The sequence below is a fragment of the Glutamicibacter sp. MNS18 genome, assembly GCF_026107515.2.
GTDB lineage: Bacteria > Actinomycetota > Actinomycetes > Actinomycetales > Micrococcaceae > Glutamicibacter.
This window is the reverse complement of sequence record NZ_JAPCHW010000001.1, coordinates 342,242-452,438: the sequence shown is the minus strand read 5'-3', so window position 1 is coordinate 452,438 and position 110,197 is coordinate 342,242. Positions and strand designations below refer to the sequence as shown.

Sequence of the window (110,197 nt, the reverse complement as noted above, 5' to 3'; positions counted from 1 at the left end):
GGCCGGACCGGCCGGCGGCTGTTGCACCGGCGGGGTGGCGACCGGTGCCTGCGCGGCCACCTGGCCCGGATGCATCGGCAGTTTCGAGGCCAGCGAACGGGCGGCCTGCGCATTGGAGAAGTCGACCACCACGTCGTAGCTGGTGGCCACGAACTGGCTAGAGGAGGCGAAGTCGCGCTTGCCGCGGCGCATCGAGTAGCTGATGACCCCGGCGATCATCCATATCGCCATACCCAGGCCGATGGCCGAGAGGATCTGGTACACCCCGCTGCCGGGGCTGAACAGGGATAACAGCAGCCCCACGAAGAAACCCATCATGGCGCCCTGGGCGGCACCGGCCAAGGCCACCTTCGGGTAGGAGAGCTTGGCCGTCACCCGCTCCACGGTGCGCAGGTCGTTGCCCACGATGGTCACCGAAGCGACAGGGAAGTCATTGTCGGCCAGGTAGTCGACAAGTTTCTGGGCATCGAGGTACGAGGTGTAGCGGCCGAGCAGTTCACCACGAGGCAAACCGCTGGCGCTCATTGATTTTGCTCCAAGCGGCGAGGTCATACATATATTGTGCCCTCATTTGCTGTGTACTGCCCCATATCGGGCCCGGCTATCGCTGAGGGTGAAAGACCTGGGCGGTCATCTGAGGTGTAGCTGACAGTATTCAGGCAGCTGCGCGCGATACGCTTGGAGGCGTGAGCACTACACCTTCGAAGATCTTTGTCGCCCGCCTGCTCGGGTTGGACGTATTCGACCCGCTGGGCGACCGGCTGGGCCGGTTGCGTGATGTCGTGGTGGTCTCCCGTGGCCCGAACAAGCCCTCATCCTGTGTCGGCGTGGTCGTCGAAGTGCCCGGTAAACGCCGCGTCTTCGTGCCAATGACCCGCATCCAGAGCATGGAATCGAACCAGGTGATCTGTTCCGGGCTGGTGAACATGCGTCGTTTCCAGCAGCGCGGCGCCGAGACCCTGGTCGCCGCGGAGATCTTCGACCGCAAGATGCTCTTCCGCGACGGCTCGGGCAGCGGAGTGGTCGAGGACGTGGGACTTGCCCAGACGCGGATGGGTGACTGGGTGGTCAACGAGTACTTCGTCCAGCGTGGCGAACCGGGCAGCAGCCTGCTGGGCCTGCGCCGCACCAAACGCCACCGGGTGCTGGTCTCCTGGGACCAGATCAGCCAGGCCGGGCAGCATGAGCCGCAATCGGCCGATACGTTCGTCGCGGCCCACGATGAGATGAAGGCCGCGGACTTCGCCGATGCGCTCCATGAGATGAACGAGAAGCGCCGCCTGGAAATCGCCGCCCACCTGCAGGATGACCGGTTGGCCGATGTGCTCCAGGAGCTGCCCGACCGTGAGCAGGTGCAGATCCTCTCGGCCCTGGGACTGGAGCGCGCCGCGGACGTGCTGGAGGAGATGGACCCGGATGACGCGGCCGACCTGCTCGGCGAGCTGAACGACGATACCAAGAGCCAGCTGCTGGATCTGATGAACCAGGAGGAGGCCGATGACGTACGCCGCCTGCTAGCCTACCCGGAAGGGACCGCCGGTTCGGTGATGACCCCGGTACCGGTGATCCTGACCCCCGAATCCACGGTGGCCGAGGCACTGGCCTCGGTACGCCGCGAGGAGCTGTCCCCCGCGCTGGCCTCCGCGGTGTATGTGGTGCGTCCCCCGTTGGAAACCCCCACCGGCAAGTACCTCGGGGCCGTGCACATCCAGGCGCTGCTACGTGCCGCACCCCCGGAACCGCTCGGGGACATCCTGGACAAGGAACTGGAACCGATCTCGGATATCGCCCCGATCGCCGAAGTGGTGCGCCATCTGGCCACCTACAACCTCACCTCGCTGGGCGTGGTCAATTCCGAAGGTCGGCTGGTCGGGGCGATCACCGTAGATGACGTCCTGGACCACCTGCTGCCCGAGGACTGGCGCAGCCAGGACTAAACTTTTGTACGACACAGACCAAAGGAGCAGCACGAATGCCCGAGCAGCGTAAAACCGGCGGCCTGGACACCCCATTGTCGGCCCGTGCCCGGCTCTTCCCCCGGTTCAACCCGAATCCCGACGCCTTCGGTTCCTCCACCGAGAAGTTCGCCCGTTTCATGGGCACCCCGCAATTCCTGGTCTACATGACGATCTTCTGCATCTTCTGGCTGGCCTGGAACACCTGGGCCCCGGAAGGCTGGCGCTTCGACTCCGCCGCACTGGGATTCACCGCGCTGACCCTGATGCTCTCGCTGCAGGCTTCCTACGCGGCCCCGTTGCTGCTGCTGGCCCAGAACCGGCAGGACGACCGCGACCGCGTGTCGTTGAGCGAGGACCGCAGCCGGGCCGAACGCAACCTCTACGACACCGAGTACCTCACCCGGGAACTGGCCAGCCTGCGCCTGGCGATGCAGGATGTGGCCACCCGCGACTACGTGCGCTCCGAACTGCGCAATGTGCTCGAGGAATTGCTCGAGACAGCCGACGGCGAGGAACTGCACCTGCGGGCCAAGAACCCACGCCGGAAATCCGGCCAACCGGCCACCGGGCTGATCCCGCAGGTCGACCCCAATCCCACCCAGCACGGCACCCAAGGCGGCAAGTGAGCACCCCCGAGATCCTGAAGCAGGCGTTGTCCACGGTCATCGACCCGGAACTACGCCGCCCCATCACCGAACTGAACATGGTCGAATCGGCCACCATGGACGGCGGCACGGCCGTGGTCAAGGTGCTGCTGACCATTGCCGGGTGCCCCCTGCGCTCCACGATCGAGGCCGACGTGCACCGGGCCGTGGCCGGGCTGGACGGGGTGGACGCGGTCCAGGTGCAGCTGGGAGTGATGAGCCCGGAACAGCGCCAGGCGCTGCGCGACTCGCTGGCCAGCCGGCGCACCCCATTCTCCGACCCGCAGTCCCTGACCCGCGTGATCGCGGTGGCCAGCGGCAAGGGCGGAGTGGGAAAGAGCTCGATCACGGTGAACCTGGCCGCGGCCATGGCCACCCAGGGGCTGAAGGTGGGTCTGATCGATGCCGATGTGCACGGTTTCTCCATCCCCGCCCTGATGGGGATCACGCAGAACCCCACCCGGGTCGATGACATGATCCTGCCGCCGGTGGCCCACGGGGTGAAGGTGATCTCCATCGGCATGTTCCTGGACAGCAACCAGCCGGTGATCTGGCGCGGGCCGATGCTGCACCGGGCACTGGAGCAGTTCCTCTCCGACGTCTACTTCGGCGACCTGGATATCCTGCTGCTGGATCTTCCCCCGGGCACCGGGGATATCGCGATCTCGGTCTCGCAGCTGCTGCCCAATTCCGAGCTGCTGGTGATCACCACCCCGCAGTCCACCGCCACGCAGGTGGCCGAACGGGCTGGAACCATCGCCTTGCAAACTAAGCAGAAGGTGATCGGCGTGGTGGAGAACATGAGCTTCCTGCGCCTGCCCGATGGGTCGCGGATGGAGATCTTCGGCTCCGGCGGAGGGCAGATCCTCAGCACCTCATTGGCCGGACAGCTCGGGTACCCGACCCCGCTCATGGCGCAGATCCCGTTGGAGGAGACGCTGCGCAGCGGTTCGGATTCCGGGGTGCCGGTGGTGCTCACCGCACCGGACAGTGCGGTGGGCCAGGCGTTGACCGAGTTGGCCGCGCAACTGACCCGGCGTCCGCGCGGCTTGTCAGGCAAGTCGTTGCCGTTGAGTCTCTAGCTCGCCGGTAGCCCTCAGGTGGCCTCGGTGTCAAAAGGGGCGGCCTCGTCCGGTGCCAGTCGTTCGGTGAGAACCGGGGTGACGGATTTGCGCACCGGCGGGGCTGGAACCGCCGGGGACTTGGCGGCCTTGACGGCCTCGTCGAACTCGTCAACCAGGGCTTCCTTGATGATCCGGCGCGGATCGTATTGGCGCGGGTCAAGCTTGCTCCAGTCCATATCGGCAACCTCGTCACCGACTTCCTCGCGCAGTTGTTCGCGGGCACCGTTGGCCATCCGGCGCAGTTCCTTGACCAGATTCGCCAGCTTTTTGGCATACTCCGGCAGCTTCTCCGGGCCCAGGATGACCACTGCGAGAATGGCGAGAATGATGAACTCGCCGCCGTTGATACCTAAGATCTCCACGCTAAAAGATTACCCTGTCTGCCACCGATGTTCTAAGCGCGGCGCCCGGGCGGGCGAGCCTGCGCTGTATGGCGCTACCCTGCCGAGGGCAGGATCTTGCCGGCAATGCGGGGCAGCGATACGGTCAGCGGGGCCTTGCTGTTGGCCGGATCGCGGTGTGCCAGCGCGTCACGCAGCATGGCCCGTCCGCGGTGGATCCGGGAACGCACGGTGCCCAGCTTGATGCCCAGAACCCGGGACACCTCTTCGTAGGAATACCCTTCCAGGTCGCAGAGCACGATCGCGGCACGGAAGTCCGGGGCCAGCGCCTTGAGCGCCTCCTGCACATCGATGTCGAGGTTGTTGAATTCGAATCCGCGTTCCGGACCTGTCAGGGTGCCCACGATCCGCTCCTCGGCATCCTCGGCGAACCGGTCGAAACGGATCCTGGAGCGCCGGCGCGCGGAATCCAGGAACAGGTTCGTGGTGATCCGGTGCAGCCAGCCACCCAAGGTGCCCGGGGTGTACTGGTCAAGGGCCTTGAAGGCGCGGACAAAGGCCTCCTGCGACAGGTCCTCGGCATCCTGGCGGTTACCGGTCAGCCGGTAGGCCAGACGGTAAATCCGGTCGCCGTGTTCCCGCACCAGTTCATCCCACGTCGGGGTCAGATCCACCGGGGCGGTGCCAACTACTTGACTCTGCGTATCACTCACGTCTACTAGTCTGCCGCCTTCAGCTGAGCGGAAGCTAAGAATCCTCTGCATCGCCGCCCCCAGTTAGGCCTCCCGCACCACACCGGCAAAGGGCGATAACATGGACGATGGCCGCTACTAACGATTGAGGAACAGATCCCATGCCTACGCTGAATACCGAGCTGTTCGCCAGCTGGGCCCACGCCCAGAACTCCGTGACCGAAGACGAGGTCCTGGAGCATGCTCGCCAGCGGGCCCGGGAACTGGGGGTGCGCACGATCGATCCGGCCGGCCGCTCGCTGCTGGAACTGATCTGCATGCTCTACCGACCGCGTAGCGTGGTGCAGATCGGCGCCGGGGTGGGTGTCTCCTCGCTGGCCATCCTTCGCGGCATGGGAGGCACCGGGACCCTGACGGCCATTGAAAGCGATCTGGAGCATGTCAGTGCGCTGCGCGAGGCCCTACGCGAGGACCGGATCCTCGGGGCCCGGGCACGGATCATCACCGAACGGGCGGCCACCGTCCTGGGTCGGCTGACCGACGGGGCCTACGACATGGTGCTCTTCGATGCGGGCCATGGGAACCTGCTGGACTATGTGGCCGAGGCCAAACGCCTGATCGGCACCCGCGGCATGATCGTGATCGGCAACGCCTTCGACGAGCACCGGCTGGCCAAGCCGGCGGTGCGCAAACCCTCCACGGTGGCGATGCGCGATGCCATGCGGATGCTGCGCGAAGACCCGAAGATGCTCTGCCACCTGCTGCCCACCGAACAGGGACTGTTCATCGCCAGCAACACGCCCTAGCCGCACCAGAGACGGCACAGCGCGCCGCGGGCGGTGCCGGGTGTTCCGGGTGTTCCGGGTGTTCCGGGTGTTCCGGGTGTTCCGGGATAAATGGTAAAGGGCCGGCAGAAGCCGGCCCTTTACGTAGTCCTATTCGGTGACGTCCACGAGACAGTTGCGCAACTCGGCAGCCTCGGCCGCATTCAGCTCGACCACCAGGCGACCGCCGCCGTCAATCGGCAGGCGTAGGATCAAGCTTCGACCTTCCTTGGTGACTTCCATTGGCCCATCACCGGTGCGTGGCTTCATCGCCGCCATGTAAGTTGTTCCCTTCGTCAGTGACCGCAGCGCATTTCTCCCCATTGGGATTCGTGCACACGGTCATCCTTACGCCCGTTCAATCAGCTGGGATTACCTAGTTGATTTGGAGACTCTTAGTCACCATTATTCCTAATTTTCGCTCGTGTCGCTAATCACACGCCGTGATTCGATGTCACGAATCTTATTTTCCAGCTCTTCGATCCGCCCGGCGAGCCGGTCCAGGACGTCATCGACCTGATCACAGCGGTAACCGCGCAGGCCGATGGAGAACCTTACGGCGTCCACATCGGCGCGTGAGGGCTGGACAGGCAGGAGGACCGGCGGCAGCGAGGCCTCGGGCTCGATCAGGCCGCTGACCGGTTCGCGCGGTACCGAAAAGTGCTTGCCCACCGGTTGCGCCGGTTTCCTGAGCATGGTCAGGAAGAAGGCCGCGGCAGCGCAAATCAGGAGGGCCAGGGCTATGAGCATAAATGGCATTACTGCCCTTTCGCGTCGGTCGCTGCCCGGGAATCCATCAGGGCGCTGATCACGATATCCACCGCTTCATCCGGATCGTCCGTGACCGTGAACAGGTTCAGGTCCTTCGGCGAGATGCACCGCTCCTCGGCCACAACCCGGGTCAGCCATTCGACCATGCCACCCCAGTATTCACTGCCGAGCAGGACGATCGGGAACCCGGTGATCTTCTCGGTCTGGACCAGGGTCAACGCCTCGAAGAGCTCATCGAGGGTGCCGAACCCGCCAGGCAGGACGATGAACCCCTGGGAGTACTTGACGAACATGGTCTTACGCACGAAGAAGTAGCGGAAGTTGATGCCCTTGTTGACCCACTGGTTCAGCCCGGTCTCAAAGGGCAGCTCGATACCCAGCCCCACCGAGACCCCTCCGGCGTCACTGGCCCCCTTGTTGGCAGCGGCCATGATACCCGGGCCGCCTCCGGTGATGGTGATCAGTCCGGCCTCGGCCAGGCGCTGGCCGATGCGCACGGCCTGCTCGTAGTAGGGGCTGTCTTCGCTGGTACGCGCCGAACCGAACACGGAAACCGCCGGACTGATCCCGGCTAGCGCACCGAATCCCGACACGAACTCACTTTGTATCCGAAGGACACGCCAGACATCATTATGTGTGAAGTCTTCCTGCGGGCCGGAGAGCAGATACCGGTCCAGCTGCATGCCCGGGGTCTTGCCCGGCCACGACGCCTCGACGTGGATCTTCCCCCCGGCCTGCGCGTTCTCTTCACTCTTTCGCTTTGGAGCCATGTTTTTACTCTAACGGCTGGGTAGCCTGCCGGGGCCGAAGCACCCTGCCCGATTAGAAAACGTTTTGGCATCATTCACGGTTCCCGCCACAATATGTCCTTGCAGATCAACTCCCGGATCCCGGCTCTACGGCACCCCCATCGACCCGGATGGGGGCGCTCCGGTGCCGGGTTGACAAGTGCCGGAGGCAAAGACACGCCCGGAATTCCCGCAGGATCCCGCGGAATCCGCCCGGGCCGCGCGAAGTGTGCCGGCGACGGTCGCACAATACTTGAATCGGAAAACTTTCGCCATGTCAAGCCGGATTCTTTGATTACCATTAGGTAACAACTTCTGACTACTGGTGATCCCTATCGCGTTATCACCGTCACATCGGATAATGTCTACGGTATGAAAAGAGATCACGCCACTCAATCTTCATATAACGGCCCGATTGTCGAACTGACTAAGGTCAACAAACATTACGGCGCCCTGCATGTCCTCAACGACATCAACCTTCAGGTCCCCAAGGGCGAAGTAGTCGTGATCCTCGGCCCATCGGGCTCTGGCAAGTCCACCTTGTGCCGTGCGATCAACCGCCTGGAAACCATCGATGATGGAAGCATCAAGATCGACGGCAAGACGTTGCCGGAGGAAGGCAAGGCCCTGGCCACCCTGCGTGCCGATGTCGGGATGGTTTTCCAGTCCTTCAACCTCTTCGCGCACAAGACCATCTTGGAGAACGTGACCCTGGGCCCGATCAAGGTCAAGGGCATGAAGAAGTCCGAGGCCGACAAGCTGGCCATGCAGCTGCTTGAACGTGTTGGAGTTGCCAACCAGGCAGGTAAATTGCCTGCACAGCTCTCCGGTGGCCAGCAGCAGCGCGTGGCGATCGCACGCGCCTTGGCCATGAAACCCAAGGTGATGCTCTTTGACGAGCCGACCAGTGCGCTGGACCCGGAAATGATCAATGAGGTACTCGACACCATGGTGGGTCTGGCCAAGGAAGGCATGACCATGCTGGTGGTCACCCACGAGATGGGCTTCGCTCGCAAGGCGGCCGATCGGGTGATCTTCATGGCCGACGGGAAGATCGTGGAACAGGCACCGCCGAACGAGTTCTTCACCAATCCACAGACCGATCGTGCCAAGGATTTCCTGGGCAAGCTGATCACAAACCACTGACACAAACTCGCACCAAACAGGAGGAAATATGCGTAAGACCCGTTTTGGCACCGTAGCCGCCATGGCCGCCGTTGCCGCACTGGCCCTGACTTCATGTGGCGGATCCGGTGGTGACGCCGACGGCGACACCATCCGCATCGGCATCAAGTTCGACCAGCCGGGCCTGGGCTTCAAGGACGGCGATAACTACACCGGCTTCGACGTCGATGTGGCCAAGTACGTCGCCAACGAACTGGGGTACACCGACGAGAACATCGAATGGGTCTCGGCCCCGTCGGCCAACCGCGAAACCATGCTGCAGAACAACCAGGTCGACATGATCTTCGCGACCTACTCCATCACCGATGAACGCAACCAGGTCGTTGACTTCGCCGGTCCGTACTTCGTCGCCGGCCAGGACCTGCTGGTCGCCAACGATTCGGACATCTCCGGTCCGGAGGACCTGAACGGCAAGACCCTGTGTTCGGTCACCGGTTCAACCTCTGCGCAGAAGGTCAAGGACGCCTACGCTGAGAACACCAACCTGCAGGAACTTCCGGGCTACGCGGAATGTGTCACCCAGATGAGCGGGGGGACCATCGACGCGGTAACCACCGATGACATCATCCTGGCCGGCCTGGCTGCCCAGCCTGCCTACCAGGGCAAGTTCAAGGTCACCGGTGCACCGTTCACCGAGGAGAACTACGGTGTGGGCCTGCCCGAGGGAACCGACAAGTGCGCTGACATCAACGCCGCCATCACCAAGATGATCGACTCCGGGGCCTGGGAAGAGGCCCTGAACGCGAACACCGAGGGTACCGGTTACACCCCGAACCCCGACACCAACCCGCCGACCCTGGGCGATTCCTGCGCCTAGCCACCGGCATGTGAAAAGGGGTCAAGCGCCTAGCCCTTGGCCCCTTTTCGCACCCAAACGTTTACCAGGTGCCGTTGCCATGCCACCGGCACCAACCCATTAGCCACTTGGCCGAACCACGGCCATCGAGACAGAGGCTTACAGTGGAGAATTATTTAACAATATTCACTGAATACGACATACCCGGTGCATTCTGGGTCAACATCCAACTGACTTTCTGGGCTGCCATCGGCGCCCTGGTCCTGGGGACCATCCTGGCGATGCTGCGCATCTCCCCGGTCGCCAGCTTCCAGGCCATCGGCACCAGCTATGTGAACCTCATCCGCAACACCCCGTTGACGATCATCATCCTGTTCGGTGTGCTGGCCCTCTACGGGCAGCTGGGCTTCAACCTGGGCGGCGAGTTCCATGAGAACTTCTTCCGGCTGGCGGTCATGGGCCTGGCGCTCTACCATGCGGCCTTCGTTTGCGAAGCTATCCGCTCGGGTGTCAACACCGTCCCGTTGGGGCAGGCCGAAGCGGCCCGCGCCATCGGCTTGAGCTTCATGCCGGCGGCCCGGCTGGTCATCCTGCCCCAGGCCTTCCGTGGGGCCATTGTCCCGCTGGGCAATACGTTGATCGCTTTGATCAAGAACTCCACGGTTGCCGCCGTCGGCTCGGTGGCCACCGAAGCGTCCTCGGTCATGAAGACCATGATCGAATTCCGTGCGGATATCGTGATCCCGATCTTCCTCACCTTCGCCATCGGGTTCGTCATCATCGTGATCCCGGTCGGCCTGCTCACAACCTGGCTCTCGAAGAAACTGGCGGTGGCACGATGAGCGCCTCAATCCTCTTTGATACCCCGGGCCCCAAGGCACGGCGCCGAATCCTGGCCATCAACATCCTGGGTGCCCTGCTGGGCCTGGGCCTGCTCGCTTGGGTGATCTTCGGGCTGGCAGCCAAGGGCCAGATGCAGGCCTCGCAATGGGATGACTTCGTGCAGGCCAACACCTGGAAGAACTACCTGCTTCCCGGCCTGTACAACACCTTGCAGGCCGCCATCTACGGTGTTATCGGATCGGTGATCTTCGGGCTGATCTTCGGTGTGGGACGCCTGTCGCAGAACAAGCTGATCAACGGCATCAGCACCGTGGTCGTCGAGTTCTTCCGCGCGGTTCCGGTGCTGCTGATGATCGTGTTCTTCAACGTGTTCTTCTCACGCACACTGGCCCTGGGCGGTGACACCGCCATGTGGGCAGTGGTCGCCGCACTGGTCTTCTACAACGGTTCGGTTGTCGCCGAGCTGGTCCGCTCAGGCGTGCACAACCTGCCCAAGGGGCAGCGTGAGGCGGGCATCGCCATCGGCCTCACCCGTGGACGCTCGCTACGCTACATCGAGATCCCGCAGGCCCTGGTCGCCATGCTTCCGGCCCTGATCGGCCAGTTCATCGTGATCCTGAAGGACTCGGCACTGGGCTACATCATCAGTTTCAACGAACTGCTGTTCTACGCCCGTACCTACACCTCCCCGAACGGGAACGTGTTGCAGGGGCTGATCGTCGCCGCGGCAATCTTCATCCTGATCAACTTCGCCCTGGGCAAGCTGGCCGAGATCGTCTCGCGGCGGCTGAGCAGCCGGGTGAAGAAGGAGAAGAACGCTCCGGTACCGGTGGGTGTTCCTGCGGGCCTGCCGCCGGCAGCCGGCGACACCCCGGATAAGGGCACCGACCCCAATCCGAAGAAATAGTGCGATCCGCTAGCCGATAGCCGATTCGGCCCCCGTACGCGTGCTCAGGCTTGAAGCCACCTGCGCAGGGCATCCAGGCAATCACGGATGGCCTGCTGCTCCACGTGTTCGTCGGCGCTGTGCGCCAGCAGGGCATCACCAGGCCCGAAGTTGACCGCCGGGATACCCAGCGCCGCAAAACGTGACACATCGGTCCAGCCGTATTTGGGCATGGGCTTTTGTCCGACCGCGGCCACCAGCGACGCGGCGATGGGCTGGTCCAGACCGGGACGGGCCCCGGCGGCCCCGTCGGTGCGCACCACCTCGAAGCCGTCCATCAGTTCCCGCACGATCGCCTCGGACTGCTCCACACTCTTGTCCGGGGCGAAGCGGTAATTCACCGTTACCTCGCAGTAGTCCGGGATGACGTTGCCGGCAATGCCGCCGCTGATCCTCACCGCGTTCAGCGACTCGCGATAGTCCAGCCCGTCCACGGTGACCGTCTGCGGCTGGTAGTCGGCCAGGCGCTGCAGGATCGGGGCCGCATCGTGGATGGCGTTGTGCCCCATCCAGGCGCGGGCCGAATGTGCCGCCCTCCCCCGGGTGCGCACCAGGAAGCGGCTGGTTCCGTTGCAGCCGCCTTCCACGGTACCGTTGGTGGGCTCAAGCAGGATCGCGAAATCGCCACGCAACAGCTCGGGCACCGTACGTGCCAGGCGCCCCAGACCAGATTTCGCCGCTTCGACCTCTTCGTGGTCGTAGAAGATGTAGGTGATGTCGTGTGCCGGTTCGCGCAGGCTGGCCGCCAAGGCCAGCTGCACGGCCACCCCGCCCTTCATGTCGGTGGCCCCGCGGCCGTAGAGCACCGACCCGCGAACCTGCCCGGGAACGGTGCCCAGGGCCTGCGGATCGGTGGGCAACGGTACGGTGTCCAGGTGCCCGGCCAGGATCACCCGGCGGTCCCGGCCCAGATTGGTGCGGGCCACGATCGCGTCCCCGTCACGGTACAGTTCCAGATGCCCGTACCCCTGCAGGGCGGTATGGACAAGGTCGGCCACGACCCGCTCGTTTCCGGATACGGAATTGATGTTGATCAGTGCCTCGGTCAACAGCGCGACGTCGGCATCGAGGTTCAGTTCCATCAGGGTCTACCCACTTTTTTGATCTTTTTTTTACGCAGTTCGCGTCATCCCCACGGTACCTGCAGGCATGGCCGGTACGATATTTTCATGACTTCAGTCTCCACAGAATCAACCGAAACCCCAGTCCGTCTCGCCTCAGCCCACGGGCTGGCCACCGTGGCCGAGGACGGCACCGTGCTCGATGTCTGGTACCCCGCACCCGTGCTCGGGGTCCTGGCCGACGCACCGCAGACCACCGGGGAGTTGGCCGTGTTGGCTGCCGAGGACCCCGAGCGCAGGACACGGCAGGAAGTCGTCTCATTGACCATCAATCTGGATGTCGCCCCGGCCGACACCGCCGATGTCTGGCTACGCCTGCACCTGCTCTCGCACCGTCTGGTCGAACCCAATTCAATCAACCTCGACGGGGTTTTCGGGCTGCTGCCCAATATCGTCTGGACCAACTTCGGCCCCTGCCAGGTGGAGGACTTCGAACTGACCCGGTTGCGGTTGCGCGGTCGCGGCCCGGTCACGGTGTACGGTGTGGACAAGTTCCCGCGGATGCTGGACTATGTCATGCCTGCCGGGGTCCGTGTGGCCGACGCGGACAGGGTGCGCCTGGGCGCCCACCTCGCTCCGGGTACCACGGTCATGCACGAGGGGTTCGTGAACTTCAATGCTGGCACCCTGGGAGCCTCGATGGTCGAGGGACGCATCTCGGCGTCGGTAGTGGTCGGCAACGGTTCCGATGTCGGCGGCGGCGCCTCGATCATGGGCACGCTCTCCGGTGGCGGCAAGGAACGGATCAGCATCGGCGAACGGGTGCTGCTGGGGGCGAACGCAGGTGTGGGGATTTCCATTGGCGATGACTGCGTGGTCGAGGCCGGCTTGTATGTCACTGCCGGAACCCGCGTGAGCCTGGCAGAGCGCACGGTCAAGGCACTGGAGCTCTCCGGGGTTCCGGGGCTGCTCTTCCGGCGCAACTCGGTGACCGGGGCTGTCGAGGCCCTGGCCCGCACCGGGCAGAAGATCGAACTGAACAGCGAACTGCACGCCAACTAGACACGGCACTGACAGGGCCATGGGTGTCATCCCCGCGTTGGGGAAGGCGCCCATGGCCTGTTTTGACCTGTCTCTCCGCCTACGTCCGGGGGAAGCAATCCCCTACTGGGGTTCGCTGTTGGTTCCCCCGTGTTCGTGGTCCAGCTTGCTGTCACCGCGAATCATCCGGTAGACGCCGAAGATGATCATCAAGGCACCCCAGATCACGGCAATCCACATGGGACTGCGCGTGATGACATCACCTTGGGGCACCAGGAAAATAAAGGAAGCGAAACCCGCGGCAATAATCAAACCGCCAAGGGCCAACGCCAATCCCCGGTGATGTGCAGGTCGGTTGCCTGCTGCTTGACTGGCAATCATGAGCTTCTCCATCCTGCTCGCTGCCAAGTGGCCGGCGCCGGTGGCCGGCCGTCGTCCCAAGTGGCTCAATTATCCGGGCGCACCATAGTCCCTCCTCCCCGGCAGGTGTTCGGGCAGGTGGCCAAGGGGCAACCCGCCGCGAGCCGGTGTACCACCCCATTATCCTCCTGCTTTGGGCTTCTGCACCCCCTGTTGGCAGGATTCATGGGTAGCTGCCGATCCGGGGCTCAATGGAAGATGATGCTCACGATCGGTTCGAGGTAGCCACGGAAGGCCGTGGGATCACGCAACAGGGCGCTGCTGGCCACCACAGTGGTGTTCCCGGCCAACCAGGCTCGCGGATCGCTCAGTGGCACGTCCACCAGCTGGAGGTGGGCAGCCGGTGAGTCCTTGAGGTGGTCGATCCCGTGTTCGGCCAGGATGCTCTCGATCTCATCCATCCGGGCAGGCACGTAGTCCTGGCTCCGGCGGGTGAAGTCCTGGACATGTTCCTGGGCGAACAGGGTGGTCTGCCCGTAGTGGGCGTTGGCCAGCTTGCCCAGTTCGGGATAGCCCTGCCGGGCCAGTTCGGTCAACAAATCCTCACCCTGCTGTTCGTTCAGGGCCTTGCCGTCCCTGACCAGCGAACTCCACCAGGAATACCATTCCTGGCGGATCTGGCCCGGGGAGTCCGGGGTTTGCCGCGGCCTGGGTTTGGCCCGCTGTACCAGGGCGCTGTTCGGTCCGACGTCCAGCGGACTGATTCCGCCGAGTTCCCGAAGATACAAGGCCATCAGCAGTTGCGGATTGGCACACACCCCGAGCGACCAGTTGTTACCTTGGCGGAAATACATGCCCACCTACCTCGTCCAAACGATGTATATCCCCCATAACTATCCAGAATACGCCTGAACACCGCGTTAAAACAGGGAACCGGCGGGCAGGGCATTGGCTAATGCTCCTGCTCGCCGGTCCTCTCGGCCGTCAAGACGGGTTCTTACAGGCCAGGGTAGTTGCGCTCGGTCTGACCGGTGTACAACTGGCGTGGGCGACCGATCTTGGTGTCCGGATCCTGCATCATTTCGCGCCACTGGGCGATCCAGCCCGGTAGGCGGCCAATGGCGAACAGGACGGTGAACATCTTCTCCGGGAAGCCCATGGCCTTGTAGATCAGACCGGTGTAGAAGTCCACGTTCGGGTAGAGCTTGCGCGAGATGAAGTAGTCATCGCTCAGCGCCTTCTCTTCCAGGCTCATGGCAATATCCAGCAGCTCGTTCGAACCGTGCTTCGCCAGAATGTCATGGGCGGTCTGCTTGATGATCTTCGCGCGTGGATCATAGTTCTTGTATACGCGGTGGCCGAAGCCCATCAGGCGCACGCCGTCTTCCTTGTTCTTGACCTTCTCCATGAAGGTCTCCGGCGACATTCCCGAGGACTGGATCTCGCGCAGCATCTTCAGCACCGCTTCATTCGCACCACCGTGGGCGGGACCGAAGAGTGCATTGATACCGGCAGAGACCGAGGCGAACAGGTTCGCATCGGAGGAGCCGACCAGACGCACCGTGGAGGTCGAACAGTTCTGCTCATGATCGGCGTGCAGGATCAGCAGCAGGTCAAGGGCCTTGACCATCTCCGGGTCCAGCTCGTATGGTTCTGCGGCGGTGCCGAAGCACAGGCGCAGGAAGTTCTCGACCATGTTCATCGAGTTGTCCGGATACAGCAGCGCCTGGCCGATCGACTTCTTGTGTGCGTAGGCGGCCAGCACCGGCATCTTGGCCAGCAGGCGCATGGTCGAGCGTTCGACCTGCTCCTCGTTCTTCGGGTCCAGCGAGTCCTGGTACCAGGTGGAAAGCGCGGACACGGCCGAGGAAAGGACCGGCATCGGGTGGGCATCGCGGGGGAATCCGCCGAAGAAGCCCTTGAGTTCCTCGTGGAGCAGGGTGTGCCGACGCAGCCGGTTGTCGAAGTCGTCCAGCTGCTGCGCGGTGGGCAGCTCACCATAGATCAGCAGGTAGCTGACCTCGGTGAAGGAGGACTTTGCGGCCAACTGCTCGATCGGGTAACCGCGGTAGCGCAGGATCCCCGCATCGCCATCGATATAGGTGATCGCGGATTTCGTGGCCGCGGTGTTCATGAACCCGGGGTCGTAGGTCACCGCACCAGTGGTCTTCAGCAGCGGCGCCACATTGAGCCCAGCGTTGCCCTCGGCAGCGGGGACCACCGGGAGGTCCAGGCTGGTCTGTCCAAATTGCAGCTGTGCAGAATTGATTTCTGTCATTGCTTCTCCTAACCGGAAAGCGTGTAGTTCCGAAAGGTCAGTCGTCATCGTCGAACATACCGTCAATTGGCCTTCACGTGCTAATCAACGTTTCATTCGCGAGGCTATCCGGCCGAATTTAACCGTTGTACGGCTTGATTGATCCGTTCGTCCGTGGCAGTCAGCGCGATCCGCACATGCTGCTCACCGGCGGTCCCGTAAAACGCCCCGGGACCTCCAATGATTCCCAGCTCGGCGAGCCGTTGCATGCTCTGCCAGCTGCTGCGCCCTTCCGTGCACCACAGGTAGAGCCCGGCCAACGAATCCTCGATCGTGAAACCGAATGCCTCCAACGCCGGGCGCAGCGCCTCACGGCGTACCCGGTACCTGGACTTCTGCTCGGCCACATGTTCGTCATCGCCCAGGGCGACCGCCATCGCATGCTGGATGGGCGCCGGAACGATCATCCCGGCGTGCTTGCGGTTGTTGACCAGGGCAGGCATCAGATTCGGGGCACCGGCGATGAATGCCGCCCGGTAGCCGGCGAGGTTCGACTGCTTGGACAGCGAATACAGGGCCAGCAGGTTATCCAGGTCGCCGGCGCAGACCCGCGGGTCCAGGACGCTTGGCACGCCCTGCTCGTAGTCCCCCCAGCCCAGTTCCGCGTAACACTCGTCCGAGGCCACCACGGCCCCCAGGACGCGGGCCTGGTCCACCAGCTGGCGCAGGCTGTCCACGGTGCGCACCTTACCGGTGGGGTTACCCGGGGAGTTCACCCACACGAGCTTCAGCCTGGCCCGCTGCTCCCCGGTGAGCGTGTCCAGGTCATCGGTGGCAACGCTGGTCGCCCCGACCAGTGTGGCGCCAATATCGTAGGTGGGGTAGGCGATCCGCGGGCGGACCACCACGTCTCCGGGCCCGATACCCAGCAGCAAGGGCAGCCAGGCCACCATTTCCTTGGAACCCACGGTGGGCATCACGTCATCGATCCCCAGCCCGGGGACGTCGCGGCGACGGGCGAACCAGTCAACGATGGCCTGGCGTACCTCGGAGGTGCCGTGGGTCGTGGGATAACCCGGGGTGTTGCTCGCTTCACGCAGTGCGTCCTGGATCAGCGTCGGGGTCGGGTCCACCGGGGTCCCGATGGACAGATCGACACCTCCCCCGGGGTGCCCGGCGGCCAGTTCCCGGTAGGGGGCCAGCTGGTTCCAGGGGTAATCGGGAAGTTTGAGCATGGGTGAAGGGGCCTTAGTCTTGGTTCTGCGGCGGCAGGGCGGCGATCAGCGGGTGATCGGTGCCGGTGTTACCAATTTTAGCCGCCCCACCGGGAGATCCAATTTCATCGAAGAAATCGACGTTGGCCTTGTAATAGTCCGCCCATTCGTCGGGCACGTCGTCCTCGTAGTAGATGGCCTCCACCGGGCAGACCGGTTCGCATGCGCCGCAGTCCACGCACTCGTCGGGGTGGATATACAGCGAACGTTCGCCTTCGTAGATACAGTCAACCGGGCACTCTTCGACACACGCTTTGTCTTTCACGTCCACGCACGGCTGAGCGATGATGTAAGTCACGGACCCGAGGCCTTTCCTTGCACTTTTACCTGTTGGGAATTCAAGCCAACAACGGAAGGTTCAGGTGCTCGTGTGGTGCCGCTGTTGTCTTTAGCTACCAGTCTAGTCCCGTTATCCTGTGAAGTGATGCCCGGTCGGATCGCTGTGATATAGGCCACCGGCATCCATGTCTTATGACGAAGTTGTATCCATGTGACGAAATGTAACCACCATCCCATCGAAGCGGAGACCCAGATGCTGGATCTTGACCAACTGCAGCCAGGTGACCGGATCGTGCTGCGTTACCGGCTGGAAGCCGAACCCATCCGGCCCGGGAGTGCCGCGTTGACCGACGCCCTGGGCGAGACCGTGGAGGTGGGTAAACTCAGCGTGTCCATCCAGACCCGCAAGGGCCTGGTGGTTGTCCCCCGGCAGGCCATCACCCATGCCAAACGCGTCCCACCGGCACCGCCACGTCGTCCCCGGGGGCACGCCAGATAGGCCGGCCATGACCCGTGAGGGTCGCCACTGGCCGTAACAATCGTGCCTGCGCCTCGTTAACCATTCGACATATTACGTTCAGCCGGTCATCGCGCCGACCGGGTAGGCGATACCCCTGCGGGACCGTGCCCGGCACCGCCTCTTGGTGCACCCGATCCGGCAGCACGGATGACACGACGCACACAACACGCATGTGATTTGAACAAACCAATCACTGGCCGGAAATCACGTATGCTTGCTACATGCCAACCGACGAGCAAGTCCAGTCCCGAGCCAGAGCCCTCAGTTCGCCCCTGCGCCTGCGGATTCTGCGCCTGTGCCTGCATGAGGCGCGCACCAACAAGGAGATCGCCGACATCCTTGAGCTGAACCCTGCCACCTCGCTACATCATGTGCGCACGTTGGTCAGCAATGGGTTCCTGAGCGCCGAGGATCCGCGCCGCGGCAACCGGGGCGCCAAGGAAGTCCCCTACCGCAGCACCCGCCAATCCTGGGGCACGCGCATCCCGGATGCCGCCCCCATGTTGGTGGATACCTTCCTGCAGGAAATCAACGGGCTCGACCCCCAGGAAATCCAGGTGCTGCGTGTGGGGTTGAAGCTCTCCGAGGCAACCCAGAAGGAGATGATGGCCCGGTTGCGGGAGGTCATCGAGGACTACGCCCTACGCGACCCGGAACCGGACGGTGTGCCCACGTCCCTGTTCATGGCCCACCACCTGGATATCACCGGCAACTGACCGGGATTTAAAAGCTCAAGGCTCCCGAACCCTCAGATGGATTCGGGAGCCTTTCACATTCTAGGCGGATTGGCGGCTTTCGCGGCGTAGCGCCCTCAGGGCCAGCGGCAACGCGATCAGCGCGGGAACCAGCATTCCATACATCCACAGGGCCGAGGCCAGTGCAGGGCCGGGCATGTAGTCGTACAACGCCATGGGCGTGATCAGCTGGTCATTGCCGCTGAAGGACAGCAGGCCCACCACCACATAGCAGCCGATGAACCCCAGGGCGCCGCCCCAGAGCCTCGAACTGGCAACCGCAGCCCAATAGACCAGCAATCCCAGGAAAAGCCAGGCCAGCCCGACACCCCACATCACGGGGATGTCGCCCAGATAAAACAGCGACGCGTGGATGACGCTTCCCAGGACGCCGGCCGCCACGGCCACAACCGCGGCGCGCCAGAGCGCACCGAGGTTGTGGCCGCGAGTGGTGCGGCTCTTAGCTGCGGGCCCGGACACGGTTGGCCTTCAGGCGGTCGTTGGCGTTGAGCACGACCTTGCGGATGCGGATGGCTTCCGGGGTGACCTCGACGCACTCGTCCTCGCGGGCGAATTCAAGCGACTCCTCCAGGGTCAGGGTGCGCGGCGGGGTCATGTTCTCGAAGCTGTCAGAGGAGGCTGCACGCATATTGGTCAGCTTCTTTTCCTTGGTGATGTTCACGTCCATGTCATCGGCGCGCGAGTTCTCACCCACGATCATGCCCTCGTAGACCTCGGAGGTCGGCTGGACGAAGAAGGACATGCGTTCTTGCAGGTTGATCATCGCGAACGGGGTCACCACACCTGCGCGGTCCGCCACGATCGACCCGTTGTTGCGGTATTCGATCGGCCCGGCCCACGGCTCGTAGCCTTCGGCCAGCGAGGAGGCAATGCCCGCTCCACGGGTCTCGGTCAGGAACCTGGTACGGAAGCCGATCAGGCCACGGGCCGGAACCATGAATTCCATGCGGACCCAACCGGTGCCATGGTTGGCCATATTGGTCATCCGGCCCTTGCGGGAGGCCATCAGCTGGGTGACACCACCGAGGTATTCCTCGGGTACGTCGATGGTCATGTGCTCCATCGGCTCATGGATCTTGCCATCAACCATCTTGGTCACCACCTGGGGCTTGCCCACGGTCAGTTCGAAGCCCTCGCGGCGCATCTGCTCCACCAGGATGGCCAAGGCCAGTTCACCACGGCCCTGGACTTCCCAGGCATCCGGGCGTTCGGTCGGCAACACGTTCAGCGACACGTTACCGATCAGCTCGCGGTCCAGGCGGTCCTTGACCTGGCGGGCGGTGACCTTGGCACCCTTGACCTTGCCGGCCAGCGGCGAGGTGTTGATACCAATGGTCATCGAGATCGCCGGAGGGTCGACGGTGATCAGCGGCAACGGCTTGGGGTTCTCCACATCGGTGAGGGTCTCACCGATCATGATGTCCTCGATACCGGCCACGGCCACAATCTCGCCGGGTCCGGCTTCCTCGGCGGGAACACGGTTCAAACCCTGGGTGGCGAGCAGTTCGGTGATCTTCACGGTCTTCAGCTCGCCGTCCTGGCGGGCCCAGGCAACCTGCTGGCCCTTACGCAGGGTGCCGTTGAAGATGCGCAGCAACGCCAGGCGTCCCAGGAACGGGGAGGCGTCGAGGTTGGTGACGTGCGCCTGCAGCACTTCACCTTCGGTGTAGGACGGGGCCGGCACGTGGTCGATGATGGTCTTGAACAGCGGCTCAAGGTCCTCGTTGTCCGGCAGGGTGCCGTCGACCGGCTGGTTGGTGGAGGCGAACCCGGCCTTGCCCGAGGCGAAGACGATCGGCACGTTCAGGATCTGGTCGATGTCCAGGTCCGGGGCCTCATCGGCCAGGTCGGAGGCCAGGCCCAGCAGCAGGTCCATGGAATCGGAGACCACTCCGTCGATGCGGGCATCGGCGCGGTCGGTCTTGTTGACCACGATGATCACCGGCAGGTTGGCGATCAGGGCCTTGCGCAAGACGAAACGGGTCTGCGGCAGCGGGCCCTCGGAGGCGTCCACCAGCAGCACGACCCCGTCGACCATCGACAGGCCGCGTTCGACCTCGCCACCGAAGTCGGCGTGGCCGGGGGTGTCGATGATGTTCATGGTCATCTTGCGGCCGTTGGCGGCCGGGCCGTCGTAGAACACGGTGGTGTTCTTGGCCAGGATGGTGATGCCCTTTTCGCGTTCCAGCTCGCCGGAGTCCATCACTCGGTCTTCGGTTTCGCCGTGGCTGTCGAACGCACCGGTCTGCTGCAGCATTGCGTTCACCATGGTGGTCTTGCCATGGTCAACGTGCGCCACAATGGCTACGTTGCGAAGATCTTCGCGAAGTGTGGTGTTTTCTGACATGCGTGAAGGCTCACTTCCGTCCGAGGAATTTCGGGTCATAGGGATCGGGGCCACTTTTGACCCAGCTATTCATTTTACGCGCTCCAGCCAACTGCTCCGGTTTTCTGTGGTGCAACGAACACAAAAAAGATCTGAAACCCCGGAATTAGCCGCAGGGAACCCAGAACCTCATGATCCTGTTATCCCGTTGGTAGGCGACGACGGGTTGCTCCTGATCGGATACTCCCCCACATCTTTCGATGGTAGCCCGGGATGCGGCATTTGTCGCGTTACAGGTAATCAGCGCGCGTTTAATCCCCATCCTTGACAGCCGTTCCAGCCCATGCCGGCAGAGCGCGGCGCCCAGTCCGCGGCCCCGGTATGCCGGCCTCACGGCAAAGCCCAGATGCCCCGTGTGCTGCATCGCGGATTCGTCCGGTTCGTGGCGAATCACGACACGCCCGGCCAGTTGGCCGTCGAGGAACCCTCCATAGGTGCTGGAAGCGGCCCACCCCTGGGGCAGGGCCAGTCCGCGCCGGTTCAGGGCCAACCGATCCACGTAGTCGCCCCAGCTTTCGCTGCGCCCGCGGCCGATCACGAAGTCGAAGTCCTCGGCGTCCAGCTCCGCCTGGGCGGCCTGCGCCATCGCCTCGTCCATCACCGTGTATTGCCGGAACACCGGCACCGTTTCCTTGCCCATACCTCCAGTATTGCCCAATTACCTTGAATAACCGGCAATCCTCGAGAAGACTGGTAGCAGGTTTGGGTCCGACGAGGCGAAAGGCGGCATGGATGTGGATCCCGCAACACCACCGGGGAAGCCGGTGCGGCTCTATCCCGCGCTAGCCACCTGCCTCGCCCTCGGCCTGGGCGTGTACGGCCACGTGTCGGCGCTGGTCGGCGGCCGTGTGTGGATGGCCTCGCTCTGGTGCGTGGCCGCCGGACTGGTCCTTGCCTTCCAGTCGGGATTGCGTCGGCCGGGCCTGCTGGTGGCTGCCGGGTTCCTGTTCCTCGTGTGCGCGGCCCTGGCAGCTTCCTTCGGTTTACCCAATCTGGTGGCGTGGAGCGTGGTCCCGCTGGTGGCACTGGTGTTGCCGGACCTCGCCCGTTTCCGATCACGCAGGCGGCCGCGGGAATCGTCGGCGCCGGTTCAGTAGACCAATTCGCTGCCCCGGATGCGGGCGAACCATTCGACGGTGCCGCCGCGCAGGCTGGAAACCGTGGTCGCGGGGCGTTCGAGCAGAAGTGTCCGGGCGGCACGCTGGGAGCGCACCCCGCTCTTGCAGACGATCACCACCTCGCCGCCCACCCCGTGCACATCCAGTGCGTCCCAGCCGCACTGGAGGATCTGCTCCAACGGAATATGCAGGCTGCCCGGGATGGCCCCCAGTTCGCGTTCCCAGTCCTGGCGCACATCGATGACCGTCATGTGTTCGGCCAGTTCACCCGCCTCGATCTCGGGCACCGGGGTCGGCACGGCGCAGCCTGGCTGGTAGTCGACCAGCCCGGTCACCGGTTCGCGGGCCGGATCGGCGGCGAAGTTCAACACATTGGTGGTCGACTCCAGTGCGTCGTAGCGCCAGAAACGCCCGATCAGCGGGGTGCCGATGCCGCAGATCAGCTTCAACGCCTCACCGGCCATGGTCGCCCCGACCACCGCGCACAGGGTTCCGAAGACCCCGCCCTCGGCACAGCTGGGCACCGAGTCCGCTTCGGGGATCTCCGGGAACAGATCACGCAGCATCGGCCCGCGGCCCGGGGCGAACACCGAGACCTGCCCGTCGAAACGGAAGATCGTGCCCCAGACCAGCGGGGTGCCGGTCAGCTCCGCGGCGTCGTTGGACAGGTACCGGGTGGCGAAGTTATCCGTCCCGTCCAGCACCAGGTCGTGCCCGGCGAACAATTCCAGCGCATTGTCCGTGCCCAGCTTCCCGGTGATCGCGGTGACCTGGGCGTTCGCATCCAGCCGCAGCGCGGCATCGCGCGCGGATTCGGCCTTGGGCCGGCCCACATCGGCTTCCCGGTGGATCACCTGGCGTTGCAGGTTCGAGGACTCGACGACGTCGTCATCAATCACCGTCAACGAACCGATCCCGGCGGCCACCAGATAGTTGATGATCGGTGACCCCAGCCCGCCGGCCCCGATCACCAGCACCCGGGCGTTGCGGATCCGGCGCTGGCCCAGCGGGCCGACCCCGGGAAGTGTCAGGTGCCGGGAATACCGGGCCAACTCCGCGCTGTCCAACGGCTCGCCGGGGGGCACCAACGGTTCGAATCCGCTCATTGGAACTGCCCGGCCAGGGTCTGCATGGTGCCTTCGGCCGGGGAGGAGGCCAGCGCCAGATCGCGTTTCGGGATCCGGCCGGCCAGCCGGGCGGCCCGCCCGGCGTTGACCGCGTCGCGCATTGCGGTGGCCATCAGCGGGGCATTGTGGGCACGGGTGACCGCGCTGGCCAGCAGCACCGCCTCGCAGCCCAGTTCCATGGCCAGGGCGGCATCGGAGGCGGTGCCGATCCCCGCATCGAGGATCACCGGGACGCTGGCCCGGTTCACGATGGTGGCGATGTTATGCGGGTTCAGGATCCCCAGTCCGGTGCCGATCGGGGCGCCGGCGGGCATGATCGCGCACACCCCCACGTCATCGAGCCGCTGGGCGAGCGCGGGATCATCGTTGGTGTAGGCGAACACATCGAAGCCCTCGGAGACCAGCTGCTCCGCGGCGCTGAACAGCTCGATCGGATCCGGCAGCAGGGTGTGCTCGTCGGCGATCACCTCGAGTTTGATCCAGTTGGTTTCCAGCGCTTCGCGCGCCAGTTTCGCGGTGAGCACCGCGTCGCGGGCGGTGTAGCATCCGGCGGTATTCGGCAGCGCCAACACCCCCAGGCGTTCGAGCATGGCGAACACCGAGTCCCCGCCGGCGGCCGCGTAGTGGCGGATGGCCACCGTGGTCACCTCGGTGCCGGAGGCAACCAGGGCCTCTTCCAGGGTGGCCAGCGAGGTCGCTCCCCCGGTGCCCATCACCAGCCGGGAATCCAGTGCTACTCCGGCGATCTGCAGCGGGTCGTGGGTTTGTGTCTTTGTCATCATTAGCCTCCTTGGGCGGCGGTGACCAGGTCGATGCGGGAGCGGGCCGGCACGGTGTAGCCGGCCCAGGCGCTGCGCGGGACGATGTCCCCGTTCACGGCCACCGCCACCCCCAGCCGGGTGCCATCCAGGGCGCGCCCCTGCTCGGTGAGGGGTTTTCCGGTGTGTTCGGTGACCAGGTCACGCACGGTGCTTCCCGGCGGCAGCGTGGCCGGTTGTCCATTGAGTTCAACGTCGATCGGGTTCATCCCAGGTTCCTTCTCGTGTCGGTGGTGGCGAAACGGCGCAATCCCAGAGCGGCGGTCCGTTCATCGGGCGGTTCATCCAGCAGCAGGTCCGCGGCCAGCCGCGCCCCCAACGGGGCCAGCAGGACCCCGTGGCGGAAGAAGCCGTTGGCGACCACCAGTGCCGGGTCGATCCGGTCGATGATCGGGGCATCGTCGGGGGTGCCCGGGCGGGCGCGGGCGATGACCTCGCGCAGGGAGGCGTCCATGATGCCCGGAACCAGCCGCCGCGCGTCATCGAGCAACGTGTACATCGCCTCGACGCTGACCATCTCGTTGCCGTCCTCCCGGCTGCTGGCCCCCAGCACGATGCTGCCATCCTCGCGTGGCACCAGGTAGACCGGGCGCCGGTGCACCAGCCCGCGGACGGTGTGGGTGATCAGCGGCTGCAGGTGTCCGGGGATATCCAGGCGCAGGATGTCCCCGTATACGGCCCGCAGCGGCAGCGCCGGGGTCCCCGGGATCTGTTGCAGCCCGGTGCTCAGCAGCACCTGGTCCGCGTCGATCACCCGTCCACCGGCGGTACGCACCGCGGGCCGGCCGTTGCCGGCGGGCAGGACTTCGGTGACCAACTCGCGCACCAGGCGCGAGTCGAAATACTCGACGAGGATCGCGGTCAGCGACCGGGGGTCGATCTGGTGGTCGGCGGCGAAGACCAGGGCGCCGGCGATATTGGAGGCCAGGGCCGGTTCACGACGCCGGGCCTGCGAACCGAGCAGCACCTCGCTGGGCAGGCCCAGCTCCTGGCGGACCTGTTGCAGTTCCTCAAGGGCCTGCCGGTCGGCCTGCTCGGCGGCGATGACCATGGTGGGGTTCTGCCGGTAGGCCGGCCTTTTCCCGGTGACCTGTTCGATCCGGCCCACCAGCTGCGGATACAGCGCGGCCGAGTCGGCCATCAGCGCGTGCAACGGATCCTGGCCCCAGACAATTTCGGAGGCCGGTGCCAGCATTCCGGCGGCCGCGTGGCTGGCACCGGACGCCGGGTCGGGATCGCAGATGGTGACCTCGACCCCGCGGCTGTGCAGTTCAAAGGCCGTGACCAGCCCGATGATTCCCGCGCCGACGAGCACAACATGCATGGGTACGCATTTCCTTCCTACGGCGGCATGACCCGCATCAGGTGTGGCGGTCGGCGCTTAAGCCCTCTCAGCCCTGGCCGGTGACGGCCAACAGGGCTCCCGCGGAGTTAGAGCGATTATAGCCACGTTCCGGTGCGCGAACACCAATTTGATGACGTGCCGGGAATTCGTTGGCCGGGCTCATGGCGTCCACGGAGCCCGGCACGCTGCGTGGCTTGCACCTGTCCGACGCCCCGCACGTCCTGCGGCAGGCCGAGCGGTACTCCCGGCAGCCGGTGGAAAAGCACACCGGGCGGTGGTTGTCGTGGCCCCTCACGATGGCCGGCCGGAGCGGAGTGCACCACCATCGACCGGGGCCAGTACCAACGGCCGGTTCTGCTCCTGGCTGGACGCGACCCTCCGATCCCGCCAGATCGGCCGCGTGCTTCGTTCCGGGCAGGACGGAACCAGGGAGGACCAGCAGCGACGGTGCACGGGTTACCGGGCAGACCTGCAACCGCCCGGTAACCCGGTCCCGGGCGTTCACCCCTGGCCAGGTCCCATGGAGCAGTGCTGTTCCAGCGGCTGCCCGCCTTGTACCCCAGGGCCTCCGGCTACCCGCGGGTCAGATGCGGATCGCGTCGACGATCCGCACCCGGGCGGCGACCAGGGCGGGCAAGACCCCGGTCAACGCGCCCACCGCTATGGACACACCCATGCCCAGCAACGCGGCCTCCACCGGGAAACCGGGCATCTCATCCAGTCCGGTGGCGAGAACGGAGTTGATCAGCCGCGGGTTGCTGACGACGGCTACGGAGATCAGCACCCCGAGCCCGCCGGCCACGGCGGTGGCCACGACGCTTTCCATCATCACCGAGAAGAACACGCGGGAGGTGGTGGCACCGAAGCTGCGGCGGATCCCGACTTCGCGGATCCGCTGTTTCATCGTCACCATGGCCACGTTGAGCAGGCTCAGGGATCCCAGGAGCAGGATGATCCCTGCGATCCCCGAGACCACGAGGGCGAACTGTGCCAGGCCCTCCTCGGTACCCCACGCCAGGTAATCCTGGCGATAGGATTCGACGTAGTAGCCGGGAAGTTCCGCCTGCATCTGCCACGCGAAATGGGTGGCCAGTTCCTCGGACCCCTCGATGGGAACCCACATGGTGTAGGAGACATTGTCCAGCGGTGTGCCCGCGGAGAACCAGCGTTCATAGGTTTCGGGCAGCATCCACAGTTGCCCGATCATTCCGTTGTCCCTGGTCGAGGTGGAACCGATCACGGTCACTGAAACGCTGCTGTCGTTGCTGCGCAGGTCGATGGTCATCGGCAGACTGACATCGTCCATGCCCAACGCGCCGAGCAAGGTCTTGTCCACGACGACCGCAGGGGAAAGGTTTTCGGCGTCCGCCGCCTCCAGCCAACGCCCGTGCTGGGCGAAGATCCGGTGCATCGGGCCATAGGCCGGGTCGACCACCTGCACCTCGGTTTCAACCGACAATCCCTGGAGGGAGGCCTGGGGCCCGTAGCTGCGGCCGATGATCGAGGTGTACTCGATCTTGAAGCGCTCACTGGTTTTCGCGAAGGCCGCGGCGATCTCCGCCGAATCCTGCGGGCCGGCCTGCAGGTTCGGCTCCATGACCTGGGTGCTGATCAACGCCGGACGCCCGTTGCGCTCGTACTGTTCCTTCATGAGTTGCTGGGCCATCCCGGCGCCGGCCACCGCGGTGGACAGCGAGGCCACCGCGATGGTGACCCCGATCAGCGAGAGCAGAACCCGCAGCCGATGGATGCGCAGTTCCTGCCAGGCTTCGAGCAGGGCGGCGACGAACCCGGTGCCGAGGCGTGCCAGGGTGTTCATCGCACCGCCTCCTGGCTCAGCGGGTGCAGGCATCCGCCCTCGAGGCGGAAGCGTTCGCGCGCCAGCGCCGCAACGTTGGCGTCGTGTGTGATGGTGATCAGCGCGGCACCGGATTCGACGGTGGCGGCATCCAACAGTTCCATCACCGCGCGTCCGGTACCGACATCCAGCGCGCCGGTCGGTTCATCGGCCAGCACCACGCGGGGGCGGCGTACCAGGGCGCGGGCAATGGCCACGCGTTGTTGCTCGCCGCCGGAGAGGGTCTGCGGCATCGAATCGAGCCGTGCCCCGAGCCCTACCCGGTCCAGCGCCTCGCTGGCCAGCCTGCGGCGTTGCCAGAAGTCGCGGCCGCTGGAATACATCAGCGGCGCCATCACGTTCTCCACTGCGGTGCGTCCGGGCAGCAGGTTGAACTGCTGGAAGACGAACCCCAGATCCCGGCCGCGGGCCGCCGCGGCGCGTCGGGCGCTGAGCCGGGTCGCGTCCTTGCCCTGCCAATTCAGGGTGCCGGAGGTCGGGCGGTCCAATAGCCCGAGGATGTTCAGCAACATGGATTTGCCGGTGCCCGAGCGTCCGACGATCGCAATGTGATCCCCCTCGGTGACGGTCAGGTTGATGCCGGTCAGGATATGCAGCTCGCTGTCATCGGGCAGCAGGACACTGCGCGTGACGTTCTCGAGCATCAGCAGCTGGGCGCCTCCCATCAGGGGTAGATCTCCATTCCCTGGCCGTCATCCGGCACGGGATTGGTGCCCGGCACATAGCGCAGCACTTCCGCCCCGGCATCAAGCCCGGATTTCACCTCGATGATCTTGCCGTCGGTGACCCCGAGCTCAACCGCGGTGCGGATCTGCTCGCCGTTCTCGTTGAGCCGCCACACCGCGCCCTGGCCTACCAGCCCACGGACTGCGGTGACCGGCACGGTCAGCACCTGCTCTGCGGACCCGGCATCGATGGCCATGCGCATGCTCAGGCCATCAAAGACGACGATGCCCTTGGGCACGTCGCAGGAGATCTCGCTACCCGAAGCGTTCTCCGGCTGCCCCTCGGCGGACATCTGGTTCGCCCACGGGTCGCTGTCCTGGTCCGGGGAGGCGGAATCCACCGTGTCCATGGCGACGTCTCCCACGTTCAGCCCCTTGCAGGTGAACGGTTCGGGACCCCCATCGATGGTGATCTCGGCTTCGAGGGTTCCGTCCATGAGCCGGTAGCGGTCCAGCGGGCTGATCGTCCCGACCGCCTTGAAGTTCTGTGGTTGTACCGCGACCAGGGCGGAACCCTTGGTGATCTCGTCATTGAGCTCGATGGCGAATTTGCCGACCTTGCCGGTGGTCGGCGCGTAGACGTCGTGGTAGGTTACCGCCGGTTCGGTGGCCCGTTGCGGGTTGTCCGCGACGGATGGTTCCTGCTCGGGCCCTGCGGGCGCCAAGGCATCGGGCTGCGATGCGGCACGGATCTGGAAGATTCGATCGCCCGTGCTCACCTGGTCGCCAGGTTTGACGAAGGCCCAGTTCACCACGCCGTCGATGGGGGCATTGAGCTGTTGCGGCTCATCGAGTTTGATACTGCCGGAAATCGACAGGGTGTTATCCACGGTGCCCATTTCAGCCATGATCGATTCGGCCGGCACCTCACCGGTGGGCAATAGCCGGTCGTCGGCGACCGAGCTGCCGGTAAAAGCGAGCTTGACGAGGCTGACGGCGATGAGGGCACCGATCACCAGCCAGGCGGAAGGCAGGATAATGCGGCGGAAGACGCGGCGTTGGCTCATGATGGAATTCTTTTCACCATTCAATGAATAGCAAAACGCCGAACGAATACAAAGCTCATTCGATGGAAATACCCATCTTTAACCGAGTTTGTTGGATTATTACACCTTAGGTCAGCATGGGATCACAGGGGTTTTGTCGTCTTCGTTTCGCTGATGCTCACGGACGAGGCGGTTCAGGGATGCCGTGGGCCAGGGCCGCGGCACCATGTGGCACCTCCAGTCCGTGCCTTCATCGGAGGAAAAAGTGCCTGCCTCCAGGATCCGGGGTGTCGCCCAGGACCCTATCCGCCGGACTCCAACAACAACCGGGCCACATGGTACGCCCGATCCTGCTGCCCGGACGATCGGGGGACGCGAAGACAACCCCGTCTCGCGCTTCAGGGTTCTACCGGGATTCGTCAGTTGAGCCCCCATGGGCCACCGCGGACTCGCGCCGGGTGCCGAGTTCACGACATATCCACCGGGAGTCCGTCGCTGTCCGCTACCGCCAGGCATCCACCGGTTCACGCTCCATGATCGGGCCGGGGCCGTGTACCACCTGGAGGCCCCGGCCATCCGAAAAGCCGCCGACCCCGGTTACCCCTCGGTCCGGTGGCTGGTGACCGTGGCGCCCAGTTCGACGGTACGCGAGACGGTGCAGTACTTGTCATGGGACAGCTTGATGATCCGGTCCACCATGCTTGCGGCCTTGCGGCCCTCGTCGGTATCCGGGAACTTCAGGTCAAAGGTCATCGAGATGTCCTGCATCCGGCTTGCACCGTTTTCGGTGACCTTGTAACCCGCGGCCTTCACGGTGAAGTTCTCCGGTTCGCTGCGGCGGGTAGTGGCCGCGTCCACGTCGATGGACGAACATCCGGCGATGGCCGCCAGCAGCAGTTCCACCGGGCTCAACAACCCTTCTCCCTGCCCGAAGTCCAGACTGGCCCCGGTCTCCGCACTGGTGGCCCGGTAGGTACGTGAGGCGATGCGTTCGATGTCAACTTCGCGCAGGTCGCGCGTATTTTCATTCATGGTCCCATCCTGTCATCCCGCAGGCCCAGCAGCAGACGTTGTCCGTCCGCATGTCGCCAGGGAGTGCCGGGAGCTACCGGCACAAAACCCTGGACCCGGCAGAACTCGATTCCCCGGAGGTTGTGCCGCTTCACCTCCACCAGCAGATCCGGGTACTTGCACAGCGCCCAGCCAAGGAGCCTTGTACCCGCCCCCATCCCGCGGGCCTCGGGGCGCACCCACAGCAGCAACACCCTGCCGGCTTCCAGGACCATGAACCCTTCGGTTACCGCCGCCCGGTCGGCAACGAGAACCCGGGCACTGTCGCCGAAGACGACCTCAACCAGGTGCGCCAGCCAGTCGATATCGGTGACCGACAGCAGTTCGCGTTCGTTGTCCTTCGAGGACCGCCACAACTCCAGCAGGGCGCAGATCTCCCCCGTCCCGGTACAGGGGCGGATCACCGTCACCGGGTTCACCGTTCCTCCGGTCCCTGCCGGGCCGCATAGTCCCTGACCTGCAGGGCCCACGTGCGCAGGGCCAGGTCGACCACGGCCGGCTGGTCGATATGCAGGTTGTGTCCCGCCCGGGGCACCAGTTCCCGGTGGAAATTCCGGTACCGGTGCTGCAGGTCCAGGGCGTCGCGGTACCCGACCACCTGGTCTTCCTCCCCGCACAGGGCCAGTACCGGGAAGGAGGCCGTCCCCTGCCGGTGCACCGGGAGGGGCTGCAGGTCGTACCGCTGGGCCAGTCGGGCCATGGCACGCAGATTCGCGGCCCTGATCCCGGGCAGCACGGACCGGCGGAACCTTTCCCAGTTCTCCGTACTGCGCACCACCGAAAGCTCCGCGTAGGCCTCCCGGTCCCGCGCCTCCAGCCGCGCCATCAGCCGCTGGTCCTCCGACACCACCCGTCGCCCTGGCAGGTCGCGGTCTGCGGCCACCGGGTAGGTGACCGGCGCCAGTAATGCCAGGCCCTGCACTTGCCCGGCCCGGTGGAAGGCGACGTCCTGGGCCAGCAGCCCACCCATCGATTGTCCCACCAAGGCAAAGGGGGCCCGACCGACCGCCTCGTCGATCTGCTCGACCAGCCAGCGGACGTATTCCGGCAGGCCGCCCGGGGCGGGCAGCGCCGGGCTCCCTCCGAAGCCCGGCAAGTCCAGGTAGATCCGTTCGAACCCACCGAGTTGCCCGAATACTCCGTCCAGCGGCAGAAGGCTGCGGTGGTCCACACCGTTGCCGTGGATGAACACCACCGCCAGCCCCTGCCCCCGACGTACCCGGAGGCCGCCCTCAGCCATGGGCGGCACCCTGTGCCCGGTCCCGATCGATGGTCCGGCGACGCCGTACCACGGCCGCGACAATCAGGCCCTGGCCCAGCACATAGCCGGACATGATCCAGAAACCGTGGGCCACAAGCTCCACACCGGCAAAGGAACGCACAGCGATCATGGCGTCGGAAAGGAAGAAGATCACCCCGCCGCATCCGGCCTGCACCCCCAAACCAGTGGACAATACGGCCATGAGGCCCAGGGCGATGCCGTAGACCAGCACCGGAACCAGCAGGCTACCGGCCCCCGGGGCACAGAACACCACCAGTACGGTCAGCGCCGCCAAATACGGGAGCACGGCCACGGGTCGGGCCAGCAACGAGCCGGCCCGGTACGGCCAGAACGCCAGGATGTAGAAGACCTGCGCCATGAGGAAACATCCGACCATGGTCAGGAACCCTGCATCCCCGCCCAGGAAGCGCGGCAGCGTATCGCCCAGCCAGGAGAAGAACAACGCGACCAGCACCAGCCTTGCCAGGGTGCTACCCACGGAGGGCAGCCCGGTCACCAACACCGCCGCAAGCAGCGGCATCAGCAGGATCTGCGTGATATCGGCCAGCAGGTCCTCCGGCGCCACGAGCTGGGCCAGCAGATGCGTCCCGGTGGCCAGAACCAGCAACACCAAGGCCACGACGGGTTTCGCCCCGTAGCCGGGGCCGCTGCCGGCGGCTCCCACTGCGGGTTGCCCGCCCATCGTTCCTCCCGACCTGCACGTATGCGTTGCCTACAGTTTCCACCGACGCTAGACGATGGACTGGTGATCGGCAAGAACCACCCCGGCCCCGTCAATGATGCTCCGGCAGCGCACGCCGCGTCATCTGGAGTCTCCGGGGCCGCGGCTGCGGGTGGTGGGTCGAATACCATGGGGCCAACCGCCCACACCCGTCACAGGAGAGTGCCCACGATGACCGGTTCCGTCCGCCCTTTGCGCAAACTCGGCTTCCTGACTATCGGATTGTTCGACCCGCGCGATCCGGCCACCGGCCATGAACAGACCCTGCAGCTGATCGAAGCCGGTGAACGGCTGGGTTTCGACAGCGCCTGGCTGAGGCACCGGCACCTGCAATTCGGGATCTCCTCACCGGTCGCGGTCATGGCTGCGGCCAGCCAGCGTACCCGCCGCATCCAGCTGGGCACCGCTGTCACCCCACTGGGTTGGGAGAACCCGTTGCGGTTGGCCGAGGACCTGGCCACGGTCGAGGTGCTGGCCCCCGGACGCATCAACCCGGGATTCAGTGTCGGCACACCACAGCACTATGACACGGTGCAGGGTGCGTTGTATCCGCAGAGCGCGGGGGTCCAGGACTTCGGGTACGCCCGGCTCGAACGGTTGGCCGGATTCATTGCCGGTGACCCGGTCCGCGATTTCTCCGGCAAGCACGGGGTGGTCGAGGAATTCTCGCACCGGGTCGAACCACACGCCCCCGGATTGCGCCAGCGCCTCTGGTACGGTGCCGGAAGCCTGCGCTCGGCCATCTGGGCGGGCGAGCACGGGTTCAACTTGCTCAGCAGCAGTGTGGTGTTCCCCGATCCGGGCCAGGAACCGGACTTCGCCGCGGTGCAGGCCGCGCAGATCCGCGCCTTCCGCCAGGCCGCCGCCCGGAGGAACCCGGGCGCTCAATCGCCCCGGGTGTCCCAGGGACTGGTGGTGATCCCCACCGATAGTGCCAGCGCCGACCAGCGGGCCCGCTACCAGCGATATGTGGATGAACGAACCGAACGCACCCGGACCCCGCAGGGCCCCCGGGGGATGCTGTTCTCCCGGGACCTGATCGGATCCAGCGCCCGGATCGCCGAGGAACTGCAGGCCCATGCCGGGTTCCGTGAGGTCGACGAGGTGGCTTTCGCCCTGCCGTTCAGTTTCACCCAGGAGGACTACCTGCAGATCCTCACCGACATCGCCACGAATCTGGGACCGGCCCTGGGTTGGACACCGTCCCGCGGTTAGCCGCTGCCCGGTTCCCGGGGTGCAGGCAGCACACAGAACTCGTTACCCGAGGGATCCGCGAAGATCCGCCAGGGCAACGAGCCCCAGTCCGGCTGCAGTTCCACCCCGCCGTTGCGGGTGATCCATCCGGCGGCGGTCTCGGCGTCCTGCCCATGGTCCAGCCGCAGGTCCAGGTGGATCCGGTTTTTCGCCTGCCCCTTGGGCGATATCTGGGTAACGAGTACCAGCAGCGGCCCCTGCCGCGACGGATGCGACAGGGCCAGCGGGCCGGTCCCTTCCATCGGATGCCAGCCGATCAGTTCCCGCCAGAAGCGCGCGGCATCCCGCGGCCGGGCGGAGTCCAGCCGGATCGCGGCCAGTGGGCCCGGTCCAGCCGGGACGCCATCCGTGGCCAGGATCCTGAACTCGTTGCCTTCGGGGTCCGCCCAGGAATTCGGTTGCCGCCCCTGCCCCGTGACGTTACGGGCCCCGAGCTGCCGGGCGCGATCTGCCAGGTCTACGGTGGGCGAAGCGTCGCACAATTCCAGGTACACCCGCGAGGCACCAGCCTGATCTGCTGGTACCGGTTGGAAACAGAGGTCGAGCCCCGGCCCGTGGGAGGGGGCCAGTCGTGTTTCAAAGCCCTGCTCGTTATCGGTCAGTTGCTCACCGCCCAGCAGTTCCTGCCAGAAGAGTCCCAACCGGGTGGGATTCACCGCGTCGAAGACCAGGTTCTCCAGGATCATGTCCCCAGCCTAGGTGTTCCGCCGTGGGGCGGGAAGAACCCTTGCCGATTTTCATCCCATGGATCGCGGCCGAGCCGTTCCCCGCTTGGCCCGCTCCAATTTGCCGTGGGTCAGCCGGTAGTACACCAGCGCGAGAACCACCACCAGGGCCAACGCCCAGTACATGGTGCCGTACCCGGCCAGCGAGACCAGGTACCCCAGCACCACCGGCCCCACCCCGATCCCCACATCGGCCAACAGCAGCAGGGTGGAAATACCGCTACCCAACTCATGGGGTCCGACCGAGCCCACCGCGATCGCCTGGGCGGCCGGCATCAGACTGCCATACCCCAGACCGGTGAGCGCCCCGGCCACGACCACCTGCCAGTCCGTGTCGGCGATGGCCAGCAATCCCAGGGCCAGCGCGAAGAAAAACAACCCGAAGTAGATGACGATGTTATCGCCGTGCCGGTCCTGCACCCGGCCGAGCACAAAGCGCATCAGGAACATCGCCACCGCGTAGGCCGCGAAGAACAACCCGGCCCCGGCCGCCAGCGAACGCTGTTCGGCATAGCCGTTCAGGTAGGTGATCACCCCGGAGTAGGCCAGCCCGATCAACAACATGAACAGGCCGATGGGCACCACCGCGGGATGCAGCATATGACTCAGCCGCAGGCCCTGACGAACCTGTTCACCGGACTGTGCTCCAGTTGCCCCTGCTTCCGCCGATCCCGGTTCACGCAGGATGAACCCGAAGACCATTCCCGCCACCGCGGTGCCCAGGCAGATGAGGAACAGGGTACGGTAGTCCAGCGAATTGACCACGAACAGAGCCAGTCCGGGCCCCACGGCGGCCGCCAGGGTGGAGCCCAGGGCGAAGTACCCGGTCCCCTCGGCCCGGCGACTGGTCGGAATGGCACCCTGAGCGATCGCCATCAGTGCGGTACTGGCAAAGGCGTAGGCGAATCCGTGCAAGGTGCGCACCAGGATCAGCAACCCCAGGGTGCCGGCGGGCAGATACAGTGCGCAGATCACGGTCGCCACCACCAGGGAGACCAGCATGACCGGACGGCGTCCGAGCCGGTCCACGAAATAGCCGGTGAAGATCCTGGCCACAGTGGCACCCACGACGAACGCGCTGGAGGCGAATCCCGCCATGGCCTCCCCTGCGGCAAACTGCTTGACCGCGTACAGCGCCATGGTGGTGATCAGCATGTACATCAGGATGTACTGGGCGGTGTTGGCCAGCCAGGCCAGCACGAAGGTCGGCGTGATGAGCCGGGCGCGGGCGGCGGCGGGGCTGCGGACTCGGCCGGTTGTTGGTGGCACCGGGCATCTCCTCAGGGAGTCGATTGATTTGTATAATACAATTTGTATCATACAAGCCTGGCATGGCGACTGCCTGTCGCTTCCGGCTGATAGCCTGTCTTCCGATCCCGCTCCCTGCGAAAGGACCACCCGTGACGACTCCCGGCGGCTACGAGGCCCTGGTGTACGAGCAGATGCTGCTCACCCGATATGCGCTGCAGAACACCGCCCCGCAAACCCGTGAGGTCGTGCTGGACCGCAGTGCCACCGTGCTGCTGGCACGGCTGGAGGCCTCCGGGCCGATGAGTGTCGGGCAGCTGGCGGAGTCCTTCGGGCTGGATGTATCCACCGTGCACCGCCAGGTCGCCGCGGCCATCAAGGCCGGGCTGATCGAGCGGGTGCAGGATGCCAAGGCCGGGGTGGCGCGCACCCACCGTCCCACGCCGGAAGGCTCCCGCAGGCTGCGCGACGAATTCGGCGAACGCGCCCGCTCGCTGGAATTGATCACCTCCGACTGGAGCGATGGGGAGATCTCCGAGTTCGTTCGCCTGCTGACCAAGTTCAACCACGATGTCGAACGCATCCGCGGCCAGCAGTGGCCGCGCCGGAACCGCTAGCTCCCGCAGCGCCACCACACTGTACATTCGGGTGCGCTGCAGGAAAGCTGGAACCATGCATACTTCCGAAACAGCGCAGATCCGCGAGCTGGCCGCCACGCACGGCCTGGAGCTGGTCCAGTCAACGCTGGGCGTCAACGAGCTGGGATTGGATTTCAAGGTCTCGATCGGCCGCACCGCATCCGGTGAGTCCTGGGTGCTGCGCATCCCCCGCCGCCCGGATGTGACCAAGCGGGCCGCCATCGAAGGCCGGTTCCTGCGCCAGGTGGCACCCCACCTGCAGGTAGCGGTTCCCGACTGGCAAATCCACACCGACCGGCTCATCGCCTATCCGCTGCTGCCCGGCGAACCGGGCCTGACCATCGATGACACCGGACAGCCGCACTGGCATTTCGACGTCGAATCCGAAGAGTACGCCAACTCGCTGGGTGACGTGCTGGCCCAATTGCATGGCATCAACCCCGATCTGGTCGCCGACAGCGGGATCGAGGTCCTCACCCCGCAGGAGGTACGCCAGCGCAAGCGCCAGGACATCGCCCTGGTGGTCACCGAGTTCCAGGTGGCCCGGGACCTGCAGGAAAGGTGGCGGGCCTGGCTGGCCGATGACCGCTACTGGCCCGAACACACCACGCTCACCCACGGCGAAATCTACCCTGCGCACCAGCTCATGTCCGGCGAGCGCATCGTGGGCATCCTTGATTGGACCACCGCGGCGGTCGGCGACCCGGCCCGGGATTTCGTCTTCCACCAGGTCTCCGTATCACCGCGGGCCTTCGACACCACGGTGCGCAGGTACGTGGCCGGTGGCGGGAGCGTCGGACCGATGCTGGCCGAACACTGCGCCGAATTGTTCAGCACCGCCGCGGTGGACTATGGCCTGTATGCCCTGCAGACCCAGGACCCCCGGCACCTGCAGGCCGCGGCGGCCCAATTGGACCCCGGTCGCTGAGCGGCAGGGCAGGCCCAAGTCCTGTTTCCCGGCGTGGATCCGGAAGCGTCACGGCCAGGCTGGGTTCCAAGCCCTCGGTGGCAACCGGCAACAAGGTCGGCGGCGGTTTCCGGGCCCAGCGTGCGCGGCAGTGTGCGCAACCGCTCACCTCCCGTAGCGGTCGGGCTTACCCCACGGCCAGGATTCCAGGATCCACTCCAGGATCGCGTCGGCCAGCGGACCATCAAGCTCGGCGCGGTCGGCGCGCACCCAGGACTGCACCGACACGTCGAAGCCCGGCTTCTCCGGTGGGAAGAAGTAGACGCAGCCGACCACCTGGTCGCCGACCAGGACCGAATAGGTGAATTCCCGCAGGGCCTGGTGGTCCTCCCGGTGGCGTCCCAGGTCCTCCAGGTTGTCCTGCGCACTGATTCCGTCGAAGGGCGGCCATCCTCCATAGGGGAATCCGGGGGTAGCCCGGATGTGTTCAATGCTCGATGTCCAGGCCAGGTAGTCGGACTCGCTGTGTTCCGGTCCCAACGGTTCCAGCCTGAATTCCGCGGTGGCCAACGGTGTCGGAGGGGTAAACCCCGCCGGGATAAATGGGCTCATGGTCCGACCTTATGGGTCTTGCCCGCAAACCGTAAGCCCTGGTGCACAACGATCCGACCCGGCCGTGCGGGCTCCGCCAGCGGCATCGAAGCTGTCAACTGCCCGGTAGCGGCTTGACCATGATCAGGCAGGGCGTGTGTTCACCCCATAGGTCCGTTTCCTCCAGGGGAAGGAAGCCCTGCCGTTCGTAGAAGTGGCGGGTGCGGGCATACCCGGCATCCGGGTGTGAGGGTCCCAGGGTCTTGACTTCCAGAAGACGGACACCACGCTGCCGTGAGTCCATCTCGATCGCGGAAAGCATTGCCGTGCCCACCCCGGTGCCATGGAAGTCCCGTTCGACAACGGTCAGGTGGATCTCGGCCACATGCGCGAAATGCCGGTCAACAAGGCTCACCCCACGCACCACACCATCGGGATCCCGCACGGTCCATGTTTCCTTGGTCCGCGCTGCCTCGATGTATTCTGCGTTGGCTTCCGGTTGCCCGAACCACTCCGGCACGGTGGACAACAGCCGCTCCACGTCCCGTGGCACCGGGGCGTCCCGAGTAGCCACCCATGGCCTGACGTTCATCGTGTCCCTCACTTGTCCCGCTCAGCCCTTATTCCCCCGGTGATGACCACGTCGATGACCGGATGCGGCGCGCTGCGGCGCGGCTTCTCCCGCGGTGGGCCCTGCCAGTCCCGTTGCTAGCTTCGCCACCGGACGAGCTCGGCCGTCGACTGCTGGGCGAGCCACATCTGCCACAGCGGCCCGAAGCTCACCCGACGCACGCCCAGGGCCGTGAGATCGGCCAGGTTCCCGGCCCCGTGCCCATCAATCGGGTGCGCGGTGACGTTCAGCGGCACCTTCACGGCTTCCAGCAGCCGGCTGATCTGCTCGGCGGTTGTCAGGCCCACCGGGTACACGGAGCGGGCACCGGCCTGCTCCATCAGCCTGATCCGTTCGGCGGCCTCGGCCAGCGGATCGGAGAACACCCCGGTTCCCAGCTTCACCGCGTCGGTTCGCCCGTTGAGGACGAAGTCCACGCCGGCCTCGTCGGCTGCCTGGCGGGACGCGGCGATGTAGTCGGCGTGCTCGGTCCTCTCACGCACGCGCTTGCCCTCGGAATGCACCACATCCTCGATATTGGCCCCCACCGCCCCGATCCCCAGCAGCCGTTCGATGAGTTCGGCCGGCGCCAACCCGTATCCGGATTCGACGTCGACGCTCACCGGAAGGTCCACCGAACCGATGATCCGCCGGGAGGTGTCCAGGTAGTCCTGGAAGTCCATGTTTTCCCCGTCGGCGCTGCCGGTGGCGTCGGCGACCGGGTGGCTTCCGATGGTCAGGCCCTCGAACCCCGCCTCTGCGGCGATGTGTGCGCTCCAGGTGTCCCAGACCGTGGGCAGCACCAGTAGGCGGCCGGAGGAGTGGGCTTCGGCGAAAAGTCGGGCTCGGCTGGTGACGTCAGACATCGGATTCTCCTTGGATTGTCGCAACAAGGCCCAGCGTAGCAGCGCCCGGTGTGGGGCTCCACACATCCCAGGTGAACATCAGGCGCGGCACGTCCAGCCCGGCCGGAATCCGCCAGGACACACAGATGCGACAGCAGAGCATGTTTTGGCCCTGGAGCTGCAAGCACGTCTTGGTTTCCCTTAACCTTGTTTCCTGCACAGTGCCGTCTGGTGGGTTAAGCAGGCGTTGCCGGGCTTCGCAGACGGATAGGAGGCCTCGAAAACGGCCACGACGAGGTGACCCTTTTTAGGAGCTTTTCCAAGCTCCCCCTGCTCGATCATTACCCCTCGGGCTTCTGCAACCTGCCGTTCACACTTCTCGAATCCGAACGTTATCGCCGTATCGCAAGGCGAACGCTCTGCGGGATAGAGATAAGGGACACTGATGTACCAAGCGCGGCAAGGGCCAGCCCGTAAGGTGGAGTGATGACGGCACGTATGGATAGGGCCCGAAGAATCTCCGACGTACTCGCGGGGCTCGATGACGACGACGTGCGGACGCTCGTCAATGCTGCCGAGCCCGTTGGCATAGGCATCGGGGGAACAACCAGGACAGCCTGCATCGGTGGAACGACCGTCTTCATCAAACAGCTCCCGCTGACACGTAGCGAAGAGGTCGATCCAACGGCCACTGCCAGTCGAATCCAACTTCCCTTCGTCAGCCACTACGGAATAGGGAGCCCCACCCACGGAGTCGGGCGGGAATTGGCAGCACATCAGGCGACCACCGCCTGGGTTCAGGCAGGAACGGTGGATTTCTTCCCGCTCTTACTCGGGTGGCGGGTCGTTGATCTGAAGTGCGATACCGACCTCAGCGAATTTGACGACGATGTTCCCCAACGCCAGTGGGGAACCCATTGGCTCCAAGTCAAGAGGAAACTCACCGCGATGAAGGACGCGTCCAAGAGCGTGGTGCTCTTTCTTGAATACGTGCCCGAGACGCTGGGCGCTTGGGTGCGCAGGAGCCTGACCGATGGCACCGGGGAGACCGTCTTCGCCGAAGTGATCGACCAAATCATCTCGGCCACGGAATGGATGAAGACGCAAGGGTTCCAGCACTTCGATGCACATCCGGGAAACATCCTCGTGCTGGAGGGCCGGCTGCTCCTTACGGACTTCGGTCTGGCCCTTTACCGCGAGTTCGACCTCACCCCGGAGGAAAGAGCCTCCATGGCCGTGCATGAAGGCTTCGACCTTGATACGGCCCTGATGCACCTGTTCCACTGGGTGCTGTTCGAACTTGGCTTCACCTCCGGCCCGCAGCGCCTGGACTTGTTGCGTGCCGCTGCCGCCGACCCTGCCACGCCGGCACTGGATCCAGTGCGTGTGGCACTCGGCGGGAGCGCCGACCTGATTGCCCAACATGCGGACGTCGCTGTCCACATGACCGAGATGTTCGGTGCCCTCATGCAAGATGCGTCCGCCACCCGGTACCACAGCACCCATGGCAGGAGCATCCAGCGATAACTACCCCACTGGTGGAGTCGGACCTTCGTATCGGGGCGTTCCGAATAGGAACGCTGAGCGGGTCAGGGGACTCGGAACCCCGGTACTCAACGGCAGAATCAGCCATCCAAGGCTTGTGCGGCACCGGCCTTCAGGAGTCCCATATCCGTATCGGTGGCCACCCAGTCGTAGCCGAGCGCTTCGAAGGCGCTAGCCCTGACCGACGAACCAGCGAAAGCGCCTACTTCAATATGGCGGTCATGGCACGCTTTTGCCATGTACCCAAGGGGGGAGTCCTTGGCGGCGAACAACGAATCCACGTCCGTTCCGAGGCTCATTGCCAAGTCGACGGGGCCGACGAATATGGAGTCGATGTCCGGGGTGCCAAGGATAGCGTCCAGGTTTTCCAGTCCTTCGGCGGATTCGATCATCAACGACAAGTGAATTCGAGAGTTCGCTTCTTGGGGGTTAAGCACAGGTGCCCCGAACAGCGCACTCATCGGTCCCCAGCTTCTCCCACCCTGTGGAGCGTACCTTGCCGCGTGGGCTACCTCTTGGGCTTCTTCGGCCGTATTGACCATGGGAACCATGATGTGGGTGGCGCCTGCATCGAGGGCAAACCCGATATCTGCGTAGCTTCCGCTTCGCAGCCGCACGGCGATGTTGCCCTTTGGCGCAGCAGCAAGAGCGGAAATTATTTGGGGTTCACTCCACAGGCCATGCTGCATGTCCAACCCGTGCCAACCGAAACCCATCTTTGAGGTTGTTGCCAGAATTGCCGGTGAGTCAAGAAAATGCCACAGTCCACGGCCTGCATACTTTGCCAAGTTGTCCTCCTCGAATGCTGCCCACGAACAGCAAGCAGTCCATAGGAAATTTACCGCTTTTCCGCAGGCAAGACGATTCAGCAGGAGTTGTACACGTCATCCTTTCGGCATTTATGTTGGGCATTTTCAAGAATCCTGCATTGGGTTGAAATTCGAAGATGTATCGCCGGGCACTGTCCCGCAAGCCGGTCGCCATACGGGGATTCCTCCGCCTCAGATGTGGCTTGCAAGGAGCCCTGGGGCCTACCGGAAAGTCGACCGTCCCATCTACCCTGTCCGTAAAAATGCCCGGTGAAGGCACCTTATCCGGTACATCGAAAAGGGTGGATTCTGAACTCCGTCCCCCACAGGGCTGACGAACGAGTGAAAGGGGAGCACAATGGCACCATGAACATCAACGACATCTTCAACGGTCTGGTCCGCTACCCGGTCGACGCCGCCCGCAACCTTCCGCAACTTACCGCGCAGCAGCTCAACGCGCATCCGGCTGGCCACCCGAATTCGATCGCCTGGCTGTTGTGGCACAGCGGCCGCGAGGTCGATACGCAACTGGCCGACCTCTCTGGCGGTGCCGAGCGTTGGGAGGAGTACCGGGACCGCTTCAATCTGGGCGAACTGGGTGAATCAATGGGGTACGGCCATACCCCGCAGCAGGCAGGGCAGATCACCTGCGAAAACCAGGACCTGCTCATCGACTATCTGGATACTACGCTCAACGCCCTGGGCGACTATGCCGGCAGTTTGTCGGAGGCCGAACTGGACGAGGTGATCGACCGCAGTTGGGAGCAACCGGTCACCCGCGGGGTCCGACTGCTCTCTATCATCGACGATGCCATCGTCCATGTTGGGCAGGCCGCCTACGCCGCCGGTGCCGTGACCCGTTAGGGCACGACGGGGCGGATCAGCCGAAGGCCAGGAACCGGGCGGGCTTGTCCGGTTCACGCACTTCGAATTCAGGGACCAGGTCCGTGCGCCGAACCAATTCCAACTGCCGTGTGAATGGTTCGCTGACCACGAATACGGAGGAGGTAAAACCCCAGCCCCCGGCACACCACAACCGCAACGCCGCCAGTAGTCGTCCTTCCAGCCCGGACTGCACACACGAGGAGCGCACCCAGAAATACACCACCGCATCCACCTCCGCCCAGCATGCATCTGCCAGCGGTGTCACCGTGGACGCGGCAAGGAACGACGCTCCGGGTTCGAAGAGATAGACGCAGCCCAGGCAACGGGTATCCGCAGGATCAGTGACGGTATAGGAAAACGCCCGGCGGGCAGCATGACGCTGTTCCATTTCGACCACGTCGGCACGGTTGGCCTGAAGCGTGAAATCATCCTCGGGCCAGGCGGATTGTTCCCAGAGCCGCAGATCCTCCCGGGATTCCATCACCGCCGCGTAGTCCCGGGCAGCGTCGGATGAGCGGATCGGACGGAGGCTGAACCCTTCGGCCACCAGCCCGACGGGCGCCGGACGGCTCAGATCGGCAAACGGCATCGGCACTCCTTCGACGACGTGATCTGCGCTGGTAATGATATCAACTGCCCGCACCGCTCCCCGGCAGCCCTGGGCTATCGGTCCGCCACCGGGACGCCCACTGTCCATCAAGCGAAGTCGCTCCGCCCCAGGCTCACCAACGAACGATTGTGGAACACATCGTCCTTCTCCAGGATCGTGAGGCTACCGGACCCCACCCGGAACGCCAGATAGGCGCAGGACTCCAGCGGAATCCCCAGCCAGGCCGCGATGGCCCAGCTTGCCGTGCCGGCGTGGGTGACGATGATCCGGTGCCCGGTGCCATCCCCGGTGATCCGGGAGACCGCCGCATAGGCCCGCTGGATCCACTGTCGTTTGGTTTCCCCGCCCTCGATTCCTTCGTCGTGATCAAGGCGTTCGCCGGTCTCCGGGGGAAAAATGAAGCGCGCGTCGAGCCACGACTGCGCTCTGCCACCGGCGACCCCGTAGGATTTCTCCCGCAGGCCCGGCTCAAGCACCGGGGCGATCCCGAATTCCCGTTGCAGCGCCTGGGCGGTCTGCCTGGTCCGCAGCAGGTCCGAGGAATACAGCGCGGTGTCGGCCCCCTCCGGGATGATCTCCCGCAGGTGCCGGGCGATCCGTGTGGCCTGGACCAGACCGCGGTCGGTCAATCGGGAGTCGTACCAACCGCCCACCAGCTCCTGGACATGGTGGGTGGCCTCTGGGTGGGTTACCACATACACGCGTTGCATGGTTCTCCTTCCTGGTCTCCCACGCGGGACGATCGGGGTCGCGGTCCTGCCGATTCCCAGCGGGAGGCTAAGGGTCGATCAGTCCGGCGTACATCGGCCGATGCCACCATGGGGGCCGGGCAGGTGCCACGGCGATGAACACATCGATCCCGGCAGTCAGGGAACGGATACGGTCCGCGGAGGCATCCAACCAGCTGACGGTGTCCTCCCGAAAGCTCGCCCAGCGCTTCCGGGACCGGGCCCCAGGCCCCACGCCCCACGCCCCACGCCCCAGGCAGGTTTGCCAGCCGGCCGGGTACATGTCCATCACCATTGTCCAGATAGTACAGGCCTGGAAACGCTGGTTGGCCTCGTGGGTGCGTCGCCACCACGAAGTCCGGGTGACTTGTCTCCGCTGTCGCACCCAGCGCGTTGTCATGCCGCTACGCCTCTGGCTTTGCACTGGCCATGGCCCCAGACTAGCAAAACCCGGGTCGGCGGCTGCCGCTGTGGGGCCGGACAGGTGAGCACCCCCTGTTCCTTTGACCCCAACAAGGCAGAGAATGGGAGCACCCTGAGCCAAGGAGCATACACCGATGCCGCAGCCGCTGGATCTGGAATACCCCTTTACCGGACGTTGGCTGGTGCGCAACAGCCCGGCCAGCCGGGTGCCGAGCCACGGGACCGGGTCGTTCGGGCTAAGCTATGCGATCGATTTCGTTCCGGTGGACCGGGCCTGCAGATCCGCGCCGTACACGTTCTCATCCCTGCTGCGTCCCGAGCCCGCATCGGGTTTCCCGGGTTTCGGACGCCCGGTGACCTCACCTGCCGACGGGATGGTTCTGGGTGTGCAGGCAACCGAACCTGATCATCCGGCCTACCGCGGCCTGCCTTCCGTGGGATATGCGTTGGGCCAGCGGCAGCGCATGGACCGCGGGTGGCTGGCCCTGGCCGGCAACCATGTGCTGCTCGAAACCCGGGCCGGCGGCCGCAACGCCATGATTGTGCTGTGCCACTTGCAGCAGGGCAGCGTCCTGGTCCGCCCGGGACAGCAGGTGCATACCGGCCAGGTCATCGCACGATGCGGCAACTCCGGCAATTCCACCGAACCGCACCTGCACCTGCACGCGGTCCAGGGACGGGACTTCCTGCACGCCACCGCGCTGCCGATCACGTTCGCCGGCACGCTGCCACGCAACGGCGAGCTGGTCGACCTGCCCTGATCCCGGAACCGCTTCAGCCCGGCCAGTCCTTCCGCAGCAACCCGTTTCCCCAGGTGTCGGACACCTCAACGTTGACGATGCAGTCCCCGCGCAGCGGGCCCTCGCGGATGAACCCCGGCATTTCCAGTACACGGGCAGAGCCCTGGTTGCGGGTATCGGCTTCGGACTGCACCCGGTTCAGCATCAGCGAGTTGAACGCCCACCCCGGCAGGGGCCGGGCCGCCTCGGTCGTGTACCCATATCCCCGGGTCATCGTATTGAGGCAGTATCCCAGGCAGGCGCTACGGCATGCGGGATTCCAGTTATCGAAGGTACACCGACCGGTGATGGCCCGGTCCGGGAGTCTTCGCAAATCCGTTGACCCGGGGACCGGTCACTGGTAGAAGAGCGTCATGACGCAATACATTACCTACTTCAACCAGCAGTGGGTGGGTGAGCACAGCCGGGAGTGGTTCCACAGCCGCGGTCTGTTGGCCAACGCGGTCGTGGAGGACATGAAGCTGGCCGGGGTGTACGTGTTCGCCGGCGGGTTGGAGGAGGACATCGGCAAGGCATTCAGCGCCGACCCAACCGGCGAAACCCTCGAAGTCACCGACGGTCCCTTCTCGGACACCAGGCAGTTCCTCGGTGGTCTGACGGTCGTGGATGTTGCCGACGACGAGGCGGCAAGAACGTGGGCTGCCAAGGTTGCCGGGGCGTGCGGATGGCCGCAGGAGGTCCGACGGATCTGGTAACACCGCTGCCGGTGTCGGCCAGACCGGCCCTGCGGCCGGCTTCCCGGTGGATTCGCGGCATCGTGTTCCGCTCCGTGCCCGTTGGGCAGGAAGGCGCCGGGTGGAGATTTGCCTGGGCTCCGGAGTATTTCTCTGCGCGGCCAACACCATGCATCGTCAACGTTCCCGGTCCCCGGTTGCACCAAGTAAGGACACGCTCGGTGCGATTGGCACCACGGTTCACCAGATTCCTCCTGGCTATCCCAGGCCAACCCGCGAAATACACGATGCCGCAGAACGATCGCGCTGTGCAGGACCGGCTCGAACGTGGGACTTCTCCGCAGCGGGCTTCGGGCTGCAGAGCTGCGTTTTCGGGTTCTTGGCTACGCTGAGATCGCTGGTCGGATGGTCGCCAGCTCTACTCCCGGCTCGCCTGGCCTGCGGCGCCTGCAGCATCGGGAATGATCTGGGTGAAGGGCAATCGGGATTTCTCATGGTCCGCTCTGACCCCTGCATCACGACCTGCTCCACGATCGTCGCACCGCACGCTTCGTGACGCACAGGATGAGCGCGTCACCGCCCCGTCCCGGGCCCTGGCGGCCGAACGACTACCAGCGTGCATCCACTGTGCAGGAATCTGCGGAGAAATCGATAGAGTCGGTGTATGCCCATCTCCTTCCTTCCCATGACACCGGCCGACACCGATGATCTCATTGGGTTCCTGGCTTCTAACCGTTTCCCCTTTCACGTCCAGTCGGCCCCGCACACGGCGAGCCTACGGACGAAAATCGAGGGCGGGCATTTCTGGAACGATGACGTCCAAGGCTATTGGGTAGTACGAGATGGCAGCCGGATCGGCATGGTTGCCCTGGAGGATTTGCTGGAGGACAGCTCCCCGCTCTTCGACCTGCGTCTGGACGAAACCCAACGAGGCAAGGGCATCGGAGTTGAAGTGCTGCGGGCACTGTGCGACATGGTTTTCGAAACAATGCCCGCTACGCTCCGCTTCGAGGGGCAGACGCGCGAAGACAACATCGCCATGCGCAAGACATTCCTTCGCGCCGGTTTCCTCAAGGAAGCACATTACAGGTTGGGATGGCCAACCGGCGACGGCGGACACCTCGCTTCCATCGCCTACTCGATCCTGCGTCAAGACTGGGAGAACGGAACAGTGACCCACTTCGAATGGGACGACCTCACGATCTAGTGTTCTAGAGCATTGGCCGAGGCGGGCCCCTGGGAACCGACGGATACCAGGGACTCCACCGGTGCCAACGCCATGGCCGGAGCTCTTGCCCGCAGCGTATGACGTTCCCGACAACGAAGCCATCGGCCCCTACGCCGAACCCGCTTGGCGGCTCCCGCCATCGCCCGCGAACCAGCGCATTCCGGTTTCCGCGGGGACCGCCCGGATCAGCGCCCGGGGATACCAGCACACGGACCCGCCGCGGCGAACCACGTTGTCTTCCGCAACCCGCTGCCCTGCGCACACCGCCGTGCGGTCAATGCTAGGCCAGACCGAGCGTGTCGATCACCCCGGCAACACGCGCACGTTCATCGGAAGTCAACCCCTGGATCGGCAACGGCAGGCAGCGCGGTGGTGCGATCCCCAGGTATTCGGCGATAGCCGCGACCACGCGCAGGCTGCCACCGAATTCGGTGAACAACCCCCACAACGGCGCCAGTCGTTCGGATTCTGCGATCGCGTCGGTGTTGCGCCCCTGCTGCGCGGCCCGGGTGATCGTCAGCGCGGCTTCCGGAAGGGTTCCGCCGATGACCGAATACCAGGCATCGCACCCGGCGTTCAATCCGGTCGCGGCGAAGGCATCGCCGGAGACACCGATGGTGATGTGCTCCGGTATGACCGCACGGATCCCGGCGATATGCGCCCGGGCCCGCTCCGGTTCCAGGGGAACACCGGGGATCTTGATCGATGCGATACCCGGCAGTTCGGCAATGCGGGCATACAGCTCGGGGGTGAAGCAGAAGTGCGTTGTCCCGGGGTTGTCGTAAACAATCACCGGCAAGGCGGAGCGTTCGGAGACGGTGCGGAACAGTTCGAACACGTCGTCGTTGGTGAGCGGCTGATAGGTCATCGGGGCGAGCAGTACACCGGCTGCACCGGCTTCCTCCGCGCAGGCGAGGTTGGCCAGCACCTGTGAGGTGCGCAGCGCACCAACCCCGACGAACACCGGAACCGGACCGGCGTGCCGGACCGCCAACTCCGCAACCCGGGAGCGTTCCGCTGGATCAAGATAGGCGTAGGAACCAGTCGAGCCCAGTGCGGTGATCGAGTCGACCCCGGCCTGTGCCAACCGTTCGACCATTCCGATGAAGGCCGGTTCGTCGACACGGTCATCCGCAAACGGGGTGAGGGGAAAGGCACTGAGGCCCGTGAAGTTCGTCAATCCGGCTCCTATTCGGTCACTGTCCTCAACCCATCCTGCCATCGGTCCGGCCGAATACCACCCTGGCCTCTCCGGCGGCCGCCGGAGACCGGGCACAGCAGCCGTTCGACGGCAGAGGGTATTGCCTGCGGCACGCAACGACCCATGGAATGAACATCAGTTCATTCCATGGGGGCAATCGTGCGGGCAGCAGAACAGAATCGGGCCTTGCGCGAGACTACGCGCCAGGCGATCGAGGATGCCGCGATCCGCGTCTTCGCACGGCATGGATTCGCGGCATCGAGTATCCGGCATATCGCCAACGAGGCCGGGCTCAGCGTCGGCTCAATCTACCGGCACTACGCAGGCAAGGAAGCGTTGTTCGATAAGCTGCTGCAACAGGCCGCACTCGGTCTGGAGTCGGCTTCCCGGGCGCTGTCCGGTACCGGTGATCCACTGGCTACGGTCCGCGGGTTCACCCGGGACTTCCTCACCGACCTCGCGACGGACCATGGCGCCGCCGAGTTCTATCTCGTCATCAACCACGGCTTCCTCAGCGATACCCCGGCGGGAACGGCGGCCCGGCTCGCGGCCGATCAGCGTTCGCTGTGGGACACCTTCGCCGGCCTCATACGCCGGGGGCAGGCCGCCGGGCAGTTCGCGCCAGGCGACCCGGAGCAGCTGACCGCCTTCTACTTCGCCATGCTCTCCGGCATGGCAACCATGCGTCCGGTGATCCGCGACGCCCTGACCGACCCCGGCGTGGATGTTGTGCTGCGCCTGCTCACTGGCAAAGGACAACCATGATTGAGATCAAACGCGGAGATGAGCTGGGCGAAGGGTTCCGCCGGGGCATCACCGAGGTGCTCGTCACCGGGTTCGCCGAGGACTTCGAGTACTTCTCGAAGGATGCGACCGCCCTGGTGGACGCCTTCGAGCACATGCTCATCCTTGAGCGTTTCCACGTGGCCTTGCTCGACGGGACACCGGCGGCGGTGGCGACCGTGACCGAAGGCGACCAGGAGTGCTTCGCACCCGGCCGCCGGGATTTCCAACGTGCATTGGGCGGTTGGCACGGAACGATCAGCTACTTCATCGTCCGGAACCAGTTCCTCGGGGCCTACAGTGGCGCACGGCTGGGACTGGCCGAGATCGGTTTCGTGGCCACCGCGCCGCAGCACCAGGGCCAGGGGGTGGCCACCGCACTGCTGGGGCACCTGCTGCGGTTGCCGTTCAAGGAATTCGTGCTCCGCGATATCAAGGACACAAACGCCGCCGCCTTGGCGTTGTACCGCAAGCTCGGTTTCACCGAATCCCGGCGGCGCCCGGTGAAATTCGCCAAACGCGCCGGGTTCCAGTCCTATGTGTCGATGAGCCTCCGAACGGATTCCTAGCCGCCGCTAACCTCCCGGCCCCGACACCTCAGTTCAGCGGCGGGTCCTCCGGCATGGTCTCACACAGATGGTCCGGGAAGTGCGCGTGAAGAACGGAACGGCTGACACTCAACGGCACCAGCGTGCCTTCCTCATCCATCGCGACGGCGATGAAGTCCTCGTCCACCTCGCCCGCAGCGCGAAGCAGCGCGTCGGCGTGCCTCACCGCCGAGGGAAAACTGCGCAGGAACCGGTTGTAGACGTCGAACCATGCCGCTTCCGGTTGCCGGGCCGCGTATTCCTGGAGACTGCGCGCCCAGCCTTTTTCGACATCGCCGGCTTCCACGATGTATTCCAGGTCGGATCCGGACCAGCGCAGCATGCCGGACCAGTCCCAGTCCTGCCCCGGATGCTTCTGCCGGTAGCCCTCGACCACGCGGGCCAGCGACTCATCGGTGCCGATGGAAACGAGGGGCCAGGAGACCTGGGTGCCGTCCCCGTAGAACTCATGGACGATGGCGCCGTACATGCGCTCAGCTGCGTGCCCCTGACGCACCTGGCGCACCGCACGCAAAATATGCTCGACGGCCGCGGATTCAAGCCCGGCCCAATCGAAGTCGTCATATGCCCGGTCATTCTCCATGTTCATGCGCCATGCCCTTCCCATTGTTCGATTCCACAGCCCACACGCTCGACGATAGCCGACATTGCCGACCGGCAGGGAGGGACAGCAATCCGCATTTTCATCCGCACCGCCCGGGTCGCCCGGGGCTTGCTCAGAGCGCGACGTCGAAGCTGACCGGGATATGACCGGCCAGGTACACCTGGGCGAGCCGTCCCACCGGAGATCTCCGCACGCCGGTGTCGCCCTCGGCGAGCGCGGCAAGATCATCGCGGGCCTTGCCGAGCAGCGCGAGGAACGCGTTGGACCGGATGTCGTCGACGACGGTACGATCCCCGGCCCCGACCGGACGGTCCAGACCAGGGATGGCGGTTGACACGGATGCGCCACGAACCCGCTCGCGCAGAACCGGATCAATGATCGCGTCGCAGGCTTCGAGCCACTGGAATTTCACCGACAAACCCGGCATCGGCGGGTCGGGGCGGTAGTTGAGCAGCCGGTCCTCGAAATCTTCCGAGAGCGGCCGGCCCCCGAAATGCTTGACATCGGCCCGTTGGAAACCTGCCATCCACCGGGGTAGCTCCTCCCCCACCCGGGCACCGATCGGCACAGCCAGCAACGACTCCGCATCGCGCGTGATACTCCGCCGGATCTGCTCGATAGCCCCACCCAGCGCGGGATATGCCCACCAGCGATCACGGGCACGGAGTTCACGTCCCTGGTGACGAATGAACAGGTCCAGCGGGCTATCGGAAGTGAGCTGCAGTGAGCCCTCATCCCAGCTTTCATCGTCGACCTCGTACACCTCGTCATGCATTCCACTCATCACCAGTGCACGGCCCGTGCCGGTGCTCCCGATGACCAGACTGCCCTGCAGCTGCCAGGAATGCGCGCCCTCATTCGTCGCCTCGGTGATGCCCTCGGCAGTGAATACCTCCAACGCGCCCACCCGGGCACCATCGCAGACCAGCAGGAACTCGACCAGTGCCGGAGGCAGCGGCGCGGGAAGGAGCGCGTCGGCAACCGCCAGGGCGACGTCGGTTGCAGGCGGCGCCGTGTCGATTCCGGGAACCCGGTTCAGCTGGTCACTGTGCATACGAGGATTATCCCCCTCCGGGGCCGTCGGGGCATCTTTGCAACATCCAGGCGTTTCGCCGGGGTCCAATGCCTCAGGCGTGCGCCGAGGATGCAAGACTGGCGGCATGGGAATTACCTACCGTGTCGGGCATCTTCCGGAACGCGGCCAGCTCATCGGCCTGTACACCGCAGTGGGCTGGACCGCCTACACCAGGGAACCGGCACGACTTGAGGCAGCGGTGGCCGCGTCCCTATTCGTCGTCACGGCGTGGGATCACGACCAGCTGGTCGGACTCGCGCGTGTGGTCGGCGACGGGCTGAGCATCGTGTACCTGCAGGACATCCTGGTCACGCCCGACTACCACCGTGCAGGGATCGGCAGGGAGCTGTTCCACCGGGCATTCGAGCCGTTTGGCGACGTCCGGCAGAAACTGCTCATTACCGACGATGAACCCGGCCAGCACGCGTTCTACCGGTCGATGGGCTTCACCGAGATCCGCGAGCTGGACACCCCGATCCGCGCCTTCGCCAAGTTCGGCTAACGCAACCATCGGCCCCGGGCACCGACAGGACCTTCAATCCTGCCGGTGCCCGAACCAGACATCGCCCCGTTGACAGTCCTTCACCGTGGGGTGGACATCCGCGGCAACAGGCCGGCATGCAGCTGCCCACCCTTCGGTGTCATTCGTTGATGACGATCGCCGGCATTGACCCGGACAGCAGCGGCCCATAGACCGTCGAGGCGCCCCTCGCCAGGATTCCAGCGGTGCACCCGGTCTATCGCGGCTTCATGTGCCAGGGCCCTGGCACAGTGCCTCCCCCGACATCCGGCCGCAACCATGCTCGTGGCCATAGGCCCGTCGGCTGCCCCGGAGGGCCACTGCCCGGCTGAATCGGCGATCACGATGAACAGATGAGGCTTCTGGCGGATCCCGGCCCAGGAACATCCTCTGGAGTTCCCCTTATCGGCACAACATCAAGGCCCAGGGACAACGTTCCGGATCGACAGCTACGCGTTCCACTGAAGCCTGGCTTTCGCGAATGAATTTTGTCAGCTTGCCTGACGCCCCGGTGTTCGGAAATGTAGTCCCAGATGGATGTCAGGTCTCGCTGCTCCGCCGGTGACAGCGCCAACGACCTCATGAGTTCCTGGCATCAACAAACGCAAACCGGCGCACGGCCTCGCTCGCAGAACGATATCGACCCGTGTTCACCTGCTCGGCAAGAAAGTCTGCACAATGATCGTCAACGCCTCGCGAGGTATCAGCGGCCACACCCGAATTTACCAACGATTGGTAGCCACGCCACAGGGCCGTTCCGGCCCAACGTCCCTCCCACACAGTGAAAAGTGCGCAAGGGCCCGCACTTCCTGCGCAGGAAACAGCCGTGGGCGGGAATGATCAGGCGCTCTCGCCCCCACTTCCAATCACGCTCATCAAGGCACAGTCCGGTCACACCCCACAGATGATCCCATCAGCAATCGAATGAACTCGATGTGCTCGACGCGATCGACGTACCGTTCAAGGAATCAGCCGGCTGACGCCGGTGCATCCTCACCCAGGTGCTCCTGCCGTAGCTCATCAAGCCGAGAGGCGAAGTCGCCACCCTGCTGCAGGAACGATGGCAGCTGCCCCGCAGCCTGGGGATCAAAAACGGCACCAAACCTCGCAAGTTCCACCATCACCGGAACGGTGCGGATGCCCAGCTCGGTCAGCGAGTAGCGTCCCTGCTTCCCACGGGAGGATTCCACCTTCGTCAGCAGGCCGGCCTCGGTCAGATCCGTCAGACGACGGGACAGGACCGGAGCGCTAATACCTTCATCATTGGCGTTCAGCAGCTCACGGAAACCACGGCGACCGTAGGCCGCAATGTCACGAAGGATAATCAAGGTCCATCGGTCCCCCAGCACTTCCAGTGCACGATTGACCGGGCACCCCGACCGTGGTGTTGAGATCACATTCACTCCTATGCGATTGCATTATGTTACCACTACCCCTATTGTCACTAGTAACAGTTTATAACCACTTTACTCGGTGCCGGATTCGCTGCCCGTATATCCATAGACAGGAACATCATGAAGGCTTTCGTCCTGGAGAAGTACCGCTCACCGCTGCGGCAGATCGACATGCCTGAACCCGTCCCCGGTGACCACGAGGTGCTGGTCCGGATGTCCGCGGCGGGAATCAACCACGCCGACGAGCGTGTCCGGACCGGCGAGTTCGCGCGGATCTTCCCTTTCGCCTTGCCACTGGTCATGGGCAGCGAGTTCGCCGGCGAGGTCATCGCCACGGGCAAGGACGTCGAAGGCTTCCCGATCGGGATGCAGGTCTTCGCATACGTGGATCTAGCGCAAACGGGTGGCTTCGCCGAAGTTATCGCCATCGATCAGAAACATCTGGCGCCCGCCCCACGCTCCGCGAGTCTCGTTGAAGCCGCCTCGCTGCCCGTCGTCGGATTGACCGCATGGCAGGGGCTGGTGAACATGGGGCAGTTACGCAAGGGGCAGACGGTCCTGATCCATGGGGGTTCCGGAGGCGTCGGAGCGATCGCCATCCAACTTGCCAAGCACCTGGGTGCCACCGTCGCGACCACGGTCAGTTCCGCCAATGCCGATTTCGTTCGTGATCTCGGGGCGGATATCGTCATTGACTACGGTAGCGAGGACTTCGCCCAGAGGGTCCGGGACGTCGACCTGGTGCTGGACACGCAGGGCGGCGATGTCCTGAAGAAGTCGCTCGGGGTGCTGCGGCCGGGTGGAACGGTCATTGGAATCACCGGCCCGCCGGACCCGGACTTTGCCAAACGGGTAGGAGTCAAGGCCCCTGTGAAGCTCGCCATCACCGCGCTAAGCGCCGGTATCCGCCGACGTGCCCGTCGCCAGGGTGTCACCTACCGTTTCCTGTTCATCGAGCCCAACGGCGAGCACTTGCGCCACATCGCCGGTCTCATTGACCAGTCGGTCCTACGCCCCATCGTCGACCGGGTCGAACCGTTCGAGCGTACCCCGCAGGCGCTGGAAGCGGTCCTCACCGGAGGGCACCGCGGCAAGATCGTGGTCAGCACCCAGCCCACAGACATATCCCATGGCTGAGGGAGGATTCGGGGCCATCCGGGACACCGGAGACGCACTGCTCTGAGGTGAGGAAAGCGGCCTGTGCCGCCCCCTCCCTGTCGCATTGGATATGGTGGGAGCGATCGCCGGCACGGCTGCGGTACCGAGGAATAACGGGCAAGGCTCCGTGGGGAACGTCCTCGCGACTTCCTATCTAATTCGTGGGCACCGTGAAGAGGAACTGCTGTTCCGGGTCGAACACATAGCTGTCGTCGCATCGATACCCGCGCAGCCACGCCTGTTCGTCCACGATGCGCAAATAGAACCCCTTCGGATACATCACGTCGCTGCCCACTGGCTCGGATGCGATATGGATGGATCCGTCGGGCGCACGCCCGGCTGATAGTTCCGAGTCTGGCGCATTCGGTTGAGTAGAGTACGCCAACCGCAGATACGGCGCAGCCTCCAGCGGAACGAGGTTGAGACCCCTGTTGAGGGCGCTGGCGAAGATCTGCGACAAGGTACCCCCGTCGGGCAGTCCTAAGTGCGCCACGACCCGACAGGTGAAAAGCATCGTCCGCTCGCTCGGATGGTCGAATGACGGGTGTTCAAGTAATGTCTCGGCATGGGAGTTCAGTTGAACACCTGCGACATCCAACAACTCAAGGACACCATCACGGGGCTGTCCCCCAAAGCGCACCTCAATGGCCGAATAGGCACTATCCATGGGACGAATCCTATCGTTCCCCATGAGGTTGGGTCTCGAATCTGCCGAACCTTGGAGCATTGCTGCCATAGCGTGTCTGCGCCAGACAGGATTCCGTCAGGCATGCGGCGCTGGACCGTGGCCTGGGTCCGGGACCGGCAAGGCGACTGGCTGCGCTTTCGCTGCCCCAGGCGATCTTTTCATCGGATTCGGGCCAACAAATACCGGTCTCTTCGGTTTAGCGTGGAAAATCCACAGAGCCGCCGTCCACGATTGCGGCAGCCACGTCGCCTCAAGTCATTGCCGCATGTTCACCAACTTCACGGGTGCGGCCAGACATCCATGCGAGGCACAGTGTTCCTGATGTGTCGCTGCCACCCGCCCTCGTGTCTTTCAATACCGGGCCTGGGCAACGCCGGTTGAATGCTGCATGATGGTGATCGCCCGACGAACGTCTAGGGCAAGTCACACATGGGGGCTGCAGACGTCCGGAACGTGCGGGTCATCCCAGGTGCTTCCAATTCAGCCAACGTGGTTCCCAGGTCAAAGCGGTCTCCACTGAACTCCGGACAAAGCTATGGTTCCCCCGCCGCTCATTCGATCGTGAGGCCATGGAGCACCGCGCGCAAGAATGAGACAGGGTAGGGTGCGGGGTGATATCCACACTGAAAGGACACCCCATGACACCGCACCCTGGTCTGGCCGCAGTTGCCGGTCTCATCGGCACCTGGCGGGGTGAAGGCGTTGGCCAGTACCCCACCATCGACTCGTTCAGCTACACCGAAGAGGTGACGTTCACGGATGCGGGAAAACCGTTCCTCCACTACCTGCAGCGCACATGGTCCCCCGCCGGTGCACCCATGCACACGGAGACCGGGTACCTGCGTGTTGTCGAGGGGACCAGGGTGGAGTTCGTGCTGGCGCAGCCCACGGGGCAGACGGAGTTGGCGGAAGGATCGCTGGTGTCGTCCGCGGACGGGTTCACCTGCTTGCTAGCATCACGGATCGTGAACTCGGCGAGCGCCAAACAGGTGGACGCCACCCGGCGTCGCCTCGAACTGGCAGGAGATATCCTCACCACCCATTTCGCCATGGCCGCCGTCGGAGTCCCGCTGACCCATCACCTGGCATCGGTCATGCACAGGGACTGAGCACGACCGATGCGCCACAGCACTGGATCCCCAGGCATCGCGTTGACCACCAAGGCCCAAATGCCCCGGCATCCACAGCCCGGGCACTCCTTCCCTTGGCGACCAGTCGTTGACGCCCGCCTCCACCACGAAGACCTCCCGGAGTAAAGGTCATCGACAGCGGGCCACCAGACCATCGATCACCTGCCGCAAGGCTCACGCCTTGAGCACGTAACGCAATGTTTCCACCACCTGGTCGACGGTCTGGCACCAGGCCTGGGCTTCGGCGTCCACTTCCTTGAGCGGATGCACAAGGTCCTCATCGTGCAACGTCACATAGGGCTTGCCCAACGCGGCACAGTAGCCGGCATCGAAAGCGGCATTCCACTGCTTGTATTTGTCCCCGAACCGCACGACCACAAAATCGCTCTTTTCGATCAGGGTGCGTGTGCGAATGGCATTGACCTTGGCGGACTGGTGATCACGCCAGAACTGGCTAGCCGTCTGCCCCAGATGATCACCGGCGGCATCGCTCGCGGGGTGGTCGGTGACCGGTGCGGTAAAAACAATGTCCAGACCGGCGGCGAGAGCGCCGCGTTGGAGCTCGTCACGCCAGTCGGTGTGGATCTCTCCGGAAAGATAGACATTGAAACTCATCGTTCACGACTCCTTGATTCGAGATGGACGAACCCAACCGGTTCGATGGATCAGCACCATCCTACGTAGTTGCCCGTGGAAGTAGCCCAGCGCGCCCTGCACCAACAGTAACCAACCGGCAAAGAAGCCGGGTCATCATGCATGCTCCAGTGGGATCCGCATGGTGGTGTGCGCTCGCCGGGCTGGGTTTGCGGACGATCGGTCACTAGGCTGGGCCCATGGCGACAGTAATTCTCGTGCGGCATGGCCGCTCCACAGCTAACGCTTCCGGGATATTGGCAGGTCGGGCGGAAGGCATCGGCCTGGACCGGATCGGGAAGGACCAGGCGGCCCTGACCGGCGAGCGACTCGCCTCCGTGCCGCTGGTTTCGGTGGTGTCCAGCCCGCTTGAACGCTGCCGGCAAACCGCCCGGTTCATCCTAGATCGCCAAGCTGGTTCGCCGGGCACTCCCATCGATCCCGACCTAATCGAGTGCGACTACGGCCAGTGGCAGGGTCGGACGCTGGATGATCTCGCCACCGAGAACCTCTGGAAGGTAGTCCAGTCCCAGCCCTCTGCCGCTACTTTTCCGGGCGGGGAATCCCTGGCAACGATGCAGGCCCGGTCGGTGGCCGCGATCCGCCGACACGATGCGGCATTCGAGTCCAAGCACGGGCCCGGCGCCGTGTGGGCGGCCGTCAGTCACGGTGACATCATCAAGTCGATCCTGGCCGATGCACTGGGCATGCACCTTGACATGTTCCAGCGCCTCACCGTGGGCCCCGCCTCCGTGTCCATCGTGCACTACGGGACCCATCGGCCCAGTGTCCACGCGATCAACACCGATGCCGGCGACCTGTCATGGTTGGCGAACGTTCCCCAGTCCGGCGATGCTCCGGTCGGTGGCGGAGCAGGGCATCAGGCACCGTCAACCTCTTCGGCCTAGAATATTGACATGTCTACACGTGTTCACGAGTTTTCCTGGCCAGATCGTGTCGTCGTTGGTGTCATTGGCGCTCCGGGGTCACGAGCCTTTTATCTACAGGTGCGCGCAGGCAAGCAACTGGTGAGCCTAGCCTTGGAAAAACAGCAATCGGCGGCGCTCGCCGAAAAGATCGACGAAGTCCTCGACCAGCTTGGCACCGTTCCGGGCAACCCCTTCAACGTTCCTGCCGGCACCCCCGTTGAACTAGTCGACAATGACCCGCTCGAAACCGTCGAGGTGCAGTTTCGCATCGGCGCGATAGGCCTGGGGTGGGATTCATCCACGGCGCAGGTTGTGATCGAGCTACACCCGGTGGACGACGAGGACTCAGCCGACCAGGACGAAAAGATGCTCGTTCGAATCCCGGTTGGCACGGCCCGCGCATTTGCCAAGCGCACCCGTGAGATCGTGGCCGCCGGACGGCCGATGTGTCCGTTGTGCGGCAATCCCATGGACGCCGAGGGACACATCTGCACCCCACCGGACCTCTGATGCCGGCAGCAGATCTCATAGCCGCAGAGCTGACCCTCACCGGCCGTATCACGACCGCCTCAAACGCCACGTTTCTTGGCAGCATCGGCGATACCGTGGTCGTTTACAAACCGATAGCCGGCGAAAGCCCACTGTGGGACTTTCCCCAGGGCACCCTGGCGCAACGGGAAGTGGCGGCCTATCTGGTTTCGCAGGCCCTCGGCTGGGACGTAGTGCCGCACACATGGCTGCGTGATGGCCCGTTGGGCGAAGGGATGGTGCAGCTGTGGAAGGAACCTGATCCGGGGCAGAACCCCGTGGACCTCATCGCGGCGGACCAGGCGCCGCAGGGCGTCTGGAAACACGTGCTCAAGGGCCAGGATGAAAACGGTGGGATCGTCGAGCTCATTCATGAAGATACCCCGGTGCTCAGGCGCATGGCGGTTTTCGACATCATCGTCAATAATGCCGACCGCAAGGGCAACCACATCCTGGCCATGCCCGATGGACACCGGTACGGCGTGGACCACGGGCTCACCTTCCATCATGAGCACAAGCTGCGTACGGTGCTCTGGGGCTGGTTGGGTGAGGATCTGGCCACCGAGGAGCAACAAGGCATCGCACAAGTCGTTGACGGGCTCTCCGGCGAACTGGGCCGACGCCTGGAAGACCTGCTCAGTGCCCGGGAGGTTGCGGCTCTGGCTGCCCGCTGCGAGCAGTTGGGTTCGGCAGGGATGTTTCCGGCTCCCAGCGGTCAGATGCCGGCTGTGCCCTGGCCGCTGTTCTGAGACCAGGCGTTGAAGCTTTCGTGGAGCTCACGGGCTACTCCTTGGTCCTGAACCCCTCCGTCTTCCGGTACAACCGAACATCTCCGATGGCCATCCCCGTTGGTTCGCGCGAAAATGATCGGCACGGCTGAAACCGGTGTCGGAACCCGCGTTCAATAACCTCTACCAACCACGACATCCGAGATGTTCGAAGTCATTGGACGCTGCCCAGTGCATGGGCGAGCGCAACTCCGACAAGTGCGGGGACGGAACAGGCACAATATTCAGCTTCCCTGATGGCGCCCACGGCACATGGCCATATTTGCGGGCCGAGGCTCCCTACCTGCAACAGGGCATCGCGCCTCAGCCCACCACCCTAGCGCTGCCGTGATCCGTCCGGACCATACTGACCCAAGGGTTCGCCGCCGTCGATAGCACACCCGCACCACAGACCCAGGCGGAGGCAATGACGGGCCCACTCCGGATCCTGGAACTGTCCACACCGATGGACCACCGGTTCTCATTGGCAGCGCTACTCCGGATAGTTGAGCTCCTTGGCCATATGGAAATTGGTCATGACGACACCGCCGATCACGGGATGCTGCTCGGCCACCAGGTGGAAACCGAAGGACTCGAAGAGCGGACGGGCCGTGATGCTCACATTCGAGGAAAGTTGCCGCACTGCGCATCGCCGTGCCCGACGTTCGAGGAAGGCCAACAGCTCGCGCGCCACCCCTCTTCGCGCGAATCGCGGAGACACGAACATCATGTCGATATAGCCATCGGCGCTCACATCGGAGAACCCGGCGGCCTGTCCATCAACGAGGGCCACGTAGCTGTCCCGGGCGAGCATCGAGCGATCCCACCGGCGCAGATCCGGCTTGTCCAGACGCGCCCATGCCGCGACCTGTTCAGGCGTGTAGTCCGCCGCTGCCGTGACCGTAATCGCTTCGTGGAAGATGCGCAACGTCGTCTGGGCGTCAGCGCTTTCGTACGAACGTATCTGGACCGATATTCCCGGGTTGCTCACGCCACCATTATCGCTCCATTCGGACGCCTTCTTCCCACCGGATCCACACGTTAGACCGGCAGGCCCCCGAGTCCCGGCACCGACCAACCGCAGAATGCGAATCCCGCCGGCCGGATACCCGGCGCTATTGACTGACCGCCGCACCTTCATTACCGTGACGAGACAGGCCGTGTCGTTGGAGGGAATTCGCTATGTCCGAAGGATCAAGCACAACCCGCATCTGGTTCATCACCGGTGCCGGCCGCGGGCTCGGCCGGGCGTTTGCGCAGGCGGCCCTGGACCACGGAGACCGCGTCGTCGGAACGGTTCGCCAACCCGGAGCGCTGGCGGATCTGCAGGCCGGCCACCCTGACTCGGTTCGCGAGATCCTGCTCGATGTCCGTGACGCCACCGCCGTCGCCGCTGCCGTCGATGAGGCGGCACGGGCCTTCGGCGGCATCGACATCGTCGTCAACAACGCCGGGGGCGGGCTGGTCGGTGCCATTGAGGAAGTCGACGAACAGCAGGCCCGCGCTCATCTGGACCTCAACCTGTTCGGTGCACTGTGGGTCTGTCGGGCCGCAATCCCACATCTGCGGGCGCGCGGCGGTGGCGATATCGTGCAGATTTCGACTGTCGGTGCGATCGGTGCGATGCCGACCTTCGGCCTGTACAACGCCGGCAAGTGGGCTCTGGAGGGTTTCAGCGAAGCCCTGTCCGCCGAGGTCGCGCCGTTCGGCATCCATGTCACCATTGCCCAGCTCGGCGGATTCGCGACCGACTGGGCAGGGTCAAGCATGTCGTTTGCGACCCCGAAACCGGAGTATGACGATCTTCGCACCGCCTTGTTCGGCACCGCGCAGATCCCCTGGCCGGCAGCCGAACCCGGCGAGGCGTCGACGGACGCCGATCCGCGCACCGCGGCCGACGCGCTGGTTGCGCACCTGTCGAACCCGGGCCGCCCGCTGCGGGTACTCATCGGTGACGACGCACGAGAACACGCAGCCCTGGCGTACACCGCCCGCCGGGATTCGTACGGCGCAGACAGGGACTTCAACTGGCCGTCGTGACTACCGGGTTCCTGACCCAGGATCCCCGCAGATTCCGTCGGAAGGTGGACGCCGAGATCCCAGGTTCGGTGCTTGAGCCGAAAGGCGAAGAGATGTTGAACCCGAATTCCAACGAATTCAGGCGCATACCAACCGCTGGCTACGCGATGGCTGGGAAACTCGTCTCAGCTGTCCGAATCATGTGCCGAGCGTTGGCGCAGCGGTGCCACCCACGGCTCACCGAAGATCAGTTGCGTCCGGCAGTGTGCGACCTGCGGCAGTGCCAGGAGCTTGTCAATGATCAACGTCTGCAACTCGGTGCTATTCGCCACAGCGACGTGGACAAGGTAGTCCTCGCTGCCACTGACGTTGTAGAGGGCTAGCGTTTCCGGCAGCGCGAGGGCCTTCTGCACAAAGTCGTTGGCCGTGTCGCGCGCGTGCGGGCGGATCTGAATTCCAAGGAACGCCTGCTCACCCTTGCCTAGCAGGCTGGGGAGCACGTGCGCGCGTGTGGCGACGATGGTGCCGTTGCGGCGCATCCGCCTGATCCGCTCCAGGCAGGTACTCGGAGCGACGCCGACCTTCGCAGCGATATCCTTGTTCGGCATGGTCGCATCCACCTGCAACAGTTCGAGAATGGCCCAGTCCACCGAATCCAATTCGGGGACTCGATCTGATTTCATTTGACGTTCGCTCATGGTTAAAGAGTAGCGAATCTGGCCCATAACCTTGATCACGGAAGAATCCACGGATCGGAGGCACGGATGGGAGCAGAATCATGGGCGGCGTTTACCCTCGCCCTGTTGGTAGCACTGGCGGTGCCTGGACCGGACCTTGTCCTGGTGGTGCATTCGGCGACCCGCGGCGCGCGGGAGGGCGCATCCACTGCAGTGGGGATCGTCTCCGGTCTGATGCTGCACGCGCTGCTCGCCGCCGCCGGCGCGACCGCCCTGTTGGTGTCCGCGCCGGGCACACTAACCGTCGTGCAGCTACTCGGCGCTGGCGTGCTCCTGTGGATGGGGGCGAGCATGCTGCGGGCATCCCGGAGCGCAGCGAACGACAACCCCGATGCGACCAGGCACCGTGTTCAGGGTGGCTTTGCGCGTGGATTCGTCACGAACGCGACCAACCCGAAGGCGCTCTTGTTCTTCGCGGCGATCCTGCCCCAGTTCATCGGATACGGGGACGGGGCGGAGATGCGAACCGTCACACTGTGCGCCGCCGTCGTGCTCGGCGCCGGACTTTGGTGGGCGGCCACGATCGCGCTGATCCGGCTGTTCGGTTTCCACCGGTCCCCGGCTGCGGACCGGACGATCACTGTCCTGGGCGGCCTCGCACTGTTGCTCATCGGCGCTGGGCTACTGGTCAGCACCGTCTACAGCCTCCTCAGCCCCGGCGCGTGAGCGCGGCGGGCAACAGACTCACCGCCTGGCTCGGGCCCGGCGACTTCCGAAGGGAAAACCAACATATGACACGGACACTCATCGTCGGAGCAGGAGCCACCGGCGGGGCCCTCGGTGCGCGACTCATCACTGCCGGACAGGACGTGGCCTTCCTCATCCGACAGCGCAGGGCCAGACAGCTCACCGCCGACGGCCTGCGCTTCCGCGCGCCCGACGTGGACGTCGTGCACACGGCGTGCGCCGTCACTGAACTGGACGGTGCAGATCCCTTCGACCTCGTGATCCTCGCGGTCAAGGCACCGGCGTTGGAAGCGATCATCCCGACGCTCGCCCCTGGGATCAGGCCAGAGACTTCCATTGTGCCGCTACTCAACGGCATGGCCCACATCGATCTGTTGGAACGCGCGTTCCCGGGGCAAGTCCTTGGGGGAATCGTGAAGATCGTCGCAACACTGGGCGAGGATGCGACCGCGGTGCAGATGACCCCGCTGTGCAGCCTCACCGTCGGCGGGCTGCACGGTGAGACCGTGCCCGACAAGATCCGTCGGACACTCGACGTCGACGGCATCGTCCTGGACATCGTGGATGACATCGTTTCACGGTTGTGGGAGAAGTGGGCCTTCATCGCCGCCGCCGGTGTCATCACCTGCCTTTTCCGCGGCAGCATCGGCGACATCCTCGCCGCCGGAGGTGAAGCGCAGATTCTCCAGGCGATCGCCGAGTGCGAGCAAGTCGCGGAAGCTTCGGGTCATCCGGTCAGCCAGGCCGGGCACGCGCAGACCCTCGGACTGCTTACCGAACGAGGTTCGGCGTTCACCTCTTCACTTTATCGCGACCTCCGGCACGGGGCTCCTGTCGAAGCCGAGCACATCATCGGCGACCTCGCCGCACGTGCAGCAGCTCTCAAGATTCCATCACCGTTGCTGGACTCAGCATTGCTCCAACTGCGAACCCACCACCAGAGTGTTTCCCGCCAACCCGGCAAGGGGTAAAGCGAAAACCGGAACGCTACCGCATTCTGGCAACCGGTACTCGGCGAGGGGCTAGACGAGCTCTGCCGCCCTCGCGATGAGGTCAGGCAGATCCTCAGGGAAAGCTCATGCCGCCGTGTCTCAGACCCGCAACAGGCCACCACCTCCATTCGGTCACGACGGCACGTTCCAGCTCCGTCCAACCGTCACGGTTGAGGTCCGAAGGAGTGGCAGCTCGCGCAGCGAAGTAGTGCTCGATCTGATGGACGGGTTCACCGTGATTGAGGAAGTCAAACTCACGGCGGTGGAAGGGCCCGACCATCGTCATTCCCGTCAGGCCAGTCTCTTCAGCCAGCTCCCGTTCAGCGGCATCGGCCAACGACTCATCCCCATTCAACACCACCGCCTGCAGTGAACCAGAAGCGCGCGGTGTCCCCGGCATCGGAAAGATCCCGTCCTTCAAACAACAGAACCCGCGCCGAAGGATCAAGCAAGAGGACACGGACCGCGTTACGGGAGGAGATCGACGAATATGGGCTCACGACGCGGCCCAGGGATCAACAATCGCGACGCCGGTCAGCGCGAAGTCCCCGGTGTTCCGCGTCGTGCACGCGGCACGATTCGCTAGGCAGATCGCAGCGATCTGCGCATCAGCCATGCTGATCGGCAGTCCTGCCTGCTCACGCACCGCCAGCACCTCGGCATATTCCGCGGCCGCAGCCTCGTCGAAGGACAGCAGGGAACGCGTGTCGCGGTAGGGCTGGATCGCGCCCTCGATCGCTACCTGGAGTTCCTCTTTGCGCCGCCTGTCCGGAAGTCTACGGACCCCGGCGAGCAGCTCCGCCAACGTGATCGTCGTGATCGCGACACCATCCGTGAGTGACTCCAGACACGCGATGACGCGCGGCTCAGGACGAGGACGGAAAATTTCCGAGATGACGCGCGTGTCCAGGACGATCACCCGAAGTCGACCTTTCGGGCCTCATCGACATGTTCAGGGATCACCAGCTCCTCGACACCGCCAGCATCGCGAGCCGCATCTAAGAACGCAAGTCCGATGTGCGAACCTGATGTAGCCCGAGTGAGAATCTCACGCACCTCCGCTTCCATGGAACGGCCGTGCGCCTTGGCCCGCTTCGCCAAGCTCTGTTTTACTGATTCGTCGATTCCCCTGACAACGATGGATGCCATGATGACCACCCCCTGTTGATATCAGTATTGATATCGACCCTGGTCGCCAAGGTCGAGATCAGCACCCGTGTGAACGATTGCATCAAGTCCGCTCAGACCATGAAACGAACTTCACCACGTCGCCGCAGATACCAACCTCACCTCAGCCAGCGGGCAAGCACATCGGTCCACTCGTCGAAAGCGTCGAGGTGGGCATCATGACTGCCGCCACTGAGGTCGAACCGAACAGTGGAAGGTCGGCGACGCACGAGCTCGTCCTTGTCTGATGCCGAGAACGTGCTCCGGGCAGCGAAGATCGCGAGCGTGGGCTCTTGCAAGCTCTCCCATTCGGACCAGCGCGATTCGCGCACCGCATCGCGTGTGCGTTACATGACGTCGGCATCAAATCGCGGCATGAGCCCTTGCTGGGTGGCCTCGGGGTCAGCGATCCAGGCGTCCACGATGGCATCCTCCCCGAGAAACACCCGCGCCGCGGCTTCAACCGGAAACGGTATGGGCCACGAGGCGAACCAGCGTCCGACCGTGGCAGTCTCTTCGGGATCGCCGCTACCGGCGACTTCTCCCTCGAGCATCACCAGACCCCCGACACGGTCGGGATGCATGGCCGATGTGAGGAACGCAGTGTGCGCGCCCATCGACTGGCCGACGAGGAAGCACCGCTCCCCCGGCGCACAGGCGTCCATGACTGCGACGACATCGCCGACGAATGCGGCACGCGACAGATCGTCCGGCCTCCGCGTGCTCCGACCATGCCCACGCTGGTCAACCAGCAGCACCCGATGTCCTTGGAGCGCCCGCGCGGTCGGCAATAGCTCCCGGAAGCTTCATGCCAAGCCGTGGAGTAGAACCACCGTCGGTCTGGCACCGTCGAGGGCGGTGACCGAGATCGTCGCCCCACGGTGCTCGAACATGTGTGTCGTCCCGATGGTCATCGGCGATCATCCTCAGCGGTGGTCGCAGATCCGGCCGAGGCGATTCGACGAATGAAGTCATTCACCCAGATGACGGCTTCGTCGACGGAATGCAGTGCATCCACGCCGTCAGCGGCCTCCGCATACAGTGGATGCCATTGCTCCGCGACGGTGACGACCGGTGGCCACTGCTGTTGCCGCCGATATTCGAATAGCCGTACGTAGGTCTCCCCGATCTGCCCGAGGTCCAGATCCCCACGGTTTTCGAGTAACTGGAGATCCACGAGATCGCGTGCGCGTTCACTTCCCTCGACGGATAGTGCGTGCAGCTTCAGCGCGATCTGATGGTCTGCACGCATGACGCGAACAGGTACCGGCGCTTCGAGGACAACATCCGTGAACATGGTCGCGAGATCGTCCGCGAGGTGCAGCTCTGGATCTTCAGCGTCGCCGATCTCGTTATGACCGAGCTCGAACTTCACCGTGCACCAGGCTCGACCTCGATAGTCGAGCTTCACCTCGAAAGGCTGCATGACATACGCCGCCGGTACCGCTTCCGGGGTGGGCGCGGCTTTCTGCACGAGCCTGCCGGTGAAGCCGACCCAACCACGCGCCAACGCCTCCTCGAAGTCGGCGCGGAACACTGCGAGCGGGCCGATCCTCGCGGCATCGAGATCACGGGTGAATCGCGTGCTCCGTCCGAATCGGAGCGCCATCGCACTGCCACCTTTGATCGCCCCAGCGGGGAGCATCTGGCCGACGACGACCAGAGCCATGCTGACTCTGCGCCGTTGCGCCAACCCGTCGTCGCCTTCGAGATTCCGGATGCGCTGCTCCAGAGAACGCACGCTGATCGGCGCACCGGCGTAGCTCACGACGTGATCTCCTTGCGTACCCGCTGCCACTCCGCAGTCGTCAATAGCCCCTCACCCCGAGCCTGCTTAGCGGCGTCGAGCAGATTCTGCGTCTCGATGCGGCCACGGCATTCGAGGAGAGCATCCGCGACAGACTGCGACGCTAGTCCCTCATAGAGCCGTGCGGAAAATCCGCCCCGCACCGTAGTCAGCTCCACGAATTCGGGAAGTCGGGAGCGGGCTCGCCTGCTCGTCGCGACTTTGATCCGCCGCGGGTTGACGTCGCCCAGCCCGAGCAATGCGAGCACAGACTCTCCGTGCAGATGAGCCCCCTCACCCACGCGAAGCAGCGCTTCCGCGAACTGGTCGTACCGCGTGGGGGGAATATCCGGCACACGATACAGCCCGTATGCGACATTCTCGAGTCCGCCTCGCGCCGCCAGCTTGGGCAACTCTACGGCGGGAACACCGGCTTCGGTCGCGTTTCGCGTGGTGACATATCCGTACTGATCCAGTGCGATCTCACGCACAATGTCTCGGTACTTCAGCTCACCAGCCATGTCACAACTATACCGTAAACGGTATAATTGTGACAGCTCAACTTCGAGCACTGAACGGTTGAACCGGAACGCGGCTACACGTTGCAGCGGAACTCCGCCGATTTCCGGCACACAACAACTTCTGGCTGATCATCACGAACGACCCGCTAGATCAACATCACCGCGGTACTTAGCCAGTTGTTCTGCGGGAAGATGACACGAATCCTCGGGGAAACGTGCGAGCCGATCCTGATGTTCCTCGGCGCTTCGCAAGTAGTTGGTCAGTGGCAGCACCTCAACGGCGATTCGGTGAGCGTCGTCTCTCGCCGCGATGAAAGCACGAGCCTCTTCGAGGTGGGCCAGCTTGTTGGAGTAGACACCAGTCCGATACTTCTGACCGAGATCTGGTCCCTGCTTGTTGACGCTGTAGGGATCAATGATCTCGAAGAGGTAGGCCGTCAGCTGCTCGACACTAACAACCGTCGGATCGAATCGTGTTCGCACGCATTCCGCATACCCGTCGTAGGCGCTGTCGATACACTGGCTGGTTCCGTTGACCCTTCCGGCCTCGGTGGACGTTACCCCAGGCAGCGTCTTGATGAAGGCCTGTACACCCCAGAGACAGCCGCCCGCCAAATAAAGTTCCTCAACCACACGCTCGGCATCCATAGACCGATCCTACTGCCGCTTAAGAGACGATCGCTGCGAGGTGAACGGAACTCGACTGCAACCGATGTCTCGGGAACAGGAGAGGTTGCCGAGAGCCAGTCGATCCACACAACCGCAAATACGGCCCCGATTGCCGAAGCAAGCGGGGCCGTATCTGAAACGCGTATGGGAGCACCAAAAGCTCAGTAAAACTAGACGTTGAAGCGGAACTTGACCGGGTTACGGCACGAAGGACCATCACGGATCTGTAGACCTATCCTTCCGCAGCTGCCGCACCTGAATCGCCCTCGAGAAGGATCTCGCCGAGTCGCGCGCCGAAGCCGGCGCACAGCACGTGGGCCTGCTCCAGCGGTATCCACTGGCACGTCCATCGTTGCGTAGGCCCATCATCTGATGGCATCTCTTCCCCTGCGCGCCAGCGTTCCTCCGAGCGGCCGCCAAGTGGCGCGAGTTGGAAGAAGTGACGCTCATGGAGCTCGGGCTTCGCCGGCCACACGTCGTATCGCTCGACGCCCAGAACACGGACAACCTGGGCGTCGACGCCGGTTTCTTCCCGCACCTCGCGGACCACAGCGGCCACGGGCTGCTCCCCGGGCTCGATGGAACCCGCCGGGACCTGGACACCGGCGACCTCGAGGGGAACACCGTCATGCGTGAACACCAGCAGTCGCCCGCCACGGACTACATAGCCGACGACCTTTCGAACAAGCCGACGTTCTGGACCGACAGTCACGCGACCTCCAGCGGCGTGATCGCTGCGATCTTGTCACGCAGCAGGCGACGCTCGAGCCGCAGCTCGTAGTTGGACTGCAGGTTCATCCAGAACTCCTCGGACGTCCCGAAGTACCGCGCCAGCCGGATCGCCGTGTCAGCTGTGATACCCCGCTTGCCGTGCACAATCTCGTTGATCCGCCGCGGCGGGACGCCGATCGACAGGGCGAGCTTGTTCTGCGTGATCCCGAAGCCCTCAATGAAGTCCCCCATCAGGATCTCTCCCGGGTGGATCGGCTCGATCAGGTCGCTCTCAGTGGTAGTCGACGAGTTCGACATTGTCCGCACCTCCCTCTCTCCAGACGAAGCAGAGACGCCATTGCGCGTTGACTCGGATGCTGTGCTGACCGCGCCGGTCGCCGACCAGCCGCTCCAACCGGTTGCCCGGCGGGATCCTCAGGTCCTCGACATCCTTCGCCGCATGGATCAACTCAAGCTTCCGCAAGGTCGCTCGCTGCACCGTCCGGTCAACGCCTTTGACATACTGCTGATCTCTCTTTCAGTTGCCCTCCCAGTTTAGGAGGGTCCACTGTCCGAAATCTCTAGGCTCACCAATAACGCTAGACGTTAAATCGGAACTCCACCACGTCCCCGCACGGACCAACCTCTGGTGAAACGAGGGGAACTTCTTCGTACCAGAGGTTGCATTGTGACGCCACTCGCAGGAGTGCCCCACGTAGCAAACGTTTCAAGAAGTTCAGATCAATGGCTAAGCTGCGCAGCTATTGCAGCGTGAGGTCGAGCGCCGGGGTCGGCCCGCGTCCGAACCTCCGTGACCTCGAAACGAGCATCAGCAAGGAGTCGAGCCATCTCTTCTACTGGCCAGAAATAGGCAGTGGTGACCGCGTGGCCAAACGCTTCAACCTTTTGCCCTTCGAAGAATCCGAGGAGCACTCTTCCTCCCGGCTCAAGACATCGAGCAAATTCTTGAATGGTGACGGATAACAGATCCGGAGACACATGAATCAAGGAATACCAGGCGAGGATTCCGGCGAGGCTGGCTGACTTTACTGGGAGAGCGTCCAGATCCCCGAGACGGAACGCGGTGTCCGGAAAGCGACTCCGAGCACCGTCGATAAAAGCTGGCACCATATCGATACCCTCAATGTCGGCACCGAGATTGCGCAGATGCGCAGTCCAGTGACCCGGCCCGCAACCAGCGTCGACAATGCGGCCGTCTATGCCACGGGACCATCCTTCGATCGCCGCTAGATCCACCGGAGACATTGCCTCTATAGATCCGAGGACTTTCGTGTACTCGGTCGCGCGGGATTCATACGCTTCGCGCACCACCTGGGATTCATATTCAGTGCTCATAAAGCGCCCTTCAGCGGTATTCCACGATCTCATGGTTCAGCCTCACTAAAGCTCATGCATCTCCCAGTCCACGGGTACGCCCATAATGATCACCACGCGCGACCGCGCAAGTCGACCTCGCCGTCCGGCCAGGAAGCAAGCCGATGTCCTACCGGCAGGACGAGCAGCGGCTGCCCTGGCGGGTCGAAAACTGACTGGCCGGCGCGGTTGATCGAACGCACCGCGGCAGAGATTCGAGTCCACCCGCACGCGATGTAGAACGAGACCACTTCCTCGAGACCCCCCGACACCGGGCCCCACTCCCCGAAACCATGCTGGTACTCGGCGTCGAACAATCAGCGAAGCCCAGCGACGTCGCCTGCTGTCAGATCTTTGTGTGCAACGACGTCGATCACTATCTCAGCCAGCTTGCCCTCGGTCTGCTCGCTTCGTCGCGTCATCGATAGACCTCCCGGCGGTGACCGACTCGCAGCACCAAGACCACAAGCTCATCATCCTGGACGTCGTAGACGATCCGGTAGTCGCCGACGCGAATGCGGAGCTCGCCGTCACCGCCGCTCAGCCGCAGACTTCCCGGCGGACGTGGATCTTCTGCGAGCTCTTGGATCGCAGCCTTCAAGCGTGCAGCAACCTGCGGATGAAGCCCACGAAAGGTCTTCGCGGCTCCCCGCGCGATGGTGATCCGGTACGTCACGTCAACCCGGGATCAAAGCCCAAGCTCTTCCATCAGGTCTTCGAAAGGAACACGAGGCTCCTCGCGCGCTTCCGCTGCCGCGCGGATGTCAGCCTGGTCCTCCAGCGCCCGCACGGCACGGTCGAAGAACTCGGGCGACACGACGACAGCACGACGCCCCGCACCGCGGGAGGTGATCTCGACAGGCTCACGCTGCGCAGCGGCGATGTAGTCGCTCTGCCGGCTACGGAACTGGGAAAGAGTCACTGAAGTCATGTGCCTATCGTACGACTTGTACAAGTTGTACGCAATGTTCGCGCGTGCCCTCGAGTGCCCCAGAGGCCCCCAGAGGTTGAATCGGAACGCGACTACACGTTGAAGCGGAACTCCACCACGTCGCCGCACATTCCAACGTCTGGAGTCGCGGCTTACCGCGCTGAATCTTCGACGCAACAAGGTAGCCATCTCGACACGTTAGCCAAAACCATCACGCGCGTTAGGGCGAACGTACCACTTGGTTGCGCCCAACTTTTCCTTCGTGGCCACCGATATCGAATCGGAAACTCAGCCCCCAAGGCCTAGCCATAGGAGCAAACCAGTCGCCGATATTGAGGAAACGATGCCAACTATATAGGCGGCCAGATGGGGACCCACCCACGCCCGGAACATCTTCCACTTCCTCATCGGACTTGTGTTCACTTGAATGTCTCTCGACCGTGGAGAACCGGTCGACTCCGTGGCCGAGAACTTGACCTGCTTCACCGCCATCTCGACACCGCGCTCCCGCGCTCGGCTGACGACTGTGCGCAGCGCCTCCTCGGTACCCAAGAGGGACGCTCCGGCATAGGCTTCCACCTGGATCTTTTGCGACTTGGCGTTGAACATCCACCCATCAACCCTCCATTGGAGCCCGTCGGTGACGTAGCCCCACGCCAAGGCCGGATATTCAATGTCAAACTTCTCGCGGATAACAGCGAGCTCCCTAACTGTCTGTCGCCTCCATTGCTTATTATCGCCACGCAGTATGAAACCGGGACTGTTCATGAGCCGCCCGCCCGGCTGCACATGCTCGACGCATTCAGCAAGGATTCGGACGGCCTCCCACGCCTTGTTTTCGTCGCTGAACGACGCTTCCGCTTCGAGGCTGAATGTCTCGGCCAAATCTTCGACCTCCTGGGAGTCCGACATGAGCTGAAATCACGCTCGATATTTCGATTTTTGAAAGCCCCGAAATGAGTACAAAAGTACCGCCATCAGGGGAAAACTAGACGTTGAAGCGGAACTCCACCACGTCGCCGTCCTTCATGATGTAGTCCTTGCCTTCGATGCGGGCCTTGCCCGCGGCCTTGGCGTTGGCGATCGATCCGACCTCCACCAGGTCCTCGAAGCCGACGACCTCGGCCTTGATGAAGCCACGCTGGAAGTCGGTGTGGATCACCCCGGCGGCCTCCGGCGCGGTGGCACCCTTGGGCACGGTCCAGGCACGGGATTCCTTCGGGCCGGCGGTCAGGTAGGTCTGCAGTCCCAGGGTGTCGAAGCCGACGCGGGCCAGCTTGCTCAGCCCCGATTCCTCGATGCCGGCGTCCTCCATCATCTCGGCGGCTTCGTCTTCTTCCAGCTCGGCCAGCTCGGATTCGAACTGGGCGTCCAGGAAGATCGCCTCGGCCGGGGCCACCAGTTCGGAGAGCTTGGCCTGCATCTCAGTATCGGCCAGTCCGGCGTCATCGGTGTTGAACACGTAGATGAACGGCTTGGTGGTCATCAGCTGCATCGGGGCCAGCTCATCGAGGTCCACGCCCTTGGTCTTGGCCGCGGCGAACAGGGTGATGCCCTCTTCGAGGATCTTCTGCGCGTTCAGCACGGCGTCCAGGAAGGACTTCTCGATCTTCTTGCCGCGCAGTTCCTTCTCAAGCCTCGGCAGCTGGTTCTCGATGGTCTGCAGGTCAGCCAGGATCAGCTCGGTGGCGATGGTCTCGATATCCGAGGCCGGGTCCACCTTGCCGTTCACGTGGATCACGTCGTCGTTCACGAACGCGCGGGTGACCTGGCAGATCGCGTCGGCCTCGCGGATGGTGGCCAGGAACTTGTTGCCCAGCCCCTCCCCCTCGGAAGCGCCCTTGACGATGCCGGCGATGTCCACGAAGGACACGGTGGCCGGCAGGATCCGCTCGGAACCGAAGATCCCGGCGAGCACCTTCAGGCGCTCATCGGGCAGCGGGACCACACCGACGTTGGGTTCGATGGTCGCGAACGGGTAGTTGGCTGCCAGCACCTGGGCACGGGTCAGCGCATTGAACATGGTGGACTTGCCGACGTTGGGCAGTCCGACGATTCCGATAGTAAGAGCCACGGGAGAAGAGTCTACCTTTTGCTAGTGGTGGGCTGTGAATTCTAGTTGGAGTTGGCCGGGCTGCGGCGCCCGCCCAGGGCGCGGGAGTCGTCGCCTGATTCCTTGAGCTTGCCGCGGATCTCCTTGGGCAGCGAGAAGACGATGTCCTCCTCGGCCAGGGTGATCTCCTCGACGTCGGCGAAGCCGTACTCGGCCAGCAGGGCGAGCACTTCCTGGACCAGCACGTCCGGCACCGAGGCCCCGGAGGTCACCCCGACGGTGGAGACCCCCTCGAACCAGCTCTCGTCGACCTCGTGGGCGAAATCCACGCGGTAGGCGGCCTTCGCCCCGTAGTCCAGCGAGACTTCCACCAGGCGCACCGAGTTCGAGGAATTCGAGGAGCCGACCACGATCACCAGATCCGACTGCGGGGCGATGGTCTTGATCGCCACCTGGCGGTTGGTGGTCGCGTAGCAGATGTCATCGCTGGGCGGGTCCTGCAGGTTCGGGAAACGGTCGCGCAGCCGGCGCACGGTCTCCATGGTCTCGTCCACGCTCAGCGTGGTCTGCGAAAGCCAGATCAGCCTGTCCGGGTTCTTCACGACCACCGTGTCCGCTTCCTCTGGGTTGTTCACGATAGTGGTGGCTTCCGGCGCCTCGCCGTAGGTGCCCTCGACCTCCTCGTGCCCTTCGTGGCCGATGAGCAGGATCTCGTAGTCGTTCTTGGCGAAGCGCACGGCTTCGCGGTGCACCTTGGTCACCAGCGGGCAGGTGGCGTCGATGGTCTGCAGGCCGCGGTCCTCCGCGGATTGCACGACGGCCGGGGACACGCCGTGGGCGGAGAAGACCACCAGTGCACCTTCGGGGACCTCATCGGTCTCCTCCACGAAAATCGCCCCGCGGGCCTCGAGCTCCGAGACCACGTGCAGGTTGTGCACGATCTGCTTGCGCACGTAGACCGGCGGACCGTAGTGTTCCAGTGCCTTCTCCACCGCCACCACGGCACGGTCAACGCCGGCGCAGTAACCGCGCGGGGCCGCCAGCAGGACCTTGCGTTCGCCCACGTCCGGCGAGGCGGCGGCGATCTCCTGGGGGGAACGTCGGGTCCGCGGGATACGGGGCATCGGCAAGGAAACCGGGATGGAAGTGGAAGTAGCCATACCCCTAGTCTACGAAGTGGATGCAAGTAAGCCCATGCTCATATGAGCCGGACCACCTGCGGCGGGCTGTGAGTTTGGCCTCTGGCCGTTGCAGGGAGCCGGTCGGCAGCCGCCGAAGCGTCCTGCCGGTGGTGTAACCTCACAGGTGCGGGCCCACCCCGCCAGCCAGTGCCGTCGTCGATGCCAGGAGAGATGCCCGTGGAGTCGCCCAGCCCGGACACCATGCCGAAAACCGCACGGGAGACCAGCCCGGAAAACCCCTGGCCGTTGCGGGTGCTCTCGGAGAAGCTGAAGGCGCATATCGAGAACTCGCCGGTCTCCTGGGTGGAGGGCCAGCTGCTGGAGGCCAACATCCGCAACGGACACGGCTACCTGACCCTGCGCGACGTAGATGCGGACTTCTCCTTCTCGGTGACCGTCTGGGCTTCGGTGATGCGCCGGCTGGAGACCAAGCCCGAGGTCGGCTCGCGGGTGGTGGCCCAGGTCAAACCGAGCCTGTATGCCAAGACCGGCCGGCTGTCGCTGAACGCCACCGATGTGCGCCCGGTGGGACTGGGTGAACTGCTGGCCCGGCTGGAGAGGCTGCGCCAGGCGCTGGGCGCCGAGGGGCTGTTCGCCGTCGAGCACAAGAAACGGCTTCCGGTGCTGCCGCGCACCATCGGGCTGATCACCGGCCGGGACTCGGATGCCGAGAAGGACGTGGTGCAAAATGCGCGCCTGCGCTGGCCGGCCGTGGCCTTCCGGATCATCAACACCGCGGTGCAGGGCCGAGACGCCGCCGCCCAGGTGATGGCCGCGCTGGCGGAACTGGATGCGGACCCGGCCGTGGAGGTCATCGTGATCGCCCGCGGCGGCGGCGCGTTGGAGGACCTGCTGCCCTTCTCCCACGAGGAGCTGGTCCGTGCGGTGTTCGCCGCGCACACCCCGGTGGTCTCGGCCATCGGGCATGAGGCGGACCGCCCCATCCTGGACGATGTGGCGGACCTGCGCGCCTCCACCCCCACCGATGCCGCCAAACGGATCGTGCCGGATCTGCAGGAGGAGTTCGGCGGGCTCGCCCAGGCCCGGGACCGGTTGGACCGGGCCATCAACCACCAGCTGGAACGCGAAAGGCAACTGGTTGCCGCGCTGCGCGCCCGGCCGGTGCTGGCCCAGCCGCAGACGATGATCAGCACCCGACTCGAGGACCTGGTCCGCTGGCGTGAACGCTCCACCGGGCTGCTGCGCCACCGTATCGAACGGGCGCGGGACGAGATCGGGCACCTGGCCGTGCAGGTAAGGGCCCTGTCACCGCAGCAGACCCTGGATCGCGGCTACTCGGTCACCCAGCTCCCGGACGGCTCGATCGTGCGGGATGCCGCGCAGCTGGGTGTCGGGGACCCGGTGCAGATCCGGGTGGCTGCCGGCAGATTCCGTGCCGAGGTCACCGGCATCGATACCGAACCCGTGCGGCCCTAGCCGGGGCCGCCCACCGGCACCGCATCGCTACCTCACCGTATCGGCACATCGACACGTCGGCGCATCGCCGCTGTCGCCCAACACCAGAAAACCCAGGAACCAGGAAGAGACCATGACCCAGCAACTGCCCGAAGACATCGTGAAGCTCAGCTACGAACAGGCCCGCGAGGAACTGGTTGCGGTGGTCTCGCAGCTGGAGACCGGCGGCGCCACCCTGGAGCAGTCCCTGGCGCTCTGGGAGCGCGGCGAGGCGCTGGCCACGCACTGCGAGAACTGGCTCAACGGGGTCTCCCAGCGTCTGGAGCAGGCCCGTGCGCGGGTCGAGGAGCAGCAGGACGACTGACCGCGCCTGCTACCGGCTGGCTTCGAGCCTCGCCCGCTGTTCGGCCACGTCGTAGGTGACCGGCGGCCAGTGCGGGTCGATGGAAGCCAGCTCTCGCTGCAGCAGCCGGGCCACACACCAGCGGGCCGCCCATTTCTGGTCCGCCGGGACGATGTACCACGGGTTGCGTTCGGTGTGGGTGCGTTCGATCGCGATCTCGTAGGCCCGCTGGTACTCGTCCCAGAGCAGCCGGTCCTCAATGTCGTCGGTGGTGTACTTCCACTGCTTCGCCGGATCATCCAGCCGGGCCATCAGCCGCTGGTATTGCTCCTCGCGGCTGATGTGCAGCAGCACCTTGACCACACGGATCCCGCGCTCCTGCAGCCGGTTCTCGAAGTCGTTGATCTGCCCGTAGCGCTGCTCGATGCGTTCCGGGGAGCTCAGCCGCTTCACCCGGTGGATCAGCACATCCTCGTAGTGCGAACGGTCGAAGACCCCGATCATTCCGCGAGCCGGGATGCGGCGCTCGATCCGCCAGAGGAAGTCGTGGGCCGCCTCCTCGGGGGTCGGCGCCTTGAACGAGTGGTGGGCGACGCCCTGCGGGTCCACCAGCCCCATGACATGGCGCACGATCCCGCCCTTGCCCGAGGTGTCCATACCCTGCAGGATCAGCAGCACCGAGTCCGTCGCGGTTCCGGCGGCCGCCGAGGCGAAGAGCCGTTCCTGGTAGTCGGAGAGGGATTCGCCCAGTTCAGCGAGCGCCTTCTTCCCCTCCTGCTTGGTCTGCGGTGCGTCCTGCGGCCACCAGTTCGGGTTTGCTGTGGGGCGCTGCGCCAGCCCGGGCGTCGGGCCCGCCAGCAATCCCGCTACGAGGTCCTGCGTTGTGCTATCCACGGTGCTACGTCCCTTCCTCAGGTTCCAGGTGTCGGGTCACGGGCTGCAAGCGGTGCCGGTCCTCGGCTCGCGGCCGCTGCCCCGCTCAGGCGTGGGAGCGCCAGTCGGCCAGGAAGTCGCCGATGCGGCCCACCGCGTCCTCCAGTTCCCGCACCCCCGGCAGGGTGACCAGCCGGAAGTGGTCCGGGCGCACCCAGTTGAAGGCGGTCCCCTGGGTGATCAGGATCTTCTGCGCCTTGAGCAGCTCCAGGGCGAACTTCTCGTCGTCGTGGATCGGGTAGGTGTCCGCATCCAGCTTCGGGAACATGTACAGCGCCCCCTTGGCCTTCTGCACGCTCACCCCGGGGATGGCGGTGAGCAGGTCGTAGGCCACGTCGCGTTGCTCGCGCAGCCGCCCGCCGGGCAGGATCAGGTCGTTGACCGACTGGTAACCGCCCAGGGCGGTCTGGATGGCGTGCTGGGCCGGGACGTTGGCGCACAGGCGCATATTGGTCAGCAAATTGATGCCCTCGATGTAGTCGCTGGCCTGATGCCGCGGTCCGGAAATTGCCATCCAACCGGCCCGGAAGCCGCACACCCGGTAGGCCTTGGACAGCCCGGAGAAGGTCAGCACCAGCACGTCCTCGGCCAGCGAGGCGGTGTTGATGTGCACGGCGTCGTCGTACAGGATCTTCTCGTAGATCTCGTCGGAGAACACCACCAGGTTGTGCCTGCGTGCCAGCTCCAGGATGCCCTCCAGGGTCTGCTTGGGGTAGACCGCACCGGTGGGGTTGTTCGGGTTGATGACCACGATGCCCTTGGTGCGCGGGGTGATCTTCGCTTCCATATCCGCCAGATCCGGCAGCCAGCCGTCGGACTCGTCGTTCAGGTAGTGCACCGGGGTGCCGCCGGCCAGCGATACCGAGGCGGTCCACAGCGGATAGTCGGGGGCCGGGATCAGGATCTCGTCGCCGTTGTTCAGCAGCGCATTCAGGCTCAGCGTGATCAGTTCGGAGACGCCGTTGCCCAGATAGATGTCATCCACTCCGATGGTCTGGATGCCGCGGGTCTGGTAGTACTGGGAGACCGCGGTGCGGGCCGAGAGGATGCCACGCGAGTCCGAATAGCCCTGGGCGTTGGGCAGGTTGCGGATCATGTCCACCAGGATCGCGTCCGGGGCCTCGAAACCGAAGGGCGCGGGATTGCCGATATTCAGCTTCAGGATCCGGTGCCCCTCGGACTCCATGCGGTGGGCGTGTTCAAGCAGCGGGCCGCGGATGTCGTAGAGGACGTTGTGGAGTTTGGTGGACTGCTTGAAATCCGGCATATTTCCTACTCTCTGGGGTCGTGGCACAGCTGGTGCCACGCTAGGTACTGTGAGTCCTTGGTTTCCCGGCAGTTGGGGGTGCCGGGGCGCTGCTACTGGATGAGCCACTGCCAATGGCGGGCGACGTCCTCGACGCTGGCCGGTTCCGGGCCCTGTACCATCCGGTTGACGGCCAGCAGGGTGTCATCGGTCAGCGCCGCGGTGACCGTGGCAAGGATGCCCTGGGCCGCGGGGTCCAGGTCCGTGGTCCCGAAGGCCAGCACCGGTTGGCTGTTGAACAACCCGGCGCTGGAGGGGACGGCGATGAAGCCCTCATCGGCGATCAGCGCACGGTTGCGTGACAGGGCGACAGCCTGCGCGTCCGCGTGGCGCAACAGCTCGGCGGGATCCCGCTCGCCGCTGCCGGTGACGGCCTCGGGTGGGCAATCCTCGGCGTCCAGGGCCTCACGCAGTTGCGGTGCGGCCTCGGGCGACGCGGCGAAGGACAGGTCCTGGCACTGGGCCAGCAGGTCCGAGATGTCCTCGATCTTGTTCAGCGCCATGTCCGCCCGGCTCATCACCAGCAGCTGGCCCAGGTCGCCGGGGCTGATCTCGATGCCGGAAAACTCCTCGTCCTGCCCGGAGGTCGCCAGCCTGGTGACCTCCTCGCGGGTCAGTGCCGTGGCGGGGTTCCCGTCGTCGTCAGTGTTTTCCGCACCGTCCGCATCGTCGGCATTGTCCGCGGCGGCCCGGGCAGCCAGGAAGCTGCTGGCCGCGGTGACCGCGAGGTCCGCCTGTCCGTCGCGTACCTGACCCACCGGGTCCGCGGCAGGATCCAGCACCGTGACCTGGAAACCGTCGGCTTCCAGTTCTCGGGCGTAGACCCCGGCCAGGGCACGATACATCGGATCGGCATCACCGGCCAGCACCAGTTCGGGCTGCCCGGAGGAATCGGCGGCGTTCTCGGGGGCCGCGGTACACGCGCCCAGGGCCAGCAGGACGGTCAGCGGCAGGGCCGGCAAAAGTTTTCGAAGTTCCATACGTTCCCCAGTTTAAGCCACCGGTGTGGCGATCAGCGTGCGCGACTGCCGGTCAGATCAATCTGAGCATCTTATCCACCCGCTCGATCCGGGGCAGCTGGCCGATCTCCTCCCGGCTAAACCATGCAGCCTGGCTGGTACTTCCCCCGACTTCGTGGCGGATCGCCCCGCCGGCGATGTGGGCACGGTAGACCACCGCGACGGTTTGCATGGCGTGCGGGGTGTCGGCGTAACGTTTGGCGGCGGGGATGACCCCGGTGGCGGCATCCAGCAACACCAGGTCCTTCACGTGGTAGCCGGTTTCCTCGAACACCTCGCGGGCGGCTCCCTCCTCCAGGGACTCGCCCAGCTCGATCCCGCCACCGGGAAGCGACCATCGTGGCATGAACTTGCTGTCGCGGTGGCGCATATCCCACAAGGTCAGCAGAAATTTCCCTTCGGACTCCACCAGGCAGTAGGCGGCGAGTCTGGTGTCATAGGGTTCGCCGGTCAATTCCGATACACGCGTCATGTACCCAAATATAGCGAAGTCAACTACTAGTTCGCCCATCCTCTGCCCCGCGCGTTCCGGGCCGGAGGTGCGAGCCCGGCACGGCGGCAGGGCATCCGGTAGGCGCGGGCAGGCAACCTTCGAATCTTCGAATACGCCGGAGTGTGATGAAATGTTTCTATGTCACTGCACAGCGAACCACCACATGACGTCGGGCTGGACGAGATCGACCGAATCATCATTGATGAGCTGGTCGACAATGCCCGCATCTCCAACGCGACCTTGGCCCAGCGTGCAGGCATCGCCCCATCCACGGCCCTGCTGCGCACCCGCTCGCTGGTGGACCGCGGGATCATCACCGGCTACCACGCGGAGATTTCGCTGGCCAGCGTCGCCCGTTCGGTCCAGGCGCTGATCTCGGTGAAGCTGCGTGCCCACGACCGCGAGAAGATCGACCGTTTCCGTGAGCGGGTGCCGCAGCTGCCCGAGGTGCTCTCGATGTTCCATGTCTCGGGCGGGACCGACTACCTGCTGCATATTGCGGTCAAGTCCACCGACGAGTTGCGCGACTGGGTGCTGGACAACCTGGCCACCGACGAATCGGTCGGGCACACCGAAACCACGCTGGTCTTCGACCATGTCAAGGGCAGCGGCGGGCCGTTACCCGCACCCACCGACACCAAGTAGCCCCGTCTGGCCACTGGACGATGCCCCCTGTTCGCTGGCTCCTGGAAGTTATCCCCCGGTTGCCATCCCCGGTAGCTATCCGGAGCGAGGTTTGCGGGCGCGGAACACGACAACACACAAGAAAGTCCCGGTGCCGAACCCATGGGTTCGGCACCGGGACTGTCTTTTCTGCCGTAGCCGGCTGTTGCCGGGAGTATCAGGCGCGGCGGCGCTGCAAGACGGCGTCGAGGTTCAGCCGCTGCTTGGAGGACTCGACCGCCTGGTCCTTCGCTGTCGGGGCAGCCTCCGGGAGGTTCGGTTCCGCGGCCTTGGTCGTCGACGCGCCCTGTTCCGGGGCTTCGGCCACCGGTGCGGCCGGGACCCCATCGGCCGGGACCTGCTCGACCTTGGCGCCCTGCCGTGCGGATTCCAATTGGGCCACGGCGGCTTTCTCGGTTTCGGACACCCGGTTGGCGATTTCCTTGGCCTCCTCCGAGGCCTTCAAGCTGATTTTCGCGCTGGGACGCAGGGGCTCGGCCACCGGCAGCGGCTCGGGGCGCACCTGTTTGGCCACCAGGTCACGGGTCTTTTCCGAGGCCTCGCGCACGGTCACGTACTGCGGTTTGGGGACCTCGGTCGGCGCCCAGGTGGCCGGCTGCTGCACCCCGCCGGCCCCGCGGGCCACCCGCAATGCCTCGGCACGCAGCTCATCGGCGGTGATCGATGGGGCGCGTCGGCCGGAGTCCGGGCGGGCGTCGAAAACCTGTTCGTCACGCTCGGGACGGGCGATCACCTGGTTGGAGGCATCGGCGAAGGCCGGGGTTTCCATGGCCTGGCGCCGGATCTGCTCCATGCGCTCGAGCAGTTTGCGGTTGCGGTCCCGCACCGCCAGCGTGCGCAGGGTCGCGAAACTGGCGATCCCCACCCCCAGGCAGAGCAGCACCAGCCCGAAGCCGATGCCGGTGAACGGGGCCAGGATCCCGGTCACCACGGTGGCCAGGACGGCCAGCAGGCCCACCACTGCCACCGACAGACGCCCGTAGCGCAAGCGAAGTTTTGGCTGGGCAGCTGAAACTCGGTCTTGCGGTGCGTTCTGCGACGTGGCAGCCATTAGGTCCTCCATCACCGATTCGATTCGGTCGTATCCTGAATCCACGATAGGGATTCTCGATTCAACCCTATGCAACGTGGCATCCGGCACCTGACAAATTAGCCGGTGTGTCTACAAGTTTTACGACGAGTATCGACTTCTCAGGCCGGAATCCTCGGCACTGGGCAGGAATCCGGTTCACTGTTCGTTAGTGTGTTCGAAGATCGAGGTGCCGAAGTCCTCGCGATTCAGTGCGAAGGTGCGGTGATCACGCCACTGCCCGTCGATGTGCAGGTAGCGTTCGCGCAGCCCCTCGTCCCGGAAACCCAGTTTCCGCACCACCCGCAGGCTGGCCTGGTTCTCCGGCCGGACGTTGATTTCCAGCCGGTGCAAGCGCAATGTTTCGTAACCGTGGTGGCAGACCAGCGCCACAGCTTCGGGGGTCAGCCCCTGGCCGGCGTGGCCGTGGTCGATCCAGTAGCCGATCGAGGCGGTGCGGGCCGCCCCGTACTGGATGCCGGAGAGCGAGACCTGGCCGATCAGCCGGTCCGTCTTCACTCCCCGTCCGCTGCCCGTCCGCGGCAGGGTGACCACCCAGCTGTAACCGAGCCCGTGGGAGGCCGCACGGCGTTGGGTGCGCAGCATCTGCCGGTAGCTGGTACTCGGTGCCTGTCCGGTGGGGTCCGTGGGATCCCAGGGTTTGAGCCATTGGGCGTTGACCCAGCGCAGGTGCATCCAGGCGTCGTAGTCGCGTCGTTGCAGGGCGCGCAGTACCAGCCGGGGTGACGACATGGTCTGGATCGTCGCTGCCGGCCGCCAAGAGTTGTCCATGGTTTCATCGTAGATCGCTGGCCAAATTCGAGGCGGCGATGACACCATCGGGTGCGCAGATGACGTCCGGGTTCCTCATGGGCGGGCTGATTTTCCGGCGTGTCCGGGTGTAATGTCACGAAGTATGATGACTCACCCCGCTTCGCACCGTTTTGGGCACCCCGACCCGGCACCCACCGACAAGGCCAGCTGGCGTCGGGCGATCCGCCAGACCCGCAGGTCGCTGGACGCCGCCGGGCGCCGGGCGCTGGCCGAGGGATTCCGCGCCCAGGTCATGGCCGCGCTGGCGGAGCGGAAGCTGGGCGCGGCCGGCACCGGTGGCGCGCCGCGGCGGATCGCCGCCTATCTTTCGGCCCCCGATGAACCTGATACCACGTTGCTGCTGCGGCAGCTGGTGGATGCGGGGTACCAGGTGTACCTACCGGTGTGCGAGCCGGGCCGCGCGCTGTCCTGGACCAGTTGGGAACCCGGTACCGAGCTGGCCCCCAGCCGGTTTGCCCCGGTGGACGAGCCGGTTGGCGAACGTCACGGGCCCGAGCTGTTCGCGACGATCGAGCTGATGTTCATTCCGGCGCTGGCGGTGGATAGCGCGGGGATGCGCCTGGGCCAGGGCGGGGGCTACTACGACCGTTTCCTGTCCTTGCTTGATGGCCGCGGTACGCGCATCGCGGCCCTGGTACACGACGACGAGTTCGTCGAGGCCGGTTCCTTCGAGGTGGACCGGCATGACCGGCCGGTGGGCCTGGTCATCACCCCCACTGCCCGGCATGAGCTGGAGAACGGCTTCTAGCCCGGCCATCCACACCTCGGGCAACTGCCACGGTGACCGGCCGGTAATTGGGCTGCAATGGGTCCATGAACCGTGAATCCCCGTCCCGTGCCCTGCCAATCCCGCGGCCACGCCGCCGGCCGGCAACCACCCGTGCCGCGGTGTTCCGCCGTTACCGCAAGCCGTTGGCGCTGGCGTTGCTGGTACTGGGAATGGCCAGTTTCCTCAGTGCCCTGGCCCCCGAGCAGCATGCCGAGCAACGGGTGCTGACGCTGAGCGTGCCGCGGCCCGCCGGGGCGGAACTGCGTGCCTCGGACCTGGTCTACCGCACGGTTGCCGGGGATCTGGAGGATCCCGGGTTGCTCACCGAGGTGGAGCAGGCGGTGGGTGAACGCCTGGCCGTGGGATTGCCGGCGGGGGCGCTTCTGAGCCGGCAGATGCTGATCGGTGAGCACCTGCTCACCGGTACGGCACCGGGGACGGTGGCGGTCCCCATCCGGCTCTCGGATCCGGCCACGGTCCAGCTGCTGCATCCCGGGCAGCTGGTCGACATCGTGCTCAGCAGCGGGGACGGGTTCGAACGCGAGATCCGTTCCGAGACGATCGGGCGCCGGTTGCCCGTGTTGTGGGTGCCGGCCACGGCGCAGGAAGGTTCGCTCGGGCTGGTTCCTTCGGCCGCATCACCGGCCGATGGCATGGTGGTGCTTGCCGCAAACTCTTCGCTGGCCGATGTGCTCTCCGGGGCGGTCACCCGCGGCAAGGTCTCGGCGGTGCTGGTCAATTAGCCGGGTCCCGGGTGCGTGCCGGGTGCGTGCTGGATGGGCGTGGGTACCGAACCGGACCATCGGCACGGGGCCGGGCTGGCGGTTCACCCCCAGTGCGGCGGTTTGTCCCTCTTCATCCGCTCGGCCAGGTCCTCGGGTTTCTCGCCCCACCCGGCCGGGTCCTCGTCCTTGGCCCGCAAGTCGGCCAAGGGGTCCTGCGCCCCGGACGGCCCGTCGTCCTGTCGTGCGGCGCTGGGGCTGGCGCTGCGGCTGCGTGCGTCGGCCTGCTCCACGGTTTCCGGGCGCGGCAGCCGTGCGTAGCTGCCGGTCAATTCGGTCCGGGGTTCCAGGCGGCGGGGTTCGGAGATGACCCGCGGGCGTTTCCTGCGGGGTGCGCGCGCCGACGGCGCCGGCACTGGGTGCGCGGCGCCGTCGGCGGGTACGGGGTCCTTGCCCCGTGAAGCGTGCTGGTTCACTTCGTGTTCTTCCCCGTCTTGGTGCTGGCCGGGATCGGGGCCGGGGTGCCGGGTTCGTCCGTGACCTCGTCCGTGGTCGTGTCCTTGGCCTCCTCCGGCGCGTCGGCCAACCGGCCCCCAGGTTGCGGATCACTGCCGGCGGCTTCGCCCCCGGGGGCGGCCGGTGACTTGGCGTCCGCGGCTCCAGCATCACCGGTTCCGCTGGTCTGCGGAGGTGCAACCGGTGGCGTGGCGGATTTGGCCGCCGGGTCGGCCGGCTTGTCCGCGGCGGTGACCGAACTGGCGGGCACCGGCTTGGCGACCGAAATCGTCGAGCGTGGTTCCTTCTGCACTTCGCTGTCCGCCGGCTTGGCCAGGTTCAGGTAGGCGGCCAGCCGGTCGGCCACCGAGGTCGGATCGGTGAACACGTCGATGGTCCACAACGGCAGGTAGCGCCAGCCGTTGCTCTCGAAGAAGTCCGGGCGCAGCCGGCTGCGTTCACGCACCGTGAGGTGGCTGTAGTGCTCGGTGCCGTCGTAGACCACGGCCAGCGGGCGCACGTTCCCGGCCGGCGAATCCAGCACGTGGGCGGACAGGTCCAGCACCCCGCGGTAGTTCTCGGTCACGATCGCCCCGCGCTCACGCAGCCGCTTGGCCAGGTCGGCCACCAGCGGGTCGTGGCGTACCGAGCGGTTGGTGCTCACCCCCGAATCCCCGGCATGCACCCGGCCGAACAGCTCGAAGAACTGCCGGGCGCCGCGGTACACGCGGTTCAGGTCCACGTCCTCGGGCAGCAGGCTGGAGACCAGCACCATCCGCTTGCGCGCCCGGGTCATCGCCGCGACGAACAGGTCGTCCCCGTCCTCGCGGGACAGGGCGCCGAATTCATGCAGCGCCTTGCCATGCGGGGTGCGCCCGTAACCCCAGGCGAAGATGACCGCGTCGCGGCGCAATCCGATGAGCCGGTCCATGGTGGTGACCACGAACGGTTCGGAGGAGCTGCGGAAGAACTCCATGGCGTACTTGTGGTTCGGCAGCTGCACCCGGATCGCCTCGGCGATGGCCGCGGCGTGCACCCGGTTGGAGGCGATAACCGCCAGCGACTCGGTGCCGTTATGCCGGAAGTGCCCGAAGACCAGGTCGACCACCTGGGCGACTTCCGCGGCCGTGGTCTGCACCCCTTCCTCGGAGCTGCTCAGCGTGCCGGTGGCATCGGGCACGTACTGGCTGGACAGCCGCGGCGAGGTGTAGGACAGCGAAGCCGCCCCGGGCAGCCGGGAGAGCTTCGAATCGTAGTAGGCGTGCGAGAGCTGCTCCACCAGGCCCTCGTCGATCCCCCGGTAGACGGTGGATAGCGTGGCGGTGACCAGCACCTGGTTCAGCGCTTCCAGGGCCGAGATCTCGGTGCCGCGCTCCCCCAGCCGGGCGGTGGGGTCCACCGACACCTCGAAGGGCTTGGGCCCGCCGAGCATCGAATCGCCCACCGCGATCACCTGGGTGGAACGGCGGATCGCGTCCAGCACCTCACGCAGCGTCAGGTAGTTCGCGTCGAGCAGGATCACCGCGTCGAATTGCGCGTCATCGGGCAGCGCGGTGCCCAGCAGCAGCGGGGCGGCCACCCAGACCGGGGTCAACGCATTGGCCAGCGGGGCCCCCAGGTCCAGCAGGTCGGAAACCGTGGGCTGCCCGTCCTTGAGCATGGCCCGCAGTTCGCGGGCGCCGGCCCGGTGATCGGCCAGGGCGCCCTTCCAGTTCTTCGCCAGCTCCCAGCGCACACGCTGCGGGCCGGCGGCGATATGCGCCCCGTCGGCCAACCGGTAGTCGGCCTCGATCTTCTCCAGTTTCGCGCCGTCGTTCATGGCCAGGAAATCGTCGCCGGAGATCATCGCCTCCAGCGCGGACTGCCACCAGGCCAGCTCCAGTTCGGAGTCCACCTCGTCGGCGCTGATTTCGCGTTCGGCGAAGTCCGCGAGCAGGTCAGCCAGCCCGGCCTGGGCCAGCTGCTCGGAAATGATCGTGCGTTCGGGCAGTTCCTTCAGGTCATCGGCCCGGTCCACGAGGCTGGCGATGGTATCCAGCAGCTGCTGGATCGGCATTTCGCGCAGCTTCGAGCCCAGTTGGGCCGGCAGCATCTCGGCCAGCGAGTCGATGCGGGTACCGGCATCGTGGTATCCGGCCTCCACATCCAGCAGCCCGCCGGGTACCGCGGGGTTGCGCTGGCTGGTGGCGTAGGCGCGCCAGGCCTCACGCTGTTCGGAGATGGCCTGCAGGGCGGACTGCAGATCCGGCACATGCATGCCCGGGCGCACGTACTCCTTGGCGATCTTGCGCAGCCGGGAGCGGACGATGGAACCCATCTCCACCCCGTGCTCGCGCCGCCACTGGCTGGAGGCGGTGGCCGCGATCAAGTCGTCGATGTCGCCCTCGAAGATGTCCGGCTCGAACTTGTCCAGCGAGCCGCGCACGGCCACCAGCAGCTGCAGCTGGTCCCCCCACTTGTCGTAGCTTTCCTCCAGGCGGATCTGCGACTTCTGGGCCACCTGCACCATGTGCTCGTGCAGGATCGGCAGGTCACGGCCCAACCCGGAGGCCAGGGCCAGGGCCTGCTCGGTCTGGGTCTGGTTGCGCAGCGGCGCACCGTACCAGGGGCTGGAGGTGTGCTCCTTGGAGAACGCACCGAGCTGGGCGGCGCGCTTGAGCTGCGCGGCCACATGCCCGCGCTGCCCCATCGAGTCCAACACCGAACGCTTCAGGCGCACGGTGGTGGACGGCGCCGGGTCCAGCGCCGAGAGCCGGGCCAGCTCCTGCATCGCCTGGTAGGGCGAGCAACCCCAGCGGCTGCGTACCGAATGCAGCGAACGCACGTGCTCCTGCAGGGTGTTGCGGTGCTCGCGCAGCTTGGCGAAGAGCTTTTCCAGATGCGGTTCGGTGGCCTGCTCATTGCGCAGGATGGCGCGGGTCAGCTGGCGGCGCAGCGCGTCGGGGTCCTCGTTGGGGCCCAGCAGCAGGCTGGCGGCATCCAGCTGCTCGTTGAAGCGGGCGACGAATTCCTCGGCGGCCGAACGTTGTTCGGCGATGACCAGCACGCGCTTGCCCTGCGCGGCGAGCAGCGCCGCGGCGTTCAACGCGGTCTGCGTGCCACCGGTACCGGCGGCCGCGTTCACACTCACCGACTCCCCGGCGGCCACGTAATCCAGCACCCGGGCCTGGGATTCGTCGGCGTCCAGCAGGTAGAGCTCATCGGCGGGGTTGCGTTCATCGGAGGAACGGGCGATCACCTGGGTGCCGGTGTGCACGCGTTGCGGGGCGCGCAGCGTCTCGGGCTGGGCCGGGTGTTCCTCGCGTTTGCGGGTGCCCTCCTTGAGCCGTTCGGCCACGCGGCGGAAGCGTGAACCGGTCTGGGTGCCGGGGCCTTCCCCGGCGGACGGGGCCCCGGTTTTCTCCGGCTCCGACCCGGAATCCTGTACGGGGTTGGCCGGCTGGGCCTGCCCGGCGGTATCCAGGGTGCCCGAGGTACCCGGGGTGTCCGTGCCGGTGGAGGTGCCGGCGGAGGATGCCGGCGTTGCGCTACCCGGGCCGGCATCGGTGCGGGCGGCGTTCTCGGCGTGGTTGATCAGCCCGGAGATCACCGGGTGGTTGCCCGAGAGCTTGGCCGGATCGGCCGGATCGGTCAGGTCCGCGAAGGTGGAGATCAGCAGGCGGTGGCCGATGACCACCCCGGGGACCTCGGCCAGCTGGGAGCGCAGCGCATCCATCCCGCGTACCGGGTCGAAACGGGCGATCGAATAGGCTGCGTTGTGCACACCCTGGGTGTCGATGGTGTGGTTATGGTCGGCCTGGATCTGCCGGATGAACGCCGGGGAGACGATGGCCTGGCCGATCAGCTGGATGTCGTAGTCGTCCTGGTCCAGGTGGCGGGTGAGCTTGATGCGGCCGAGCATGATCGGCGCGGACACCGGCTCGGATTTCCCCTCGTGGGTGGCACGCCAGTTCGAGACCCCGGCGGCCAGGTAGCCCACATCGATACCGCGTTCCTCCCAGAGCTCGGCGATCTTCGCGTCCAGGGCGCGGGCCGTGCGGCGGGCGCGGGAGAACTGCTCGGCGTCGTGCAGCAGGGTGGAGAGCCGGGTACGTCGTCCGGCAAGGAACTGGGCCAGCCCCGACGGATTGGCGTGGGTGATGTCGATGCTGTTGGAAACCGACGGGGCGAAGCGCAGTGTGGTGTCGGCCCCGGTTCCCTGGCCCAGGGTTTTCACCCAGTTGGCCACACGTTCAGTAGCAGCAGTACGGCCACTTGTCACGACAGTCATTCCCTTCGTTCACTTCCCCTCGGTGGCGCCCTGCGCCCGGTGTCTTCCGCCGGCTGCTGCCGGTCGTTCCCACGGCCGTTTCGGCACGGAATCCGCCACTTCCTAACGTAGTGCACTTTCCGCCCGGTTCGCGGCCACGAAACACTGTTTAAGGAAGCGAGGCGGAACCGGTCGCCGTTGCCCGGTACCGTCGGTGGACGGTGACGCGGCAACGGAACCTGGTTCCGCCTGCCAACCCTACTTGGGGGTTACTCCCATTCGATGGTTCCCGGTGGCTTGCTGGTCACATCCAGCACCACGCGGTTGACCCCGTCGACCTGGTTGGTGATGCGGTTGGAGATCCGCGCCAAGAGGTCGTAGGGCAGGCGTGACCAGTCTGCGGTCATCGCGTCCTCCGAGGAGACCGGGCGCAGCACGATCGGGTGCCCGTAGGTGCGCCCGTCGCCCTGCACGCCCACCGAGCGGACATCGGCCAGCAGTACCACCGGCATCTGCCAGACCTCGTCGTCCAGCCCGGCGTTGGTCAGTTCCTCGCGGGCGATCGCGTCGGCCTTGCGCAGGATCTCCAGGCGTTCCTCGTTCACCGCACCGATGATGCGGATGCCCAGGCCCGGGCCGGGGAACGGCTGGCGTCCCACGATCTCCTCGGGCAGGCCCAGTTCGCGGCCCACGGCACGGACCTCGTCCTTGAACAGGGTGCGCAGCGGTTCGACCAGTTCGAAGTCCAGGTCCTCGGGCAGGCCTCCCACATTGTGGTGGCTCTTGATATTGGCGGTGCCTTCCCCGCCCCCGGATTCGACGATATCCGGGTACAGGGTGCCCTGGACCAGGAATTTCACCGGTTCACCGGCTCCGGCTTCCTTCTCCAGGATCGCGATTTCCGCGGCTTCGAAGGCGCGGATGAACTCGCGGCCGATGATCTTGCGCTTGGTTTCGGGGTCGGTGACCCCGTCCAGTGCGGTGAGGAAGCGTTCGCGTTCGTCGGCGATGTACAGCTTCGCACCGGTGGCGGCCACGAAGTCCTTCTCCACCTGCTCGGCTTCGCCTTCACGCAGCAGCCCGTGGTTCACGAACACGCAGGTCAGGTTGTCCCCGATGGCGCGTTGCACCAGGGCCGCGGCCACCGCGGAGTCCACGCCGCCGGACAGCCCGCAGATGGCCTTGCCGTTGCCGACCTGGGTGCGGATGCGTTCGATCTGTTCCTCGGCGATGGATCCGGCGGTCCAGTCGGCGTCCAGCCCGGCCCCGTCGTAGAGGAAGTTCTCCAGCACGTTCTGGCCGAATTCGCAGTGCTTGACCTCCGGGTGCCACTGCACGCCGTAGAGCTTCTTCGCGTCGTTGGCGAAGGCGGCGACCGGGGCGCCGGCGGTGGTGGCCAGCACCTCGAAGCCCTCGGGGGCCTCGGTCACCGCATCGCCGTGGCTCATCCACACGGTCGGGGCGGTGTGGGCACCGGCCAGGACCGAGCGGGGACCGCCGGAGAATTCGGTGTCGGTCCGCCCGTATTCGCGCAGTCCGGTCTCGGCGACGGTCCCGCCCAGGGCGTTGGCCATGGCCTGGAAGCCGTAGCAGATGCCCAGGACCGGGATCCCGGCGTCGAATAGTGCCGGATCAACACCCGGGGCGTTCTCGGCGTATACGCTGGACGGGCCGCCGGAGAGGATGATCGCGGCCGGGTTCTTGGCCAGGATCTGCTCCAGGGGCATGGTGTGCGGAACAATCTCCGAATATACGCGGGCCTCACGTACGCGCCGGGCAATCAGCTGCGCGTATTGGGCCCCGTAATCGACGACAAGAACCGGCTTATGGTCTGTGGTGAGGGGCGCAGTAGTCACGAGCCCTAGTCTACTAGGAAGCGCGGGCCTGGAAATACTCCGCCCCCTGTCATCCACGTCACCCGGAGCGCAGATGCACGCAGGGCGCGGATCCGGGAGGATTCCCGTCTCCGCGCCCTGTGGCGTCGCCGTTCAACTAGTAGCGTTTGGCCGCCTTGGGGAACTTGGCCAGTTCCTCCTCGACCTCGCGGTGCACCCTGCGTTCGACGAAGAAGGACAGGAACGGCACCACGCCGCCCAGGGCGATGGTGATGAAGCGCATGAACGGCCAGCGCATCATCGACCAGAGCCGGAAGTCGGAGAACAGGTAGACCACATACATCCAACCGTGCACGATCAGGATCATCAGCGAGATGTTGATGCCGCCGGCGACCTCGGCCCGGTTGAACAGGCCGATGGCGTTCTCGGTGCCGTCGATCAGTGTGCCGCCGACAAACAGCTCCAGCTGCCAGAAGTACTTGAAGATCATTTCGATCACCAGCAGCAGCAGCATGATGCCGGTGGCGTAGGAGAGCACCTTGTAGAAGATGAGCGCGGACTTGATCTGCGCCGGGGTGCCACCGAATTTTCGCGGCGCGCTGGAGGGGTTCGGGGTGGACATGGTTTTCCTTCCGCTCACACGGGGTTGGGAGGTGGTTAGCTGTTCGGGTTCCGCTCGGTGTTCGCCTGGCGGTGCTCGGCGGCGGCCGCCTCGGCGACCTCATCCAGCTGGCGCTGGTAGTCATCGCGCACCAGCCGGTACCAGAGGAAGAAGGCGAAACCGGCGAAGACGACCCATTCGATCCCGTAGAACACGTTGAGCCAGTTGATCTGGGCATCCTGCTCGGGCATGCCCACATGGATCAGCTCCAGGCCCGGCTCGTGAACGGCACCCTCGTCGGTATCCAGCTCGTGGATGGCCACGAAGCCGGAGTACAGCGGCAGGTCCCAGAGGTTGGACAGTTCCGCGCTGGAGACCGAGTCGAAGTACGGTTCGCGCACATCGCGGTGCAGGATCGGCCCTTCGGGCGGGATCAGCCGGCCGGTGATCTGCATCTGGCCTTCCGGGGCTGCGGCCGGCGGGTTGGGTTCGGCTTGCCAGCCGCGAACCACGGTGATCGCCTCACCGTCCGGGGCGCCATCCACCGCGAAGCCGCTCACAACCCAGTAGCCCAGTTCGCCGTCGTGGACCCGGTTCTCCACCACAATTTGCGTGTCGGGGATGAACTGTCCTTCGAATTCGACGATCTGATCCGCCTTCAGGCCCAGCAATTCGGTACCCGGCTGCACATGCTCGGTGAGCGGGACCGCGACCTCGGTCTTTTCGGCCTTCACCGGGGGTTCGGAGGTTGAGGAGCCGAATTGCCACCCGGAGAGCAGCACGAATCCGGTGGCGACGATTAACGCACCGAGCAGGGCGGCGATCCATTTGGGTTTCAGGGCGGTTTTCAGCACACCACTACCGTACTTCGATTCATTGTAGAAGAGCCAATGCGCACGGCGTGAGATTCTTCCCTCAGCCGGATTCGGTTATCCCGGGAACCATCTGCCCTAGCCGCGCGTTTAAGGTGCTCCGGGCCGGCCCCCGTGACCAGGGAACCGGCCCGGAAGCGGGGCTGTTAGTTGCGGTCCGGCTCGTAGGGCGAAACCACGACATCCACCCGCTGGAATTCCTTCAGCGTGGAGTAACCGGTGGTGGCCATGGCCCGGCGCAAGGCGCCGACCAGGTTCGAGCTGCCGGTGGTTTCATGGGACGGGCCGAAGAGCAGCTGCTCCATCGGCGCCACGGTGCCCACCGGCACCCGGTCCCCGCGTGGGCTGGATTCGTGGGCGGCCTCGATACCCCAGTGCCAGCCGTTGCCCGGGGCTTCCTCGGCACGGGCCAGGGCGGCGCCGAGCATCACGGCGTCGGCCCCCATGGCCAGGGACTTGACGATGTCCCCGGAATTGCCGACCCCGCCATCGGCGATGACATGGACGTAGCGGCCACCGGATTCCTCGATGTAGTCGCGGCGTGCCGCGGCCACATCGGAGATCGCCGAGGCCATCGGCGAATGGATGCCCAGGGTGCGCCGAGTGGTGCTGGTGGCCCCGCCGCCGAAACCGACCAGGACACCGGCGGCACCGGTGCGCATCAGGTGCATGGCCGGGGTGTAGCCCGCGGCACCGCCGACGATGACCGGCACGTCCAGTTCGTAGATGAACTGCTTGAGGTTCAACGGTTCGGTGGTTTTCGAGACATGCTCGGCCGAGACGGTGGTCCCGCGGATCACGAAGATATCCACACCGGCGTCGATGACCGTCTGGTAGTGCTCCTGGGTGCGCTGCGGGGTCAGCGACCCGGCGACCACGACCCCGGACTCGCGGATCTCGGAGATCCGGGCGGTGATCAGCTCCGGTTGGATCGGGGCGCTGTACAGTTCCTGCAGCTTGGCGGTGATGGCCGGGTCGGTGCGACGCGTGGTTTCCGAGCGCAGGCCGGCGATCTCGGCCAGCACTGCGGCCGGGTCCTCATAGCGGGTCCACAGCCCTTCCAGGTTCAGCACGCCCAGCCCGCCGAGCTGTCCGAGCTGGATGGCGGTGGCCGGGCTCATCACCGAATCCATCGGGGCACCCAGGATCGGGGTGTCGAATTGGAAGGCGTCGATCTGCCAGGACACCGAGACATCCTTGGGGTCCCGGGTACGCCGGTTGGGCACGATGGCCACGTCGTCGAGGGAAAATGCCTGGGTGGCCCGCTTGCCGCGGCCGATCTCAATCTCGTTACTCACCGGTCTAGGTTATCAAGTTCCGCGGCGCTTCACTGCCTTTGCGACGCCGGTGGGCGACACGTCGTGGCGGCCGATCGGCTGCAGGTCAGCCCCGGCGCAGGGTGCTGGCGGTGGCCTCAAGTGCGGTGGATGCCGCGGATTCTGCCTCGGCCAGTGCCCGCAACGATTGGCTCAGTGCTTCCAGTTCCCCGGATTCCTGCGGGTTCGGCAGGCTGGCGCGCAAGGCGGTGGTAAAGGCCTGCCAGCGCTCGGCCAGTGCCCGGTAGGCGGCGGCGTGTGCTTCCAGTGCGGCCAGCTGCGGCAGTTGGGCGGCTTCGGTGAGGAAGTCGGCGAACAGTTCACGGAAGCCGTCGGCGGAAGCGAAACGGCGTTCGGTGAAGAACTGTTCGAACTGGCGTACCGCGTCGGCACGCAGCGCGGGTGCGGCGAGCAGGTGCGCCCACCCGGCCTCGGAGCTGGTGTCGGCCAGCCGGTCGGCGAACTGCAGCAGGCCGGCCACCCCGAAGTTGCGGGCGTAGTGGGCCGGCAGGCCCGGAAGGTCACCGGTGCCCAGCATCCGGCTGCTGGCCTGCCCGATGGCGTTGAGCACACCGGTGGCCAGCAGGGCCGGGCTGGGGGCGCGGCGGGAGGGGACCCAGGCGCAGAAGTTCTTGTCCCGCTTGTGCCTGGCGCGGGCGGTGGCCAGGTCCGCGGGGCTGATCAGCTGCAGCTCGCCGGTGCCCTCGTCGATGAGCAGCGCGTCGTCCAGTTCCCCGAGCACGGCCACATCAATGGTGTCCGCCGCGTCCACGGCCTGCTGGTCGATCCAGGGCAGGGCCGCGCGGGAGACACGCACCACCACGGCGCGGCCCTCGTCCAGCCCGGCGTCCAGGTTGGCGCCGGCGGCCTGGGAATTGCCGGTGGTGCGGATCCGCACCTTCGCGCCGCAGCGCTCCAGCAGGGTGGCGGTGAACGGTTCGGGGTGGGCCCGGGTGACCAGTGCCAGGCTCAAGGAGTCGGCTTCGCTGAAGCTGTGCAGCATGAAGCCCAGGCCACCGCCGAGCCCGAAGAGCAGCGCCTCGCTCAGCGGTTGGCCGGTCAGCGGGTGCAGGACCCCGGCCTGGGTGAGCACGCGGTGCCACAGGGCGGCATCGTACTGCCGGACATTCCCCGGTGCCGGGTATTCGGGCAATTCGGTATCCTGGGCCGGCGTCTGGGCCGGGGTGGGGGTGCGCCCCTGGGAGGTGGCGGCCTGGCGTTCGGCGGCGCGTTGGGCGCTGACCGGTTCGGGACGGTTGGTCAGGATGGCCTTGCGCGCGGTGGTGTAGCTCTCCCCCGTACGGTCCATGCGGGCCCGGGTGAGTTTCTTCAAGTTCTTGGGTTGCGACACTGGCTGCCGATCCTTCCGTTGCCGGCGCCCCGGCGGGTGGAACCCCGCACGCGCACCTCGCGCCGCCATCGAATCATTCTACGTGGCAGCCGGTGGGGTGCGGGTACCGGGGCGGTGGCCGGGACAGGTTCCGGTGGATGCTGCTCAGCCGGTATCGTGCAGCGGCAGGCTTGTTGGCACCCCGGGCGGGACGTGGTTGCGGCGTAATCGCTGGTCCGGGTCCCGGTCCGGGGGCAGCAGCACCCAGGGCAGCCCCTTGCGCCAGATCACCTCGATGAGACCAAGGTCAAGTTCCATGTGGTGGGTGCGGCAGGCCGGAACGATGTTCTGCGGGTTCGTCTTGCCGCCCTGGCTGAAGGGGATGACGTGGTGGAAGTCCAGGTGTTCCACGCTGGCGGTGCAGCCGGGCACGATGCAGCCGCGATCCCGGGCGAGGACCGCCTTTTGCAGGATGTCCGGGACCAGGCGTTGGCGGCGGCCGAAGTCCAACAGGGCCCCGTCGGCGTTGAAGACCGCGGAAATCAGGTCGGCCTGGCATTCGAGTTGCCGCAGTGCCGCCGGCGGAAGATCCACCCCGTGCTGGGTTTCGGCGTGGGCGCTGGCGATGTCCTGCAGGTTCTCGATATACATATGGGCCACCAGCAGTGGGCGGATGCGCTTGCTGCGTCGGAATTTGCGGTTGCCCAACCGGGTCGGGTCTCCCCGGGCGGTCAGTTCGGTGATGTATTCCCCGGTGCGAGGCGGGCAGTTCACCGGGCCGGGGACTTCCGTGTTCTCCCCGTCGTCCCAGTCCCCCGGTATGCACTGCATATCCCCCGGCAGGGTTTCCGGGTCCGGGTCGAACAGCGGGTCCTGGTCCGGTGGGCAGGTGGTGCCGCGCGGTGTCCCGGCCGGTTCGTATTCCAGGACATCCAGCAGCGCGTTCAGCGCCCGTTCGGCGGGGGCGGCTTCGGGTGGTTGGAAGTCGTCCTCGTCCCAGCGGGCCGTTTCGGCTCCCTCGGGAAGGAAGTCCGGGGCCTCCTGTGCCGCAGGCTGCGGTGTTGCGCTCGCCCCGGGGTGCGGCACGGTGCTGGCGGAGTCGGGGTTGTTGCGGGCGGCCTTGCCGGCCTGGGTGCGCGGGTTGTTGGCCTGGGCGATCAGCGAGTCGATGAGTCCGCCTTCCAGGGTGCTCACACGCAGCAGGTATTCGCGGTAGTAGCGGTTGCGCACCGGCAGCTTGTACAGGCCGCGCCGGCGGGAAGCGGCGGTGGCGGTCTGCGGGTCGTTGGCGGCCTGGGAAATCAGGGTGCCGACCTTCTTGGCGGCTGCGGCCGCGGTGAATTCGGTGTCCAGCGCCTGGGCGGCGTGTTCCTCCAGGGTGCGTCCGTCGGCGTGGTGCAGCGTCGGGGTGCAGGCGATGCCGTCGAAGGTGGTGTCGGCCGGTTCCACGCGGGCCAGTTTCTGGCTGATCTCGCGGACCGCCTGCGGATCCTGGGCCGGGTTGAAGAACTGCCGGCCCAGGTGGGTGAAACGTGGTGGGACCGGGGAACCTGTCAGGTCGCGCCGGGCTACCAGGTCCTGGGCGTCGAGCACCCGGCGGTTGGCCTCGGCATACGGGGTGCGGGTCCAGCTGGCCAGCAGTTCGGCCGCGTTCTTGTAGCTGGGCCGGCCGTTGGCGCGCTCGGGGGCGCGGGTGGTGTCCGCCGGTTCCCGGCGCAGGGCCTCCAGCTCGGTCTGGGCCAGCGTGTTGGCCGCGGTGGTGTTCACCCGTTCGGCAGCTACCAGGGCCAGCCGGGTCGCCTCGGCCGCCATCTGTTGGGCGGCGGTGGCCAGCTCCAGGGCCAGGCGCGGATCGGTGGTGCCGGCCAGGTGCTCGCGCAGCTGGCCGGTGAGCCCTAAACAACCGGTGTACAGGGCACGGACCTGGGCGCCGTCAACCCCGGGCGCGGCGGCATCGCCCTTGGTGGCCTGCATGTTTCCCAGCAGGCACCGCAGGTTCTCAATGCAGGTGGCAAGGGCCCGGGTAGTCATGGCCCCAGTATCCGGCGGCCGACCGGCGCCCGGGTTCCGGCGGCGGCGGGGTGTGGACAACCCGCGGCTACGGGCATCGCCCACGGTGGGCGTGGCTAGAATGGCCGAAACGGTTGGGTAACCGCTCGGCCCGGTAGGCATGAGGGAAGGTCGGCATGAAAAGTCCCGTGCACCTGTGGGCGATGGCCACCGTCCCGGGTTACGCCGTGGCGCTGGTGCTGATCGGGTTCTGGCCCAGCCCGGTGGATGCGCAGGCCGGGCCGTGGCTTGACCGGCTGATCGGGTGGCTGCACGGGGCCGGGGTGCCGGAGTGGTTCGGTTATGCGCAAATCGAGTTCGGCGCGAATATCGCCTTTTTTGTGCCCTTGGGGGTGCTGGCCTACTGGTGGCTGCGGCGTATCTGGGCCGCCGGGCTGGCGGGGCTGGGCGTCTCGATGCTGGTGGAGGCCGGCCAGCTGGTGTTCCTTCCGGCCCGGTACCCCTCGCTGCTGGATCTGCTGGCCAATACCCTGGGTGCGGTGGGCGGGGCGGTGCTGCTGGCGCTGGTTCTGCGCTGGTATCGACGACGGGAGAACCCCGCCATCGCCGGCCGGCAATGCGGCGGCGGTGACGGGGTTCGTGGTGCCCGGTGAGGGGCGATCGGCCCGGTTTAGCGGGACTTGTAGTTCGGTGCCTCGACGGTCATCATGATGTCGTGCGGGTGGGATTCCTTCAACCCGGCGGCGGTGATGCGCACGAACTTGCCGCGCGCCTTCAGATCCGGCACGGTGCGTCCGCCCACGTAGAACATGGTCTGGCGCAGCCCGCCGACCAGCTGGTGCACCACGGCGGAGAGCGGACCACGGTACGGGACCTGGCCCTCGATACCCTCGGGGATCAGCTTCTCGTTGGACGGGGCGTCGGCCTGGAAGTAGCGGTCCTTGGAGTAGGAGGTGTTCTTGCCCCGGGTCTCCATGGCGCCGAGTGAACCCATGCCGCGGTAGGTCTTGAACTGCTTGCCGTTCATGAAGACCAGGTCTCCCGGGGATTCGGCGGTGCCGGCCAGCAGCGAGCCGAGCATCACCGAATCGGCGCCGGCCACCAGGGCCTTGCCGATGTCCCCGGAGTGCTGCAGGCCGCCGTCGGCGATCAGCGGCACCCCGGCCGGGATGGCGGCCTTGGCCGATTCGTAGATCGCGGTGACCTGCGGGACACCCACACCGGCCACCACGCGGGTGGTGCAGATGGAGCCCGGGCCCACCCCGACCTTGATGGCATCCGCGCCGGCGTCGATCAGCGCCTGGGCGCCCTCTCGGGTGGCGGCCTGGCCGCCGATGACATCCACGTGGGCGGCGGCGGGATCGGCCTTGAGCCTGGCGATCATCTCCAGCACGCCCTGGCTGTGGCCGTTGGCGGTGTCCACCACCAGTGCGTCCACGCCGGCGTCGATCAGGGTCATGGCGCGCTGGTAGCCCTCGCCGAAGAAGCCCACGGCGGCGGCCACACGCAGCCGGCCGTCGTCGTCCTTGGTGGCCAGCGGGTACTGCTCGGCCTTGTCGAAGTCCTTGACGGTGATCAGACCGGTCAGGTGGCCCTCGTCGTCGACCAGCGGAAGCTTCTCGATACGGTTCTTGGAAAGCAGCTCGATGACCTCGTCGCGCGGCACTCCGACCTTCGCGGTGATCAGCGGCATGCCGGTCATCACCTCGTAGACCTTGGTGGTCAGGTACTGCTCGCGGGGCACGAAGCGGGTGTCGCGGTTGGTGATGATGCCCAGCAGCTTGCGGTTCTCATCCACCACCGGAAGGCCCGATACCCGGTACTGGGCGCACAGTTCGTCCCACTCGTCCAGGGTGGCGCCCGGGTGCACGGTGACGGGATCGGTGATCATGCCCGATTCGCTGCGCTTGACCTGGTCGACCTGGGTGGCCTGGTCCTCGATGGACAGGTTGCGGTGGATCACGCCGATACCGCCCTGGCGTGCCAGCGCGATGGCCATGCCGGCTTCGGTGACGGTGTCCATGGCGGCGGAGCTGATGGGGGTCTTGATGTTGATGCGCTTGGTGAACCGGGTGGTGGTGTCCGCATCGGAGGGGATCACATCCGTTGGGCCAGGCAACAACAGCACGTCGTCGTAGGTGAGTCCTTCAAAGGCAAAGGGGTTGAACTCAGTCACGTAGAAACCTTTCGGGCGAAACGGCGGTTGTTTACATGGTAGAACCATATTCGCCGTGCGGCGATTCCCGTTCGGCTGCTTGTGTCCAAAGTAACCTTCGTGACGGCTACCCGGCCGGTCCGCTCCATCCGGTGGCCTTGGTGAAGCGCTGGGCGAAGATCTCCTGGGCGCTGGCCACGAAGGTCTTGGACAGGTGCGAATCATCCAGGTAGGTCACCACGTTGCCGATCACCGGCTGGCATAACCCGTCCGGGCACAAGAGCTGGGTCATGTCCAGGGACACCACCTGGTTCCCGTAGTCGCGCTCGGCCAGGAAGGTCTTGACCGGGTTGGTCACGGCCATCAGCTCGGTGACCGGCCGGGAGCAGTTTTCCAGGTTGTTCGGGTAGCGGTCCACGCATTCGGGGATGTTGAAGGTGAAGCGCGGGGTGTCGCGCATGGCGATGACCCGGCTGCCCGAATCGAGCAACGGTTCGATCATCCGCTCGTAGTCGCCGGCCACGGCTTCCTGCTCGGCCACTGTGGGGCCAAGCTCGTCTTCCCACTGCCCGGTTACCGAGGCGACGGTGAGCACCATCTCGGGTGAGAGCTCGGCAACGAAGTCCACGGCCGCTTCCTGGAACAGATCGCAACGGTCCACATCGTGCTGGCCGACCCCGCCCAGCCGGCATCCCGGCTCGTGCAGCATCATCCAGCTGCCGCCGTAGTCCTCGATCATCGCGTCCACGGCCTGGCTCCAGTGCTGGATGTGCGAGTCCCCCAACAGCACCAGGTCGGGTTTGCGGTCCAGGTCCCCACCCTGCTGGCAGTAGTAGATATCCGGGTAGTCCGGGGCGAATTCGCCGGTGCACCCCTGGCCCGGGTTCTGCCATTCGTTGGCCAGTTCGGTGCTCAGCGGCAGCGTGATGCTGGCGCGCTGCGGATCCCAGTCGCTGCTGGCCTTGGCCCCGGGGTTCTCCTCCACGGTCTGCGCCGCGGCCAGGGCACGGGTGTGCTCCACCGAACTCTTCCAGGCATTGACCGGCGCCCACACCAGGATCAACCCGAGCACCACCACCAACGCCTGGGCCAGGGAGACCGGCAGCGTCCGGCCGGTCATCGCGGGCAGTCCGGGCAGCTGCGGTTTCCATTGGCGTAGCGGCTTCTCGATCCACCGGGTGCTGAGCACCGCGAGGACAATCGAGACGAGGATCAGCAGCGCGCCGGTGAGGGCATCCACACTCCCCTGTTGGCTCAGGTGCAGGTAAAAGACCAGCAGCGGCCAGTGCCACAGGTACATGCCGTAGGAGACATCCCCGAGCTTGACCAGTGGCTTTTGTCCCAGCAGCCAGGCGACGTTGCGCTTGTCCGGCTCCCCCGGGGCGATGATCACCAGGGCAGCGGCCACGGTGGGTACCAGGGCCAGCCAGCCGGGGAACTGCGCCTGGACTTCCAGCACCGCGCCGCAGGTGATGATCACCAGCAACCCGACCCAGCCGCCGACCCGGCGGGCACGTTCGTTCAGGCGCTGCAGCATCGGCAGCGAGAGGGCCAGGAGGGAGCCGAGAGCGAATTCCCACATGCGGGTCCCGGTGTGGAAGTAGGCCAGCTGCTGGTTGCTGGCGGTCAGCGCGATCGAGTAGCCCAGCGAGAGACCGAAGATGGTACCGAATACGCCCAGCGCCACCGTGGTGTACCGCAGTTTGCGTAGCACGAAGCGCCAGAGCAGTGCCGAGGCAATGAGCAGCAGCGGCCAGATGATGAAAATCTGTCCCTGGACGGACAGGGACCAGAAGTGCTGCAGCGGGGAGGCCGCGGAGGTGTTGAACGCGTAGTAGTCGACGTTGCTGGAGGCCAGTTCCCAGTTCTGCCGGTAGGTCAGCGAGGCGATCGCCTCGTCCATGATCTGGGACCAGCGGGTTCCCGGCAGCCAGAGCCAGCTGGCGGCCACCACCGCGGCGATGACCACCGCGGCCAGGGCGATCAGCCGGGAGAAGGTCTTCAGCCAGTACCGCACCGGGTTGGGCCAGCTGCCGGAGGTGATCTGGCGGGCCATCGAGGCGGTCATGAAGAACGCGGAGAGCATCAGGAAGATGTCCACCCCGCCGGAGACCTTGTTGAACCAAATGTGGTAGCACATGACCAACAGCACCGCGAGGGCGCGCAGGCCCTGCAGGTCTGTCCGGAACGCGGTTTTCTTCCCGGCCTGCGGTGCTGCAGGCCGGGTGCCGCTGTGCTGTGCTGTGCTGTGTGGGTTCATAAAAGTTGTGAAGATGGGTCGCTGAATCGTTGCTTCGGGACGCTATCTGACCCCTCAGCATACCAAGTGTCGTTATCAAATCGTGATTAGCCGGCTGTGAACCAGCTGGGCAGCCGGCCGCTGGCCCCGGTTTTCCGCGTCCTGCGGGTTGCCCGAAAAGACCGGCCACACACCCGGGCTCCACCGCAGCACACGCTCCCAGCCGGCGCACATGCCTGTCGGTCCCCGGCTCCCCGGTGGCCTGATCCGTGATCACAGTTGACCTGGCCCCGATGCAACCCACGGATTGGCATCTCCGGGACGGTGTATCCCAGGTACCACCGTGAACCTGTGGCCCGGTCCTCCTGGTTGCAAACCCCGCACTGTCTGGGGGTTAACGACGAAGCCGCCGCCGGATCGGGCTTTCCAGCCCGGTCCGGCGACGGCTTCTGCCTACGGCCAACGCCTAGTGGGCGTGGGCTGCTTCCTCTTCCTCTTCGACCTTTTCGGCCACGAGGGTTTCGGTGGTCAGCACCAGGCCGGCGATCGAGGCTGCGTTGCGCAGCGCCGAACGGGTGACCTTGACCGGGTCGATGATCCCGGCGGCCAGCAGGTTCTCGTACTGGCCGGTCTTGGCGTTGAAGCCCTCGTTGACTGCCGATTCGGCAACCTTGGAAACCACTACCGAGCCGTCGTAGCCGGCGTTGGTGGCGATCCAGAAGGCCGGCTTGACCAGGGCGCGGCGCACAATGGCCACACCTGCTGCCAGATCACCGGTAGCGGAGGTGGCGCGCTCGTCCTCGTCCAGTGCGGAGAGGGCATCAACCAGGGCGGTACCGCCACCGGCCACGATGCCTTCCTCCAGCGCTGCACGGGTGGAGGAAACGGCATCCTCGATGCGGTGCTTGCGTTCCTTCAGCTCGACCTCGGTGGCTGCGCCGACCTTGATCACGCCGATACCGCCGGCGAGCTTCGCCAGGCGCTCGGAGAGCTTCTCGCGGTCCCACTCCGAATCGGTGCGCTCCAGTTCGGCCTTCAGCTGCGAGACACGGTCCTCGACATCCTCCGCGGTTCCGGCACCATCAACAATGGTGGTCGAATCCTTGGTGATGGTCACGCGGCGGGCCGAGCCGAGCACCTCGGTGCCGACCTGGTCCAGCGACAGGCCGAGCTCCGAGGAGACGACCTGGGCACCGGTGAGGATCGCTATGTCCTGCATCATGGCCTTGCGGCGGTCACCGAAGCCCGGGGCCTTGACGGCCACGACGTTCAGCAGGCCGCGCAGCTTGTTGACCACCAGGGTGGACAGGGCTTCGCCCTCGATGTCCTCGGCGATGATCAGCAGCGGCTTCTTGGCTTCGAGCACCTTTTCCAGCAGTGGCAGGAATTCGGCCACGGTGGAGATCTTGGTCGGGTTGACCAGGATCAGCGCGTCCTCCAGGACGGCTTCCTGGCGCTCGACGTCGGTGACGAACTGTGGCGAGAGGTAGCCCTTGTCGAACTGCATGCCCTCGGTCACCACCAATTCGGTGGCGGTGGTGGAGGATTCCTCGATGGTGATAACCCCATCGGTGCCCACGGTCTTGAAGGCCTCGGCGAGCAGTTCGCCGATTTCCTCGTCCTGGGCGGAGATGGCTGCCACGTTGGCGACCTTGTCCTCCACGGCCACGGCGTTGGCGGCCAGGCGGTTGGAGACGATGTCGGTGGCCAATTCGATACCCTTGCGGATATCGCCCGGGGCGGCGCCGGCGGCCACGTTCTTCAGGCCTTCCTTGACCAGTGCCTGGGCCAGCACGGTGGCGGTGGTGGTACCGTCACCGGCCACGTCGTTGGTCTTGGTGGCGACTTCCTTGGCCAGCTGTGCGCCAAGGTTCTCGTATGGGTCCTCCAAGTCGATGTCACGGGCAATGGTGACGCCGTCGTTGGTGATGGTCGGGGCGCCCCAGCTCTTGGCGAGCACCACGTTGCGGCCCAGTGGGCCCAGGGTCACCTTGACGGTGTTGGCGAGCTTGTCGATTCCCGCCTCGAGGGCACGGCGTGCTTCCTCGTTGAATGCTAGCTGCTTAGCCATGCATTGACTCCTAAGAATCTTGGGTCGTAATCGACGCGTAGCCCCGTGAGGCGATGAAATCGCCATGCGGGGCCCGGTCGGTTACTTGAAGGTGGGTGACGTTACTTGACGACAATTGCCAGTACGTCGCGTGCCGAGAGCACCAGGTACTCTTCGGCGCCGACCTTGACCTCGGTGCCACCGTACTTCGAGTACAGCACGACGTCGCCTTCATTCACGTCCAAAGGAACGCGGTTGCCCTTGTCGTCAATGCGACCGGGACCCACGGCCACAACGGTGCCTTCCTGCGGCTTCTCCTTGGCGGAGTCCGGGATCACCAGGCCGGAGGCGGTGGTGGTTTCGGCTTCGACCTGCTTGATGACAATGCGGTCTTCGAGTGGCTTGATGGAGACAGACACAGTCTCTCCTTTTCGTTTATGAACCAATGGAAAAAACGGTAACGCCCCGTGGCATTGCTCCAACCGTCGTCGCGGTGCCAGTTGGTCATATCCAGTAAGGCATGGGCTGCGGTATCCGAAGTGCTTTCGGGTACTGCATCCAGAGACGACTTTAGGCCGAGCATTAGCACTCGGTCAAGGCGAGTGCTAATGAATGGACATGTTTCCGCGCCCGGGTTCACGCACAGCTAAACCCGGCGCGTCCAACGACCGCCACAAGTCACCGCTGGTTAACGTCCAGTTGGCTCATCCTCAAGGTCGGCCGGCCCGGACAGGTCCATATCCGTCAGTGGCACCACCGTGGATTTGGTGACCATCCGGTGTCCCAGCCAGAGTGCGAGGAAAATCGGCAGGCCGATATAGGCCGAGAGCACCTCGATCCCCTGTCCGGCCAGCACCGCCTGGTAGTTCTGCCCGGCGATCACCAACACCAGTACGGCGAAGGCCACCAACGGCCCGATCGGGAAGAACGCGGCCTTGTAGGGCAGGTCCTGCACCCGGTGGCCCTGGGCCAGGAAGCCGCGCCGGAACCTGTAGTGCGAGAGCGCGATGCCGGCCCAGACGATAAACCCGCACAGCCCGGAGACATTCAGCAGCCAGGTGTAGGCAGTACCCTGCCCCACGATCGCGGTCAGGAAACCGAACAGGCCAATGGAGGCGGTGGCCAGCAGGGCCGGAATGGGCACCCCGCGCCGGTTGAGCCTGCCGAAGATCTTCGGGGCCTTGCCGTCCTTGGCCATGGCGTAGAGCATGCGGGTGGAGGCGTAGAGCCCGGAGTTACCGGCCGAGAGGATTGCGGTGAGGATCACCGCGTTCATCAGGGCTGCCGCGAAGGCGATCCCGGCACGTTCGAAGACCATGGTGAACGGGGAAGCGGCGATATCCGCTTCACCGGAAGCCAGCAGGCTGGGATCGGTGAGCGGGACCAGGGTGCCGATAATGAAGATCGCCCCGATATAGAAGAGCATGATGCGCCAGAATACGGTGCGGATGGCCCGCGGGATTTCCCGGCGCGGGTTCTTCGCCTCCCCGGCGGCCACACCCACCAGTTCGGTGCCCTGGAAGGAGAACCCGGCGATCATGAACACCGCGATGATGGAGATGAATCCGCCGTTGAACACCTCGTCGGGCTGGGTCCAGTTGCCGAATCCGCTGGTTCCCTGGCCGATCACCCCGAGGATCATCAGGATCCCGGCTGCCAGGAACACGATCACGGTCAGCACCTTGATCAGCGCCAGCCAGAACTCGCCTTCGCCGAAAGCCTTGGCCGACAGGGCGTTCAACCCGGTGAGCAGCAGTAAGAACACCCCGGCCCAGATCCACCCCGGGACCCCGGGCAGCCAGAAATCCATGATGATTCCGGCGGCTACCAGTTCGGCGGCCACGGTGATGGCCCAGTTGAACCAGTAGTTCCAGCCGATGGCGAAGCCGAAGGACGGGGAAACGAACCGGGTGGCGTAGGTCTGGAAGGAACCAGCCACCGGGATCTTGGCGGACATCTCCCCCAGGGACTGCATGAGCAGGTACACCATCAGGCCCACCGCCGCGTAGGCCACCAGCGCGCCGCCGGGTCCGGCCTGCGAGATGGTGCCGCCCGAGGCGACAAAGAGTCCGGTACCGATGGAGCCGCCAATGGCGATCATCTGCAGGTGCCGGCTACTCAGGGTTCGCTTGAGCGCCGGTTCGGAGGTGCTGGGGTGCCGTGTCGGCTCCACCATGGTGGTGGAGGAGCCCTGGGTGGCCGGTGACATTGGGTGCCGTTTCCTTCGGTTCGTTCCTTGGTGGCGCCCCGGTCCCAGCCGGTGAATCCGGCAGGGCAGAATATTGCCTGGACGGAGCAATATCCAGTTCCAGGTTCCAAGCAACAGGCCTGCTTGGGTCTTATCCAGCGGTTCGGTCGGGCAAGCCCCAGAACCGCTGGGGCAAGATGCCGTGGGAACGGAACATGTGGACGCCATCCCCGACCCTACATCCGTCCGTTCTGGCTGGCCCGGGCATGGGAGTCGAAAAAGCGCGCCAGCACGGCCTTTCCCGCAGGCACGTGTGAAGAAGATAACGGGGTGGGCCGCTGCCCGGACACCGGATCACCCCATTCTTTCCCCACCGACCCAGTCGGGTGCTACCCACGCCGACAATCCGGTGCCTACGATCGGTGGCACGCAAGACGGACGCCCCATGGTTGCGTGCGCGTCTTGCTCCTCCGCGTGGATCGGTCCCGTACATGCCGGTCGTGGCCCGCAACAATTGCCGGTGCCAGGGTGCCTTCAACAGGGGCGCCCACCCCCTATTCACCCCTCCAAAGACTGTTCACATCCCCCAGCGGTACCTCCGCGGTGCCGCCCTGTACTGTTCAGGGAAGATCACCATGAAAACCATCCGTTCCACTCAGCTGGCCCGCGCACTGGGTGCCGCCGCTTTGACCCTCGGGCTGGCCATGACCGGGCTGGCACCAGCCAACGCGCTGGTCGCCCCGGCCAAGCACGACTCCAAACAGGTCATCAATTACGTGAACCTTGGCGATTCCTACTCCGCCGGTTTCGGGTCAGGCAACCTGCGCGAGGGTCCCATCCCCGACTGCGTCCAGGGTGACGGGCCCAGCCATGTCACCAAAGTGGCCAGTAAAGCCAAGGTGAAATTGACCCTGGATATCGCCTGCGCTGGCTACACCTCCGCCCAGATCGGCCAGGTCGCCTCGATGATCAAGCCCGAACTGAAGAAGGCCAAACTGGTCACCCTCACGCTCGGCGGCAACGACCTTGACCTGCGCGAACTGGTATTGGCGTGCAGCAACTTCGGAAGCAACAAGGAATGCGACGCGTTGGTGAAAACCAATACCAAGAGGTTGCCGAGCCTGGCCAAATCCGTGAACGGCACCCTGCGCACCGTGGACAAGGCCACCCGCGGGCAGATCATTGTCCTTGGATATCCACGGATCTTCGCCACCACCGGCGGGGACAACCAGTTCATCACCGTACGCAACGCCAAGAAGCTGAACAAGCTCGCGGACGGACTGAACAAGGCGGTAGCCAAGGGCACCCGGGGGACCAGCGCGGAATTCGCCTCGGTCACCAAGCAGTTCAACAACCATGGATTCGGTTCGGCCAACCCGTGGATCTACATGAACCCCGCCGATCCCGGGGATCCCCTGAGCCTGCATCCGACCACCACCGGCTATGTGAAGGGCTACTATCCGGTGCTTGAACGCCACTTGGACTTCCGGGGGCACAAGCGCCGCTAGTGGTTCCCGGCAGCATACCGGGCCATGAATCCACTAGTCTGGATTCATGGCCCAGGCTTCGAATGACTCCACCCTGAATGAACTTTTCTCCTCGCTGCTCTCCCCCGAGGGGTGGCAGCTGTTGGCGACCGTTGACCCGTCCATGGTCGCCACCAAGGATGCCGCCTGGGCATTAAACGAGAAACTGCGCAAGGACGGCCACGACCCGGCCATTGTCCGCGCCGTGGTGATGCAGAGCGAGCTGCGGTTCCGTGCCCGGGTGAAATTCGGTCCCTTTGCCGATTCCCTGGTGTTCACCCCCGCGGGCCTGGAGCAGGCCACCCGGCTGACCATTGCCGGGATGCACGCCCGCCGTTTCACAGGGGCCGGGTGCACCCATGTGGCCGATCTGGGATGCGGGATCGGTACCGATTCCATTGCCCTGGCCAGTGCCGAGCTGCAGGTGACCGCCGTGGAACGTGATGAGACCACCGCTGCGGCCGCGACCCTGAACCTGATGCCGTTCCCGAATGCCACGGTGGTCCATGCCAGTGCGCAGGAAACCGACCTGACGGATATCGACGGGATCTGGCTGGATCCTGCTCGGCGCACCGAGGCCGCAGGCAATACCAAGCGCATCTTTGATCCGGAGGCGTTCTCCCCTCCCCTGTCCTTTGTGGAACAACTGGTGGACCAGGGCAAGGATGTCGGCGTGAAGCTCGGGCCGGGGCTGCCCCATGAGGCCATCCCGGACACCGCTGAGGCGGTCTGGATTTCCGATCACGGCAGTGTCGTGGAAGCCTGCCTGTGGTTCGGGCGGTTGGCTCGGCCTGGGATCAGGCGTGCCGCCCTGGTCATTGACAAGAATGGCGCACATGAATTGACCTCCCCCGTGGTGGCCGCGGAGGGTGAAAAGGCACCGGTTGGAGCGCTATCAAATTTCCTCTATGAACCTGATGGCGCGGTTATCCGCTCACATCTGATTGCCGAATTACTACTGCAGACCGGCGGCACCCTGCTTGATGAACATATCGCCTACTTCACCCATGAGGATCTGGTCGTCACACCATTCGCCAAGGCGTACAAGGTGCTGGCGGTACATGATTACAACGTCAAGAAATTGAAGTCATGGGTCAAGGCCAACGGGATCGGTCAATTGGATATCAAGAAACGCGGGGTGGATGTCACCCCCGAGGAACTACGCCGAATCCTGCTGGCCGGTTCCCCCAAGAGTGCCAAGAACCACGCGACCCTGGTGTTGTCGCGGATCGGTGACAAACGCCTGGCGATCGAAGTCGAACCGGTACGAAACCCGTAATTGTGACGAACATTCCGCGCTGCGGGGCCGGATTTGGTCGTCAGATACTTCGTGGCCGCGTCAAAATGGTTTAGGTTGTATTCACCACATCGGCTGGTGACTGTAGATTTTGGCTGGAGAAAGGCCGAATGCCTGGTCGCCCGAAAACACCTAGGAGCACCGTGCAGAAGATCGATTTTGCCCAGTCTGCGCAGTCAACAATCGGCGTTGAATGGGAAATCGCCCTGGTGAACCAGGACACCGCGGATTTATGCTCGGTGGCCGAAGAAGTCCTGGCCACGGTCAAGGAACGTGACGGCATCCAGCCCGATGAGGAACACCCCACCATCAAGCCCGAGCTACTGCTGAATACCGTGGAGATCGTCACCGGTGTGCACAACACCGTGGCCTCGGCCGGTGAGGAACTACGGCAGAACCTGCGTCTGCTGACCGAGGTCACCACTCCCCTGGGTGTGGATCTCTACTGCGCGGGATCACACCCTTTCGCTGCGCCCACCCAGCAGCCGGTCACCGACAAGGACCGGTACGCCAAGCTAATCGACCGCACCCAGTGGTGGGGTCGGCAGATGGTGATCTACGGGGTACACGTCCATGTGGGTCTCGACAGCCGGGACAAGGCCCTGCCGATCACCGACGGGCTAATCAATTACCAGCCGCATTTCCAGGCCCTGAGCGCTTCCAGCCCCTACTGGGGCGGCGAGGACACCGGATACGCCTCGCAGCGTTCGCTGATGTTCCAGCAACTGCCCGCCGCAGGGATTCCCTTCCACTTCAACGACTGGGCAGAATACGAATCCCACGTCAACGACATGCTGCACACCGGGGTCATCGATGATGTCTCGGAAATCCGCTGGGATGTGCGCCCGGTACCACGCCTGGGCACCGTGGAAATGCGCATCTGCGACGGGGTGAGCAACCTGGCGGACATCAAGGCCATCACCGCCCTGACCCAATGCCTGGTCCACGACATGTCGCTGAGCCTGGAAGCCGGATACAAGATCCCTGTCATGCCGCCATGGTTCCGCACCGAAAACAAATGGCGCGCCGCCCGCTACGGCCTGGACGCCATCATCATCCTCAACGCCCAGGGCGACGAGATGCTGGTGACCGATCACCTGCGTGAAGAAGTCAAACGCCTCACCCCGGTGGCCGAACGCCTGGGCTGCGTCGAGGAACTGCACGGGGTCCTGGACATCATCGAGCACGGTGGCGAGTACAAGCTGCAGCGGCAAATCTTCGCCGCGTCCGGTGGAGACTTCAAAGCCATCGTGAAGGACAACGTGGCACGACTCGAGGGCCTCTAACCGCAGCGTTCCCGGTACTTCCCCGGGCCGCGGCACATTCGTCGCAGGTGCCCACACCCATGGGCTGCCGCTGCCTGGCCGATCGCCCCTTCCCTGCCCAGGGCAAGTATGTGATGCTGTGGTCCATGGAACTGACAGCGGCGGAGCAACGGCTGATCGACCACGTGGTGGCTGGTGAACTTCTCAACCTGGACCCCGCCGACAACGATGGGGCGGTCGTTGACCTGCAGCGGATGGACGGGTGGGGGCCCGAGCACAATATCCGGGCCGAGGTGATCCGCCGGATCCTGCGCGAGCTGCCCCCGCCCGGGGCAGGGTATGACCCGCGAGGCCTGCGGCTGCGCGGTGCCCGGATCATCGGACGGCTCGAATTGGCGAGCCTTCGCACGTCCCTTGCCTTGGAGTTGGAATCCTGTCTCGTGACGGCGGGGATCAATGCCCGGGACTGCACGATCCCCAAGCTCTGGCTCCGCAGATCGGTGATCGGGGCCCAGTCAGCCAGCGGGCATGCGGAGGCGTTGTGCCTTTCGGAGGCACGGATCACGGGCTCACTGTGGTTGTCCGGCGCGGACCTGTCCGCTGAGCAGGGCTGCGCTCTGGTCGCCGACGGGATCGTGGTCGAAGGAGATCTGCTGCTCAACGAAGGTTTCCGCGCCGTGGCCAAGGACGCCTCCGGGACCCTGGTCTTGAACAGAGGCAGCATCGGCGGCCACCTGAATCTGCAGGATGCGCAGCTGGCCAATGCCGCAGGCCCCGCGCTGGAAGCCGACCATCTGGTGCTCGGTGGCAGCATGTTCCTCGACGAGGAATTCACCGCCTCCGGCACCGGTGACGCCGGAACGATCCGGCTGCCCGGAGTCCGGATCCGTGGGGATCTGGGCATGAGTGATGCGCACCTGGACAACGATGCCGGGCCGGCCCTCATCGCGGACCAGATCAACGTCGAGGGCAGCATGTTGCTCGAGGGTGGATTCAAAGCCAGCGGACGGGACGGTATCGGTACGCTGAGGCTACCCGGGGCGCGGGTTGGCGGCCAACTCAGCCTCAACGACGCACACCTGGAAAACGCGGATGGTCCGGCGCTGAACGCAGATGCACTCATCGTCGAAGGCAGCCTCTTCCTGAACGGCACCTTCACCGCCACCGGGCGCGGTGACAGCGGAACGATCCGCCTTGTCGGCGCCCGGATCGGCAGCCAACTCAGCCTGAGTGACGCCGTCCTGGAGAACAAGGACGGCCCGGCACTGAACGCCGACGGGATCACCGTTGAAAGCAGCCTCTTCCTCGACGGCAGCTTCACCGCCACCGGGCGGGGTGAAATCGGAACGATCTGCCTCGTCGGTACCCGGGTCGGTGGACTAGTCAGCTTGAGCAACGCACACCTGGTTAATGCCGAGGGCCCGGCGCTCAGCGCCGACCGGATCATCGTCCACGGCGATCTGTACCTTGATCAGGGTTTCGAAGCCTCGGGCACCGGCGAGGCGGGTACGGTTCGCCTACTCGGAGCCAGAGTCATGGGCCAGTTCAGCATGAGCGGCGCACAACTGGCGAACGGCAGCGGCCCGGCCCTCAACGCAGATGTCATCACGGTGGAAGGTGATCTGCACCTGAGCGATGATTTCCATGCTACCGGCCACGGTGATATGGGTACTATCCGGCTTTCCGGGGCGCGGATCAACGGACAATTCAGCCTGAGAACGGCGCAGCTGGAGAACGCCGCTGGGCCAGCCTTGCAGGCGGACCGGGCCATCGTGGGCAATGACGTATTTCTCGATGAAGGGTTCAACGCAGCCGGTACCGGGCAAGCGGGCGCGGTTCGCCTTCCCGGTGCGCGCATCGCAGGCCAGCTCAGCCTGAACGGTGCGCGTCTGCAGAACCCGGATGGCGCATCCCTCCTC

Annotated in this window: 121 protein-coding genes, 1 pseudogene and 1 riboswitch (2 of these 123 cut by a window edge); of the genes and pseudogenes, 41 read left to right on the top strand and 81 right to left on the bottom strand. The window is 65.0% G+C overall.

What is annotated here, in order from left to right; genetic code table 11:
* A protein-coding gene (locus tag OK351_RS02270) for a YflT domain-containing protein (protein WP_265155709.1) crosses the window boundary here: on the bottom strand, positions 1-525 show its 5' portion. 330 nt of this gene lie to the left of the window's left edge; only the first 525 of its 855 coding nucleotides appear in the window; it begins with the start codon at positions 523-525; its stop codon lies beyond the left edge, outside the window.
* A 161-nt stretch (positions 526-686) separates the two neighbouring features.
* Here OK351_RS02270 and OK351_RS02265 point away from each other — a divergent pair, with 161 nt between their 5' ends.
* Genes OK351_RS02265 through OK351_RS02255 form a run of 3 tightly spaced genes read left to right on the top strand, consistent with a single transcriptional unit; the run spans position 687 to position 3,684 of the window.
* Entirely contained in the window at positions 687-1,937 is a 1,251-nt protein-coding gene (locus OK351_RS02265; protein WP_265155708.1) for a magnesium transporter MgtE N-terminal domain-containing protein, read from the top strand.
* A 35-nt stretch (positions 1,938-1,972) separates the two neighbouring features.
* Positions 1,973-2,584, top strand: coding sequence for a DUF1003 domain-containing protein (locus tag OK351_RS02260; RefSeq protein WP_265155707.1), 612 nt, complete (start codon positions 1,973-1,975; stop codon positions 2,582-2,584).
* Complete coding sequence (locus tag OK351_RS02255) at positions 2,581-3,684, top strand: Mrp/NBP35 family ATP-binding protein (RefSeq protein ID WP_265155706.1); 1,104 nt, start codon at positions 2,581-2,583, stop codon at positions 3,682-3,684. The genes OK351_RS02260 and OK351_RS02255 overlap by 4 nt, the downstream gene beginning before the upstream one ends.
* A 14-nt stretch (positions 3,685-3,698) precedes the next feature.
* On the opposite strand, the gene OK351_RS02250 is transcribed toward OK351_RS02255, so the two are convergent.
* Complete coding sequence (locus OK351_RS02250; protein WP_265155791.1) at positions 3,699-4,082, bottom strand: sec-independent translocase; 384 nt, start codon at positions 4,080-4,082, stop codon at positions 3,699-3,701.
* 80 nt (positions 4,083-4,162) lie between these two features.
* Complete coding sequence (gene sigE, locus OK351_RS02245; protein WP_265155705.1) at positions 4,163-4,780, bottom strand: RNA polymerase sigma factor SigE; 618 nt, start codon at positions 4,778-4,780, stop codon at positions 4,163-4,165.
* Between the two features lie 140 nt (positions 4,781-4,920).
* Between sigE and OK351_RS02240 the strand changes: the two genes are divergently transcribed.
* The gene (locus OK351_RS02240; protein ID WP_265155704.1) at positions 4,921-5,565 is read left to right on the top strand and encodes an O-methyltransferase; all 645 of its coding nucleotides are present in this window, start codon (positions 4,921-4,923) and stop codon (positions 5,563-5,565) included.
* A 129-nt stretch (positions 5,566-5,694) separates the two neighbouring features.
* On the opposite strand, the gene OK351_RS02235 is transcribed toward OK351_RS02240, so the two are convergent.
* The 3 genes from OK351_RS02235 to OK351_RS02225 all read right to left on the bottom strand — a co-directional run bounded on the left by OK351_RS02235 (position 5,695) and on the right by OK351_RS02225 (position 7,037).
* Positions 5,695-5,862 (bottom strand): DUF3117 domain-containing protein, encoded by a 168-nt coding sequence (locus OK351_RS02235; RefSeq protein WP_265155703.1) that lies wholly within the window; start codon positions 5,860-5,862, stop codon positions 5,695-5,697.
* 132 nt (positions 5,863-5,994) lie between these two features.
* Positions 5,995-6,342, bottom strand: a complete 348-nt coding sequence (locus OK351_RS02230; protein WP_265155702.1) for a DivIVA domain-containing protein — start codon at positions 6,340-6,342, stop codon at positions 5,995-5,997.
* Entirely contained in the window at positions 6,342-7,037 is a 696-nt protein-coding gene (locus OK351_RS02225; RefSeq protein WP_265155790.1) for an LOG family protein, read from the bottom strand. The genes OK351_RS02230 and OK351_RS02225 overlap by 1 nt, the downstream gene beginning before the upstream one ends.
* 477 nt (positions 7,038-7,514) lie before the next feature.
* Here OK351_RS02225 and OK351_RS02220 point away from each other — a divergent pair, with 477 nt between their 5' ends.
* The 4 genes from OK351_RS02220 to OK351_RS02205 all read left to right on the top strand — a co-directional run bounded on the left by OK351_RS02220 (position 7,515) and on the right by OK351_RS02205 (position 10,873).
* Entirely contained in the window at positions 7,515-8,288 is a 774-nt protein-coding gene (locus OK351_RS02220) for an amino acid ABC transporter ATP-binding protein (protein ID WP_371931361.1), read from the top strand.
* Positions 8,289-8,316: 28 nt separating this feature from the next.
* The gene (locus tag OK351_RS02215; RefSeq protein WP_265155701.1) at positions 8,317-9,144 is read left to right on the top strand and encodes a glutamate ABC transporter substrate-binding protein; all 828 of its coding nucleotides are present in this window, start codon (positions 8,317-8,319) and stop codon (positions 9,142-9,144) included.
* 143 nt (positions 9,145-9,287) lie between these two features.
* Complete coding sequence (locus OK351_RS02210) at positions 9,288-9,965, top strand: amino acid ABC transporter permease (RefSeq protein ID WP_265155700.1); 678 nt, start codon at positions 9,288-9,290, stop codon at positions 9,963-9,965.
* Positions 9,962-10,873 (top strand): amino acid ABC transporter permease, encoded by a 912-nt coding sequence (locus OK351_RS02205; protein ID WP_265155699.1) that lies wholly within the window; start codon positions 9,962-9,964, stop codon positions 10,871-10,873. The genes OK351_RS02210 and OK351_RS02205 overlap by 4 nt, the downstream gene beginning before the upstream one ends.
* 44 nt (positions 10,874-10,917) lie before the next feature.
* On the opposite strand, the gene dapE is transcribed toward OK351_RS02205, so the two are convergent.
* Entirely contained in the window at positions 10,918-11,994 is a 1,077-nt protein-coding gene (gene dapE / locus OK351_RS02200; RefSeq protein WP_265155698.1) for a succinyl-diaminopimelate desuccinylase, read from the bottom strand.
* 87 nt (positions 11,995-12,081) lie between these two features.
* On the opposite strand from dapE, the gene dapD reads away from it, so the two are divergent.
* Positions 12,082-13,035, top strand: coding sequence for a 2,3,4,5-tetrahydropyridine-2,6-dicarboxylate N-succinyltransferase (gene dapD, locus OK351_RS02195; RefSeq protein WP_265155697.1), 954 nt, complete (start codon positions 12,082-12,084; stop codon positions 13,033-13,035).
* A gap of 102 nt (positions 13,036-13,137) precedes the next feature.
* On the opposite strand, the gene OK351_RS02190 is transcribed toward dapD, so the two are convergent.
* The 5 genes from OK351_RS02190 to fdxA form a co-directional block, all read right to left on the bottom strand.
* On the bottom strand, positions 13,138-13,395 hold the full coding sequence (locus OK351_RS02190; RefSeq protein WP_265155696.1) for a hypothetical protein: 258 nt from the start codon (positions 13,393-13,395) through the stop codon (positions 13,138-13,140).
* Between the two features lie 227 nt (positions 13,396-13,622).
* Positions 13,623-14,228 carry a hypothetical protein gene (locus OK351_RS02185; RefSeq protein ID WP_265155695.1) on the bottom strand — a complete coding sequence of 202 codons (606 nt, stop codon included), beginning with the start codon at positions 14,226-14,228 and terminating at the stop codon, positions 13,623-13,625.
* Between the two features lie 143 nt (positions 14,229-14,371).
* Positions 14,372-15,652, bottom strand: coding sequence for a citrate synthase (locus tag OK351_RS02180; RefSeq protein WP_265155694.1), 1,281 nt, complete (start codon positions 15,650-15,652; stop codon positions 14,372-14,374).
* 104 nt (positions 15,653-15,756) lie between these two features.
* Positions 15,757-16,866, bottom strand: coding sequence for a succinyldiaminopimelate transaminase (dapC, locus tag OK351_RS02175; RefSeq protein ID WP_265155692.1), 1,110 nt, complete (start codon positions 16,864-16,866; stop codon positions 15,757-15,759).
* 13 nt (positions 16,867-16,879) lie between these two features.
* Positions 16,880-17,203 carry a ferredoxin gene (gene fdxA / locus OK351_RS02170; protein ID WP_265155691.1) on the bottom strand — a complete coding sequence of 108 codons (324 nt, stop codon included), beginning with the start codon at positions 17,201-17,203 and terminating at the stop codon, positions 16,880-16,882.
* Positions 17,204-17,395: 192 nt separating this feature from the next.
* Between fdxA and OK351_RS02165 the strand changes: the two genes are divergently transcribed.
* Together OK351_RS02165 and OK351_RS02160 are read left to right on the top strand one after the other, a co-directional pair.
* Positions 17,396-17,683 carry a putative acetyltransferase gene (locus OK351_RS02165; RefSeq protein WP_265155690.1) on the top strand — a complete coding sequence of 96 codons (288 nt, stop codon included), beginning with the start codon at positions 17,396-17,398 and terminating at the stop codon, positions 17,681-17,683.
* A 242-nt stretch (positions 17,684-17,925) separates the two neighbouring features.
* Positions 17,926-18,420 carry a helix-turn-helix domain-containing protein gene (locus OK351_RS02160; RefSeq protein WP_265155689.1) on the top strand — a complete coding sequence of 165 codons (495 nt, stop codon included), beginning with the start codon at positions 17,926-17,928 and terminating at the stop codon, positions 18,418-18,420.
* A 60-nt stretch (positions 18,421-18,480) separates the two neighbouring features.
* Here the strand turns inward: OK351_RS02160 and OK351_RS02155 are convergent, their stop codons facing one another.
* The 3 genes from OK351_RS02155 to OK351_RS02145 form a co-directional block, all read right to left on the bottom strand.
* Positions 18,481-18,918: a hypothetical protein gene (locus tag OK351_RS02155; protein ID WP_265155688.1), complete on the bottom strand. Its 438-nt coding sequence runs from the start codon at positions 18,916-18,918 to the stop codon at positions 18,481-18,483.
* Positions 18,899-20,806, bottom strand: coding sequence for a translational GTPase TypA (typA, locus tag OK351_RS02150; RefSeq protein WP_265155687.1), 1,908 nt, complete (start codon positions 20,804-20,806; stop codon positions 18,899-18,901). The genes OK351_RS02155 and typA overlap by 20 nt, the downstream gene beginning before the upstream one ends.
* Positions 20,807-20,951: 145 nt before the next feature.
* Positions 20,952-21,485, bottom strand: coding sequence for a GNAT family N-acetyltransferase (locus tag OK351_RS02145; RefSeq protein WP_265155686.1), 534 nt, complete (start codon positions 21,483-21,485; stop codon positions 20,952-20,954).
* Positions 21,486-21,573: 88 nt separating this feature from the next.
* On the opposite strand from OK351_RS02145, the gene OK351_RS02140 reads away from it, so the two are divergent.
* Positions 21,574-21,942: a hypothetical protein gene (locus OK351_RS02140; protein ID WP_265155685.1), complete on the top strand. Its 369-nt coding sequence runs from the start codon at positions 21,574-21,576 to the stop codon at positions 21,940-21,942.
* Here the strand turns inward: OK351_RS02140 and OK351_RS17915 are convergent.
* From OK351_RS17915 to OK351_RS02085, 12 genes and pseudogenes are all read right to left on the bottom strand, one after another.
* On the bottom strand, positions 21,936-22,166 hold the full coding sequence (locus OK351_RS17915; RefSeq protein ID WP_371931365.1) for a rhodanese-like domain-containing protein: 231 nt from the start codon (positions 22,164-22,166) through the stop codon (positions 21,936-21,938). The genes OK351_RS02140 and OK351_RS17915 overlap by 7 nt on opposite strands.
* A gap of 213 nt (positions 22,167-22,379) precedes the next feature.
* Positions 22,380-23,069 (bottom strand): annotated as a pseudogene (locus OK351_RS17910) (ThiF family adenylyltransferase); the annotation flags it as partial.
* Complete coding sequence (locus tag OK351_RS02130) at positions 23,066-23,869, bottom strand: thiazole synthase (RefSeq protein ID WP_265155788.1); 804 nt, start codon at positions 23,867-23,869, stop codon at positions 23,066-23,068. The pseudogene OK351_RS17910 and the gene OK351_RS02130, both read right to left, overlap by 4 nt.
* Positions 23,870-23,871: 2 nt before the next feature.
* Entirely contained in the window at positions 23,872-24,117 is a 246-nt protein-coding gene (thiS, locus tag OK351_RS02125; RefSeq protein ID WP_265155683.1) for a sulfur carrier protein ThiS, read from the bottom strand.
* Positions 24,114-25,232, bottom strand: a complete 1,119-nt coding sequence (thiO, locus tag OK351_RS02120) for a glycine oxidase ThiO (RefSeq protein WP_265155682.1) — start codon at positions 25,230-25,232, stop codon at positions 24,114-24,116. The genes thiS and thiO overlap by 4 nt, the downstream gene beginning before the upstream one ends.
* Positions 25,230-25,345: riboswitch (TPP riboswitch) on the bottom strand. (Overlaps the previous gene by 3 nt.)
* Positions 25,346-25,836: 491 nt before the next feature.
* The gene (locus OK351_RS02115; RefSeq protein ID WP_265155681.1) at positions 25,837-27,072 is read right to left on the bottom strand and encodes an ABC transporter permease; all 1,236 of its coding nucleotides are present in this window, start codon (positions 27,070-27,072) and stop codon (positions 25,837-25,839) included.
* Complete coding sequence (locus tag OK351_RS02110) at positions 27,069-27,776, bottom strand: ABC transporter ATP-binding protein (RefSeq protein ID WP_265155680.1); 708 nt, start codon at positions 27,774-27,776, stop codon at positions 27,069-27,071. The genes OK351_RS02115 and OK351_RS02110 overlap by 4 nt, the downstream gene beginning before the upstream one ends.
* The gene (locus OK351_RS02105; RefSeq protein ID WP_265155679.1) at positions 27,776-28,843 is read right to left on the bottom strand and encodes an efflux RND transporter periplasmic adaptor subunit; all 1,068 of its coding nucleotides are present in this window, start codon (positions 28,841-28,843) and stop codon (positions 27,776-27,778) included. The genes OK351_RS02110 and OK351_RS02105 overlap by 1 nt, the downstream gene beginning before the upstream one ends.
* Before the next feature lie 576 nt (positions 28,844-29,419).
* The gene (locus tag OK351_RS02100) at positions 29,420-29,854 is read right to left on the bottom strand and encodes an OsmC family protein (RefSeq protein ID WP_265155678.1); all 435 of its coding nucleotides are present in this window, start codon (positions 29,852-29,854) and stop codon (positions 29,420-29,422) included.
* Complete coding sequence (locus OK351_RS02095; protein ID WP_265155677.1) at positions 29,851-30,312, bottom strand: GNAT family N-acetyltransferase; 462 nt, start codon at positions 30,310-30,312, stop codon at positions 29,851-29,853. Before OK351_RS02095 ends, OK351_RS02100 begins: the two co-directional genes overlap by 4 nt.
* On the bottom strand, positions 30,309-31,133 hold the full coding sequence (locus tag OK351_RS02090; RefSeq protein WP_265155676.1) for an alpha/beta fold hydrolase: 825 nt from the start codon (positions 31,131-31,133) through the stop codon (positions 30,309-30,311). Before OK351_RS02090 ends, OK351_RS02095 begins: the two co-directional genes overlap by 4 nt.
* A complete protein-coding gene (locus tag OK351_RS02085) occupies positions 31,126-31,857 on the bottom strand; it encodes a lysoplasmalogenase (protein ID WP_265155675.1) in 732 nt (243 codons plus the stop codon). The genes OK351_RS02090 and OK351_RS02085 overlap by 8 nt, the downstream gene beginning before the upstream one ends.
* A 210-nt stretch (positions 31,858-32,067) precedes the next feature.
* On the opposite strand from OK351_RS02085, the gene OK351_RS02080 reads away from it, so the two are divergent.
* Positions 32,068-33,111 carry an LLM class flavin-dependent oxidoreductase gene (locus tag OK351_RS02080; protein WP_265155674.1) on the top strand — a complete coding sequence of 348 codons (1,044 nt, stop codon included), beginning with the start codon at positions 32,068-32,070 and terminating at the stop codon, positions 33,109-33,111.
* Here the strand turns inward: OK351_RS02080 and OK351_RS02075 are convergent.
* Together OK351_RS02075 and OK351_RS02070 are read right to left on the bottom strand one after the other, a co-directional pair.
* Complete coding sequence (locus OK351_RS02075; protein ID WP_265155673.1) at positions 33,108-33,836, bottom strand: VOC family protein; 729 nt, start codon at positions 33,834-33,836, stop codon at positions 33,108-33,110. The genes OK351_RS02080 and OK351_RS02075 overlap by 4 nt on opposite strands.
* 51 nt (positions 33,837-33,887) lie before the next feature.
* Complete coding sequence (locus OK351_RS02070) at positions 33,888-35,144, bottom strand: MFS transporter (protein ID WP_265155672.1); 1,257 nt, start codon at positions 35,142-35,144, stop codon at positions 33,888-33,890.
* A 131-nt stretch (positions 35,145-35,275) separates the two neighbouring features.
* Here OK351_RS02070 and OK351_RS02065 point away from each other — a divergent pair, with 131 nt between their 5' ends.
* Together OK351_RS02065 and OK351_RS02060 are read left to right on the top strand one after the other, a co-directional pair.
* Positions 35,276-35,740, top strand: a complete 465-nt coding sequence (locus OK351_RS02065; RefSeq protein WP_265155671.1) for a MarR family winged helix-turn-helix transcriptional regulator — start codon at positions 35,276-35,278, stop codon at positions 35,738-35,740.
* 55 nt (positions 35,741-35,795) lie between these two features.
* Positions 35,796-36,689, top strand: a complete 894-nt coding sequence (locus OK351_RS02060) for a macrolide 2'-phosphotransferase (RefSeq protein ID WP_265155670.1) — start codon at positions 35,796-35,798, stop codon at positions 36,687-36,689.
* 144 nt (positions 36,690-36,833) lie between these two features.
* Here the strand turns inward: OK351_RS02060 and OK351_RS02055 are convergent, their stop codons facing one another.
* The 3 genes from OK351_RS02055 to OK351_RS02045 all read right to left on the bottom strand — a co-directional run bounded on the left by OK351_RS02055 (position 36,834) and on the right by OK351_RS02045 (position 38,735).
* Positions 36,834-37,280: a GNAT family N-acetyltransferase gene (locus OK351_RS02055; RefSeq protein WP_265155669.1), complete on the bottom strand. Its 447-nt coding sequence runs from the start codon at positions 37,278-37,280 to the stop codon at positions 36,834-36,836.
* A 94-nt stretch (positions 37,281-37,374) separates the two neighbouring features.
* Positions 37,375-37,833, bottom strand: coding sequence for a GNAT family N-acetyltransferase (locus OK351_RS02050; protein WP_265155668.1), 459 nt, complete (start codon positions 37,831-37,833; stop codon positions 37,375-37,377).
* Between the two features lie 134 nt (positions 37,834-37,967).
* Positions 37,968-38,735, bottom strand: a complete 768-nt coding sequence (locus tag OK351_RS02045; RefSeq protein ID WP_265155667.1) for an isocitrate lyase/PEP mutase family protein — start codon at positions 38,733-38,735, stop codon at positions 37,968-37,970.
* A 465-nt stretch (positions 38,736-39,200) separates the two neighbouring features.
* Here OK351_RS02045 and OK351_RS02040 point away from each other — a divergent pair, with 465 nt between their 5' ends.
* The gene (locus OK351_RS02040) at positions 39,201-40,241 is read left to right on the top strand and encodes a hypothetical protein (protein WP_265155666.1); all 1,041 of its coding nucleotides are present in this window, start codon (positions 39,201-39,203) and stop codon (positions 40,239-40,241) included.
* Between the two features lie 98 nt (positions 40,242-40,339).
* Here OK351_RS02040 and OK351_RS02035 read toward each other — a convergent pair whose 3' ends face one another.
* On the bottom strand, positions 40,340-41,047 hold the full coding sequence (locus tag OK351_RS02035) for an HpcH/HpaI aldolase family protein (RefSeq protein WP_265155665.1): 708 nt from the start codon (positions 41,045-41,047) through the stop codon (positions 40,340-40,342).
* 387 nt (positions 41,048-41,434) lie between these two features.
* On the opposite strand from OK351_RS02035, the gene OK351_RS02030 reads away from it, so the two are divergent.
* On the top strand, positions 41,435-41,932 hold the full coding sequence (locus OK351_RS02030) for a DinB family protein (protein WP_265155664.1): 498 nt from the start codon (positions 41,435-41,437) through the stop codon (positions 41,930-41,932).
* A 16-nt stretch (positions 41,933-41,948) separates the two neighbouring features.
* Here OK351_RS02030 and OK351_RS02025 read toward each other — a convergent pair whose 3' ends face one another.
* From OK351_RS02025 to OK351_RS02015, 3 genes are all read right to left on the bottom strand, one after another.
* Positions 41,949-42,542, bottom strand: coding sequence for a GNAT family N-acetyltransferase (locus tag OK351_RS02025; protein ID WP_265155663.1), 594 nt, complete (start codon positions 42,540-42,542; stop codon positions 41,949-41,951).
* A 107-nt stretch (positions 42,543-42,649) separates the two neighbouring features.
* Entirely contained in the window at positions 42,650-43,273 is a 624-nt protein-coding gene (locus OK351_RS02020) for a histidine phosphatase family protein (protein WP_265155662.1), read from the bottom strand.
* A gap of 67 nt (positions 43,274-43,340) precedes the next feature.
* Entirely contained in the window at positions 43,341-43,691 is a 351-nt protein-coding gene (locus tag OK351_RS02015) for a hypothetical protein (protein ID WP_265155661.1), read from the bottom strand.
* Between the two features lie 157 nt (positions 43,692-43,848).
* On the opposite strand from OK351_RS02015, the gene OK351_RS02010 reads away from it, so the two are divergent.
* Positions 43,849-44,475, top strand: a complete 627-nt coding sequence (locus OK351_RS02010) for a M23 family metallopeptidase (protein ID WP_265155660.1) — start codon at positions 43,849-43,851, stop codon at positions 44,473-44,475.
* Between the two features lie 13 nt (positions 44,476-44,488).
* On the opposite strand, the gene OK351_RS02005 is transcribed toward OK351_RS02010, so the two are convergent.
* Positions 44,489-44,827 (bottom strand): GNAT family N-acetyltransferase, encoded by a 339-nt coding sequence (locus OK351_RS02005; RefSeq protein ID WP_265155659.1) that lies wholly within the window; start codon positions 44,825-44,827, stop codon positions 44,489-44,491.
* Positions 44,828-44,867: 40 nt separating this feature from the next.
* Between OK351_RS02005 and OK351_RS02000 the strand changes: the two genes are divergently transcribed.
* Complete coding sequence (locus OK351_RS02000) at positions 44,868-45,209, top strand: YciI family protein (protein ID WP_265155658.1); 342 nt, start codon at positions 44,868-44,870, stop codon at positions 45,207-45,209.
* 643 nt (positions 45,210-45,852) lie between these two features.
* Positions 45,853-46,395, top strand: a complete 543-nt coding sequence (locus tag OK351_RS01995; RefSeq protein ID WP_265155657.1) for a GNAT family N-acetyltransferase — start codon at positions 45,853-45,855, stop codon at positions 46,393-46,395.
* Between the two features lie 301 nt (positions 46,396-46,696).
* Here the strand turns inward: OK351_RS01995 and OK351_RS01990 are convergent, their stop codons facing one another.
* Positions 46,697-47,638 carry a dihydrodipicolinate synthase family protein gene (locus OK351_RS01990; protein WP_265155656.1) on the bottom strand — a complete coding sequence of 314 codons (942 nt, stop codon included), beginning with the start codon at positions 47,636-47,638 and terminating at the stop codon, positions 46,697-46,699.
* Positions 47,639-47,803: 165 nt separating this feature from the next.
* Here OK351_RS01990 and OK351_RS01985 point away from each other — a divergent pair, with 165 nt between their 5' ends.
* Both OK351_RS01985 and OK351_RS01980 read left to right on the top strand, forming a co-directional pair.
* Positions 47,804-48,382 carry a TetR/AcrR family transcriptional regulator gene (locus OK351_RS01985; RefSeq protein ID WP_265155655.1) on the top strand — a complete coding sequence of 193 codons (579 nt, stop codon included), beginning with the start codon at positions 47,804-47,806 and terminating at the stop codon, positions 48,380-48,382.
* Positions 48,379-48,969, top strand: a complete 591-nt coding sequence (locus OK351_RS01980; protein WP_265155654.1) for a GNAT family N-acetyltransferase — start codon at positions 48,379-48,381, stop codon at positions 48,967-48,969. Before OK351_RS01985 ends, OK351_RS01980 begins: the two co-directional genes overlap by 4 nt.
* Before the next feature lie 28 nt (positions 48,970-48,997).
* Here the strand turns inward: OK351_RS01980 and OK351_RS01975 are convergent, their stop codons facing one another.
* Together OK351_RS01975 and OK351_RS01970 are read right to left on the bottom strand one after the other, a co-directional pair.
* On the bottom strand, positions 48,998-49,597 hold the full coding sequence (locus OK351_RS01975; protein WP_265155653.1) for a hypothetical protein: 600 nt from the start codon (positions 49,595-49,597) through the stop codon (positions 48,998-49,000).
* A gap of 127 nt (positions 49,598-49,724) precedes the next feature.
* Entirely contained in the window at positions 49,725-50,666 is a 942-nt protein-coding gene (locus OK351_RS01970) for a hypothetical protein (RefSeq protein ID WP_265155652.1), read from the bottom strand.
* A 106-nt stretch (positions 50,667-50,772) separates the two neighbouring features.
* On the opposite strand from OK351_RS01970, the gene OK351_RS01965 reads away from it, so the two are divergent.
* Positions 50,773-51,189, top strand: coding sequence for a GNAT family N-acetyltransferase (locus OK351_RS01965; protein WP_265155651.1), 417 nt, complete (start codon positions 50,773-50,775; stop codon positions 51,187-51,189).
* A 597-nt stretch (positions 51,190-51,786) separates the two neighbouring features.
* Here the strand turns inward: OK351_RS01965 and OK351_RS17905 are convergent.
* Both OK351_RS17905 and OK351_RS01960 read right to left on the bottom strand, forming a co-directional pair.
* On the bottom strand, positions 51,787-51,921 hold the full coding sequence (locus OK351_RS17905; RefSeq protein ID WP_371931360.1) for a type II toxin-antitoxin system ParD family antitoxin: 135 nt from the start codon (positions 51,919-51,921) through the stop codon (positions 51,787-51,789).
* 254 nt (positions 51,922-52,175) lie between these two features.
* Entirely contained in the window at positions 52,176-52,604 is a 429-nt protein-coding gene (locus OK351_RS01960; protein WP_265155650.1) for a winged helix-turn-helix transcriptional regulator, read from the bottom strand.
* 117 nt (positions 52,605-52,721) lie between these two features.
* Here OK351_RS01960 and OK351_RS01955 point away from each other — a divergent pair, with 117 nt between their 5' ends.
* Positions 52,722-53,738, top strand: a complete 1,017-nt coding sequence (locus OK351_RS01955) for an NADP-dependent oxidoreductase (RefSeq protein WP_265155649.1) — start codon at positions 52,722-52,724, stop codon at positions 53,736-53,738.
* A 175-nt stretch (positions 53,739-53,913) separates the two neighbouring features.
* On the opposite strand, the gene OK351_RS01950 is transcribed toward OK351_RS01955, so the two are convergent.
* Positions 53,914-54,426 (bottom strand): hypothetical protein, encoded by a 513-nt coding sequence (locus OK351_RS01950; RefSeq protein WP_265155648.1) that lies wholly within the window; start codon positions 54,424-54,426, stop codon positions 53,914-53,916.
* Between the two features lie 659 nt (positions 54,427-55,085).
* Here OK351_RS01950 and OK351_RS01945 point away from each other — a divergent pair.
* Positions 55,086-55,556 carry a heme-binding beta-barrel domain-containing protein gene (locus OK351_RS01945; protein WP_265155647.1) on the top strand — a complete coding sequence of 157 codons (471 nt, stop codon included), beginning with the start codon at positions 55,086-55,088 and terminating at the stop codon, positions 55,554-55,556.
* 195 nt (positions 55,557-55,751) lie between these two features.
* Here OK351_RS01945 and OK351_RS01940 read toward each other — a convergent pair whose 3' ends face one another.
* On the bottom strand, positions 55,752-56,192 hold the full coding sequence (locus OK351_RS01940) for a YtoQ family protein (protein ID WP_265155646.1): 441 nt from the start codon (positions 56,190-56,192) through the stop codon (positions 55,752-55,754).
* A gap of 218 nt (positions 56,193-56,410) precedes the next feature.
* Between OK351_RS01940 and OK351_RS01935 the strand changes: the two genes are divergently transcribed.
* Genes OK351_RS01935 through OK351_RS01925 form a run of 3 tightly spaced genes read left to right on the top strand, consistent with a single transcriptional unit; the run spans position 56,411 to position 58,416 of the window.
* Positions 56,411-57,118 (top strand): MSMEG_4193 family putative phosphomutase, encoded by a 708-nt coding sequence (locus tag OK351_RS01935; protein ID WP_265155645.1) that lies wholly within the window; start codon positions 56,411-56,413, stop codon positions 57,116-57,118.
* Between the two features lie 9 nt (positions 57,119-57,127).
* Positions 57,128-57,649, top strand: coding sequence for a DUF3090 domain-containing protein (locus tag OK351_RS01930; RefSeq protein WP_265155644.1), 522 nt, complete (start codon positions 57,128-57,130; stop codon positions 57,647-57,649).
* Entirely contained in the window at positions 57,649-58,416 is a 768-nt protein-coding gene (locus OK351_RS01925; protein WP_265155643.1) for an SCO1664 family protein, read from the top strand. The genes OK351_RS01930 and OK351_RS01925 overlap by 1 nt, the downstream gene beginning before the upstream one ends.
* A gap of 511 nt (positions 58,417-58,927) precedes the next feature.
* Here the strand turns inward: OK351_RS01925 and OK351_RS01920 are convergent.
* On the bottom strand, positions 58,928-59,425 hold the full coding sequence (locus OK351_RS01920; protein ID WP_265155642.1) for a GNAT family N-acetyltransferase: 498 nt from the start codon (positions 59,423-59,425) through the stop codon (positions 58,928-58,930).
* A gap of 191 nt (positions 59,426-59,616) precedes the next feature.
* On the opposite strand from OK351_RS01920, the gene OK351_RS01915 reads away from it, so the two are divergent.
* Positions 59,617-60,474: an SDR family NAD(P)-dependent oxidoreductase gene (locus OK351_RS01915; protein WP_265155641.1), complete on the top strand. Its 858-nt coding sequence runs from the start codon at positions 59,617-59,619 to the stop codon at positions 60,472-60,474.
* A 164-nt stretch (positions 60,475-60,638) separates the two neighbouring features.
* Here OK351_RS01915 and OK351_RS01910 read toward each other — a convergent pair whose 3' ends face one another.
* Positions 60,639-61,151 (bottom strand): Lrp/AsnC family transcriptional regulator, encoded by a 513-nt coding sequence (locus OK351_RS01910; RefSeq protein ID WP_265155640.1) that lies wholly within the window; start codon positions 61,149-61,151, stop codon positions 60,639-60,641.
* 66 nt (positions 61,152-61,217) lie between these two features.
* On the opposite strand from OK351_RS01910, the gene OK351_RS01905 reads away from it, so the two are divergent.
* Together OK351_RS01905 and OK351_RS01900 are read left to right on the top strand one after the other, a co-directional pair.
* Positions 61,218-61,856, top strand: a complete 639-nt coding sequence (locus OK351_RS01905) for a LysE family translocator (protein WP_265155639.1) — start codon at positions 61,218-61,220, stop codon at positions 61,854-61,856.
* Between the two features lie 65 nt (positions 61,857-61,921).
* On the top strand, positions 61,922-62,848 hold the full coding sequence (locus OK351_RS01900; RefSeq protein WP_265155638.1) for a 2-dehydropantoate 2-reductase: 927 nt from the start codon (positions 61,922-61,924) through the stop codon (positions 62,846-62,848).
* 94 nt (positions 62,849-62,942) lie between these two features.
* Here OK351_RS01900 and OK351_RS01895 read toward each other — a convergent pair whose 3' ends face one another.
* The 16 genes from OK351_RS01895 to OK351_RS01820 form a co-directional block, all read right to left on the bottom strand.
* Positions 62,943-63,269: an NUDIX domain-containing protein gene (locus tag OK351_RS01895; protein WP_265155637.1), complete on the bottom strand. Its 327-nt coding sequence runs from the start codon at positions 63,267-63,269 to the stop codon at positions 62,943-62,945.
* 96 nt (positions 63,270-63,365) lie between these two features.
* Positions 63,366-63,788 (bottom strand): type II toxin-antitoxin system VapC family toxin, encoded by a 423-nt coding sequence (locus tag OK351_RS01890; RefSeq protein ID WP_265155636.1) that lies wholly within the window; start codon positions 63,786-63,788, stop codon positions 63,366-63,368.
* On the bottom strand, positions 63,785-64,018 hold the full coding sequence (locus tag OK351_RS01885) for a FitA-like ribbon-helix-helix domain-containing protein (RefSeq protein ID WP_265155635.1): 234 nt from the start codon (positions 64,016-64,018) through the stop codon (positions 63,785-63,787). Before OK351_RS01885 ends, OK351_RS01890 begins: the two co-directional genes overlap by 4 nt.
* A gap of 365 nt (positions 64,019-64,383) precedes the next feature.
* Positions 64,384-64,827, bottom strand: a complete 444-nt coding sequence (locus tag OK351_RS01880; RefSeq protein ID WP_265155634.1) for an alpha/beta fold hydrolase — start codon at positions 64,825-64,827, stop codon at positions 64,384-64,386.
* A 119-nt stretch (positions 64,828-64,946) separates the two neighbouring features.
* Positions 64,947-65,804 (bottom strand): nucleotidyl transferase AbiEii/AbiGii toxin family protein, encoded by an 858-nt coding sequence (locus tag OK351_RS01875; protein WP_265155633.1) that lies wholly within the window; start codon positions 65,802-65,804, stop codon positions 64,947-64,949.
* Positions 65,801-66,343 (bottom strand): type IV toxin-antitoxin system AbiEi family antitoxin domain-containing protein, encoded by a 543-nt coding sequence (locus OK351_RS01870; RefSeq protein ID WP_265155632.1) that lies wholly within the window; start codon positions 66,341-66,343, stop codon positions 65,801-65,803. Before OK351_RS01870 ends, OK351_RS01875 begins: the two co-directional genes overlap by 4 nt.
* A gap of 132 nt (positions 66,344-66,475) precedes the next feature.
* Positions 66,476-66,991 carry a peptide-methionine (S)-S-oxide reductase gene (locus OK351_RS01865; protein WP_265155631.1) on the bottom strand — a complete coding sequence of 172 codons (516 nt, stop codon included), beginning with the start codon at positions 66,989-66,991 and terminating at the stop codon, positions 66,476-66,478.
* A 253-nt stretch (positions 66,992-67,244) separates the two neighbouring features.
* Positions 67,245-67,724 (bottom strand): NUDIX hydrolase, encoded by a 480-nt coding sequence (locus OK351_RS01860; protein WP_265155630.1) that lies wholly within the window; start codon positions 67,722-67,724, stop codon positions 67,245-67,247.
* Positions 67,721-68,041 carry a HigA family addiction module antitoxin gene (locus OK351_RS01855; protein ID WP_265155629.1) on the bottom strand — a complete coding sequence of 107 codons (321 nt, stop codon included), beginning with the start codon at positions 68,039-68,041 and terminating at the stop codon, positions 67,721-67,723. The genes OK351_RS01860 and OK351_RS01855 overlap by 4 nt, the downstream gene beginning before the upstream one ends.
* Complete coding sequence (locus OK351_RS01850) at positions 68,016-68,222, bottom strand: type II toxin-antitoxin system RelE/ParE family toxin (RefSeq protein ID WP_306349462.1); 207 nt, start codon at positions 68,220-68,222, stop codon at positions 68,016-68,018. Before OK351_RS01850 ends, OK351_RS01855 begins: the two co-directional genes overlap by 26 nt.
* Before the next feature lie 242 nt (positions 68,223-68,464).
* Positions 68,465-69,079, bottom strand: coding sequence for a class I SAM-dependent DNA methyltransferase (locus OK351_RS01845; RefSeq protein ID WP_265155628.1), 615 nt, complete (start codon positions 69,077-69,079; stop codon positions 68,465-68,467).
* Between the two features lie 436 nt (positions 69,080-69,515).
* Positions 69,516-69,773 (bottom strand): type II toxin-antitoxin system RelE family toxin, encoded by a 258-nt coding sequence (locus tag OK351_RS01840; RefSeq protein WP_265155627.1) that lies wholly within the window; start codon positions 69,771-69,773, stop codon positions 69,516-69,518.
* Between the two features lie 12 nt (positions 69,774-69,785).
* A complete protein-coding gene (locus OK351_RS01835) occupies positions 69,786-70,028 on the bottom strand; it encodes a type II toxin-antitoxin system Phd/YefM family antitoxin (protein ID WP_265155626.1) in 243 nt (80 codons plus the stop codon).
* A 288-nt stretch (positions 70,029-70,316) separates the two neighbouring features.
* A complete protein-coding gene (locus tag OK351_RS01830; protein WP_265155625.1) occupies positions 70,317-70,913 on the bottom strand; it encodes a hypothetical protein in 597 nt (198 codons plus the stop codon).
* Between the two features lie 103 nt (positions 70,914-71,016).
* Positions 71,017-72,102, bottom strand: a complete 1,086-nt coding sequence (gene ychF / locus OK351_RS01825) for a redox-regulated ATPase YchF (protein WP_265155624.1) — start codon at positions 72,100-72,102, stop codon at positions 71,017-71,019.
* 41 nt (positions 72,103-72,143) lie between these two features.
* Positions 72,144-73,241, bottom strand: coding sequence for a 4-hydroxy-3-methylbut-2-enyl diphosphate reductase (locus OK351_RS01820; protein WP_265155623.1), 1,098 nt, complete (start codon positions 73,239-73,241; stop codon positions 72,144-72,146).
* 192 nt (positions 73,242-73,433) lie between these two features.
* On the opposite strand from OK351_RS01820, the gene xseA reads away from it, so the two are divergent.
* Together xseA and OK351_RS01810 are read left to right on the top strand one after the other, a co-directional pair.
* The gene (gene xseA / locus OK351_RS01815; protein ID WP_265155622.1) at positions 73,434-74,699 is read left to right on the top strand and encodes an exodeoxyribonuclease VII large subunit; all 1,266 of its coding nucleotides are present in this window, start codon (positions 73,434-73,436) and stop codon (positions 74,697-74,699) included.
* Between the two features lie 112 nt (positions 74,700-74,811).
* Positions 74,812-75,042 carry an exodeoxyribonuclease VII small subunit gene (locus OK351_RS01810; RefSeq protein ID WP_265155621.1) on the top strand — a complete coding sequence of 77 codons (231 nt, stop codon included), beginning with the start codon at positions 74,812-74,814 and terminating at the stop codon, positions 75,040-75,042.
* A 9-nt stretch (positions 75,043-75,051) separates the two neighbouring features.
* Here the strand turns inward: OK351_RS01810 and OK351_RS01805 are convergent, their stop codons facing one another.
* From OK351_RS01805 to OK351_RS01790, 4 genes are all read right to left on the bottom strand, one after another.
* Complete coding sequence (locus tag OK351_RS01805; protein ID WP_265155620.1) at positions 75,052-75,915, bottom strand: PPK2 family polyphosphate kinase; 864 nt, start codon at positions 75,913-75,915, stop codon at positions 75,052-75,054.
* An 85-nt stretch (positions 75,916-76,000) separates the two neighbouring features.
* The gene (locus OK351_RS01800) at positions 76,001-77,221 is read right to left on the bottom strand and encodes a pyridoxal phosphate-dependent aminotransferase (protein ID WP_265155619.1); all 1,221 of its coding nucleotides are present in this window, start codon (positions 77,219-77,221) and stop codon (positions 76,001-76,003) included.
* Between the two features lie 92 nt (positions 77,222-77,313).
* Positions 77,314-78,240: a type 2 periplasmic-binding domain-containing protein gene (locus OK351_RS01795; RefSeq protein WP_265155618.1), complete on the bottom strand. Its 927-nt coding sequence runs from the start codon at positions 78,238-78,240 to the stop codon at positions 77,314-77,316.
* 52 nt (positions 78,241-78,292) lie between these two features.
* Positions 78,293-78,751, bottom strand: coding sequence for an NUDIX hydrolase (locus OK351_RS01790; RefSeq protein ID WP_265155617.1), 459 nt, complete (start codon positions 78,749-78,751; stop codon positions 78,293-78,295).
* Positions 78,752-78,910: 159 nt separating this feature from the next.
* Between OK351_RS01790 and OK351_RS01785 the strand changes: the two genes are divergently transcribed.
* Positions 78,911-79,417 carry an Lrp/AsnC family transcriptional regulator gene (locus OK351_RS01785; RefSeq protein ID WP_265155616.1) on the top strand — a complete coding sequence of 169 codons (507 nt, stop codon included), beginning with the start codon at positions 78,911-78,913 and terminating at the stop codon, positions 79,415-79,417.
* 196 nt (positions 79,418-79,613) lie between these two features.
* On the opposite strand, the gene OK351_RS01780 is transcribed toward OK351_RS01785, so the two are convergent.
* Positions 79,614-80,507: a hypothetical protein gene (locus OK351_RS01780; protein ID WP_265155615.1), complete on the bottom strand. Its 894-nt coding sequence runs from the start codon at positions 80,505-80,507 to the stop codon at positions 79,614-79,616.
* A gap of 177 nt (positions 80,508-80,684) precedes the next feature.
* On the bottom strand, positions 80,685-81,317 hold the full coding sequence (locus OK351_RS01775) for a GNAT family N-acetyltransferase (RefSeq protein ID WP_265155614.1): 633 nt from the start codon (positions 81,315-81,317) through the stop codon (positions 80,685-80,687).
* A gap of 124 nt (positions 81,318-81,441) precedes the next feature.
* Here OK351_RS01775 and OK351_RS01770 point away from each other — a divergent pair, with 124 nt between their 5' ends.
* Both OK351_RS01770 and OK351_RS01765 read left to right on the top strand, forming a co-directional pair.
* Entirely contained in the window at positions 81,442-82,107 is a 666-nt protein-coding gene (locus OK351_RS01770; RefSeq protein WP_265155613.1) for a 5-formyltetrahydrofolate cyclo-ligase, read from the top strand.
* Positions 82,108-82,172: 65 nt separating this feature from the next.
* Positions 82,173-82,871 carry an RcpC/CpaB family pilus assembly protein gene (locus OK351_RS01765; protein WP_265155612.1) on the top strand — a complete coding sequence of 233 codons (699 nt, stop codon included), beginning with the start codon at positions 82,173-82,175 and terminating at the stop codon, positions 82,869-82,871.
* Between the two features lie 83 nt (positions 82,872-82,954).
* Here the strand turns inward: OK351_RS01765 and OK351_RS01760 are convergent, their stop codons facing one another.
* The 8 genes from OK351_RS01760 to OK351_RS01725 form a co-directional block, all read right to left on the bottom strand.
* Positions 82,955-83,326 carry a hypothetical protein gene (locus tag OK351_RS01760; RefSeq protein WP_265155611.1) on the bottom strand — a complete coding sequence of 124 codons (372 nt, stop codon included), beginning with the start codon at positions 83,324-83,326 and terminating at the stop codon, positions 82,955-82,957.
* The gene (locus OK351_RS01755; RefSeq protein ID WP_265155610.1) at positions 83,323-87,615 is read right to left on the bottom strand and encodes a DUF4011 domain-containing protein; all 4,293 of its coding nucleotides are present in this window, start codon (positions 87,613-87,615) and stop codon (positions 83,323-83,325) included. Before OK351_RS01755 ends, OK351_RS01760 begins: the two co-directional genes overlap by 4 nt.
* A 248-nt stretch (positions 87,616-87,863) precedes the next feature.
* A complete protein-coding gene (guaA, locus tag OK351_RS01750; protein ID WP_265155609.1) occupies positions 87,864-89,450 on the bottom strand; it encodes a glutamine-hydrolyzing GMP synthase in 1,587 nt (528 codons plus the stop codon).
* 136 nt (positions 89,451-89,586) lie between these two features.
* Positions 89,587-90,051, bottom strand: coding sequence for a DUF3817 domain-containing protein (locus OK351_RS01745; protein WP_265155608.1), 465 nt, complete (start codon positions 90,049-90,051; stop codon positions 89,587-89,589).
* 35 nt (positions 90,052-90,086) lie between these two features.
* Positions 90,087-90,884, bottom strand: a complete 798-nt coding sequence (locus OK351_RS01740) for an SURF1 family protein (RefSeq protein WP_265155607.1) — start codon at positions 90,882-90,884, stop codon at positions 90,087-90,089.
* A 164-nt stretch (positions 90,885-91,048) separates the two neighbouring features.
* Positions 91,049-92,200: a GuaB3 family IMP dehydrogenase-related protein gene (locus OK351_RS01735; protein ID WP_265155606.1), complete on the bottom strand. Its 1,152-nt coding sequence runs from the start codon at positions 92,198-92,200 to the stop codon at positions 91,049-91,051.
* Positions 92,201-92,285: 85 nt separating this feature from the next.
* The gene (locus tag OK351_RS01730) at positions 92,286-93,569 is read right to left on the bottom strand and encodes a BtrH N-terminal domain-containing protein (RefSeq protein ID WP_265155605.1); all 1,284 of its coding nucleotides are present in this window, start codon (positions 93,567-93,569) and stop codon (positions 92,286-92,288) included.
* Positions 93,570-93,713: 144 nt separating this feature from the next.
* Positions 93,714-95,579 carry an HNH endonuclease signature motif containing protein gene (locus OK351_RS01725; RefSeq protein ID WP_265155604.1) on the bottom strand — a complete coding sequence of 622 codons (1,866 nt, stop codon included), beginning with the start codon at positions 95,577-95,579 and terminating at the stop codon, positions 93,714-93,716.
* 155 nt (positions 95,580-95,734) lie between these two features.
* Between OK351_RS01725 and OK351_RS01720 the strand changes: the two genes are divergently transcribed.
* On the top strand, positions 95,735-96,211 hold the full coding sequence (locus tag OK351_RS01720; protein ID WP_265155603.1) for a VanZ family protein: 477 nt from the start codon (positions 95,735-95,737) through the stop codon (positions 96,209-96,211).
* 17 nt (positions 96,212-96,228) lie between these two features.
* Here the strand turns inward: OK351_RS01720 and guaB are convergent, their stop codons facing one another.
* From guaB to OK351_RS01695, 5 genes are all read right to left on the bottom strand, one after another.
* Entirely contained in the window at positions 96,229-97,782 is a 1,554-nt protein-coding gene (gene guaB / locus OK351_RS01715) for an IMP dehydrogenase (protein WP_265155602.1), read from the bottom strand.
* A 58-nt stretch (positions 97,783-97,840) separates the two neighbouring features.
* Complete coding sequence (locus OK351_RS01710; protein WP_265155601.1) at positions 97,841-99,973, bottom strand: acyltransferase family protein; 2,133 nt, start codon at positions 99,971-99,973, stop codon at positions 97,841-97,843.
* 445 nt (positions 99,974-100,418) lie between these two features.
* A complete protein-coding gene (groL, locus tag OK351_RS01705; RefSeq protein WP_265155600.1) occupies positions 100,419-102,023 on the bottom strand; it encodes a chaperonin GroEL in 1,605 nt (534 codons plus the stop codon).
* Positions 102,024-102,124: 101 nt separating this feature from the next.
* Positions 102,125-102,421, bottom strand: a complete 297-nt coding sequence (groES, locus tag OK351_RS01700; RefSeq protein ID WP_265155599.1) for a co-chaperone GroES — start codon at positions 102,419-102,421, stop codon at positions 102,125-102,127.
* 269 nt (positions 102,422-102,690) lie between these two features.
* The gene (locus OK351_RS01695; protein ID WP_265155787.1) at positions 102,691-104,178 is read right to left on the bottom strand and encodes an amino acid permease; all 1,488 of its coding nucleotides are present in this window, start codon (positions 104,176-104,178) and stop codon (positions 102,691-102,693) included.
* 647 nt (positions 104,179-104,825) lie between these two features.
* Between OK351_RS01695 and OK351_RS01690 the strand changes: the two genes are divergently transcribed.
* The 4 genes from OK351_RS01690 to OK351_RS01675 all read left to right on the top strand — a co-directional run.
* Positions 104,826-105,698: an SGNH/GDSL hydrolase family protein gene (locus OK351_RS01690; RefSeq protein WP_265155598.1), complete on the top strand. Its 873-nt coding sequence runs from the start codon at positions 104,826-104,828 to the stop codon at positions 105,696-105,698.
* Positions 105,699-105,744: 46 nt separating this feature from the next.
* A complete protein-coding gene (locus OK351_RS01685; protein WP_265155597.1) occupies positions 105,745-106,995 on the top strand; it encodes a THUMP-like domain-containing protein in 1,251 nt (416 codons plus the stop codon).
* Positions 106,996-107,156: 161 nt separating this feature from the next.
* The gene (locus OK351_RS01680; RefSeq protein ID WP_265155596.1) at positions 107,157-108,299 is read left to right on the top strand and encodes a glutamate--cysteine ligase; all 1,143 of its coding nucleotides are present in this window, start codon (positions 107,157-107,159) and stop codon (positions 108,297-108,299) included.
* A 59-nt stretch (positions 108,300-108,358) separates the two neighbouring features.
* Positions 108,359-110,197, top strand: partial view of a hypothetical protein gene (locus tag OK351_RS01675; protein ID WP_265155595.1) — the 5' portion only. The gene runs 747 nt beyond the window's last position; the window shows 1,839 of its 2,586 coding nt (coding positions 1-1,839); it begins with the start codon at positions 108,359-108,361; its stop codon lies off the right edge, out of view.

Excerpts from the sequence above, each read along its gene's own strand:
- OK351_RS02260 (WP_265155707.1), top strand. The coding sequence starts at position 1,973 with ATGCCCGAGCAGCGTAAAACCGGCGGCCTGGACACCCCATTGTCGGCC.
- OK351_RS02240 (WP_265155704.1), top strand. The coding sequence starts at position 4,921 with ATGCCTACGCTGAATACCGAGCTGTTCGCCAGCTGGGCCCACGCCCAG.
- OK351_RS02235 (WP_265155703.1), bottom strand. The coding sequence starts at position 5,862 with ATGGCGGCGATGAAGCCACGCACCGGTGATGGGCCAATGGAAGTCACC.
- OK351_RS02230 (WP_265155702.1), bottom strand. The coding sequence starts at position 6,342 with ATGCCATTTATGCTCATAGCCCTGGCCCTCCTGATTTGCGCTGCCGCG.
- OK351_RS02225 (WP_265155790.1), bottom strand. The coding sequence starts at position 7,037 with ATGCAGCTGGACCGGTATCTGCTCTCCGGCCCGCAGGAAGACTTCACA.
- OK351_RS02220 (WP_371931361.1), top strand. The coding sequence starts at position 7,515 with ATGAAAAGAGATCACGCCACTCAATCTTCATATAACGGCCCGATTGTC.
- OK351_RS02215 (WP_265155701.1), top strand. The coding sequence starts at position 8,317 with ATGCGTAAGACCCGTTTTGGCACCGTAGCCGCCATGGCCGCCGTTGCC.
- OK351_RS02205 (WP_265155699.1), top strand. The coding sequence starts at position 9,962 with ATGAGCGCCTCAATCCTCTTTGATACCCCGGGCCCCAAGGCACGGCGC.
- dapE (WP_265155698.1), bottom strand. The coding sequence starts at position 11,994 with ATGGAACTGAACCTCGATGCCGACGTCGCGCTGTTGACCGAGGCACTG.
- dapD (WP_265155697.1), top strand. The coding sequence starts at position 12,082 with ATGACTTCAGTCTCCACAGAATCAACCGAAACCCCAGTCCGTCTCGCC.
- OK351_RS02190 (WP_265155696.1), bottom strand. The coding sequence starts at position 13,395 with ATGATTGCCAGTCAAGCAGCAGGCAACCGACCTGCACATCACCGGGGA.
- OK351_RS02185 (WP_265155695.1), bottom strand. The coding sequence starts at position 14,228 with ATGTATTTCCGCCAAGGTAACAACTGGTCGCTCGGGGTGTGTGCCAAT.
- OK351_RS02180 (WP_265155694.1), bottom strand. The coding sequence starts at position 15,652 with ATGACAGAAATCAATTCTGCACAGCTGCAATTTGGACAGACCAGCCTG.
- dapC (WP_265155692.1), bottom strand. The coding sequence starts at position 16,866 with ATGCTCAAACTTCCCGATTACCCCTGGAACCAGCTGGCCCCCTACCGG.
- OK351_RS02160 (WP_265155689.1), top strand. The coding sequence starts at position 17,926 with ATGCCAACCGACGAGCAAGTCCAGTCCCGAGCCAGAGCCCTCAGTTCG.
- typA (WP_265155687.1), bottom strand. The coding sequence starts at position 20,806 with ATGTCAGAAAACACCACACTTCGCGAAGATCTTCGCAACGTAGCCATT.
- OK351_RS02145 (WP_265155686.1), bottom strand. The coding sequence starts at position 21,485 with ATGGGCAAGGAAACGGTGCCGGTGTTCCGGCAATACACGGTGATGGAC.
- OK351_RS02140 (WP_265155685.1), top strand. The coding sequence starts at position 21,574 with ATGGATGTGGATCCCGCAACACCACCGGGGAAGCCGGTGCGGCTCTAT.
- OK351_RS02130 (WP_265155788.1), bottom strand. The coding sequence starts at position 23,869 with ATGACAAAGACACAAACCCACGACCCGCTGCAGATCGCCGGAGTAGCA.
- thiS (WP_265155683.1), bottom strand. The coding sequence starts at position 24,117 with ATGAACCCGATCGACGTTGAACTCAATGGACAACCGGCCACGCTGCCG.
- thiO (WP_265155682.1), bottom strand. The coding sequence starts at position 25,232 with ATGCATGTTGTGCTCGTCGGCGCGGGAATCATCGGGCTGGTCACGGCC.
- OK351_RS02115 (WP_265155681.1), bottom strand. The coding sequence starts at position 27,072 with ATGAACACCCTGGCACGCCTCGGCACCGGGTTCGTCGCCGCCCTGCTC.
- OK351_RS02110 (WP_265155680.1), bottom strand. The coding sequence starts at position 27,776 with ATGGGAGGCGCCCAGCTGCTGATGCTCGAGAACGTCACGCGCAGTGTC.
- OK351_RS02105 (WP_265155679.1), bottom strand. The coding sequence starts at position 28,843 with ATGAGCCAACGCCGCGTCTTCCGCCGCATTATCCTGCCTTCCGCCTGG.
- OK351_RS02100 (WP_265155678.1), bottom strand. The coding sequence starts at position 29,854 with ATGAATGAAAATACGCGCGACCTGCGCGAAGTTGACATCGAACGCATC.
- OK351_RS02090 (WP_265155676.1), bottom strand. The coding sequence starts at position 31,133 with ATGGCTGAGGGCGGCCTCCGGGTACGTCGGGGGCAGGGGCTGGCGGTG.
- OK351_RS02085 (WP_265155675.1), bottom strand. The coding sequence starts at position 31,857 with ATGGGCGGGCAACCCGCAGTGGGAGCCGCCGGCAGCGGCCCCGGCTAC.
- OK351_RS02080 (WP_265155674.1), top strand. The coding sequence starts at position 32,068 with ATGACCGGTTCCGTCCGCCCTTTGCGCAAACTCGGCTTCCTGACTATC.
- OK351_RS02075 (WP_265155673.1), bottom strand. The coding sequence starts at position 33,836 with ATGATCCTGGAGAACCTGGTCTTCGACGCGGTGAATCCCACCCGGTTG.
- OK351_RS02060 (WP_265155670.1), top strand. The coding sequence starts at position 35,796 with ATGCATACTTCCGAAACAGCGCAGATCCGCGAGCTGGCCGCCACGCAC.
- OK351_RS02055 (WP_265155669.1), bottom strand. The coding sequence starts at position 37,280 with ATGAGCCCATTTATCCCGGCGGGGTTTACCCCTCCGACACCGTTGGCC.
- OK351_RS02045 (WP_265155667.1), bottom strand. The coding sequence starts at position 38,735 with ATGTCTGACGTCACCAGCCGAGCCCGACTTTTCGCCGAAGCCCACTCC.
- OK351_RS02040 (WP_265155666.1), top strand. The coding sequence starts at position 39,201 with ATGACGGCACGTATGGATAGGGCCCGAAGAATCTCCGACGTACTCGCG.
- OK351_RS02030 (WP_265155664.1), top strand. The coding sequence starts at position 41,435 with ATGAACATCAACGACATCTTCAACGGTCTGGTCCGCTACCCGGTCGAC.
- OK351_RS02025 (WP_265155663.1), bottom strand. The coding sequence starts at position 42,542 with ATGCCGTTTGCCGATCTGAGCCGTCCGGCGCCCGTCGGGCTGGTGGCC.
- OK351_RS02020 (WP_265155662.1), bottom strand. The coding sequence starts at position 43,273 with ATGCAACGCGTGTATGTGGTAACCCACCCAGAGGCCACCCACCATGTC.
- OK351_RS02015 (WP_265155661.1), bottom strand. The coding sequence starts at position 43,691 with ATGACAACGCGCTGGGTGCGACAGCGGAGACAAGTCACCCGGACTTCG.
- OK351_RS02010 (WP_265155660.1), top strand. The coding sequence starts at position 43,849 with ATGCCGCAGCCGCTGGATCTGGAATACCCCTTTACCGGACGTTGGCTG.
- OK351_RS02000 (WP_265155658.1), top strand. The coding sequence starts at position 44,868 with ATGACGCAATACATTACCTACTTCAACCAGCAGTGGGTGGGTGAGCAC.
- OK351_RS01995 (WP_265155657.1), top strand. The coding sequence starts at position 45,853 with ATGCCCATCTCCTTCCTTCCCATGACACCGGCCGACACCGATGATCTC.
- OK351_RS01990 (WP_265155656.1), bottom strand. The coding sequence starts at position 47,638 with ATGGCAGGATGGGTTGAGGACAGTGACCGAATAGGAGCCGGATTGACG.
- OK351_RS01980 (WP_265155654.1), top strand. The coding sequence starts at position 48,379 with ATGATTGAGATCAAACGCGGAGATGAGCTGGGCGAAGGGTTCCGCCGG.
- OK351_RS01975 (WP_265155653.1), bottom strand. The coding sequence starts at position 49,597 with ATGAACATGGAGAATGACCGGGCATATGACGACTTCGATTGGGCCGGG.
- OK351_RS01970 (WP_265155652.1), bottom strand. The coding sequence starts at position 50,666 with ATGCACAGTGACCAGCTGAACCGGGTTCCCGGAATCGACACGGCGCCG.
- OK351_RS01965 (WP_265155651.1), top strand. The coding sequence starts at position 50,773 with ATGGGAATTACCTACCGTGTCGGGCATCTTCCGGAACGCGGCCAGCTC.
- OK351_RS01955 (WP_265155649.1), top strand. The coding sequence starts at position 52,722 with ATGAAGGCTTTCGTCCTGGAGAAGTACCGCTCACCGCTGCGGCAGATC.
- OK351_RS01950 (WP_265155648.1), bottom strand. The coding sequence starts at position 54,426 with ATGGATAGTGCCTATTCGGCCATTGAGGTGCGCTTTGGGGGACAGCCC.
- OK351_RS01945 (WP_265155647.1), top strand. The coding sequence starts at position 55,086 with ATGACACCGCACCCTGGTCTGGCCGCAGTTGCCGGTCTCATCGGCACC.
- OK351_RS01940 (WP_265155646.1), bottom strand. The coding sequence starts at position 56,192 with ATGAGTTTCAATGTCTATCTTTCCGGAGAGATCCACACCGACTGGCGT.
- OK351_RS01935 (WP_265155645.1), top strand. The coding sequence starts at position 56,411 with ATGGCGACAGTAATTCTCGTGCGGCATGGCCGCTCCACAGCTAACGCT.
- OK351_RS01930 (WP_265155644.1), top strand. The coding sequence starts at position 57,128 with ATGTCTACACGTGTTCACGAGTTTTCCTGGCCAGATCGTGTCGTCGTT.
- OK351_RS01925 (WP_265155643.1), top strand. The coding sequence starts at position 57,649 with ATGCCGGCAGCAGATCTCATAGCCGCAGAGCTGACCCTCACCGGCCGT.
- OK351_RS01915 (WP_265155641.1), top strand. The coding sequence starts at position 59,617 with ATGTCCGAAGGATCAAGCACAACCCGCATCTGGTTCATCACCGGTGCC.
- OK351_RS01910 (WP_265155640.1), bottom strand. The coding sequence starts at position 61,151 with ATGAGCGAACGTCAAATGAAATCAGATCGAGTCCCCGAATTGGATTCG.
- OK351_RS01905 (WP_265155639.1), top strand. The coding sequence starts at position 61,218 with ATGGGAGCAGAATCATGGGCGGCGTTTACCCTCGCCCTGTTGGTAGCA.
- OK351_RS01900 (WP_265155638.1), top strand. The coding sequence starts at position 61,922 with ATGACACGGACACTCATCGTCGGAGCAGGAGCCACCGGCGGGGCCCTC.
- OK351_RS01895 (WP_265155637.1), bottom strand. The coding sequence starts at position 63,269 with ATGCCGGGGACACCGCGCGCTTCTGGTTCACTGCAGGCGGTGGTGTTG.
- OK351_RS01885 (WP_265155635.1), bottom strand. The coding sequence starts at position 64,018 with ATGGCATCCATCGTTGTCAGGGGAATCGACGAATCAGTAAAACAGAGC.
- OK351_RS01870 (WP_265155632.1), bottom strand. The coding sequence starts at position 66,343 with ATGGCTGGTGAGCTGAAGTACCGAGACATTGTGCGTGAGATCGCACTG.
- OK351_RS01865 (WP_265155631.1), bottom strand. The coding sequence starts at position 66,991 with ATGGATGCCGAGCGTGTGGTTGAGGAACTTTATTTGGCGGGCGGCTGT.
- OK351_RS01855 (WP_265155629.1), bottom strand. The coding sequence starts at position 68,041 with ATGTCGAACTCGTCGACTACCACTGAGAGCGACCTGATCGAGCCGATC.
- OK351_RS01845 (WP_265155628.1), bottom strand. The coding sequence starts at position 69,079 with ATGAGCACTGAATATGAATCCCAGGTGGTGCGCGAAGCGTATGAATCC.
- OK351_RS01835 (WP_265155626.1), bottom strand. The coding sequence starts at position 70,028 with ATGACTTCAGTGACTCTTTCCCAGTTCCGTAGCCGGCAGAGCGACTAC.
- OK351_RS01820 (WP_265155623.1), bottom strand. The coding sequence starts at position 73,241 with ATGGCTACTTCCACTTCCATCCCGGTTTCCTTGCCGATGCCCCGTATC.
- xseA (WP_265155622.1), top strand. The coding sequence starts at position 73,434 with ATGCCCGTGGAGTCGCCCAGCCCGGACACCATGCCGAAAACCGCACGG.
- OK351_RS01810 (WP_265155621.1), top strand. The coding sequence starts at position 74,812 with ATGACCCAGCAACTGCCCGAAGACATCGTGAAGCTCAGCTACGAACAG.
- OK351_RS01800 (WP_265155619.1), bottom strand. The coding sequence starts at position 77,221 with ATGCCGGATTTCAAGCAGTCCACCAAACTCCACAACGTCCTCTACGAC.
- OK351_RS01795 (WP_265155618.1), bottom strand. The coding sequence starts at position 78,240 with ATGGAACTTCGAAAACTTTTGCCGGCCCTGCCGCTGACCGTCCTGCTG.
- OK351_RS01790 (WP_265155617.1), bottom strand. The coding sequence starts at position 78,751 with ATGACGCGTGTATCGGAATTGACCGGCGAACCCTATGACACCAGACTC.
- OK351_RS01785 (WP_265155616.1), top strand. The coding sequence starts at position 78,911 with ATGTCACTGCACAGCGAACCACCACATGACGTCGGGCTGGACGAGATC.
- OK351_RS01780 (WP_265155615.1), bottom strand. The coding sequence starts at position 80,507 with ATGGCTGCCACGTCGCAGAACGCACCGCAAGACCGAGTTTCAGCTGCC.
- OK351_RS01775 (WP_265155614.1), bottom strand. The coding sequence starts at position 81,317 with ATGGACAACTCTTGGCGGCCGGCAGCGACGATCCAGACCATGTCGTCA.
- OK351_RS01770 (WP_265155613.1), top strand. The coding sequence starts at position 81,442 with ATGATGACTCACCCCGCTTCGCACCGTTTTGGGCACCCCGACCCGGCA.
- OK351_RS01765 (WP_265155612.1), top strand. The coding sequence starts at position 82,173 with ATGAACCGTGAATCCCCGTCCCGTGCCCTGCCAATCCCGCGGCCACGC.
- OK351_RS01755 (WP_265155610.1), bottom strand. The coding sequence starts at position 87,615 with ATGACTGTCGTGACAAGTGGCCGTACTGCTGCTACTGAACGTGTGGCC.
- OK351_RS01745 (WP_265155608.1), bottom strand. The coding sequence starts at position 90,051 with ATGTCCACCCCGAACCCCTCCAGCGCGCCGCGAAAATTCGGTGGCACC.
- OK351_RS01725 (WP_265155604.1), bottom strand. The coding sequence starts at position 95,579 with ATGACTACCCGGGCCCTTGCCACCTGCATTGAGAACCTGCGGTGCCTG.
- OK351_RS01720 (WP_265155603.1), top strand. The coding sequence starts at position 95,735 with ATGAAAAGTCCCGTGCACCTGTGGGCGATGGCCACCGTCCCGGGTTAC.
- guaB (WP_265155602.1), bottom strand. The coding sequence starts at position 97,782 with ATGGTTCTACCATGTAAACAACCGCCGTTTCGCCCGAAAGGTTTCTAC.
- OK351_RS01710 (WP_265155601.1), bottom strand. The coding sequence starts at position 99,973 with ATGAACCCACACAGCACAGCACAGCACAGCGGCACCCGGCCTGCAGCA.
- groL (WP_265155600.1), bottom strand. The coding sequence starts at position 102,023 with ATGGCTAAGCAGCTAGCATTCAACGAGGAAGCACGCCGTGCCCTCGAG.
- OK351_RS01695 (WP_265155787.1), bottom strand. The coding sequence starts at position 104,178 with ATGGTGGAGCCGACACGGCACCCCAGCACCTCCGAACCGGCGCTCAAG.
- OK351_RS01690 (WP_265155598.1), top strand. The coding sequence starts at position 104,826 with ATGAAAACCATCCGTTCCACTCAGCTGGCCCGCGCACTGGGTGCCGCC.
- OK351_RS01685 (WP_265155597.1), top strand. The coding sequence starts at position 105,745 with ATGGCCCAGGCTTCGAATGACTCCACCCTGAATGAACTTTTCTCCTCG.